The 115,343-nt window shown below is 67.4% G+C and carries 87 protein-coding genes and 3 pseudogenes (2 of these 90 running past the window's edge); 41 read left to right on the forward strand and 49 right to left on the reverse strand.

Annotation, left to right across the window (positions count from 1 at the left end):
- The 3 genes in view from ENSA7_RS40540 to ENSA7_RS40550 are tightly spaced (at most 45 nt apart) and all read right to left on the reverse strand, a layout consistent with a single transcriptional unit that may run on beyond the window.
- Nucleotides 1-216: the 5' portion of a hypothetical protein gene (locus tag ENSA7_RS40540; protein ID WP_106094799.1), read on the reverse strand. 189 nt of this gene lie to the left of the window's left edge; only the first 216 of its 405 coding nucleotides appear in the window; it begins with the start codon at nt 214-216; its stop codon lies beyond the left edge, outside the window.
- Nucleotides 217-229: 13 nt separating this feature from the next.
- On the reverse strand, nt 230-2,269 hold the full coding sequence (locus ENSA7_RS40545; protein ID WP_219908149.1) for a YfaP family protein: 2,040 nt from the start codon (nt 2,267-2,269) through the stop codon (nt 230-232).
- A 45-nt stretch (nt 2,270-2,314) separates the two neighbouring features.
- Nucleotides 2,315-4,000: an alkaline phosphatase D family protein gene (locus ENSA7_RS40550; RefSeq protein WP_181234608.1), complete on the reverse strand. Its 1,686-nt coding sequence runs from the start codon at nt 3,998-4,000 to the stop codon at nt 2,315-2,317.
- A 139-nt stretch (nt 4,001-4,139) separates the two neighbouring features.
- On the opposite strand from ENSA7_RS40550, the gene ENSA7_RS40555 reads away from it, so the two are divergent.
- From ENSA7_RS40555 to ENSA7_RS40565, 3 genes are all read left to right on the forward strand, one after another.
- Complete coding sequence (locus ENSA7_RS40555; protein WP_106094802.1) at nt 4,140-6,662, forward strand: neutral/alkaline non-lysosomal ceramidase N-terminal domain-containing protein; 2,523 nt, start codon at nt 4,140-4,142, stop codon at nt 6,660-6,662.
- Between the two features lie 351 nt (nt 6,663-7,013).
- A complete protein-coding gene (locus ENSA7_RS40560) occupies nt 7,014-8,591 on the forward strand; it encodes an RCC1 domain-containing protein (protein ID WP_181234609.1) in 1,578 nt (525 codons plus the stop codon).
- A gap of 395 nt (nt 8,592-8,986) precedes the next feature.
- Nucleotides 8,987-10,627, forward strand: coding sequence for a DUF4215 domain-containing protein (locus ENSA7_RS40565; RefSeq protein WP_181234610.1), 1,641 nt, complete (start codon nt 8,987-8,989; stop codon nt 10,625-10,627).
- Between the two features lie 80 nt (nt 10,628-10,707).
- Here the strand turns inward: ENSA7_RS40565 and ENSA7_RS40570 are convergent, their stop codons facing one another.
- Both ENSA7_RS40570 and ENSA7_RS40575 read right to left on the reverse strand, forming a co-directional pair.
- Nucleotides 10,708-11,097, reverse strand: coding sequence for a hypothetical protein (locus ENSA7_RS40570; RefSeq protein WP_106094805.1), 390 nt, complete (start codon nt 11,095-11,097; stop codon nt 10,708-10,710).
- Nucleotides 11,098-11,101: 4 nt separating this feature from the next.
- Nucleotides 11,102-12,049 (reverse strand): hypothetical protein, encoded by a 948-nt coding sequence (locus ENSA7_RS40575; protein ID WP_106094806.1) that lies wholly within the window; start codon nt 12,047-12,049, stop codon nt 11,102-11,104.
- Nucleotides 12,050-12,123: 74 nt separating this feature from the next.
- Between ENSA7_RS40575 and ENSA7_RS40580 the strand changes: the two genes are divergently transcribed.
- Both ENSA7_RS40580 and queC read left to right on the forward strand, forming a co-directional pair.
- A complete protein-coding gene (locus ENSA7_RS40580; RefSeq protein WP_106094807.1) occupies nt 12,124-12,438 on the forward strand; it encodes a hypothetical protein in 315 nt (104 codons plus the stop codon).
- A gap of 3 nt (nt 12,439-12,441) precedes the next feature.
- Nucleotides 12,442-13,164, forward strand: coding sequence for a 7-cyano-7-deazaguanine synthase QueC (queC, locus tag ENSA7_RS40585; protein ID WP_106094808.1), 723 nt, complete (start codon nt 12,442-12,444; stop codon nt 13,162-13,164).
- Here the strand turns inward: queC and orn are convergent.
- The 5 genes from orn to ENSA7_RS40620 all read right to left on the reverse strand — a co-directional run bounded on the left by orn (nt 13,161) and on the right by ENSA7_RS40620 (nt 18,282).
- The gene (gene orn / locus ENSA7_RS40590) at nt 13,161-13,712 is read right to left on the reverse strand and encodes an oligoribonuclease (RefSeq protein ID WP_106094809.1); all 552 of its coding nucleotides are present in this window, start codon (nt 13,710-13,712) and stop codon (nt 13,161-13,163) included. The two genes, queC and orn, sit on opposite strands and share 4 nt — an antisense overlap.
- Nucleotides 13,713-13,805: 93 nt before the next feature.
- A complete protein-coding gene (locus tag ENSA7_RS44810; protein ID WP_181234611.1) occupies nt 13,806-14,474 on the reverse strand; it encodes a hypothetical protein in 669 nt (222 codons plus the stop codon).
- A 215-nt stretch (nt 14,475-14,689) separates the two neighbouring features.
- The gene (locus ENSA7_RS40605) at nt 14,690-15,895 is read right to left on the reverse strand and encodes a Kelch repeat-containing protein (protein ID WP_181234612.1); all 1,206 of its coding nucleotides are present in this window, start codon (nt 15,893-15,895) and stop codon (nt 14,690-14,692) included.
- 170 nt (nt 15,896-16,065) lie between these two features.
- Nucleotides 16,066-17,100, reverse strand: coding sequence for a vWA domain-containing protein (locus ENSA7_RS44815; RefSeq protein ID WP_181234613.1), 1,035 nt, complete (start codon nt 17,098-17,100; stop codon nt 16,066-16,068).
- A gap of 378 nt (nt 17,101-17,478) precedes the next feature.
- Nucleotides 17,479-18,282 carry a crotonase/enoyl-CoA hydratase family protein gene (locus ENSA7_RS40620; protein ID WP_106094814.1) on the reverse strand — a complete coding sequence of 268 codons (804 nt, stop codon included), beginning with the start codon at nt 18,280-18,282 and terminating at the stop codon, nt 17,479-17,481.
- A gap of 293 nt (nt 18,283-18,575) precedes the next feature.
- Here ENSA7_RS40620 and ENSA7_RS40625 point away from each other — a divergent pair, with 293 nt between their 5' ends.
- From ENSA7_RS40625 to ENSA7_RS45205, 3 genes are all read left to right on the forward strand, one after another.
- Nucleotides 18,576-19,916, forward strand: a complete 1,341-nt coding sequence (locus tag ENSA7_RS40625) for an NHL repeat-containing protein (RefSeq protein WP_146158715.1) — start codon at nt 18,576-18,578, stop codon at nt 19,914-19,916.
- Nucleotides 19,917-20,042: 126 nt separating this feature from the next.
- Complete coding sequence (locus ENSA7_RS40630; protein WP_146158716.1) at nt 20,043-22,241, forward strand: DUF3604 domain-containing protein; 2,199 nt, start codon at nt 20,043-20,045, stop codon at nt 22,239-22,241.
- 225 nt (nt 22,242-22,466) lie between these two features.
- The gene (locus ENSA7_RS45205) at nt 22,467-24,914 is read left to right on the forward strand and encodes an amidohydrolase family protein (RefSeq protein ID WP_146158717.1); all 2,448 of its coding nucleotides are present in this window, start codon (nt 22,467-22,469) and stop codon (nt 24,912-24,914) included.
- A 22-nt stretch (nt 24,915-24,936) separates the two neighbouring features.
- Here ENSA7_RS45205 and ENSA7_RS40640 read toward each other — a convergent pair whose 3' ends face one another.
- The 4 genes from ENSA7_RS40640 to ENSA7_RS40655 form a co-directional block, all read right to left on the reverse strand.
- Nucleotides 24,937-29,043: a DNA topoisomerase 3 gene (locus ENSA7_RS40640; protein WP_106094818.1), complete on the reverse strand. Its 4,107-nt coding sequence runs from the start codon at nt 29,041-29,043 to the stop codon at nt 24,937-24,939.
- A gap of 89 nt (nt 29,044-29,132) precedes the next feature.
- Nucleotides 29,133-30,329 (reverse strand): ferritin-like domain-containing protein, encoded by a 1,197-nt coding sequence (locus tag ENSA7_RS40645; protein ID WP_244924074.1) that lies wholly within the window; start codon nt 30,327-30,329, stop codon nt 29,133-29,135.
- 64 nt (nt 30,330-30,393) lie between these two features.
- Nucleotides 30,394-31,140 carry a MerR family transcriptional regulator gene (locus tag ENSA7_RS40650; protein ID WP_106094819.1) on the reverse strand — a complete coding sequence of 249 codons (747 nt, stop codon included), beginning with the start codon at nt 31,138-31,140 and terminating at the stop codon, nt 30,394-30,396.
- Nucleotides 31,141-31,142: 2 nt separating this feature from the next.
- Complete coding sequence (locus tag ENSA7_RS40655; RefSeq protein ID WP_106094820.1) at nt 31,143-32,363, reverse strand: ferredoxin--NADP reductase; 1,221 nt, start codon at nt 32,361-32,363, stop codon at nt 31,143-31,145.
- Between the two features lie 217 nt (nt 32,364-32,580).
- On the opposite strand from ENSA7_RS40655, the gene ENSA7_RS40660 reads away from it, so the two are divergent.
- From ENSA7_RS40660 to ENSA7_RS44825, 3 genes are all read left to right on the forward strand, one after another.
- Entirely contained in the window at nt 32,581-33,501 is a 921-nt protein-coding gene (locus ENSA7_RS40660; RefSeq protein WP_244924075.1) for an ABC transporter ATP-binding protein, read from the forward strand.
- Nucleotides 33,498-37,109, forward strand: a complete 3,612-nt coding sequence (locus ENSA7_RS40665; RefSeq protein ID WP_106094821.1) for an ABC transporter permease/M1 family aminopeptidase — start codon at nt 33,498-33,500, stop codon at nt 37,107-37,109. The genes ENSA7_RS40660 and ENSA7_RS40665 overlap by 4 nt, the downstream gene beginning before the upstream one ends.
- An 83-nt stretch (nt 37,110-37,192) precedes the next feature.
- Complete coding sequence (locus tag ENSA7_RS44825; RefSeq protein WP_181234614.1) at nt 37,193-38,032, forward strand: TlpA family protein disulfide reductase; 840 nt, start codon at nt 37,193-37,195, stop codon at nt 38,030-38,032.
- Nucleotides 38,033-38,059: 27 nt separating this feature from the next.
- Here ENSA7_RS44825 and ENSA7_RS40680 read toward each other — a convergent pair whose 3' ends face one another.
- Both ENSA7_RS40680 and ENSA7_RS40685 read right to left on the reverse strand, forming a co-directional pair.
- Complete coding sequence (locus ENSA7_RS40680; protein ID WP_106094823.1) at nt 38,060-38,686, reverse strand: macro domain-containing protein; 627 nt, start codon at nt 38,684-38,686, stop codon at nt 38,060-38,062.
- A gap of 123 nt (nt 38,687-38,809) precedes the next feature.
- Nucleotides 38,810-39,094, reverse strand: coding sequence for a hypothetical protein (locus ENSA7_RS40685; RefSeq protein ID WP_106094824.1), 285 nt, complete (start codon nt 39,092-39,094; stop codon nt 38,810-38,812).
- 200 nt (nt 39,095-39,294) lie between these two features.
- Between ENSA7_RS40685 and ENSA7_RS40690 the strand changes: the two genes are divergently transcribed.
- Together ENSA7_RS40690 and ENSA7_RS40700 are read left to right on the forward strand one after the other, a co-directional pair.
- Nucleotides 39,295-40,806 (forward strand): formylglycine-generating enzyme family protein, encoded by a 1,512-nt coding sequence (locus tag ENSA7_RS40690; RefSeq protein WP_181234615.1) that lies wholly within the window; start codon nt 39,295-39,297, stop codon nt 40,804-40,806.
- A 235-nt stretch (nt 40,807-41,041) separates the two neighbouring features.
- The gene (locus ENSA7_RS40700; protein WP_106094827.1) at nt 41,042-41,623 is read left to right on the forward strand and encodes a type IV toxin-antitoxin system AbiEi family antitoxin domain-containing protein; all 582 of its coding nucleotides are present in this window, start codon (nt 41,042-41,044) and stop codon (nt 41,621-41,623) included.
- A 56-nt stretch (nt 41,624-41,679) separates the two neighbouring features.
- Here the strand turns inward: ENSA7_RS40700 and ENSA7_RS40705 are convergent, their stop codons facing one another.
- From ENSA7_RS40705 to mraY, 5 genes are read right to left on the reverse strand one after another with little or no spacing between them, the layout of a single operon-like run.
- On the reverse strand, nt 41,680-44,019 hold the full coding sequence (locus tag ENSA7_RS40705) for a TPR end-of-group domain-containing protein (RefSeq protein WP_106094828.1): 2,340 nt from the start codon (nt 44,017-44,019) through the stop codon (nt 41,680-41,682).
- A gap of 2 nt (nt 44,020-44,021) precedes the next feature.
- On the reverse strand, nt 44,022-45,488 hold the full coding sequence (locus ENSA7_RS40710) for a multicopper oxidase family protein (RefSeq protein WP_106094829.1): 1,467 nt from the start codon (nt 45,486-45,488) through the stop codon (nt 44,022-44,024).
- A complete protein-coding gene (locus tag ENSA7_RS40715) occupies nt 45,485-47,653 on the reverse strand; it encodes a hypothetical protein (protein WP_146158718.1) in 2,169 nt (722 codons plus the stop codon). The genes ENSA7_RS40710 and ENSA7_RS40715 overlap by 4 nt, the downstream gene beginning before the upstream one ends.
- A 23-nt stretch (nt 47,654-47,676) precedes the next feature.
- A complete protein-coding gene (gene murD, locus ENSA7_RS40720; protein WP_181234616.1) occupies nt 47,677-49,059 on the reverse strand; it encodes a UDP-N-acetylmuramoyl-L-alanine--D-glutamate ligase in 1,383 nt (460 codons plus the stop codon).
- Between the two features lie 52 nt (nt 49,060-49,111).
- Entirely contained in the window at nt 49,112-50,230 is a 1,119-nt protein-coding gene (gene mraY, locus ENSA7_RS40725) for a phospho-N-acetylmuramoyl-pentapeptide-transferase (protein WP_106094832.1), read from the reverse strand.
- 302 nt (nt 50,231-50,532) lie between these two features.
- On the opposite strand from mraY, the gene ENSA7_RS40730 reads away from it, so the two are divergent.
- Complete coding sequence (locus ENSA7_RS40730; protein WP_106094833.1) at nt 50,533-51,501, forward strand: NAD-dependent epimerase/dehydratase family protein; 969 nt, start codon at nt 50,533-50,535, stop codon at nt 51,499-51,501.
- A 22-nt stretch (nt 51,502-51,523) separates the two neighbouring features.
- Nucleotides 51,524-52,450 carry a phosphatase PAP2 family protein gene (locus ENSA7_RS40735; protein WP_106094834.1) on the forward strand — a complete coding sequence of 309 codons (927 nt, stop codon included), beginning with the start codon at nt 51,524-51,526 and terminating at the stop codon, nt 52,448-52,450.
- Between the two features lie 3 nt (nt 52,451-52,453).
- Here the strand turns inward: ENSA7_RS40735 and ENSA7_RS40740 are convergent, their stop codons facing one another.
- The 3 genes from ENSA7_RS40740 to ENSA7_RS40750 all read right to left on the reverse strand — a co-directional run bounded on the left by ENSA7_RS40740 (nt 52,454) and on the right by ENSA7_RS40750 (nt 55,300).
- Nucleotides 52,454-53,812, reverse strand: coding sequence for an outer membrane protein assembly factor BamB family protein (locus ENSA7_RS40740; protein ID WP_106094835.1), 1,359 nt, complete (start codon nt 53,810-53,812; stop codon nt 52,454-52,456).
- Between the two features lie 130 nt (nt 53,813-53,942).
- On the reverse strand, nt 53,943-54,272 hold the full coding sequence (locus tag ENSA7_RS40745) for a hypothetical protein (protein ID WP_146158719.1): 330 nt from the start codon (nt 54,270-54,272) through the stop codon (nt 53,943-53,945).
- Nucleotides 54,269-55,300: an NAD(P)-dependent alcohol dehydrogenase gene (locus tag ENSA7_RS40750; RefSeq protein ID WP_106094837.1), complete on the reverse strand. Its 1,032-nt coding sequence runs from the start codon at nt 55,298-55,300 to the stop codon at nt 54,269-54,271. The genes ENSA7_RS40745 and ENSA7_RS40750 overlap by 4 nt, the downstream gene beginning before the upstream one ends.
- 119 nt (nt 55,301-55,419) lie before the next feature.
- Between ENSA7_RS40750 and ENSA7_RS40755 the strand changes: the two genes are divergently transcribed.
- On the forward strand, nt 55,420-56,307 hold the full coding sequence (locus tag ENSA7_RS40755) for a LysR family transcriptional regulator (protein ID WP_106094838.1): 888 nt from the start codon (nt 55,420-55,422) through the stop codon (nt 56,305-56,307).
- Between the two features lie 23 nt (nt 56,308-56,330).
- On the opposite strand, the gene ENSA7_RS40760 is transcribed toward ENSA7_RS40755, so the two are convergent.
- From ENSA7_RS40760 to ENSA7_RS40770, 3 genes are all read right to left on the reverse strand, one after another.
- On the reverse strand, nt 56,331-57,398 hold the full coding sequence (locus tag ENSA7_RS40760; protein WP_106094839.1) for a pyridoxal phosphate-dependent aminotransferase: 1,068 nt from the start codon (nt 57,396-57,398) through the stop codon (nt 56,331-56,333).
- Nucleotides 57,395-58,708, reverse strand: coding sequence for a histidinol dehydrogenase (hisD, locus tag ENSA7_RS40765; protein ID WP_106094840.1), 1,314 nt, complete (start codon nt 58,706-58,708; stop codon nt 57,395-57,397). Before hisD ends, ENSA7_RS40760 begins: the two co-directional genes overlap by 4 nt.
- A gap of 168 nt (nt 58,709-58,876) precedes the next feature.
- Nucleotides 58,877-61,225 (reverse strand): 3-keto-alpha-glucoside-1,2-lyase-like domain-containing protein, encoded by a 2,349-nt coding sequence (locus ENSA7_RS40770; RefSeq protein ID WP_146158720.1) that lies wholly within the window; start codon nt 61,223-61,225, stop codon nt 58,877-58,879.
- A gap of 540 nt (nt 61,226-61,765) precedes the next feature.
- Here ENSA7_RS40770 and ENSA7_RS40775 point away from each other — a divergent pair.
- Nucleotides 61,766-62,383: an RNA polymerase sigma factor gene (locus tag ENSA7_RS40775; RefSeq protein ID WP_106094842.1), complete on the forward strand. Its 618-nt coding sequence runs from the start codon at nt 61,766-61,768 to the stop codon at nt 62,381-62,383.
- Here the strand turns inward: ENSA7_RS40775 and ENSA7_RS40780 are convergent.
- The gene (locus ENSA7_RS40780; protein WP_106094843.1) at nt 62,370-65,351 is read right to left on the reverse strand and encodes a serine/threonine-protein kinase; all 2,982 of its coding nucleotides are present in this window, start codon (nt 65,349-65,351) and stop codon (nt 62,370-62,372) included. The genes ENSA7_RS40775 and ENSA7_RS40780 overlap by 14 nt on opposite strands.
- 178 nt (nt 65,352-65,529) lie before the next feature.
- On the opposite strand from ENSA7_RS40780, the pseudogene ENSA7_RS46260 reads away from it, so the two are divergent.
- A pseudogene (locus tag ENSA7_RS46260) lies at nt 65,530-65,709 on the forward strand (2OG-Fe(II) oxygenase); the annotation flags it as partial.
- Nucleotides 65,710-65,728: 19 nt separating this feature from the next.
- Here the strand turns inward: ENSA7_RS46260 and ENSA7_RS40790 are convergent.
- From ENSA7_RS40790 to ENSA7_RS40805, 4 genes are all read right to left on the reverse strand, one after another.
- Nucleotides 65,729-67,033 (reverse strand): DUF2403 domain-containing lipoprotein, encoded by a 1,305-nt coding sequence (locus ENSA7_RS40790; protein WP_106094844.1) that lies wholly within the window; start codon nt 67,031-67,033, stop codon nt 65,729-65,731.
- Between the two features lie 5 nt (nt 67,034-67,038).
- The gene (locus ENSA7_RS40795; protein WP_181234617.1) at nt 67,039-68,055 is read right to left on the reverse strand and encodes a glycoside hydrolase family protein; all 1,017 of its coding nucleotides are present in this window, start codon (nt 68,053-68,055) and stop codon (nt 67,039-67,041) included.
- Nucleotides 68,052-68,804, reverse strand: coding sequence for a thaumatin family protein (locus ENSA7_RS40800; protein WP_106094846.1), 753 nt, complete (start codon nt 68,802-68,804; stop codon nt 68,052-68,054). The genes ENSA7_RS40795 and ENSA7_RS40800 overlap by 4 nt, the downstream gene beginning before the upstream one ends.
- 392 nt (nt 68,805-69,196) lie before the next feature.
- On the reverse strand, nt 69,197-70,291 hold the full coding sequence (locus tag ENSA7_RS40805) for a hypothetical protein (protein WP_146158722.1): 1,095 nt from the start codon (nt 70,289-70,291) through the stop codon (nt 69,197-69,199).
- 553 nt (nt 70,292-70,844) lie between these two features.
- Between ENSA7_RS40805 and ENSA7_RS40810 the strand changes: the two genes are divergently transcribed.
- Nucleotides 70,845-71,111 carry a hypothetical protein gene (locus ENSA7_RS40810; RefSeq protein ID WP_146158723.1) on the forward strand — a complete coding sequence of 89 codons (267 nt, stop codon included), beginning with the start codon at nt 70,845-70,847 and terminating at the stop codon, nt 71,109-71,111.
- Nucleotides 71,112-71,127: 16 nt separating this feature from the next.
- On the opposite strand, the gene ENSA7_RS40815 is transcribed toward ENSA7_RS40810, so the two are convergent.
- From ENSA7_RS40815 to ENSA7_RS40845, 7 genes are all read right to left on the reverse strand, one after another.
- Nucleotides 71,128-71,784: a hypothetical protein gene (locus tag ENSA7_RS40815; protein WP_106094849.1), complete on the reverse strand. Its 657-nt coding sequence runs from the start codon at nt 71,782-71,784 to the stop codon at nt 71,128-71,130.
- A gap of 379 nt (nt 71,785-72,163) precedes the next feature.
- Nucleotides 72,164-74,629, reverse strand: a complete 2,466-nt coding sequence (locus ENSA7_RS40820) for a galactose-binding domain-containing protein (protein WP_106094850.1) — start codon at nt 74,627-74,629, stop codon at nt 72,164-72,166.
- A 248-nt stretch (nt 74,630-74,877) separates the two neighbouring features.
- Nucleotides 74,878-75,159 (reverse strand): hypothetical protein, encoded by a 282-nt coding sequence (locus tag ENSA7_RS40825; protein ID WP_146158724.1) that lies wholly within the window; start codon nt 75,157-75,159, stop codon nt 74,878-74,880.
- A 220-nt stretch (nt 75,160-75,379) separates the two neighbouring features.
- Nucleotides 75,380-76,243, reverse strand: coding sequence for a hypothetical protein (locus ENSA7_RS40830; protein WP_146158725.1), 864 nt, complete (start codon nt 76,241-76,243; stop codon nt 75,380-75,382).
- Nucleotides 76,244-76,294: 51 nt separating this feature from the next.
- Nucleotides 76,295-77,539: an O-antigen ligase family protein gene (locus ENSA7_RS40835; RefSeq protein ID WP_181234618.1), complete on the reverse strand. Its 1,245-nt coding sequence runs from the start codon at nt 77,537-77,539 to the stop codon at nt 76,295-76,297.
- Nucleotides 77,520-78,374: an XrtA system polysaccharide deacetylase gene (locus ENSA7_RS40840; RefSeq protein WP_106094854.1), complete on the reverse strand. Its 855-nt coding sequence runs from the start codon at nt 78,372-78,374 to the stop codon at nt 77,520-77,522. Before ENSA7_RS40840 ends, ENSA7_RS40835 begins: the two co-directional genes overlap by 20 nt.
- A 3-nt stretch (nt 78,375-78,377) precedes the next feature.
- The gene (locus tag ENSA7_RS40845) at nt 78,378-80,588 is read right to left on the reverse strand and encodes an RCC1 domain-containing protein (RefSeq protein ID WP_106094855.1); all 2,211 of its coding nucleotides are present in this window, start codon (nt 80,586-80,588) and stop codon (nt 78,378-78,380) included.
- A 221-nt stretch (nt 80,589-80,809) separates the two neighbouring features.
- On the opposite strand from ENSA7_RS40845, the gene ENSA7_RS40850 reads away from it, so the two are divergent.
- Nucleotides 80,810-81,355: a DUF2231 domain-containing protein gene (locus ENSA7_RS40850; protein ID WP_106094856.1), complete on the forward strand. Its 546-nt coding sequence runs from the start codon at nt 80,810-80,812 to the stop codon at nt 81,353-81,355.
- On the opposite strand, the gene ENSA7_RS40855 is transcribed toward ENSA7_RS40850, so the two are convergent.
- The 3 genes from ENSA7_RS40855 to trhA are packed head-to-tail and all read right to left on the reverse strand — an operon-like array spanning nt 81,333 to nt 83,369.
- Nucleotides 81,333-82,181, reverse strand: a complete 849-nt coding sequence (locus ENSA7_RS40855; RefSeq protein WP_106094857.1) for a class I SAM-dependent methyltransferase — start codon at nt 82,179-82,181, stop codon at nt 81,333-81,335. The genes ENSA7_RS40850 and ENSA7_RS40855 overlap by 23 nt on opposite strands.
- A 13-nt stretch (nt 82,182-82,194) precedes the next feature.
- Complete coding sequence (locus tag ENSA7_RS40860) at nt 82,195-82,689, reverse strand: FKBP-type peptidyl-prolyl cis-trans isomerase (RefSeq protein WP_181234619.1); 495 nt, start codon at nt 82,687-82,689, stop codon at nt 82,195-82,197.
- Between the two features lie 5 nt (nt 82,690-82,694).
- Nucleotides 82,695-83,369, reverse strand: a complete 675-nt coding sequence (gene trhA, locus ENSA7_RS40865; RefSeq protein ID WP_106094858.1) for a PAQR family membrane homeostasis protein TrhA — start codon at nt 83,367-83,369, stop codon at nt 82,695-82,697.
- Nucleotides 83,370-83,490: 121 nt separating this feature from the next.
- On the opposite strand from trhA, the gene ENSA7_RS40870 reads away from it, so the two are divergent.
- Both ENSA7_RS40870 and ENSA7_RS45660 read left to right on the forward strand, forming a co-directional pair.
- Complete coding sequence (locus ENSA7_RS40870) at nt 83,491-83,862, forward strand: Spx/MgsR family RNA polymerase-binding regulatory protein (RefSeq protein WP_106094859.1); 372 nt, start codon at nt 83,491-83,493, stop codon at nt 83,860-83,862.
- A 21-nt stretch (nt 83,863-83,883) separates the two neighbouring features.
- On the forward strand, nt 83,884-84,765 hold the full coding sequence (locus ENSA7_RS45660; protein WP_106094860.1) for a hypothetical protein: 882 nt from the start codon (nt 83,884-83,886) through the stop codon (nt 84,763-84,765).
- Nucleotides 84,766-84,942: 177 nt separating this feature from the next.
- Here ENSA7_RS45660 and ENSA7_RS46265 read toward each other — a convergent pair.
- Nucleotides 84,943-85,083, reverse strand: a pseudogene (locus ENSA7_RS46265) (MafI family immunity protein); the annotation flags it as partial.
- Nucleotides 85,084-85,565: 482 nt separating this feature from the next.
- On the opposite strand from ENSA7_RS46265, the gene ENSA7_RS40880 reads away from it, so the two are divergent.
- From ENSA7_RS40880 to ENSA7_RS40890, 3 genes are all read left to right on the forward strand, one after another.
- Nucleotides 85,566-86,174 carry a hypothetical protein gene (locus tag ENSA7_RS40880; protein WP_106094861.1) on the forward strand — a complete coding sequence of 203 codons (609 nt, stop codon included), beginning with the start codon at nt 85,566-85,568 and terminating at the stop codon, nt 86,172-86,174.
- A gap of 310 nt (nt 86,175-86,484) precedes the next feature.
- Complete coding sequence (locus ENSA7_RS44830) at nt 86,485-86,661, forward strand: hypothetical protein (RefSeq protein WP_181234620.1); 177 nt, start codon at nt 86,485-86,487, stop codon at nt 86,659-86,661.
- Nucleotides 86,662-87,262: 601 nt separating this feature from the next.
- The gene (locus ENSA7_RS40890) at nt 87,263-87,763 is read left to right on the forward strand and encodes a peptidase inhibitor family I36 protein (RefSeq protein WP_106094863.1); all 501 of its coding nucleotides are present in this window, start codon (nt 87,263-87,265) and stop codon (nt 87,761-87,763) included.
- Nucleotides 87,764-87,886: 123 nt separating this feature from the next.
- On the opposite strand, the gene ENSA7_RS40895 is transcribed toward ENSA7_RS40890, so the two are convergent.
- Nucleotides 87,887-88,144 (reverse strand): hypothetical protein, encoded by a 258-nt coding sequence (locus ENSA7_RS40895; protein WP_181234621.1) that lies wholly within the window; start codon nt 88,142-88,144, stop codon nt 87,887-87,889.
- Between the two features lie 216 nt (nt 88,145-88,360).
- On the opposite strand from ENSA7_RS40895, the gene ENSA7_RS40900 reads away from it, so the two are divergent.
- The 5 genes and pseudogenes from ENSA7_RS40900 (at nt 88,361) to ENSA7_RS40920 (ending at nt 93,331) form a co-directional block, all read left to right on the forward strand.
- Nucleotides 88,361-89,323, forward strand: coding sequence for a hypothetical protein (locus tag ENSA7_RS40900; protein ID WP_146158727.1), 963 nt, complete (start codon nt 88,361-88,363; stop codon nt 89,321-89,323).
- A 434-nt stretch (nt 89,324-89,757) separates the two neighbouring features.
- Nucleotides 89,758-89,955, forward strand: a pseudogene (locus tag ENSA7_RS45665) (DUF4215 domain-containing protein); the annotation flags it as partial.
- A gap of 39 nt (nt 89,956-89,994) precedes the next feature.
- Nucleotides 89,995-91,089 (forward strand): hypothetical protein, encoded by a 1,095-nt coding sequence (locus ENSA7_RS40910; protein WP_244924079.1) that lies wholly within the window; start codon nt 89,995-89,997, stop codon nt 91,087-91,089.
- Between the two features lie 324 nt (nt 91,090-91,413).
- Entirely contained in the window at nt 91,414-93,072 is a 1,659-nt protein-coding gene (locus ENSA7_RS45670) for a matrixin family metalloprotease (RefSeq protein ID WP_244924076.1), read from the forward strand.
- A gap of 52 nt (nt 93,073-93,124) precedes the next feature.
- Nucleotides 93,125-93,331 (forward strand): hypothetical protein, encoded by a 207-nt coding sequence (locus ENSA7_RS40920; RefSeq protein WP_106094868.1) that lies wholly within the window; start codon nt 93,125-93,127, stop codon nt 93,329-93,331.
- A 32-nt stretch (nt 93,332-93,363) separates the two neighbouring features.
- Here the strand turns inward: ENSA7_RS40920 and ENSA7_RS40925 are convergent, their stop codons facing one another.
- Nucleotides 93,364-95,286, reverse strand: a complete 1,923-nt coding sequence (locus ENSA7_RS40925) for a carboxypeptidase regulatory-like domain-containing protein (RefSeq protein WP_181234622.1) — start codon at nt 95,284-95,286, stop codon at nt 93,364-93,366.
- Nucleotides 95,287-95,371: 85 nt separating this feature from the next.
- Here ENSA7_RS40925 and ENSA7_RS40930 point away from each other — a divergent pair, with 85 nt between their 5' ends.
- Together ENSA7_RS40930 and ENSA7_RS40935 are read left to right on the forward strand one after the other, a co-directional pair.
- The gene (locus ENSA7_RS40930; RefSeq protein ID WP_181234623.1) at nt 95,372-97,477 is read left to right on the forward strand and encodes a RecQ family ATP-dependent DNA helicase; all 2,106 of its coding nucleotides are present in this window, start codon (nt 95,372-95,374) and stop codon (nt 97,475-97,477) included.
- Nucleotides 97,478-97,541: 64 nt separating this feature from the next.
- On the forward strand, nt 97,542-98,039 hold the full coding sequence (locus tag ENSA7_RS40935; RefSeq protein ID WP_106094870.1) for a glutathione peroxidase: 498 nt from the start codon (nt 97,542-97,544) through the stop codon (nt 98,037-98,039).
- A gap of 2 nt (nt 98,040-98,041) precedes the next feature.
- Here the strand turns inward: ENSA7_RS40935 and ENSA7_RS40940 are convergent, their stop codons facing one another.
- Nucleotides 98,042-99,715, reverse strand: a complete 1,674-nt coding sequence (locus tag ENSA7_RS40940) for a thiamine pyrophosphate-dependent enzyme (RefSeq protein ID WP_106094871.1) — start codon at nt 99,713-99,715, stop codon at nt 98,042-98,044.
- Between the two features lie 52 nt (nt 99,716-99,767).
- On the opposite strand from ENSA7_RS40940, the gene ENSA7_RS40945 reads away from it, so the two are divergent.
- Complete coding sequence (locus tag ENSA7_RS40945; RefSeq protein ID WP_106094872.1) at nt 99,768-100,370, forward strand: MlaC/ttg2D family ABC transporter substrate-binding protein; 603 nt, start codon at nt 99,768-99,770, stop codon at nt 100,368-100,370.
- Nucleotides 100,371-100,652: 282 nt separating this feature from the next.
- Here the strand turns inward: ENSA7_RS40945 and ENSA7_RS40950 are convergent, their stop codons facing one another.
- The 3 genes from ENSA7_RS40950 to ENSA7_RS40960 all read right to left on the reverse strand — a co-directional run bounded on the left by ENSA7_RS40950 (nt 100,653) and on the right by ENSA7_RS40960 (nt 105,167).
- Nucleotides 100,653-100,829, reverse strand: coding sequence for a DUF1328 family protein (locus ENSA7_RS40950; RefSeq protein ID WP_106094873.1), 177 nt, complete (start codon nt 100,827-100,829; stop codon nt 100,653-100,655).
- A 369-nt stretch (nt 100,830-101,198) separates the two neighbouring features.
- A complete protein-coding gene (locus ENSA7_RS40955; RefSeq protein ID WP_181234624.1) occupies nt 101,199-104,180 on the reverse strand; it encodes a serine/threonine-protein kinase in 2,982 nt (993 codons plus the stop codon).
- 51 nt (nt 104,181-104,231) lie between these two features.
- The gene (locus tag ENSA7_RS40960) at nt 104,232-105,167 is read right to left on the reverse strand and encodes a tRNA threonylcarbamoyladenosine dehydratase (RefSeq protein WP_106094875.1); all 936 of its coding nucleotides are present in this window, start codon (nt 105,165-105,167) and stop codon (nt 104,232-104,234) included.
- 121 nt (nt 105,168-105,288) lie between these two features.
- Between ENSA7_RS40960 and ENSA7_RS40965 the strand changes: the two genes are divergently transcribed.
- The 8 genes from ENSA7_RS40965 to ENSA7_RS40995 all read left to right on the forward strand — a co-directional run.
- Nucleotides 105,289-109,605 carry a VIT domain-containing protein gene (locus ENSA7_RS40965; RefSeq protein ID WP_106094876.1) on the forward strand — a complete coding sequence of 1,439 codons (4,317 nt, stop codon included), beginning with the start codon at nt 105,289-105,291 and terminating at the stop codon, nt 109,603-109,605.
- Nucleotides 109,606-109,785: 180 nt separating this feature from the next.
- The gene (locus tag ENSA7_RS40970) at nt 109,786-110,415 is read left to right on the forward strand and encodes a hypothetical protein (protein ID WP_106094877.1); all 630 of its coding nucleotides are present in this window, start codon (nt 109,786-109,788) and stop codon (nt 110,413-110,415) included.
- 63 nt (nt 110,416-110,478) lie between these two features.
- Nucleotides 110,479-111,645: a nucleoside 2-deoxyribosyltransferase domain-containing protein gene (locus tag ENSA7_RS40975; protein WP_106094878.1), complete on the forward strand. Its 1,167-nt coding sequence runs from the start codon at nt 110,479-110,481 to the stop codon at nt 111,643-111,645.
- 213 nt (nt 111,646-111,858) lie between these two features.
- Nucleotides 111,859-112,872 carry a DUF2169 family type VI secretion system accessory protein gene (locus tag ENSA7_RS40980; RefSeq protein ID WP_106094879.1) on the forward strand — a complete coding sequence of 338 codons (1,014 nt, stop codon included), beginning with the start codon at nt 111,859-111,861 and terminating at the stop codon, nt 112,870-112,872.
- On the forward strand, nt 112,869-113,942 hold the full coding sequence (locus ENSA7_RS40985) for a hypothetical protein (protein ID WP_106094880.1): 1,074 nt from the start codon (nt 112,869-112,871) through the stop codon (nt 113,940-113,942). The genes ENSA7_RS40980 and ENSA7_RS40985 overlap by 4 nt, the downstream gene beginning before the upstream one ends.
- A 107-nt stretch (nt 113,943-114,049) precedes the next feature.
- Nucleotides 114,050-114,253, forward strand: coding sequence for a DUF4150 domain-containing protein (locus ENSA7_RS45675; protein ID WP_244924077.1), 204 nt, complete (start codon nt 114,050-114,052; stop codon nt 114,251-114,253).
- The gene (locus tag ENSA7_RS40990; RefSeq protein WP_244924078.1) at nt 114,250-115,116 is read left to right on the forward strand and encodes a hypothetical protein; all 867 of its coding nucleotides are present in this window, start codon (nt 114,250-114,252) and stop codon (nt 115,114-115,116) included. The genes ENSA7_RS45675 and ENSA7_RS40990 overlap by 4 nt, the downstream gene beginning before the upstream one ends.
- Nucleotides 115,098-115,343: the beginning of an SMI1/KNR4 family protein gene (locus ENSA7_RS40995; RefSeq protein WP_106094881.1), read on the forward strand. The gene runs 519 nt beyond the window's last position; only the first 246 of its 765 coding nucleotides appear in the window; it begins with the start codon at nt 115,098-115,100; its stop codon lies off the right edge, out of view. Before ENSA7_RS40990 ends, ENSA7_RS40995 begins: the two co-directional genes overlap by 19 nt.

A 115,343-nucleotide genomic window follows, 5' to 3' on the forward strand; every position in this document is an offset into this window, starting at 1 on the left:
CCGCTCTTCGGGCTCACTGGCCGGTTTCACGAAGGAGACCTCGCCGGCCGCCTGGATCTCCCGGTGCAGGCCGCGAGCGATCTCGTCCAGGTTGACCTTGCTCTTGCCGCCCTCGCTGGTCAGCGGCAGGACCCACAGGTCCTCCATGGTCAGGAGGCCCTTCGAGGACTCGAAGCGGATCCGGAGGCGGGAGGCTCGTTCGAAGATGTTGGACATGACGTTTTCTCTTTCAAAAGACGATCTTGATCGTCCGGGTGAAGCTGCCCTTGACCCGGCAGACGAGGGTATTCTTCTGGGTCGAAGAGAAGCCGATGCCGCTGAGCTGGTTGTCGGCGTCCGGCACCTTCATCTTCGACCCGACGACCTCGAACACCTTGCGATGCGGGTCGAGCTCGGACTTCAGGAACTCGTTGAAGAAGCCTCGCGCGCTGCCGTCGTTCTTGCAGCCGTCGAGCATGAAGAAGAAGTGCCGATTGCCGACGCCCTGGCCGTCCCAGTGGTTGGGCGACATCATGACCGTCGTGACCCGGTGGAAGCTCTTGGAGGGCAGGCCCCATAGATCGCGCGAGCCGGACGAGCGGGGCAGCGACTCGGTCAGCTCGAGGCCAGCACTGTGGCTGTAGTCGAGCTTGGCCACGTTCACCGTCTCGCCCTGTCGCATGGGCTTGGCGTAGGCGAAGCGATGCAGCGTGCCGAGGTAGTCGATCTCGACCTCGAAGCCGATGTCGGTGCTCTCGCGCCTGGTGTACTGGTGGACCGAGAGGGTGTAGACGCCCTCGCGCATCTTGCCGCGATCGCCATAGAAGATGTTCTCGACCGGCTCGCGGGTCTGGCCGCTCCCGGCGTTCATGTCCACGTCGAGGCGCCCGCCGGTGGCGTCGGAGCGCTTGTGGCCGAAGTAGATGTGAGCGCCGCCCGGCTCGTGCATGTGGAGGTCGAGGTCGTCGAAATTCGACCAGGACAGCCGGCAGCACAGGTCGCCCGTGACGTTGCCGCCGGCCTTCTTCACGCGCTCGCGGATCGAGTCGGCGAGCTCGCCGATGTAGGACCAGCTGAAGTTGTTGTTCCACTTGAACAGGCCGCCGGCCGTGGGGTCCACGGGCGCGATCAAGCTGACGAGCTTGGACGCGTGCCGGTTCTCCAGCAGCAGCTCGAGGCTCTGGGCCCGCGGCAGGATCTCGGCGAGGAAGCGCTCGATGGGGACCTCCTGGATCTTGTCGAGGTCCTTCGGCGTGGAGGCCGTGGCGGCCGTCAACTCATCGAAGACGTCGCCGTTGATGACCTCGCGAGCCGCCCGATCGGCAAACAAGATGTTGTTGATCGTGATGTCTTCGAGGGTAGCGTGGCGCCGCTCGAGGGATGAGCTCAGGCCCATTTCGACGAGCTTGGCCTTCGCCTGCTCGATCATCCCCTTGCTGATCAGCGCCGAGGGGCGCTTGTAATTGGCCGGCGCGACCAGGGCCTCGAAGCGGCCGACGGCGCTGTTGAGATCCCGACCTTCCGAGAGGTCGACCAGCAGTGTGCCGATCGAGGTGTTGCGGATCTTCGCGACCGAGGCAGGCGTTTCGGTCGTCCAGCCGAACAGCTTCTGTTGATCAGCCGGTAGTCCCTCGAACTGGGCCTTCAGCCGCTTGAAAGCCGTGACGGCGAACTTGTGCTCCTCGCCGCGGTAGAGCGAATTTTGCGAGATGAGGTCGAGGACCGTGTCGATGGCGTCCACGGAGATCTCGCCCAACCCACGTATCAAGACATTACGAAGGTCGCGGGGCTCGGCCAGGGCGGTCGGGATCTGCGAGCGGGGTTTGACGTGCTTCTCGAGGATGTTGACGAAGAAGTGGTGCCAGGTGTGGACCCGCTCGCTCATCTCCTCGAAGGTCTTGTCTGCGCCGGCCGTACGCTCGTAGTGCAGGAAGATGTTCTCGACCGGCGCGTCGCGGACGAGGGCGGCCAGGGCGTCGGTGGTGGGCTGGAAGCCGGAGATGCGGACGTCCCAGATCGTCTCGAGCTTGCCGTCGATGATCGCTACGACGTCGCCGACCGCGCGAATGAACTGACGGCAGCTGCTGCAGTCGTACCTCCTACGCTCGCGGAAGAGCTCGTTGGTGCCGGGCGGGAAGGAGTCGAGGTAGGTGGCCCAGAGCGCGTCCTTGTCGACGGTGGCGCGCAGCAGCGTGTGCCGTTGCATGCGCTCGAACTGCTTCGCCACGGCGGTCTTGAATGCCTGAAAATCCATGATCGTTCTTGTCGTACGCGAGCGCCTTACGCGCAAGCGGCGGGGCCGGAGTCGGGTCGGGGCTGGGGATCATACGCTGAGCTAGGGGGCGAGCGGCGGCGGGTCTTGCTTGCCCGTGGCGGCCTCGCTGGCTTCGACCAACACCGGGTCGCCGTCGAACACCTGCCACGAACCACCGTAGGCGCTGCCCGTAAAGTTCGGGTTGGACACCTGCGCGCCACCGAACAGCCACCAGTCGCTCTGGACCCGATCGGGTTGAACATCGAGGGTCAGGTAGCCCTTGAGCAGCACTTCAGTCCAGCGCCAGTGCGGGTTGATCATCTGCAAGGTCGCGAGGGTGCCGCTGTCGTAGCTGAGCCCGGGTGAGGTCACGCCGGGCGTCACGAACTCGACGGCGACCGAGCCCTCGCCAGTGGCGGGGTCGTAGCCCTCGAGCGGGTTCTCGGTCAGCTCGACCGCGAACGAGGAGTGCACGTCGCCCGTGAGCACGACCAGGTTGCCGATCGCGTTGTCGCGCAGGTGGCCGTAGAGCCGCCGACGCGCGCCGTCGTAGCCGTCCCAGGGATCGGTGAACAGCGGGCGGTTGGGCTCGCCGTCCTGGCCGGCCTGCACGATCGTCTGGCCAAGCATGACCTGCTGCGCGAGCAGCTTCCACTTCGCGGTGCTCGAGCTGAGCAGGTCGAACAACCAGGCTTCTTGCTCGGCGCCCAGGAGCTGCCGCTCGGGATCGGTGATCGCCGCGAGCGGCTCGGGGTCGCTGAACAGCTTGACCTGCTGCTCCCGCCCTTCAAACCGCGTGTCCAGCACGATCACGTGGGCGAGGTCGCCATACGGCAGCTCCCGATAGACGCGCCCAGGAACGCCCTCGCGCAGCGGCAACCACTCGAAGTAGGCCCGGGTCGCGGCGATCTTGCGATCGGCCCACGGCCCCTCCTCGGCAAAGTCGTGGTTGGCGGCGCCGTCTTTCCACCCGTCGTTGGCGATCTCGTGATCGTCCCAGGTCAAGATGAAGGGGTGCTGGCGGTGCGCGTGCTGCAGACCCGTGCTGGTCCGGTACATCCGGTACCTGCGGCGATAGTCGTCGAGGGTCACGCACTCGTGACTGGGATCGTAGCCGCGAATATCGCCGTAGGTGCCGTCGCCGAACTCGTAGATGTAGTCGCCCAGCTGCAGCACCGCGTCGAGATCAGCGCGGCCGCCGATCTCGTCGTAGACGTGAAAATAACCGTGGGCCCAGCTCGAGCACGAGCACACCGCGAAGCGCAGGTGATCGACGGCGCCGCTGGGTGCGGTCCGGGTCCGTCCGATCGGCGAGACCCGGCCCTGCGCATAGAACCGGTAGTAATAGGTCGAGCCGGGCGCGAGCGAGTCGACGTCGATCTTGCTGGTGTAGTCGCGCTCGGCGTCGGTCGCCGCGATCCAATCGGCCGCCACCCGCATCTCGAACCCGGGATCCACCGCCATCTCGAAGAACAGCTCGACGGGCGCCTCGACGGCGGGCGAGACCCTTGTCCAAAGGATCACCGAGTCGCTGAGCGGATCGCCGCTCGCGACCCCGTGAGTAAAGATCGTCTCGGGCCCGAGCTCGCCCTCCCACTCGTACCTTGGCAGGCCGTCGTCGCCGCCCGTCTCCCCCGTCCCACCCGTCTCGCCGGTCTCACCCGCCTCGAGGCCAGGCGCTGTGGTGCAGGCGCTGAAGCTGGGGATCAGGGAGGTCGCGCCAAGCATGCCAGCGCGGCGAAGGAGCTCTCGGCGGGTGATCGTCATGTCGAATCCAGGACAACCAGGGTCGCCCGAGTCGCACGTCGATGTCGAGCAAATGTCCCATGCAGACCGAGAAAACGCAGTCTGCGCGGAACCGACGGTGCGCGGTTCATGCGAGCCCGGTCTCGGCGTAGTGTTAGCCATGCGCCGCAGCTGGTTTGTTCGTACGTCGTTAGTCCACGCATCCGTCACCGCCCTCGCACTGTCCACGCTCGCGCTCGCAGCGTGCGGTGATGATGCGGTCAGCGGCGGCGAAGAGAGCACCACCAGCGAGACCGGCGACGGCGACGGTGATCCGGGCGACGGTGATGGTGACCCGGGCGACGGCGACGGCGACGGTGACGGTGACGGTGATCCGGGCGACGGTGACGGCGACCCCGGCGATGGCGACGGTGATCAGCCGACGACCCCGCTGCAAGCCGGCGTGGCCATGCGCTACCTCGAGCACCCGATTGGGATCTCGCTCGCTGGCTACGGCGGCCGCCTGGGCGGCACCAACACCCCGTGGAGCGACCAATTCTATGGCACCCGCGGCTTCTACAACTACCCCACGATCAAGGCGATCGTCATGCAGAGCGAGGCCGGCGAGCAGGTCGTGCTGATGAAGACCCCGATGATGAGCGCCGAGTCTGGGGTCACCGACGCGACCGCGGCCAAGTACCAGGAGCTCTACGGCGACGATCTGCGCGGCCGCATCATCTGGGGGGCGACCCACTCCCACCACGCGCACGGTCGCTACTGGCGGCTTCCAGACATCTTTGGCGCGGTCGGGACCGACACCTCCGACGAAGAGGTCATCGATCTGCTCGCCACCGAGTTCGCCAAGACCATCAAGGACGCGATGGACGACCTCGGCGACGCGCAGTGGGGCTACACCGCGATCGAAGACTGGGATCCCAGCGACAAGGTCTACGGTGACCGCCGCGGCGCCAACAACCCGACCTACGGCAAGGATCCAACGCTGACCGTGTTCGCGCTGCGTCGGCCCAACGGCACGCCCATGGCCGCGATGTTCAACTTTGGCATCCACGGGATCAGCGTCGCCTACGAGAACGAGTTGCTGACCGAAGACGCGCCTGGGGCCGTGGAGCTCGAGTTCGAGCAGTACTTCTTCGAGCAGACCGGGCAGCCGATCTACGGCATGATCGCCCAGGCAGGCGGCGGCGACTCGTCCCCGCGCGGCGGGTTTTTGGGTCATGACGCGGCCACCCAGCGGACTGAGCTGATCGGCACCGTCGCGGCGCCGGTGATCTTCGACGCCTACCAGAACCTCGCGTGGGACGACGACCCCGAGATCGTCGTGCAGTCGCGGCGCGTGGATCTGACCTACGAAAAATTTGGCTACGACCGCAGCGGCGAGTTCTCGGGTGAGCTCTTCAACGTCGTCCCGGTCGACTACGTGTGGGGCGGCTGGCAGTGCACGGGCGTCTCCGAGGACGACGACCCCAACACGTCGATGGAGGGCAAGAACAAGCAGTGCATCCCGATCGAGACCCTGCTGTTCGGCGACGTGCCCCACGGCGAGATCCACCAGACCTACCTGAGCGTGGCAAAGATCGGCCCGCTGTTCATGATGACGATGCCCGGCGAGCCGGCCTACTCGATCATCAAGTACGCGCGCGACCAATTCGCGCTGCTGGACTCCCCCGAGCCGATCGACCTGATGGTGTGGGGCTACTCGCAGGACCACCTGCTGTACTTCACCGCGCCCGACGACTGGTTCCAGGGCGGCTACGAGTCCGAGATGAGCTTGTGGGGGCCCCAAGGTGGCGCGTTCATGGTCGACACCGACATGGAGATGATCGCGGACATCCTGGCCGGCGACATCGGGCCCGCGCTGGTCGAAGAGTCGCCCACGCTCACTGATCCAGGCAGCTTCACGCCGCGCGGGCTCGAGCTGAGCCAAAACCACGGCGCGGTGATCACCAACATAGAAGTGTTGCAGCGGCGCCTGGATCTGGTCCGGTTCCGGTTTGGCGGCGGCGACCCGAGCGTGGGCGCGCCGAACGTGCGGCTGCAGGTCGACGATGGCCAAGGTGGGTTCGCCGACGTTCCGCACCCCGCCGGTTGGCCCGGGCGCGCCTACGACAACAGCCGCAACGAGATGATCACCCACTACGATCCCAACCCGGCGCCCAACGGCAACGTCGCGGCGTCGCGCGCCCACGTGTGGTACGTCGACTGGGAGATCCCCGCGGACTGGCCGGCCGGCGAGTACCGCATGGTCGCGACGGGGCCGTACTGGGACGGCGCCAACGTCCAGCAGTACGAGGCCGCGAGCCTGCCGTTCGCGGTCGAGCAGTCCAACGACGCCAACCTGGCCGCGAACCTGACCGACCCCGACACGCTGTATCTGAGCCTGGTGTTGCCGAGCGTGCCGGAGGTCATGGACGGGACCTGGCCGGTCCGCGGCTGGCGTCTGCACGACGCCTGGCACACGCCCGAGGACGGGATCCACGTGCGCGCGCCGTTGAGCTTGGCGTTCATCGTCGACGGCATGCCGACCGGGGAGGTCTGGCAGGCCAGCTATGATCCGGTCGAGGACGCCTACGTGTTCGATTTTGGGCAGACGGGGATCGACGCGAGCGCGAACCTCGAGGTCGACGCGTGGCTGAGCGCGGACCTCGAGCCGAGCCCGGTCACGGCGACGATCACCGGGCCCTGAGCGGGTCGCTGCGCGGCGTGTCGGCTGGGTGACGAAAATTTCGTCAGTGGAATCGGCGCCTGGCGACGGCCTGGCGCCGCTTTTAGGTGGCGTTTCATGGGACTGACGAAATTCTCGTCGGTCGGCGACGATAATTTCGTCGATCGTCGACGAGATTGTCGTCAACGACGGTTGAAGACCCTCGAATCGGGCTGAATTCGGGTGGCACACCGCGTGCACATGGCCCCCCCGAGCACGGCGAGCATCGATCCCCGATCTGCCGCCAGTGCCCTCGGAGACGCCATGAAACTCAATTCCGCAATTTCCCTCAGCCCCCTTCTCGTCCTCTTGCTCGGCGCATGCACCGAGACCGTGGACCTCACCGCCGACGACGGCACCGGAGATACAGATGGCACTGAAACCGGCGAGCAGGACACCTCGGACCCCGCTCCCGACGACACGGACATGGCCACGGGCGGCCCGGTGTGCGGTGACGGTCTCGTCGAGGGTGATGAAGCCTGCGAGCCGGGCTCCGAGGGCGACGAGGACGGCCTGTGCACGCCCGAGTGTCAGCTCAACGCCTGCGGTGATGGCTACACCTTCCCCGACGACTTCGAGGCCTGCGACGACGGCAACGCGCTCGACGATGACGAGTGCACCAACGCGTGCGAGTTCAACGTGTGTGGCGACGGCATCATTTTTTACGGAGTCGAGGGCTGCGACGACGGCAACGACGTCGTCGGGGACGGCTGCTCGAGCAGCTGCGAGCCGGAGCAGGTGACGCAGATCGTCGCTGGAGCCGCTCATACCTGTGCCCTTCTCCATACCGGCGCCGTACGCTGCTGGGGGTACAACGGCGCGGGCGCGCTGGGCTACGGGCACACCGAGACGATCGGCGACGATGATCAACCGGCCGCCGCGGGCGACATCGATTTAGGTGGGATCGCTGTCCAGCTCAGCGCGGGCATGTTTCACACTTGCGCGCTGCTCGACACCGGCGCCGTGCGGTGCTGGGGGACGAACTATGCCGGGCAACTCGGGATCCCGGGCTCCGAGAACATCGGTGATGATGAAGTCCCTGCGGCGGGCGGCGATGTCGTTCTTGGTGGCTCAGCCGTCCAGATTACGTCGGGGGACAGTCACACCTGCGCCCTGCTCGACACCGGGAAGGTGCGGTGCTGGGGCTATAACGATCGCGGTCAGCTCGGCTATGGGCATACCGAGACCATTGGCGACGATGAAAACCCGTCGCTCGCGGGCGACGTGACCCTGGGCTTCCACAGCGCCGTCCAACTCTCCGCTGGTGCCCGGCAAACGTGCGCGGTGCTCGAGGATGGCGCGCTTCGATGCTGGGGCAGCGCTGACACAGGGGCCCTGGGCTACGGCAACCTCGATGACATCGGCGACAATGAGACCCCGTGGTCGGCCGGCAATGTGCAGTTGGGGGCCAAGGCAGTCCAAGTCACGACTCATCTGCGGCACACCTGCGCGCGACTCGAGACTGGAGAGGTGCGGTGCTGGGGGGGACCTGCGATCGGCGTTCCGCATCTAAAAAACTTCATTGGGGACGACGAATTTCCAACCGCCGTGGGACCGGTCGACGTTGGCGGCGCGGTCCTCGATATCAGCACCGGCGAGGATCACACCTGCGCGGTCCTCGAAGGCGGCGACGTGCGCTGCTGGGGGGACTCTTCGAATGGGCAGCTGGGGTACGGCAACACCGACAACGTTGGCTATTCCCAACATCCCTCGGCCGTGCCCACCGTCGATCTCGGGGGTGCCGCGATCACCTCGGTCGTGACGGGTTATGCTCACACTTGCGCGTTGGTGGTGGACGGCAGCGTGCGGTGCTGGGGAGACAACTCGCAAGGGCAGCTCGGGCTTGGCAACACCGAGAACGTTGGTGACGACGAGCTACCCGTCGACGTGGATCTTGTGCGGGTGTTCTGAGGAACGGGCGTCCTCGACTGCTTCACATGTTTGGACCGCCGGGGAGACCCGGCGGTCCTTTCTGCGTTTTGGCGTTGTTTGGCGTGCCCCGTGAGATGAGGTTGGCCTCGCTATCACGGGGCCTGGCCGACCGCTGCGCGCTCTGTCGGCTGGGTGACGAAAATTTCGTCAGGTGGATCGGGGGTTGGCGCGGCTTCAGGCCACGTTTCATGCAACTGACGAAATTCTCGTCAGTCGGCGACGAGATTCTCGCCAGTCGGCGACGAGATTCTCGTCAACGACGGATGAGGACCCTCGAATCTGGCTGAATTCGAGTGGCACACCGCGTGCACATGGCCCCCCCGAGCACGGCGAGCATCGATCCCCGATCTGCCGCCAGTGCCCTCGGAGACGCCATGAAACTCAATTCCGCAATTTCCCTCAGCCCCATTCTCGTCCTCTTGCTCGGCGCGTGCGCTGACGACGCAGACTTCACCGCCGACGACGGCACCGGCGACACGGACGGCACCGAGACCGGTGAGCCGGACACCTCGGAGGCCGCTCCCGACGACACCGATGCGGGCGGGCCCGTGTGTGGTGATGGGCTCGTCGAGAGCGATGAAGCCTGCGAGCCGGGCTCCTCGGGCGACGAAGACGGCCTGTGCACGCCCGATTGTCAGCTCAATGTCTGCGGCGATGGCTACACCTTTGCTGACGACTTCGAGGCCTGCGACGATGGCAACGAACTCGACGACGACGAATGCACGACCGCGTGCGAGCTCAATGTGTGTGGCGATGGCATCATCTTCTACGGTGTCGAGGGGTGCGATGATGGCAACGACGTCGAGGGCGACGGCTGCTCGAACAGCTGCGAGCCGGAGCAGGTGACGCAGATCGTCGCCGGGGCCACGCACGCCTGTGCCCTCCTCCACACCGGCGCCGTGCGTTGTTGGGGTGAGAACACGTATGGGGAGCTGGGATACGGGCACACCGAGACGATCGGCGACGATGAGCACCCGGCCGCCGCGGGCGACGTCGAGATCGGCGGGATCGCTGTCCAGATCAGCGCGGGCTATTTTCATACTTGCGCGTTGCTCGACACCGGCGCCGTGCGTTGCTGGGGGAACAATATCGCCGGGCAACTTGGAACTCCGGGCTCGCAGGACATCGGTGATGACGAGGTCCCCGCGACGGCCGGCGACATCGTGCTCGGTGGCTCGGCTGTCCAAATTACATCGGGCGACGCTCACACTTGCGCCCTGCTCGACACCGGAGCGGTGCGCTGCTGGGGCCTCAACAGTCACGGTCAGCTCGGTTATGGGCATATGGAGAGCATTGGCGACAATGAGAACCCATCGCTGGCGGGCGACGTGACCCTGGGCTTCCACAAGGCCGTCCAGATCTCCGCCGGGTCGTTTCAAACCTGCGCGGTGCTCGCGAATGGGGCGGTTCGATGCTGGGGTAGCTCTTTTGGCGGGGTCCTGGGCTACGGCAACCTCAACCAGATCGGCGACGATGAGACCCCCGCGTCGGCCGGCGATGTGCAGTTGGACGCCAAGGCGGTCCAGGTCTCGACCCACCTCGCACACAGCTGCGCGCGACTCGAGACTGGAGACGTTCAGTGTTGGGGTGGAGTTGCGCTGGGCTATCCGAGTGTGGAAGACGCGGTTGGGGACGATGAATTTCCAACCGCCGTGGGAACGGTCGACGTGGGTGGCGCGGTCCTCGATGTCAGCACTGGGCAGTACCACACCTGCGCGGTGCTCGAAGGTGGGGCCGTGCGCTGCTGGGGAGCCTCTCCGGTTGGGCAGCTCGGGTATGGCAATACCGGCCAGGTTGGTTATGTCCAACATCCGTCGGCTGTGGATTCCGTCGATCTCGGGGGGGCTGCGATCACCTCGATCGTGACGGGTGACGTGTTCACTTGCGCGTTGGGGGTGAATGGCAGCGTGCGGTGCTGGGGAGGCAACGAATTTGGCCAACTCGGTCTTGGCAACACCGAGAACGTCGGTGACGACGAGCTGCCGATCGACGTGGACCCTGTGCGGGTGTTCTGAGAAACGGGGCGCCTTCGACTGCTTCGCATGTACGGACCGCCGGGGAGACCTGGCGGTCCGTTTCTACATTTGCGGCCGGTTCAAAACACCCGAACCGAGACTTCGCCAGCTTTCTTGGGGATCGTCAGGACCCCGCGCGCGATCACCCGCTCACCATCGCGGACCTCGAGGTCGTGCTTGCCGGGCTTGATCGGCACATACAGCGCGGGAACGGGGGCGATCCACACGCCGTCGACGAACACGCTGCCGCGCCCGTTGGCGACTTGCACGGTCAGCTGAACGTCCTTGTTCTTGCGGTTGCGCTTGGCCTCGCGCGCGCGCGCAGAGTCGTCTAGTTGCTCGCCGGATGCCCAGCCGGCCCCGGAGACACATGCATCGGGGCCGCACTCTTCAGCGGCGTGGGCGGGAGTGGGCGCGAGGGCGCAGGCCAGGCTGAGGAGGGCGAGCCGTGAGAGTTGGCGCGGCGTCATGGACTCAGAACCTTCCTTGGACGCTCAGGCCGGCGCCCGTGCAGTCGAGGCCGAGCAACCCGGCGCACATCAACGTGGGCGTGACCTGGGCCGATGCCTCGGTGGGGGATCGCTTGCGCTGCTTGTTTCCGAGCGCGATCAAGGCCGCGCCGACGCTGATCCCGACGACCGCCACGCCGATGCCGACGCCCGCGAGCAGGTTGGCCGTGCGACCGCGGGCTTCGGCGGCGCTGTGTTCTGGCTCGTAGACGGTGGGATCTTCGACGTCGGCCTGGGCCTGACCGCCGAGGACCAAGCCAGCGACGCCAAGCCCCGCGCCGCCGAGACCGAGCACGATCGCCGCGCTGCCACCGGCGATCAGTCCGGTGCCGGGCTTGGCCGGCTTGCGCTGGCGCTCGGTCTGTTCGGGGGCGTTGGCGGCTTGGGCGGCCGCGGCTTGCTCGGCTTCGATCTCGGCGATCAGCGCCTCCGCGTCGGTGACGACTGCCCGGGCGCGATCGATCACGACGCCCAGGTACTCGGGCGCGACCGGCTGCCAGCTCGCCGAGCTCGCGCTGTCACGCAGGAAGTACAGCATGTCCAGGGCCAGCTGGACCCGATCGATCGCGGTCTGTGCCGCGACGATCGAGCGCTGGGTCGCGGCCTGCTCGCGCCACGCCTCGGCGGCGTCGACGATCAACACGGGATCCGCCAGCTCGATCCCCTTGGACCAGTACAGCTCGGCGGCCTGCTCGTGGGCGCCAGCTTGAATCAGCTGCTGGCCCTGCTGCTCGATGCCAAACCGCGCGCTGTTGGCCGAGTCGGGGGTGATGTCGCCGTCGCGCGGGCCGAGCGTGAAGGCGGTGGCCGCGTCCGCCCAGGTGGTGGGCCCGCTCGCGAGCGCGGGGCTCGAGATCAGCAGGGCCGAGCTCAGCCCCACGCAGATGAGCCTCGCTGGTAGGTTGACCAGCATCCCCGAGCTTTACCACCCCGGCGGGCTGTTTGTCATGGCGAGCGCGCGCCCAGGTTTGTAATCTCTGGCCTCGCATGCGCTCGCACACCGCACTGCTGGCCGTCCTCCTGGCGAGCGTGGGCTGCTACCGCGGCTTCGATGTCGAGGACAAACAGCCGCCGCCGGGCTACCCGGGGGGCTCGTGCCTGGTCGGGAGCGGCTGCAACCAAGGTGCGCAGTGCCTGGCCGAGGCGCAGGTGTGCATCGACCCGCTCGATCCGTGCAAGGGCATCTACTGCGGCGGCAACGGGAGCTGCAGCTTCGACCTCGACACCAACGCGCCGTTTTGTGCGTGCGACCCGGGCTTCACCAATGAATCGTTCGCGTTCTTCTGCACGCCAGGTCGGTGACTGATGCCGCAGCGTGAACCAACCCCGGGGGCAGCGGCGATCGTGCTGCTCAGCGGCGGCCTCGACTCGAGCACGGTGCTGGCGATCGCGGCCCGCGAGGCCAAGCAGCGGATCCACGCGCTGAGCTTTTCTTACGGGCAACGCCACGGCCACGAGCTGAGCTGTGCCGCGACCCAGGCGGCCAGCTTTGGGGCGGTCGCGCACCAGGTCTTGGACCTTGGCCAGCTCGGCCAGCTGGTCGCGCCCGCGACATCGCTGGTCGCGGGCAGCGAGCTCGCGGTCCCCAGCGCGGCCTCGCGCGAGGGCCACGACGACATCCCAAGCACGTATGTGCCCGCGCGCAACACCGTGTTCTTGAGCTACGCGCTGGCGTGGGCCGAGGTCGTCGGCGCCCACGACATCTGGCTGGGCGTCAACGCGGTCGACTACTCGGGCTACCCCGACTGCCGGCCGGAGTTCATCGAGTCGTTCGAGCGCACGGCCAACCTCGCTACCAAGTTTGGCGCGGGCCCGGACCGCTTGCGCATTCATGCGCCGCTGATCGAGCTGCACAAGCACGAGATCATCCAGCGCGGCGTGTCGCTCGGGGTCGACTACGCCCAGACAACCAGCTGCTACGACCCGGCCCACGGACTGGCGTGCGGCCAGTGTGAGAGCTGCGCGCTGCGGCGGGCGGGCTTCGAGCAGGCCGGGGTCGCCGACCCGACGCGGTATCGCCAAAGCTAGAGCGGCGGCTTCACGAACACGTGCTCGCGGTAGTAGCGGAGCTCGGCGATCGACTCGCGGATGTCGTCGAGCGCCCGGTGGGACTCGGTCTTGGCGATCCCCGGGAGCTCAGGGTACCAGCGCTGGCACAGCTCTTTGAGGGTGGTGACGTCGACGCTGCGGTAATGCAAGAACCGGTCGATCGCTGGCATGTGGCGGACCAAGAAGCGGCGGTCCTGGCCGATCGTGTTGCCGCACAGGGGCGACTGCCCCGGATGGCAGTGGGTCTGGATGAAGGCCAGGGTCTGGCGCTCGGCTTCATGCACGTCGATCGTCGAGCGGCGTGATTGGTCGGTCAGGCCGCTGGCGCCGTGGTGCTCTCGGCACCACTCGCCCATCGCGTCGAGCACCTCGTCCGGCTGGTGGATCACCAGCTCGGGCCCCTCGGCGATGACCTCGAGATCGCCGTTGGTGATCAGCGTGGCGATCTCGAGCACCTTCTCGATGTCCGGGTCGAGGCCGGTCATCTCCATGTCGATCCAGATCAACGGGGGGTGTGGGTCGGCCATCGGCCGGCGATGGTACTACCGCGACGCGAATCGCCAAATGGGCTCAGAGCTCGGCGATCTGCTGCGACCGGGCCGCGCGGTCGCAGCGCGGCACTAGCAAGCGCCCATGACCGCGAGGTTCATGACGCTGAAGTCGAGCGTCGGCGGATCGCCGGCCACGTCGAACTGCACGTCGACGTTGATCGTGCACGGGAAGATGTCGAATTGATCGAAGTCCAGAAACTCGATGACGCCGGTCCCACTCTCGATCTGCTCGTCGAAGTCGAGGACGGAGCAGTCCGCCGGTTGGTTGTTGGTGACGCTCTCGATCGACCAGTTGTCCGGCAGCTGAACGTTGAAGGTCTGGATGAGCGCCGGCGAGACCAGGACCACGCGGGTGCACGTGTCGGTGTCTTCGTCGTGGCGCTCGATGAACACCCGGTCGAGCCCGCCAGGCTGCGCGACGGCGGTGTACGTGACGTTGCCGGGATCGCCGTCGCCGTCTCCGGTGTCGCCGTCGCCGTCCCCGTCCCCGGTGTCGCCGTCGCCATCCCCGGTGTCGCCGTCGCCATCTCCCGGATCGCCGTCGCCGTCGCCCGGATCGCCGTCGCCGTCGCCGTCATCGCCGTCGCCGTCTCCCGGATCGCCATCGCCCGGATCGCCGTCGCCGTCACCCGAGCTGGTCTCGGTGCCATCGCCTGCGGGGGTGCCATCATCCCCGCAGCCAGCCCACAGCAGAAGAGAACAAGCACACAGCCAGGAACGCGACGTCGAGTAGAACATGGCCAACTCTACCGCCGCTCGAGCCCATCGGGTGCCAGCGTCATGACGTGTTCTAGCGCACGAGCTATCTCGGCCGCGCGAAAACTTTCCGCCGACCTGTCGCTCTACTCCAGGGTCGCCAGCCAGCGTGGCGTTTGGCTTGATCACACCGCCCCCTCAATCGCCGGAGCGCGCACGCACGGGACATGACGCAACATGTCCCGTGCTCGTCGACCTCAGATCTTGGGCCAGGACAGCTTCCAGAGATCGTCAAAGAACTCGCTGGGGCCGCCGTCCGACGACGATCCACCCTGCAGGTAGAGCTCGTAGGTGGTCGGCGTCTCCTGAACGAAGAACACGCCGCCGACCCGCATGGCCGGGACTGCAGCGCTCGGGTCGAGGGGGATCTGCGTCCACTCGTTGTCGTCGACCGAGTAGAACCACAGCTCGTCAGACAAGCCCGCGAAGGTCTGGCCACCATACACGACCAAGCCACCGTGGGCGGCGTCGAAGAACGCGACGGCGTTGTCGCGCGGCGACGGGACCGGACCGACCGGCTCGAGCTGCGTCCACGCGGACGTGGCGAGATCGAACGACCACAGATCGTTCTCGTAGTTCGTCGCCCCAAACAGCTCCCAGGGCGGCGTCTCCGGGCCCTGGTCGGCGCCGAGCCGATACCCGCCAAACACCAGCAAGGACTCGCTGTCCGGATCGTAGCCGCCCGACGCCCAGGCCCGCGGCGCAGGTGCCTCGCCGACGGTCGGGATCACGCTCCAGCCCGAGTCATAGTCGTAGACGGCGACGTCGTTGCGCAGCCCGGTCGGCGTCCTGGCAAACCCCGACAAGGTGTTGCCGACCCCGCCAAACGCGTAGAGCGTCTTCTTCTTGTTGGGGTGATCGGGATCCGCAACCGCGACGACCACCGCCGAGGACCGGCGCACGGCGAGCGGGTCCCCGAGCTGCTCGCCCGCGGCCTGCTCCCACGACTGACTCTTGGTGTGGTAGGTCCACATCTCCGGGAACATCAGATCATCGCCCGTCCGGAACCGCCCGCGCCCGCCGACGACGCTCACACAGTTGCCGCAGGGACCGGGGATCATCACCGTCTCGGCGCGCGGCGTCGGTGGCTGGGTGAAGGCCAGGTTGGTCCACGTGCCCGTGTCCAGATCGAGCGCGTAGAAGTCGTTGAGCGTGGGGTCGTCGGGGAAGCTCCCGGTCTGTCCGCCAAACCGGTAGATGACATTGGCGTCCTTGCCGCGCGCGAACGAGGCGCTGGCCTCCCAGATCCCGGGCGGGACATCTCCGTGCTGCGCGACAGCCTGCCATGCTGGCTGCACCGAGATCGGTGACGCCCGCAATTGTGGGTCCTGGTCGAGATCGCCGGGCTGTTCGCACGCGGTGATTGCGAGGATCGCCGCGAGCCCGAGACCAGCGCGAGACACGGCAACATGAGTTCGTTCGAAGGAGTTGACTGGATGCAGATTGAGCACGCGGCAGAGTGTCACGAGTTGCCCGCGCGCCCAGATCAATTTTGGCGCTCGATGTCGTTTCTTTGCGCCTATTATCGCGCGATCGTGTGACAGCCATGACCCGCGATCGGCATTGAACCCGCTCACCCGATAGGCACGAAATTCTCGCACGCTGTGGAGATCACGCCCACCGCCTCCGCGAAGAAGCCTGCATAGGAGGGCGCGCAGATCTGACCCACGAAGCCGTTGGTGAACATGGTCGTGAACGCCACAATCCGCTCGGCGATCTCGGCCCCGTCGGACCCGCCAACGCACTTGTCGAGCATCGGGCAGACCTCGGGATCGGGCCCGGTCGGGCCGATGAGCGAGAGCACGACGATGTTCTCCTCGACCCCGTCCTTGGCCGCGATCACGTCCTCGTACCAATCTGCGGGGTCTCCACTCGAGCCGGGGTGCGCCTTTTGTGTGCAGCCGTCGAGCTCGTGGTCGTCCTCTTCGTCGGAGATGATCACGATCACCAGCAGCGCGTCGTCGCGCAAGAAGCCCTCGTTGCAGCCGCCTGGCTCGACCATGTCCTTGGACAGCGCGGCCTGCATGGTCTGCATCGGGCGCTCGTCGCCGTCGCCGTCGGTGCCGACCTTGGCGGCGCACGAGAACGCGACGTCGAGGTCGTCGTTCTCGGTCATGTAGGTGTGGCCGTCGGCGTAGGGGCCACACACCGCGTGGCTCGAGTCGGCGCCCCCGGTCGCGATCACCATCGCGCCCTCGTCCTGGCAGCCGTCGTTATACTCGTACTCGTCGGTCGTGATCACACCGACGTGGTAGCTGTCGGCGTCGGCGAGCTGGGTCTGGATCTCGGTGATGAAGCCCGGGAAGCTGCCGACGAGGTTGACCTGCTCGTCGTTCATGCTGCCGGAGTTGTCGATCACGAACAATAGATCGACGAGCTCGCAGCCGAGCTCGGGGCCCGCGTCGCCCGCGTCCGACATGCCGGGATCGCCAGACGCAGCGTCGAGCTTGGCCGGGCCGCCCGAGTCCATTGCGCCGGCACCTCCATCGCCTCCATCGTCTTCGTCGGCGGTACCTTCGAACTCAATACCGGTGTCGATGTCTCCACTGGCGTTCTCAGCTGATGTTCCTTCGCCGCATCCCAGCAGCGAGAGCGCAGATAGGAGCATGAGCGGGAACAGCGGTGTTGTCGTGTGCATTAGTGACCCTTTCGTGACTAGGCACTATAACCATAACGATCTTTTGCGATGATTGAAGCAATAATTTCAAAGTGGCACGAATCGATCTTTTGGGCGCCGAGCGACCCCCGGTGCCGTTATTGCCATAATCCCACTTTTTGCCGGGCAACGAGCCTCTATCGCAATTAGTGATATCCGCGCCTGCTAAATGTAGACTGGGTGCCAGGGCTGGTCTGGGATCGCGTGATTAGCGTGTGCGCGGGTCAACGCGTAAATGCGGTCTGGCCCTCGATGCATTGGCACTCGAGCGCGCGAATGGTCGCGCGATAGCCGGAGCCTCGCCGCTGGTCGGTGCGCTCGTGCGAGCGACTACGCCGGGTCGACGAACTTGGGCTCGCGCTTCATGAACCGGGCCTGCACGGCCTCGAGTTGGTTGCGACTGCCGAGCAAGGGCAGCTGAAGCTGGGTCTCGAGTCGCAGCGCGGCCTCGTCCTCGAGCGCGGGGGCGCGGTCCCACAGCTGCTTGGCGGCGCGGACGGCTTCCGGTGAGCGCGTGGCGATCTGGGCAGCGATCTCTCGCGCGGTCGCGAGGGGATCTTGGCTGAGGCGCGTGGCGATCCCGAGCTGCGCGGCTTCCTGACCGCTGAAGTCGCGACCGGTGAAGGTGAGCTCCTTGGCGACGTCGAGCCGGACCAGGCGCGAGAGCGTCTTGCTGATGCTCATGTCGGGGATCATGCCGTACTCGATCTCGCGGACGGCGAGCTTGGAGTCCGGATGGATGACGCGCAGATCGGCAGCCAGGGCGAGCTGGAGGCCACCGCCCACACAGGTCCCGTGCACCGCCGCGATCACGGGCACGGGGACGGTCGTCCACACCCACGCGAGGCGCTGCGCCAGGTTGCCGATCTGGCCGTCCTTCCAGGCCAGCAGCTGCTCACGCACGGCCTCGCCGCCAGAGATGAACGCCTTGAAGTCGAGCCCCGCGCAGAACGACGGCCCGTCGCCGCAGAGGATCACCACGCGGACCGAGTGATCCCCACGCAGCGTCTCACCAGCAGCGACGATCGCCTCGAACATCGCGGGGTCGAGACCGTTGTGCTTGTCGCCGCGGTTGAGGCGAACTTCGGCGACCCCGGCTTCGATCGTGCAGACGACTCGGTCAGATGTAGGCATCGGTAGACCCTACTCAATTCCCGCCCCAAAATGACCCACCGCACCCAATCGAGGATCTGCCGCGCTCGGCGATGGAGGCGCATCGACGGAGCGATCGAGCGTCGCGCGGACCGTCCGACCGCGAGGACCCGACGCGCGATCCTACCTCTACTAACCTGCGCAGCTCGCCGAGCGCACGGGTGACGTTCTTCGCTGAAGCGAGTGACGATTCTCGGCTCGCAATCGCATGCTGCGAGCGGTTGGCGACGAACTCGCGCGTGGAATTTGCCTGCGCCTTCGCTACCATGACCAGCATGAAACGCTGTGGTCGGATCACCTGGGTGGCCCTCGGTCTCCTGTGCCTGATGCCGACCGCGTGCGTCTACGAAGACGATCCCGAGCTCCCCAATGGCGGCGGGTCGCAAGGCGGCGGCTTCACGACCTCCGGGAGCAGCGGCAGCGGCGGGACCACCAACGACGGCACGGGCGACGATGATAGCGGTGACGGCGATGGCGACGGCGACTCGGGCCCGTGTTCGCAGGGCGACCTGCAGGTCGACTTCAGCTATCTGTGGGTCGCCAACACGGCGCAGGGCAGCGTCTCCAAGGTCAACACGCAATCGCTGAAGGAGCAGGCCCGCTATCGCACGGGTCCCGCCAACCTCGAGCACAGCCCCTCGCGCACGACCGTGAGCCTCGACGGTCGGTTCGCGCTGGTCGGCAACCGCATGTCGGGCAGCGTGGTGCTGATCGCGGCGCATCCGGGCGACTGCGTCGACCAAAACGGCGACCAGGAGATCACGACCTCGCAAGCTGGCGACGATCTACTCGACTGGGGCCACGACGAGTGTGTGCTGTGGTCGACCGCGCTGCCCGATGTCGGCCCGGGCATCGAGTCGGGGCCGCGCGGGATGACCTTCGATCCCGGCGTGCTCGACCTCGAGACCTGCGCCTACGTCGGTCCCAAGATCTGGGTTGGCTGGCACGGGACCTCCCCCAACGAGGTCCACGTCGCCCGGATCGCGCCGTCCAACGGCGCCGTGGAAGAGGTCGTCGACATCAGCGACTGGAACGTGGGTTGGTCGGACTATCCGCCCTACGGCGCCGCCCACGACGGTCGCGGTGGGGTGTGGTTCACCGCCCTGCGCGGCGACGTGTTTCGGCTCGACACCAACGATCTGAGCGTCGATCGCTGGGTAGCGCCGACAACCACGCAGGCCTACGGGATGACCGTCGATCCAGAGGGCAACGTGTGGCTCGCCGGCTGCGCCGGACCGGTGACCGTGTTCGATCCCGACAAGAACAAGTTCACCGCGATCGCCGGAACGAGCGGGTGTCATCGCGGCGTGGCCACGGATCGGCTCGGCAACGCCTGGATCGCCATGAACGCGCCGTGTGGGCTGGCCCAGATCGACCGCCACACCAAGAAGCTGATCAAGATCCACACCCCGGCCGACTTTGATGATCAGTGCTCGACGCCGGTCGGCGTGAGCATCGACGCCGAGGGTTTCGTGTGGATGGTCGACCAAGATGGGTGGGCGTGGAAGATCGATCCCGAGAGCTACGACAAGGAGATCCTCACGATCCCGGGCGAGCACTACACCTACTCGGACATGACCGGCGGTGGCCTCAACGCCGTCGTGTTTCCCCAGTAGGCGTGGGTGGCGACGGCGCTGCGTGGTGCCGTTTGGCATGCGGTCCCGACAACGCGTGCCCGACCGGCACCTGATGACCACGTCGGTTCGTGCGCCCGGACGCGCCACCGCGGAGATCCGACGATCTTGACCAAGTCAGCGCCGCCGTCGACGATTGTGGCCGTGACGGATCTGGTGACTCAACGACTTGGCCACGTCTGCCTGACCCCCGAGGGCCCTGTCGTGGCCGGGAGCATGAACGAGTGGACGCTGGTCTACACGGTCGGCAGCTACGGGATCGACGAAGGCGGGACCCTCAAGCTCGCGCGGCGGTTTGCGTCGGACTGGGCGCACCCGCAGTTCGACGAGCCGACGGCGCCGAACTACACGACCGTCACGACGACCGGCGAAGCCAAGCTGCGGCCCCGCTACGACCCCAAGGCGCACGTGCGCCCGTGGATGAAGTGCCTGGTGATCGACGTCTACGACGGCTGCCTGGCGCCCGGGGACACAGTCACGATCACGCTGGGAGATCGCAGCCAGGGCTCGCCGGGGATCCGCGCGCAGTCGTTCATCGAGTCGGCCCACGAGCTGCGGTTTTTGGTCGATCCGACCAACGCGTGCCTGGTCGAGCGGCTGCCGAGCTCACCGGTGCTCGAGGTGATCTCGGGCGAGCCGCTCAGCCTCGTGGTGATCGTGCCGACCCAGGCGATCGTCGGGGAGTCCGCCGAGATCTTCGTCAAGGGCGAAGACCGCTGGGGCAACCCGACGCCGGCCCCGGCGCAGATTCAGCTGAGCTGGGACGGCGACGGCGGCGCCCAGACCAACTGCACGATCGAGGGACGCGAGCTCCGGTTCAGCTCGGCCTGCAGCGGCCGGGTCGTCGCGCGCTGGAATGATCAGACCTTCGTCAGCAACCCGATCACCGCTCGCGCCGAGGCCCCGCGGCTCCGCAAGTACTGGGGCGATCTGCACGCGCAGTCGGACGCCACCGTCGGCACGGGCACCGAGATCGAGTACTTCGAGTTTGGCCGCGACTGGGCCCACCTCGACGTGATGTCGCATCAGGGCAACGACTTTCAGATGAGCGACGAGGACTGGCGCCGGCTCAACGAGGTCGTGCGACGGTTCCACCAGGACGGCCGGTTTGTGGTGTTCCCGGGCTACGAGTGGTCGGCCAACACCGCGGCGGGTGGCGATCGCAACGTCATGTACCTCGAGGAGGGCATGCCGATCATGCGCTCGAGCCACTGGCAGGTTCGTGGCACCCCCGAAGATCAGCACACGCCCGCGCACCCGGCCAACGTGCTGTTCAGCAAGCTGCGCGAGCACGTGGACCCCAACAAGGTCGTGCTCGCCGCTCACTGCGGCGGCCGCTACGCCGACATCCGCACCTACTTTGACGAGGAGCTCGGCCCGCTGATCGAGGTCATGTCGTGCTGGGGCGTGTTCGAGTGGCTGCTGTGGGACGCGTTCGACAAGGGCTACGAGGTCGGGGTCATCGCCAACAGCGACGGTCACAAGGGCCGGCCCGGCGCGGAGGGACCGGGGGCCGGGCAGTTTGGGATTTTCGGTGGCCTGACCTGCATGCTGGCAGAGTCACTGACCCGCGCGGCGGTGTTCGACGCGCTCAGGCAGCGGCGCTGCTACGGCACCACTGGGCCGCGCATGGATCTCGACTTCGAGGTCGACGGCCAGGTCATGGGCTCGAGCTTCACGGCCAAGCGCGACCGTGTGCAGGTCACCGCGTCGGTCCGCGGCGTCGGTCCGATCGAGTCACTCCAGCTGTTTCGCGGGCGCGAGCTGATCCACGAGGTCCGGCCGGAGGCGTTCACGAGCTGCGCTGGCTCGCGGCGGATCCGACTGGTCTGGGGTGGCGCGCGGATCCGTGGCCGCGGTCGGCGGGCCACCTGGGACGGCGTGGTCGAGCTCGAGGGCGCGAGCATCGAGCGGGCCCAGGTGTTCGCGTTCGACTCGCCGATGGACGGGATCCAGGCCCAGACCAAGACCAAGATCGAGCTGCGCTCACGCACGACCGGGGATCTCGACGGGCTCGATATCTGGCTCGACCAGGCCCAGCGCGGTCGCGTGGTGTTTCGCTCCGAGGTTGGCGAGCTCGTCGCCGAGCTCGGCACGCTCGACGCGGCGGGCGAGCACGCCTCGTTTGGTGGGTTGGATCTGCGCGCGAGCGTGAGTCGCTACCCGGAGTCGCCGAGCGATCGCGTGATCGAGCTCGCCCACGAGGTGGAGCTCACCGCCGGCCAGACCACGCCGCTGTTCGTCAAGGCCAACCAGGTCGACGGGCACATCGCGTGGTCCAGTCCAATTTACCCATGTCGCCCATGATGACGATCTCGGCGCGCGAGGTGGCGGCGACGGCGACGATCCGATGACCACGCCCAATACCCGGCAAGGTCACGGCATGGTCACGATCAGCCCCGCGCCCTGAGCCGGCGCGCCGACCGACCAAACCTTCGCGGCCGCTCGTGTCCATGGACACGGGCGGCTGCTCGCGTGGCGCTGCCGCGCGTCGACTCGTCGCTAAACCCGTGCAAATATTGCCGCGAGCCCATGTCGACTCGCTATCTCGCTTCCATTTTCTCGCTGCTGGTGGCTTTGACGGCCGCCTGCGCGAAGTCTGACGACACCGCCGAGACCGATGAGACCGGCGGCGAGACCAGCGGAGACACCGACGGCGAAGCGGAGATCGTCGAGTGCGGCGAGCTCGAGCTTCCGGTCCAGGGCAGCTGTACCGCCGAGGGTCAAGCCGGCGGCTCGCTGTTGATACGCGGCGACGTGCTCGCGCCCGACGTCGTGTATCGCGGCGGCTCGGTCCTGATCGAGGGCGGCTCGATCACCTGCGTGGGCTGCAACTGCGACCCAGGCGACGCGACCTTGACCTGCGCGGACTCGGTCATCTCGCCCGGGCTGATCAACCCCCACGACCACATCACCTTCGCCAACAACTGGCCGATCGGGGACGGTGTGGATCGCTATGATCACCGCCACGACTGGCGCAAGGGTCTCAACGGTCACGCGTCGCTCCCAACCAACGGCGGGGCTTCGGACGAGAGCATCTTGGCCGCCGAGCTGCGCTTTGTCATGGGCGGGGCGACCTCGGCCGCGAGCGCGGGCGGCAAGCCGGGGCTGCTGCGCAACGTCGATGGCGGCGGGCTCGAGGGCCTCGACATCCCGCAGGCCGACAGCGACACGTTCCCGCTCGACGACAACGACGGCACCCAGCACGCGAGCGGCTGCAGCTACGGCAGCGGCCCGACCATGACCGGCGACATCACGGGCAGCGCCTACTTGCCGCACATCGCCGAGGGCATCAACGAGTACGCCAGCAACGAGCTGGTCTGCACCACCGCGGGCGCGACCGACGTCGTGAAGTCGAACACCGCGATCGTCCACGCGGTCGGGGTCTCGCTCCCGCTGGCCCAGCAGATCGTCAGCGCCAACGCCAAGGTGATCTGGTCGCCGCGCTCCAACGTGGTGCTGTACGGGGCCACGGCGCCGGTCACCATGTTCGACGCGCTCGGGATCCCGCTCTCGCTCGGCACCGACTGGGTGGCCTCGGGCTCGATGAACATGCTGCGCGAGCTGGCCTGCGCCGCGTACCTCGACGACACCCACTACGGCGACTACTTCTCCGATCGAGATCTGTGGGCGATGGCGACCAGCGGCGGCGCGCAGGCGGTCGGTGGCGAGCTGGCGATCGGCGAGCTCACGGTCGGCTGGGTCGCCGACATCGCGGTGTTCGCCAAGCAGGGCGAGCTCGACCACGGCGCGGTCGTGCGTGGTCACGAGTCGAAGGTCGCGCTGGTCCTGCGCGGCGGCGTGCCGCTCTACGGCGACGCCGAGCTCCTGGCTTCGGGCGCGCTGGGGAGCGACGCCTGCGAGACCCTGGATGTGTGCGGCGTGGCCAAGCGCGCGTGCGTGGCCCAGGACACCTCGAGCAGCCTGAGCGCGGTCCAGGCCGGCGCCGGCTACCCGCTGTTCTTCTGCGGTGTGCCCGACGACGAGCCCAGCTGCGTGCCCTCGCGCGACGAGTACCCCAACGGCCCGACCGCCGACGACCAGGACGGCGACGGCATCCCCAACGACGTGGACAACTGCCCGTCGGTGTTCAACCCGGTGTTCAACGTGCCGTTTCCGCTGTGGGAGGATCAGCCCGACTTCGACCTCGACGGGCTCGGCGACGTCTGCGATCCGTGCCCGGCCAACGAAGGCGACGTGTGCGAGGGCCCGGATCCCGACGACAGCGACGGCGACGGCGTGCCCAACGACACCGACAACTGCCCGCAGGATCCCAACGTCGATCAGGCCGACGCCGACGACGACGGCAAGGGCGACGCGTGTGACGACTGCGCCACCGCCAACCCCGGCAACCAGGCCTGCCCAGCGACCGTCGAGCAGATCCAGGATCCCAGCGATCCGGGCCACGTCCCGCCCGGCTCGGTGGTGCTGGTCGAAGGCCTGACCGTCACCGCGATCCGCCCCGACAACAACGCGTTCACGGCCGAGACCGGCACCGGTCAGCCGTACACGGGCATCTTCGTGTTCACCAACGGCAACCCGGGCGGGCTGGCGGTCGGGGATCTCGTCGACGTGCAAGGCACGATCGAGGAGTACTTCGACCTCACCGAGCTCGTCGACGCCACGGTCACGGTCGTCACGCCCGGCGGCGGCGCCACGGTCACGCCCAAGCTGTTCGACCCGGCGCAGATCAGCACCGGTGGCGCCGAGGCCGAGGCTCACGAGTCGATGCTGGTCCAGGTCGCGGACGTGGTGATCACCGCCGTCAACCCCGACGGGGCCGACGACTACGACGAGTTCGAGGTCAGCGGCCTGCGCGTCGACGACCTGTTCTTCATGGCGCTCGACAACATGTGCCCGCTCGACTCGAGCTTCGTCAGCGTGACCGGCGTGTTGATCGAGTCGTTCTCGAACTTCAAGGTGACCCCGCGCGGCGCCGAGGACTTCGAGCTCGGCGTGCCGATGTGTCAGCCGTACTGATCGGCGCGCGGTCGGACCACGCTCAGCCGCGGCCGCGGAGCACTCGGACGAGCGCCGAGCCGTAGCGCTCGATCGTCTTCGCGCCGATCCCCGGCACCTCGCGCAGCGACTCGAGATCGTGGACCTCGCCGGCCGCGAGCGCGAGCAGCTGCTTGTTGCTGAGGATCCGAAACGCCGGAACGCCCTTGGCCCTGGCCTGGTTGAGCCGCCAGGTCTGGAGGGCCTCGAGCCGCGGACTGCCGGCTCCTCGCGACCCGCGTGGTTTACGGGTGCTGGGCTTGGCCGCGCGGGTCTTCGTGCCCGACTTGGTGCCCGACTTGCGCCCGCCGGGCTTGCGTTTGCGCTTGCGCTCGCCGGCCCGGGTCTCGCTCGACCCGCCGCTCAGATCCACGCTGATCATCACCTTCGACAGCGCCGCGTCGAGCTCGGCCTCGCGGCGCGGAGGCGCCTGCGCGAGAACCACCCGGCGAAACGCGATCTCCTGGGTCCCCCCCGAGGGCGTGAAGCGATCCTCGTTCACCTCCAGGTACCCAGCCCGCTCGAGCGCCTGCAGCACCCGCTCGAAGCTGCTGCGCGGCAGCTGGCCCTCGGCGACCTCGCTGAACAGCCGACCGGCGGCGACGCCTCGCGGATCATCGGCGAGGGTCCGCAAGATCCCGCGCATGCAGGCCCGCTGCGCGTCGCTGGGTGACTGCTCGCGGGCCACCAGGGCGGTCTGCGGCGCACACACGTCGCAGCGCCCACAGGTCGAGCCGCTGTCTTCGCGGTCGCCAAAGTGCTCGACGAGCTCCAGCATGCGGCAGCGGCCCGCGCTCAAAAACATCGTCACGCGGTCGAGCTGGGCCTGGCGATGCTCACGCTGAGCGACATAGGGCGTGCGCCAGTCCTCGGGGCCCCGCCGCACGTTCTCCTCGGGATCGATCAGCGCCCCGCCGTGCAGCCACAGCTTCTCGAGGATCTTGTCCATGTCGTCGGTCTTGATCCGGGCCCGCCGCTGCAACGTGGCCCGCGGGACGGCCTGGGTCCCCAGCAAGCGCGCGACGGCGGCGAGCTGGTCCGGCTCGGGGTAGTCGCGCTCGAGAAAAAATTCGTGGGTCCGCCGATCCGCGTAGGTATGCAGCAGGATCGTTCGGCTCGGCAGCCCGTCGCGCCCGGCCCGACCGATCTCCTGGTAATAGCCCTCGAGGCTGCCAGGCGAGGCGACATGCACGACCGTGCGAACGTCGGCCTTGTCGATGCCCATGCCGAACGCCACCGTGGCCACGATCACCGAGCTGTCTCCGCGCAAGAATTGATCCTGCGCCCGCGCCCGCGCCTGTGGGTTCATGCCCGCGTGGTAGGCCGCGACCGGGTACGCACCCTTGCCCCGACCCGAGAGCGCCGCGGCGAGCTGCTCGCAGACCTTGCGGGTGGGGGCGTAGATGATCGCGGGCCGGCGCTCAGGATCGGCGAGCAGCTGCTTGCAGATCCCCGCCCGCTCGCTGCTCGCCACCTCGACCAGCTCGATCGCGAGGTTGGTCCGACGAAACCCCTTGATGAACGCCGCCGCGTCGGTCAGCCCGAGCTGCTGAAGAATGTCGCGTTGGACCAGCGGGGTCGCCGTCGCCGTCAGCGCGATGATCGGAACCCCTGCCCCGCCCGAGCTCGGGTGGGTGAGCGGCCGTAGGCGGGCCTCGAGCATCCGGTAGTCCGGGCGAAAGTCGTGGCCCCAGTGCGAGATGCAGTGGGCCTCGTCGACCGCGATCAGCGAGGGCCAGCGCTTGGCGAGCATCTGCGGGAACCCAGGCACGGCCAGCCGCTCGGGCGCCATGAAGAAGAACTCGAGTTCGCCGTCGAGGTAGCGGCGGCACACCTGACGCGACGCCACCCGCCCCAGGCCAGAGTGGATCCGCTCGGCCGCGAACCCGAGCGCGCGCAGCTTCTCGACCTGGTCTTCGATCAGGGCGATCAGCGGGCTGATCACCAGGGTCGTGCCGCCGCGGGCGATGCCCGGGAGCTGGTAGCACAGCGACTTCCCGGCGCCGGTCGGCATCACCACCAGCGCGCTGCTGCCCGCGGTCACGGCCGCGCAGATCTCTTGTTGGTGGGCTCGAAACTCGCGGAACCCAAACCGGGCCTCGAGCAGCGCGGGCAGCTCGGCGACTGGAACGGGCTCGGGGTTGTGGACGGCTCGAAGCGGCGCGGCTCGAGTCTCCCCGGCGGGTGCACGCGCGGATGGTCCCGCAGACGAACTCGCGCTGGCGGGCGCGTCCGCCGACTGCGTGACGGTACCGACGACCTCCGCCACGTACGCCTCGATCCTGGCCATGAACGAGGCGAGCTCACCCGGACCGCCGCCCATTTGATGCAGCGCGAGCTCCCACTCACCGGTCATCGCGGGGCTCTTGACCTGCTCGTGCACGGCGTCGATCAGGCGCTCGCCCTTCTCGCTCGCGCGCAGCGTCTTGTTGCCCTCGCGGACCGCATAGTCGCGCTGCAACAAGGTCTCGATCGTGGCGGCCCGGGTCGCGGGCGTGCCCAGCCCGCAGCCGCGCATGGCCTCGCTCAGCTGCTTCTCCGACACGGTCCGGCCCGCCGTCTCCATCGCGGTCAGCAGCGAAGCCTCGGTGTGGGGCCGGGGCGGCTCAGTCTGCTTGTCGACGGCCTCGACCGACACGACCTCCGCGGCCTGCCCCGGCTCGAGCCCGCCCGGCAAGCTCGGGGCGCCACGCTTGCCCTTGCCGCCGCGCCGCTTGATGTCGAGCAGCTTCCAGCCCTCTTGCTCGACCGACGTCCCGCGGCTGACATAGCGATCCACGATCTGCTCGGGCGCCGAGCCACTGACGATCTGGGACTCGACCGTGGTGATCGCCTCGATGTAATTCGGGTGGTACGCAGCCAGCAGCCGCCGACACACGAGGTCGTAGATCTTGAACAGCTCGGAGCCCGCCCGCAGGTTCGGCCGCTCGGCGGTCGGCAGGATGGCGTGGTGATCGCTGACCTTCGCGTCGTCGACATAGCGGCCGCCAAGCGATCGCTCCCCGCTGGCCTCCGCGACCATCCCCGGATAGCCAGGCGCGATCGCGTCGATGATCCCCGGCAGCGTGGACGCGGTCTCCCGGTCGAGGTGGCGGCTGTCGGTCCGCGGGTACGAGATCGCCTTGTGACGCTCGTAGAGCTCTTGCGCGACGTCGAGCGTGCGCTTCGCCGACATCCCGTACAGCCGGTTCGCGTGGCGCTGCAGCTCGGTGAGGTCGTAGAGAAACGGAGGCGCGATGCTCTGCTTGGTGCGCAGGACGTGGGCCAGCGCCGCGGCGCCAGTCTTGGCCCGGGCGATCACGGCGGCCGCCTCATCGCCCTTGGCAGGCAGCCGGGCCAGCGCCGACTTGGGCGGCTTCCAGCGGGTGGTCGGCCCGGTCCCCGAGCGGGACGAGTCGGGCTCGGGATCCGCTCGGTGGTAGGTGCCCTCGAACTCCCCCGGCGCCGCCGCGAAGCGAGCGACCACCTCGCGATAATGAACGGGCACGAACTCCCGGATCTCGCGCTCGCGGGTGACCAGCATCGCCAGGGTCGGCGTCTGCACCCGCCCCACGCTGAGCTGGTCGTCGTAGAGCAGGCTGTAGGCGCGCGACAGGTTCATGCCCACCAGCCAGTCCGCGCGGCTGCGGGCCCGCGCGGCGTTGGCCAGGGCGTCGAACTCCGCGCCGCCGCGCAGCCGCCGAAACCCGCCACGGATAGCATCTTGGGTGAGCGCCGAGATCCACAGCCGCCGCCACGGTCGTGTGCAGCCGGTCTTCTCGTAGATGTAGCGGAAGATCAGCTCGCCCTCGCGGCCCGCGTCGGTCGCCGCGACGATCTCGCTCACGTCGGACGCGTTCATCAGGCGGGCGACCACCTCGAACTGATCCGCCGCGTGGTCGAGCACCCGCAGCGGCCACTCGCGCGGCAGCATCGGCAGCAGATCCAGCCGCCAGCGCTTCCACGCTGGCTCGATCTCCGACGGCTCGGCCAGACCGACCAGGTGCCCCACCGCCCACGTCACCCGGTAGCCGCCGCCCTCGAGGAAGCCGCGGCGACGTTGGGTGGCCCCGAGCGTCGCCGCGATGTCACGCGCGACGGAGGGCTTCTCCGCGAGGACGAGGGTCGGCACGAGCTGGGCGCATGGTAGCGGAGCGGCTCGGCGTCGTCATGGCGCCCACGCTGATCCCGGCGTGCCTCACGCAGAGCCTACGCGCAGGCTCAGAACGCGACAGCCCCGTCAAGCTCGCGCAGCATCTGGTCGGACGTCAGATTGTCCGCCGCGACGCCATCAAAATATTGCATCAATCCGACCTTCTCGTAATAGGGCATGATCCGCTCGCTCAGCAGCCCAATTGCCCGCAGGTTCGGGACCAAGCGCGAGAACATGACCTGTCGAAACATCTTCATGCCCGGCGCATTGGTGATGAACCGCCGCCAGTGCTCGCGGCTCATCAACCCTTCGAACCATTCTTCATACACCTCGTAGACCATGAAGCGATTGCGCATCAGGATCGCCACCTCGAACGCCCAGTCCTCTCGCTCTTGCCGCTCGCGCTCGGTCAGCTGGGTCGTGATGTGCTCGCGCAGGGCCAGCACGCCGTAGTGCACGTGGCGGGCCTCGTCCTGGATCACCCGCTCGAGGATCGCCCGCAGCAGCGGCTCGCGCGTGACCTTGTAGATCACCCCAAACGCCCCCAGCGCCAGCCCTTCGACCATGATCTGCATGCCGAGGAATTTCATGTCCCAGCGCGAGTCGGTCATCAGCGAGTCGATGATCACGAACAGGTTGTCGTTGATCCGATACAGCCGGCCGAGCTTCTGATCCAGGTAGCGGTTGAAGACCTCCACGTGGCGACCCTCGTCCATGACCTGGGTGGCGCCGTACATCTTGCCGTCGAAAAATTGCACGGCCTCGGTGACCTGGCAGGCGGCGAACAGCGCGCCCTGCTCACCATGCAAGAACTGGCTGAGCAGCCAGCACACAACCGAGAAGCGCAGCTCGGCCAGCTCTTTGTTGGTGAACTTGGTGCCGAGCTCGTCGGCCAGGCTCTGCGGATCCAAGAAGTTGTCGGGCAGCAGCGGCACTTCGTAGTTGAACGGGTCGACGTCGGTGTGCCACGGCATCTCGTCGGAGTCCCACTGGCCCTGCTTGGCGCGGCGGTACAGCTCGGCCATGGCTGGCTGATCGGCTGGGTAGTTCCAGTCGAAGTGGGCCATGTAGTTGCACGGGATCTTGGTTGGCTCGTTCTGCCGACCGCGGTGCAGCAACATGCCGCGGATGCCAGACGGGCCGAGCGAGCGCAGCACCCTGGGATCGCGGATCTGAGTAAACACCGACAGCGCCTCGAAGTAGCTGTCGACCTGGCTGCGCATCTTGGTCGGCAACAGGTGGGTCAGGCGTGCGCTGTCTAGCATCGCCATCAATCCTGACACGGGTCATTCAGAGTGTCTAGTTCAACTAGACACATGAGCTGGGCCCCTAAAATTGAGCGAAGAAGTTCCGGGCCTTGGCCTGGTGGTAGCGAGCCAGGAAGCTGTTCACCAGCGGCAGCCCGCGGCGAAACAGCTCGGCGACCTGGTCGGCGGGCAGCCTGGCCAGGCGCGGGGTCAGGTCCCGAACCTCGCGCTCGAACAGCGCGTCGATCGCCGCGACATAGCTGCCGAGATCTTTCACGCCAAAACCGAGCTCGGTCCTGAACCCGGCCTCGCGCAGGCTGGCCCACAGCTCGATCACCCACACGTCGTCCTCGGGGATGTGCTGGGCGCCCCGGATCTTGACCGTCCCGATCAGGCCAAGCTGCTCGAGCTCGCGCAGCTCATCGCGGGTGACGCCGTGCTTGCGCAGCAGCGGCGCGATCGCAACCGTACTGCCAGATCCACGGCTCGCCGCCAGCACGTCGGCGACGCGCTCTTTGACCTGAACCAGCAGCGCGCGCTGCTCGGGGCTGAACTCGTGATCCTCACCATCGAGCACCGCGCGGATCGTGTCGAGCGGCAAGAACCGCTCATTCTTGAGCTCGAGCACCAACCGCAGGCGCTCGAGGTGCTCCTCGCCGTAGTAGGCCATGTTGGCCTTGGTCTTGTGACCCTCGGGGACCAGCCCCTTCGCAATATAGAAGTGCACGGTCTGGCGGTCGAGCCCAGTGTGCTCGCACAGATCTTTCATGCGGTAGGGCCAGCGCTGGCGGTCGAGCGTGGCGGCGGCGCGTGAGCTGGTGCGCGACATGTTCAGCCCTGCCCCTGGTTCCGTGCCCCTGGCAACCGCACGCGACACGCGGTGACAGGGTTGGCGACACACGCGAGCACGTAGCCGCGCTCGCGCTCGGCCGGGTCCAGGCAATTCGGCTCACGCTGGATGACCTCGCCGTCCACGAGCTCCACCTTGCACGCGGCGCAGCCACCCATGGCGCACGAGTAGGGCATGTCGACACCAGCCGCGAGCCCGGCCTCGAGCAGCGTCTGGCCGGGCTGGGCGGTGATCGCCAGCTCGCGCTGCGGTGTCACGAGCATGACCGACTGGGCCGCGCCGAGCTGGGCTGTCGCGCGCGCGTGCAGCTGCGGGGCCACGAACTGCTCGCTGCGAACACGCGAGGCCGGGACCTCGCGCGAGCGCAGCAGCTCGCGAGCGCCGGCCATCATGGGCGTCGGGCCGCACAGCAAGAACTCCGCGGCGGGGTCACCCGCGAGCGGGATCGCGTCGAGCACCCGGGCGAGCGTGGCCGCGTCACCGCGACCGAGCCACTGCCCGCGGTCTTGCGCTGGCCACTCGCCCGGCGCTTGCTCGAGCACCGAGTGCACCGTCAGCCGCGGCCCGAACTGCGCTTGAAGCTGGGCGATCGCGCTGGCAAAGATCACGTCCTTGGCGGTGCGGTTGGCGTAGATCAACGCGATCTCGCAGCTGGGCTCGACCGGCAGCAGTGTGCGCAGCAGCGCCATCATCGGCGTGATCCCGCTGCCGCCCGCGATCAACACCAGCTTGCGGGCCGACACCCGGTCGCGCTCGGGCACGCAGCCGAACTCACCCGAGGGACCCAGCACCCGCAGCCGCATGCCCGATTCGACGTGGTCGTTGAGGTGGGTCGACACCCGGCCCGCGGCGACGCGCTTGATCGTCACGCTGAACTGCTCGCGGATCGAACAGTCCGAGCTGACCGAGTAGGCCCGCCGCAGGGTCTCGCCGTCGAGCTCGACGAGCAGCGTGAAGAACTGACCCGGCCGAAGCTGAGGCAGCGTGGCGCCGCTGGGATCACGCAACACCAAGCTCACCGCCGCGTCGGTCTCACGGATGACCTGGGCGACCTCGAGCACCCGGGTTGCGAGGCCGACCGGCTTGGTGGCCGCGTAGCGCGAGCCGTCGCGGGCCGACCAGGCTGGCGATCGCTCACCGCGAAGGTCGGCCAGCAGCGCCCGCAGATCACTGCGAAGCTGGACCACCCGCGGCTGAAACATGCGCGGGACCAGCCTGAAACGGCGGTTTCCCTCGCTCGACTTGGCAGACACGACCACCTGCTCAGTGTGCAGGCTCGGGGGCCAACTGTAAAGTCATACATTACACCTGGACCCGTGCGCCCCGGCCGTGCGGCCCCGCACCTGGGGAAGCCGACGAAACCCCCACACCTCCAGCCGAGTCTCAGGCCGGAGTCGCTACAGTGCGGCCCGAGGTCACGTGAGCAATTCGCTAGTCATCGACAACCTATCGAAGACCTACGGCAACGGCGTCAGGGCCCTGCGTGGGGTCAACCTGACGATCCCGACCGGCATGTTCGGCCTGCTCGGTCCCAACGGGGCCGGCAAGTCCACGCTCATGCGCACCATCTCGACGCTGCAAGACCCCGACACGGGCGCGATCCGCCTGGGTGACATCGACGTGCTGCGTGACAAAGACGCGGTCCGGCGGGTGCTCGGGTATCTGCCCCAGGACTTCGGCGTGTACCCCAACGTCGACGCGCTCACGATGCTCAGCCACTTTGCGACCCTCAAGGGCATCGGCAACGCCAAGCAGCGCAAGCAGGTGGTCGAGGCGCTGCTGCAGCGCGTGAACCTGTGGGACGCCCGCAAGAACAAGCTGGGCGGCTACTCCGGCGGCATGCGTCAGCGGTTTGGCATCGCCCAGGCCCTGCTCGGCAACCCGCGCTTGATCATCGTCGACGAGCCGACCGCGGGCCTGGACCCGGAAGAGCGCAATCGGTTCTTGAACCTGCTCTCGGAGATCGGCGAGCACGTGGTCATCATCTTGTCCACGCACATCGTCGAGGACGTCGCGCAGCTGTGCACCAACATGGCGATCATCGCCAAGGGCGAGGTCCTGCACCAAGGCAAGCCGCTCGCCACGATCGACGAGATCCGCGACAAGACCTGGAAGAAGATCATCGCGCGCGACCAGCTCGAGGCCCACGAGCGCGACCACGACGTGATCTCGACCCGCCTGTTCAGCGGACGCACGCTGATCCACGTGGTCGCCGACGCAGCTCCCGGTGACGGCTTCGAGCCGGTCGAGCCGGGCCTGGAAGACGTGTACTTCACCACGCTCTCGCGCTCGCGCGCAGGCGACAAAGCCGACCCCGCTCACCCCACGAGGGTCGCATGAGCCAGCTACTGGACGTCCTTCGGTTCGAGCTCGCGTTTCGGCGCCGCCACCCGCCGCTGTGGATCTTCACCGGGCTCTGCTTCGTGTTCGGCTTCCTGAGCGTGGGCATCAAGGGTGGCATGTCGCTGTTTGGCGGCGAGGGCACCATTGCGATCAACTCACCGGTCGCGCTGCAGCGCATGATGCTGGTGTTCTGCCTGCTGCTGGGCCTGGTGATCACCACCGCGTTCGTGGCTGCGGCCGTCAACCGCGATCACGAGCACGGCATTCAGGGCCTGTTCTTCGCCACGCCGCTGCGCAAGCTGCCCTACCTGCTCGGCCGGTTTGGGGGCTCGCTGCTCGCGGCGTGGTTCATGATCTCCGGGCTCGCGCTGGGGGCGATGCTGGCCAGCGTGATGCCGTGGCACGACCCCGAGCGGGTCGTGGCGCTCAGCCTCACGCCCTACGTGTATTCGCTGGGCGTGTTCTTGTTTCCCAACTTGTTGCTGATCGGCGCGATCTCGTTCTCGGTCGCCACGCTCACGCGCCGGGCCATGTTCAGCTACGTCGCGCTGCTGGGCTTGCTGGTCGTCTACATTGTCTCGGGCAACTACATCTCGGATCTCGACAACGACTTCATCGCCGCAGTCAGCGATCCGTTCGGGCTGCGAACCTATGGCTACGCGGTTCGCTACTGGACGCCGGCTGAGCAGAACACCCTGGGCGCCCCGTTCACGCCCGAGATCCTGATCAACCGCGCGATCTGGGTGGGTGTCGCGTTCGCGGTCCTGGCGGGAACGCTGCTTCGCTACCGAATGACGCTGCCCGCTGGCGGCGGCAAACCAGCCAAGCCCGACGCGGCCGAGCCCAGCGCCGAGCTGGCCAAGCTCCCGGTGGTCCAGCCCAGCTACGATCTGCGCAGCAAGCTCGCCGCGCTGCGGTTCCAGACCCGAGTCGAGGTCCGGGCCCTGGTCCGCAGCGCGCCGTTTTTGGTGATCGCGCTGTTCGGCATCGGCAACATCGTCGGCGGCGCGTTTGGCATGATCGAGCGCGGCGGCACCACCACGCTGCCAGTCACCCACGTGATGCTCGAGGTCATCGAGGGCGGCATGTCGCTGTTCATGCTGATCGTGCTGGTGTTCTACGCGGGCGAGCTCATCCACCGTGAGCGCAAGTACAAGGTCAACGAGCTCTACGACGCGCTGCCGATCCCCAACTGGGTCCCCTTGGTCGCCAAGCTGGCCGCCATGCTGGCTGGCATGCTGGTCCTGCTCGCGGTCGCGGCCGCGACCACGGTGAGCTTTCAGCTGGGCAAGGGCTACACCAACCTCGAGCTCGGGCTCTACGTCCGCGACATCCTGCTCGTGCAGCTGCAGGTCTGGGTGGTGCTCAGCGTGGCCGCCGTGGTCGCGCAGGTCATCGTCAACCACAAGTTCCTTGGCTACACGGCGATGGTCCTGATCTTCGTGTTGCAGGCCGCGCTGCCGGCCATGGACTTCGAGCACAACCTGTACAACTTTGCCGCGTTTCCGCGGGTCACCTACTCGGACATGAACGGCTACGGTCACTTCGTGGCCGGGCAGGTCGCGTTCACGATCTACTGGGGCGCCGCGGCGGTGTTGCTCATGCTGATCGCCGAGCTCGCGTGGGCGCGCGGGACCGACAACCCGCTGCGCTCGCGGATCCTCGCGGCGCGGGCCCGGCTCACGCGTGGGCGGGTGGCTGCGATCACCGCGACAGCCCTGGTCTGGCTCGGGGCCGGCGGCTTCATCTTCTACAACACGACCGTGCTCAACGAGTACCTGCCCAGCGACGAGGTCGAGGAGCTGCAGGTCCGCTATGAGCAAGAGTTCAAGCAGTACGAGTCGCTCCCGCACCCGCGGATCACGGCGGTCTCGATTGCGGCAGATCTGTACCCGAAAGAGCGCCGGGTCGAGGTCCGCGGCACGCTGCACCTGGTCAACAAGACTGAGGTCCCGATCGATCAGCTGCACGTGCTCAGCGTCGACAGCCAGATCGAGGTCGCCGCGCTCGAGATCCCCGGCGCGACCCTACACAGCCATGACGAAGCGCTTGGCTACCGGATCTACACCCTCGCCAAGCCCATGCAGCCGGGCGAGGAATTCGACGTCACCTACGATTTTCGCAAGCACCTGCGCGGGTTCGGCAACCAGAGCAACGACAGCTCGATCGTCGCCAACGGCAGCTTCTTCAACAGCACGTCCTACATGCCGCACTTTGGGTACAGCGATCAATTCGAGATCGCCGACCCCAACACCCGCCGCGATCACGATCTGCCCGAGCGCCTGCGGATGCCCAAGATCGACGACGCGCAGGCGCGCAAGAACACCTATATCTCGTCGGACTCGGACTGGGTCACGTTCGCGGCCACGGTCTCGACCGATCCCGACCAGATCGCCGTCGCGCCTGGCTACCTGCAAAAGGAGTGGACCGAGGGCGGCCGACGCTACTTCCGCTACGAGATGGACGCGCCGATCCTCAACTTCTGGTCGGTGCTCTCGGCCGAGTACACCGTCAAGCGAGATGAGTGGCGGCCCAGCGGTGGCGGCGACCCGGTGGCGATCGAGATCTTCTATCACGAGGCCCACGCCTACAACGTCGACAAGATGATCGAGTCGATCGAGGATTCGCTCGACTACTTCACGACAGCGTTCTCGCCGTATCAACATCGGCAAGTGCGGATCTTGGAGTTCCCGCAGTACGCCAACTTCGCTCAGTCATTCCCCAACACGATCCCGTACTCGGAGAGCCTCGGGTTCATCGCCGACGGCAGCGACCCCGAGGCGATCGACTACGTGTATTACGTGACCAGCCACGAGGTCGCGCACCAGTGGTGGGCCCATCAGGTGATCGGCGCGAACGTGCAGGGCGCCACCTTGATGTCCGAGTCGCTGGCGCAGTACAGCGCGCTCGCGGTCATGCAGCAGCGCTACGGACCCGACAAGATGCCCAAGTTCTTGAAGTACGAGCTCAACCGCTATCTGCGCTCACGCAGCAGCGAGACCATCGAGGAGCTCCCGCTGCTGCTCGTCGAGAACCAACAGTACATTCACTACAACAAGGCCAGCTTGGTGTTCTACGCGCTCGCCGAGTACATTGGTGAGCAGGCGCTCAACCAGGCGCTGAGCGATTACATCGCGGAGGTCGGGTTTCAGGCGCCGCCCTACACGATTAGCTACGATCTCTACGAGCACCTGAAGCGGGCCACGCCGGATCGCTTTCGCTACCTGCTCGAGGACATGTTCGAGCGCATCACCCTGTACGACAACCGAGCGCTGGCCGCCACGCTGGTCGAGCGCGAAGATGGCAAGTTCGACGTGCAGCTCGAGCTGCAGGTGAGCAAGCTCTACGCCGACAGCAAGGGCGTCGAGACACCGGCCGAGACCCTCGACGACTGGATCGAGGTCGGCGTCTACGTCGAGCGCGAGCGCGACGGCGAGACGATCGACGAGCCGCTGTACCTCGAGCTGCACCGCTTCGACCAGCGCGAGAACCAGCTGACGATCACCGTCGACGAGCGACCGACCAAGGCCGGCGTCGATCCACGCAACCTGCTGATCGATCGGGCCCCGCGAGACAACACTCGCTCGGTCGCGAAGGCGCCCTGAGCCCGCTGCTGGCGCGACGATATCATAGTTCGGTTTAAGTGGTTCCATCGAGTTACGATGTTTGGTAGGAACGCGGCAACCTCATGACGACTCGATTGGCACCCCACACACTCGTCGCGTTCACCTGCGTGGGCGCGCTCGTCTCTCTGACCGCGTGCGTGCAAGAGGGCGACGACGCGAACACCTTGCTCGACGGTGGGCTGACCTACTACGGCGACGGCGATGGTGATGCTGACGAGACCGACGGCGACGGCGACGGCGATCCGGCGGGTGACGGTGACGGCGATCCCGACCCAACCGGTGACGGCGACCCCGACCCGACCGGCGACGGTGATCCCGACCCGACCGGCGACGGCGACGGCGACCCAACCGGTGACGGCGACGGCGACACCAGCCCGTGCGCAGTTCCTGATCCCGGCTGGGGTGGGTCGGCGCAGGTCGGCGGCCCCGCGCCGCACTTCAGCGGGTTCAACCAGCTCGGCGAGGAGGTCAGCATCTGCGAGTATGAGGGGCTGCCGATTGCGATCGACACCTCGGCCGTGTGGTGCGGGCCCTGCCAGTTGATGTCGCAGTGCCTCGGCGGCAACGACAACGCGTGCTTGCAGGTCTTCGGCGGTAATCAGCAGGCGGTCGATGTGTTGATTCACCCGATGGTCGCCGAGATCAACGCGAACACTTTCGCGTGGGTGACCGTGTTGACCGAGAACGTCAACAATGGGCCGCCCGCGATGTCCGACGCGATCGCCTGGGATCAGAACTATCCGGTCGACAATGTGTGGGTGATCCCCGACGTGCAGCAGAAGTACTACGGGCACCTGCCGATCGAGTCGTTTCCGAGCATCTGGCTGATCAACCCAGAGATGAACTGGCAGGACCTCAATCAGATGACCGTGTTCAACACGATCATTAATTTGTACCTGTAGGGTGTTCGAGCCGGCGGGTCAGCCACGTCACGCGCGGACGACCTTCGCGTCGCCGTCGTAGCAGATCCGGCGCTCGCGCGCGACGATGCTGTCCCACGTGGGCCGGCCCGACGGACGCAAGTAGTGGCGATAGGCCACGGCCATCTGCCGCGCGGCCTCGTCGAACGAGACCTGGCCGAACCCAGTCCCCATGGCGGGGAACACCACCGTACTGAGCTCATCGTCGTGGCAGACGTTGTAGCGATGGACGGCCGTCAACGCTGCGAACGTCGCCGTGTAGATGTTGCTGGTCCCGGTGATCGCTCCAGGCGTGCGCATGGTTGGCGCGTGGCACAGCTGCGGGCGCGCTGGATCGTTCGTGGGGACCACGAACGCGGTGCCGACCGGCTGCTCCCCCAGGTAGTGCTCCATGATGTGCTCTTGGACCTCGCGCATGAGCCCTTCGCCAAAGCGATCGATGATCGCGGCGTCGATCCCTGCCGTCATCACACCGTACGCGTTGCCTGCCGTCACGAAGCAGTCGTGAGGGGGCAACTGCTCGTAGCGCTGCTGAATCACGCGGATGTCGGGCAGCCCTGCGAAGCGTCGCTCGAACGCCTCGCAGGCCTCGGGCTTGGGGTGGATCAACCAGACTGAGAACCAGGGATGGGGCATGGACCTGGTGGTGTAGATACCACACTTTGATGACCCGGGGGCGAGAAATTTGTTCGGCCGCAGCGCTGGGGGCCACGACGGCGTGCTGGGCTGGCTCTTCCAGCGCGGCCGACGGATTGCTGGCTACCCTTGATCTGTTCGGCGAGATAGCGGTGTTACGAGCATGCCCGCAGCCTGGTGCATCATGTCTCGGATAAACGTCCTTCGCACTTCGACCAACCGCGGCGGGTCATGGTAGTGCCAGCGCCGGGCCGAGTAACCCTCCGGATGCAGCACGATGTATTGGTCGAGATCCTCGGGCTGAAGATGGTAGATCACGATCGCGGACGGGTCGGTCGTGCTCGCCTCCTCGGTTGGGGGCGCGAGCAAGACGGCGATGATCCAACAGGCAGTCACAGGCATGGCCACGCCTGCAACGAAGCCTGGGCGCGGTCGTTCTGTCGCGCTCACGTGTCCGATGGCGATCTTGGCCAGCGGACCAATCCTGGCCGCCCATGGATGTTCAGAGGCCACTCCGCGGCGGTCACCGGGCCCGCCCTGCACATCGGCACAGCGACTCCGCAACCCTGACGCCGCGAGCCCAGCGTTACATGTTAGCGTTGCCGTCGATGCCGCGCAGACTCCTCGAGTTGCTCCCCCCGGCGCCTCCAGTGATCGCCACGTGCCTGGTCGCCGCCGTCGCTCTGACCAGCGGATGCTCTGGCCGCGCGTCGCGGACGGGTGGTATGCGGCCCAACGCCGAGAACCACTACCAGCGTTGCGCCACGACGCCCGACAACGACGACCCGCTGTTGGTCGAGTGGCCATCGACGCAACGCAGCGCGCTCGAGGCCGAGCTGTCGCGCAGCGAGTCACTCATTGTCGTTCGCTACACCGGCTGCGAGATGGAGGTCTTGCGCGGCTGCGAGGTCGGCGGCAGCTACAGGTGGACCGAGGTCTCGGCCAAGCATGACGAGCTCGAGATCCGCAGCGCGCGAGAGGTGTGGGCCAAGATCCCGTTGGCGGCGGCGAAGTTGGTCGCGGCCGTCGAGCAGTACGGCGCCCTGCATCTCGACATGCAGCTGATCGGTCAGTACACCGGAGCCTCGGTCGCGCCAACGCGAGATCTCCTGCAAGGTCGCCGCTGCGAAGAGGCGACGCACGTGGTCGGGAGTCTGATGGTCGGCGCCTTTGAGCTCACGTCGAGTACGGGTGCCTCGTTCGAGGCTGGCGCCGAGGTTCAGGGCGCGGGCGCGGGGGTCGGAGCGAGCCGCCACGACGGCTACTACAGCAGCGACGGGAACCCAGAGTCGTGCCGCTCGGGCCGGTCCTATAGCAGCTATGCACCATCTGAGGACTGTCAGTCGCTGCTGCAGATTGAGCTGCTCGAGATCCCCGCGAGCGAACCTGAAGCGCAGGGTACCTGTCCGGACGACATGGCGCTCATCGAAGTGGCAGGTGCTCAGGCGTTCTGCCTCGACCGATACGAGGTCACCGTCCGTGATTATGCCGATTGCGCCGCGACCCACACTTGCTCCGAAGCACCGGCCACGGTCGACTGGCCGGGTATCGACGACGAGGATCACGAGCGCTTTGACGAGCTGTGTAATCAGGACCGCAGCAGCCGGCGACATCACCCCGTCAATTGCCTGACCTGGGATCAAGCCGCGAGCTACTGCCGCGCTCAAGACAAGCGCTTGCCGACCAGCGCCGAGTGGCGTTTGGCTGCCAGGGGTGGCGAACAAAATCGTACGTTTCCGTGGGGCGAAGACTCACCGAGTCCCAAGCACGTCAACGCCTGCGGGAAAGAGTGCAGGAAAGCGTTTGATCAGCTCGGTTCGCTGTTCGAGCGAAATGATGGGTTCGTCGGCACCGCTCCGGTCGGCAGCTATGCGGATGGCATTGGCCGATGGGGGCTGGCAGACATGGGCGGTAATGTGTGGGAGTGGAGCGCCGACGAAGGGTATGATCGTGAGATCCTGATCTTCGGGGGCTCGGCGTTGACGGAGAGCCGTGAAGAGCTGGAGAGCGAGCGGGCGTCGCAGGTCAACGCGGCGACGCGGCGCTTTGATCTCGGGATGCGCTGCGCGTCGGACTCCACGCCGCTCGAGAGCTCGCGCAAGCGCGGCCGAGACCGGTGAGTTGCTCGAGAGCGACGGCAGCCTCGACCTGCGCGCAGAGCGCATCTGGCGGACTGGGAGACGAGGTGAGCAGGTGCCCAGGCGACTCGGGCGCGTCGGGCACCGGGCCGCGAACGCCGTTCTCGGGGTAGGGCGACTGATCTCGCGCACGCGTTTCACCCTCAACGTTGTGAAAGATATTTTTACTTCATTTCGACTTTTGAAGATAAAGTAAAACTGTGTTTTACTTCTGTGCATGGCGGTGAAGCCGCGATCCACTACCCAGGACGGTGTTGGCCTGTACGAGCTTGCCGCCGCGCAAGAAGGCTACTTCTCAGCATCCCAGGCCCAGGATGCTGGCTACTCGCGTCAGCTGCTCCGCTACTACAACAACACGGGCAAGGTCGAGCGCGTGCGTCGGGGGATCTATCGGCTGGTCGAATTCCCGCCTGGTGACCGCGAAGACCTGGCGGTCCATTGGCTGTGGTCCGAGCAGCTTGGCGTGTTCTCCCACGCAACCGCCCTGTCGTTGCACGAACTCTCCGACCTCATGCCCGAGCGCGTACACCTGACGCTCCCTGAGTCAGAACAGAGTCGACGACGAGCCCTCCCGCCCGGCCTGGTCCTGCATCATGCAGAGATCCCCGAGCAGGATCGGACATGGTACGGTAGCGTCCCAGTGACCTCGCCACGCCGTACGCTTCTCGACTGCCTTGCAGACTCGCTGAGCCCCGAGCTGCTCACGCAAGCGCTCGACCAAGCTGTGGAGCGAGGCCTGCTCGACGTCGATAGCATCACCAAGATTGCCCGTGGTCTCGCGGCGCTCAAAGGGCGCTAGCATGTCAGTCAAGGCCGCTATAGCCGACCGATCGCGTTGCTGACCACCCCAGCACCTCAGCTCGAGGGCAGAGGCAACCCGAGCAGCGGCGCGAAGCTGGGATGGTCGAGAACCCCCGCAAACGCCGAGTCCCCGCGCGCGTCCTGGGCCTGCTTGGGATCCAACCCGATCGCACGACTCAGCGTCTGCGCCGCCCCCTCCACATCGCCCAGGGCCAGCAGCGCGCATGACTCGTTGTACAGAAAGTCAGGATGCTGCTGATGGGCAAAGCCCACCCGCGCCACCTGGATCGCAGCGCTGGGGTCACCACCATTCTCCAACATCGCCCCGAGCCCAAGGATCAAGTTGACGAACCGAGAGCCGGTTCCGCGCTTTGCAATGTGACGCTCGAGCGCGCGGGGAACCGTCGCGCCATGCCCGGCCTCCGCGAGCCACAGCGCATGATCACGGCAGCGATCCGCATCCTGGTTCCAGTGCAGCACCAGCGCCTGGGCGAGCATCTCGGGATCACGTCGGGCGTCGCCATGCAGCCACAGCGCCGCCCGGCCCCAGCCCAGCGCGAGCTCGCCAGCCCGATCGAAACAGCCGCGGGAAAACTCCTCGAGCGCGCTCGCGTCGTCACCCCGACCCGCGGCTCGCCAGCTCGTGGCGAGCTTGGCGACGACCGCATCAACTGGGTTGCCTCCATCGCCCTGCGAGACGCCCAGGGCAACGGCGCCCGCCTCATCACCATCGCGGGCGAGCCCAACTAGCTGCGCGTCGACGCAGGTGACGAGCGCTTGGGCATGGTCGAGGGATTCCACGCGCTCGAGCGCGGCGGCGATCATGGCGAGGTGGTCGCGGGCGGCCTCGACTTCCCGGCCGCTGAGCATGTTGGCGCGGTCGATCGCCCAGGTGCGCAGACCATGGTTGTCATGGGCAAGAAAGCCGACGCACGCCTCAGTCAGCTCAGGGAAATCTGCTCGCTGTTGAAACAGCCGCCAAAAGAACCCGCCCGCGAGTATCGTCGCGGGGACATCGGGGATCAGCGCACGGACGCGCACGCGCAGCTGCTCAGGCAGCTCGGGGTAGACAGCGAGGCACAGCGGGACGTGCTCGGGAACCGGCTCATGCTGTTCGTGGGCCACGAATATGTCGATCGCCGCTTTGTGCAGCGGCAGCGAGCTGGACGTGAACACGCGGTCCAGCGTGCGGCGAACAGCAGCGCGGACGTCGGCACTGGAATGAGCGAGCATGGCGGCCAACAAGCCGGCGAGATCGGGCGCGGCTTCTGTCCGCTTCCACCTGCGCAAGATCGCAACCTCGAGCCAGGCCGCGGCGGCGAGCATGGCTGGCGGGTCCTCGCGCAACAGCTCGAGGCGCGTGGCCACGATCTCGAACAGCGCCGCGTCGAGGACCTTGGGCGCGAGCTCGACGGCCAGCGCATGGCGCAGAACGACCGCGTCGTCGGATCGCAGGCACGCCATCACGAGTGGCAGCAACGTGGCTTTGATCGGCGCCTTCGCTCGCTTGTACGTCTTCGCCAGCATCGCGGCCGCGGCCTGCCGCCGCGCGACGTGGGCCGAGTCGAGCTCGCGCGCGAGCAGCTCGACGCCCGCGAGCGTGCACGCGTGAGCCGGCCCCTTGGACTCTAACCATGTCCGGGCGTCGCTCGATCCGGTGCTGGTGATCAACTCGAACACGGCCCCGAGCAGCTCCACGCCGTCGGCGTGGGCTTCGAGGAGCTCGTCCAACCCAGACTTGTCGACAACCGCGGGAGCCGGCGCAGCTCGCTTGGGCTTGGGCGGCGGCACCAGCAGCTCGGGTCGAGTCTGCGCTACGCCGAGATCCGTGGCCTCCCAGTACGCCAAGCCGTGGCGCCGGGCGGCCCACAAGACCCGCTCGAGCCCCACGAAGCGCCGACGCTCATGACCATCGATGTCCCGCATGTGGCCCAATACGGCCTGCAGCGCCGTCGCGATGTGCTCGGGGCGGATGAACACGCCCGTGTCGCAATTGGTCTCGAAGCACGTGCGAAACTTGCCATCAAGCTCGGGGCGCTTGCCGAGCAGCGCGGCGAACATCGACTGCGGCGAGCTCATACACGAGTCCGGGATCCAACAGCCCGACCGGCGGGGTGGACTGGGGTCGAAGCCAAACGACAGCGCGACGCCGCGCTCGCTGTGGTGCGGAAGCGACGACGATGCCACATAAATCGCAATCTGGCAGGCGATCTGACAGGCCTGCTCGGGCGGCTCGTCGAGCACCCGCCGCGCGGCCTCTCGCCACAGCGCGGCGCCCTGCTCTGGATACGCGCTGAGCAAGGCCGGCGGGGGATCGCCTGCGATCACGAGCGCCTCGATCGCCTGCTCGATGGCGTCGGTGTCGACCAAGTGAAAGGTGCAGTCCCAGCCCATGCCTACTCGACCCGCAGCACCGTCATCATACCACCGTCGACGTGCGGCAAGATATGGCAGTGCGCCATCCAGTCGCCCGGGTTGTCGGCCAGCACCCCGATCCGCACGATCGAGTACGGCGCGACATCGAAGGTGTCCTCGAGTCGCCGAAATTCGGGTGCGACGCCATCGACCGACAGGATCTCGAAGCCGTGCCCATGCAGGTGAAACGGGTGGGCCGACTGTGAGACATTACGCAATTCGACAATCGCCCACTCGCCCAGCGGCAGTGACTCGATCGTGATGTCGGGAAACAGCTCGCCATTGATCGTCCAATACCCCGTATGCGGATCGCCATGAAAGACATACAGAACATCCGTCCACCCCGGATCGGGCGTGGGCTCGGCCCCGTCAAACGGGAGCTCGAGCCCCACAGGCGCGGCCCCGGGCGCGTCGACCTGAACCTCGAACAGGCGCCGCTCGTCGGCCACCGCGGGCGCGCCCAGCAACGAGTAGGGCAGCCCGATGACGTCAAACCCGGCGCCGATCAGCCACTCCCCGTCCATCCGGTCACTCGGCGCGAGCACCACGGACTCGGGCTCACTCAGCTCCGCCAGCAGTCCCTGATCACCGCCAATGTGGCGCAGCAGCGGCCAGCTCAGCGCCATGTACCCCGCGTTTGCGACGTTGACGGCGCGCACCCGAATCCGCTCGCCAGCGGCGGCCGGAAACACGGGGTCGATCAAGCCATTGGCGGTCCACTCGATCACGGTGCCGTCGAGCCCGTGGTGGTCGCTCTCGTCGTCGCTGTCAAAGCTGAACTCGTCCCACGAGTCGAACACGACGACGAGCTCGCGGTCGGGGACTGGATCGGCCGGATCCTCGGCGACGATCACCCCGTACAGACCAAGGTCGACCTGGCGATCCGTGTCGACGTGCGGGTGGTACCAATAGGTGCCGGCCTGATCGATCTCGAAGGAGTACTCGAAGTCCTCGCCGGGCCCGACCGCCTGCCCCTGCCAGGTCACGCCGTCCATCGCAAACGGCACGTGCAAGCCATGCCAGTGAATGGTCGTGGCGCTGTCGAGGCCGTTGTGAAACTCGACGGTCAGCGTGTCGCCACGCTCGACGCGGATCGTCGGGCCCGGGATCTGCCCGTTGTACGCCCAGCCCTCCACGAGCTCGCCGCCAATTTCGTAGGCCAGCGGCGCAGCCGTGAGCGCCACACGCACGACGTCGGGATCGGGATCGAGGTCCTCGGCCTCGGCGGGTGAGCGCAGCTCGGGGCGCGGCTCTTCGGTCGGGAGATCGCTCGAAGGATCGCTCGGAAGGTCGCCAGGAAGGTCCTCGCGCGCGCCGCTCTCGCTGTCCGACTCGCTCTCGCCCGACGCGACGGTCTCGCCGCTCTCCGCCGCCGTCTCCGAGCCGCCACCCGAGTCCGAGCACCCAGCCGCGCCGAGCAGCACGAATACCCAGCACCAACGCCTCACTTGCTCACCTCCACCATGATCTGCTGAGCGTCGTCCCAGCCCCGCTCCCGCGCGAGGGCGACCGGATAGGGCCGATGCAACAACACCGCGTCAACCACCGGGTCGACGCAGCTCGCCGCAAACACGTGGGTCGAGGTCCACTCTTGCTGAGGCAAGATCCGATTGTCCGAGACCACGTCGACGGCCCGGTGATGCGGGACCATCGTCATCCCGTTCTCGTCGGCGAGCACCCTCGCAAACCCAAACCCCGGCGCCCCAGCGACGGCGGCCGCGGCCAGCGGCTCGCCAGCCTCGAAGTACCCGTCGCGCCCGCGGTAGGCCACGTCCCCAACCGGCAGCGGCACGTCGAAGCTGACCTGATCCCCGTTGACGCTGATCACCCGCGACTGCCCGACCACCCGCAGCCGCGGCAGGCCCTTTTGGGTCACGTCGAAGCTGCCGTCGCCAAACGGACCAAAGCCTTCGTAGTCGACCCAACCGTCCTCCGTCACCACGCGCACGACGTCGCCGATCGCCGCGCCCGGCCACACCGACCAGTCTTCGGGGCCCGGCTTGCGATCCAGCCACCCACCGAACTCCGGGATCACGTCACCGTCGATCGCCGTCAGCACCTCGCCGTCGCAGCGGGCCTGCACGAACAACACGAGCGAGCGCAGCGGCTCACCGGTCGGGATCGCGTGGCCAGCCCCGGCGTTGCGCACGGTGATCTGTGTGGTCAGGGTGCCGTCGGCGACCGCCTTATCAATGAAGATCGCAGCGGCCAATTGCAGCATCCCCGAAGCGGGCGTCCGCGGCCCGACCCAGGTGTGCTCGCGCGTGGCCCCCGGCGGCCGCAACCACCCCAGCGCCACGCCCTGCATCGGCAGCTTGTCGGCGGTCAGATCAGCGCCGTTGCCCAGCGTGGGATCGGCCGGCATGTGGCAGCTCGAGCACGGCGCGATCTCGAAGAACGGACCCGCGCGCCACTCTTCGTAGGTGCTGTGGGCCGGAAACACCCCGTCGGGCCAGCGCGCCAGATCCAGGCTGGCGCCGGGCACCAACGCCGCTTGATCATGCTGATGGCACCCCGAGCAGAATTCGGCGGTCAAGAAGTGCTGGCGTGGCGAGGCGCCCATCCGCGGGTTGGGAACGTCGGCGTAGGGCCCAAACGCGAGGGGCTTCCAGGGGCCCACGCTCGGGCTCGGCGACGGCTCGACCGGACGATGCAGGCGCAGCCGACCCGCGACCCCAGCGGGGCCATCGAGGTCGATCGACTCGACCTTGTGGCACAGGTCGCAGTGAACCCCACCCTCGAAGCTGGCCCCGATCGCGTCGTGCAGATCCCGACCACCGACCACCCCGTCGATCGCGGGAGCGTGACAGTCCGCGCACGCGCCAAAGCTGGTTGCGACGCCATCGCACGCGGCAAGATCACCGCACGCCTCGTTGAGATCCGGCAGCGCCCCGGTCCCGATGTAGCAGCGCGGCGCGAGCTGGTCCGAGCCCGGGACCACGCCAACCCACCACTGCCCGCCGGCCGCCTCGCACGTGGCCTGGTCGGCCAGCGCGGTCGCAACCCCGGCGTAGATGTCCTGCACGACCGGGTTGCTGGCGCTGCGCCGATGTGGGGATCCAAACCACTGGTCCTTGAAGGCCTGGTGACAGTGCCCGCACTCCGCGGTGGTGCCCGGGTTCTCGGGCACGCCCGCCGGGTTGAACTCGTACGCTTCGTTGTCGCCGGGCTCGATGCTCTCGAGCTCGAACACGATCTCGCTGGCGTCGTTGACGAGGATCTCGCTGGCCTTGGTGCGCGCGCGCTCGTCGGAGGCCATCAGCACCAGCGCGCCCTGGATCGTGGTGTCGATCAACGCGAGCGCGCGGCCGTCGGCGTCGGTGTGCACGACGACCCCGGTGCCACCTTGGATCACGATCGCGCCCTGGAGCGGGACCCCGTCGAGCAAAACCAGCACCGATCGCTCGATCTGCTCGGGGATCGGCTCGGCCTCGTCGGTGCCGCTGTCGCTCTCACTCTCGCTGGTCGAGGTGGCCGTGGCGAAGGTCTCGGATCCAGCGCTCTCGCTGCCGCTGTCCGTGCTGGTGCTGGTCTGCGCGACCGGCCCGTCGTCGGCGCACGCGAGCCCGAGCAACCCAAGCGCCGTCGCTGCCGAGCGTGGAGACCAACCCATGGCCCTGAGTCTACACGCTGCGTTCAGCCCAGCGCGGCCACGGCCTGAGCGAACACCTCACCGCGGTGCACGAAGCTCAAGAACATGTCCCAGCTCGCGCACGCGGGCGACAGCAACACCGCGTCGCCGCGCCTGGCCATGTCGCTGGCGAGTCGCACGGCCTCATGCATGTCTCGCGCGTGCGCGGTGGGGACCACACCTTCGGCCATGGTCAAGAACGACTCGGCGCTCTCGCCGATCGCCACCACGCCGGCGCCCTGCCGCGCCACGATCTCGCGCAGCGCGGTGATGTCGTCGCCCTGCTTGGCCCGACCGCCGCAGATCAACACGAAGCGCCGCTCGAACCCGTCGAGCCCCGCGAGCACCGAAGCCACGTTGGTCGCCTTGGAGTCGTCGATGTAGGTCACCCCGCCGTGCTCGGCGATCGGGTTCATGCGATGCGGCAGGGCCCGGAACTCGGCCAGCGCCTGCTCGCAGGCCTCGCGGGTGATCCCCAGGTGCCGGGCAGCGGCCAGCGCGAACAGAGCGTTGACGGCGTTGTGCCGACCGGCCAGGGGCACCAGCTCGCGCCGGTAGAACTCGCCAACCCGCAGCTCGAGCGCGCCGTCGTGCTCGGCCAGGCGCGGGGGCTCGGGCCCGTCGACGATGCGACACTCGACGATCGCCGGGACCCGCTCGCGCATCGCGGGCGTGAACGGATCTTTGGCCGAGAGCAGCGCCAGCGAGTGCGGGCCCAGGCCGTCGAAGATCCGGGCCTTGGTGTGGGCGTAGTCGTCGATCGAGGCGTAGCGATCGAGGTGATCGGCGCTGACGTTGAGGACCATGGCGACCGCGGTCGCGGGCGCCTCGGGTGACACACGCACGGTCTCGAGCTGGTAGCTCGAGCACTCCAGCACCAGCGCGCCGGGCCGCGTCCGCCGACCCTCGGCGACCGCCAACAGCAGCTCACACAGGGGGATCCCGAGGTTGCCGCCCACGAAGGGATCGAGCCCGCCAGCGGCGAGCATCGCCCCGGTCAGCGCGGTCACGGTGCTCTTGCCGTTGGTCCCGGTGATCAGCAGCGTGGGTAGCTCGCCGCCGCCCTCCCACTCGCTGGCGATCAACTTCAGCGCCAGGCTCAGCTCACCGTGGACCTCGGCCTCGGGCACCAACTTGAGGTGGCGCTCGCGCCACGGCCCCGGCGGAACCCCCGGCGACAGCACCAGCAGATCGAGGCCGTCGAACGCCTCGTCGGGCGCCAGCTCGCGGCCGAGGTAGCGGGTGCAGTCAGCCAAGCGAGCGGGCAAGCCCTCGAGCGACGTCCGCCGATCGAACAGCCGAACCTCGCAGCCGCGGGCATGCAGCAGCTCGGCAGCCGCCACACCACTTTGCCCGCACCCAATGACCAGCGCGCAACGAAATTTCACAGCCTGCTCCACGGCGATCGCGGCGGAGTCATATCAGGTTTCCGCGGCGCGTTCACCGGAGCTTCAAGGTCGCCAGCGCGACCAGGGCCAGGGCGAAGCTGATGATCCAGAACCGGACGATCACCTTGGGCTCGGCCCAGCCCTTGAGCTCGAAGTGGTGGTGGATCGGCGCCATCTTGAACACCCGCTTGCCGGTCAGCTTGAAGCTCGCGACCTGCACGATCACCGAGACGGTCTCGAGCACGAAGATCCCGCCGACGATCAGCAGGGTGAACTCGTTCTTCGAGGCCACCGCCAGGAACCCGAGCCCGGCGCCGAGCGGCAGCGAGCCGACGTCGCCCATGAACACGCTGGCCGGGTAGGTGTTGTACCAGAGGAACCCGACCCCGGCTCCGCACATGGCCCCGCAGTAGATCGACAGCTCGCCTACCCCAGGGATGTGCGGGATGTTGAGGTAGCGGGCGATGTCGAAGCCCGCGAGCAGGGTCCCGGCCGCGTAGGTCAGCGCGAGGAAGGTCCCCGCCGAGATGATCGTGGGTCCGATCGCCAGACCATCGAGGCCGTCGGTCAGGTTGACCGCGTTGCTGGCCCCGACGATCACGATCACCGAGAACACCCAGTACAGCCACGGTGGCAGCGAGATCTGGGCCGAGTAGAAGTCGCTCAGCGGCAGCGCGAGCCGATAGCGGATCGCGTCGGGCATGATGTCGCCGCCGTACAGATACGCGACGACCCCCGTCGCGACCACGAACTGGCCGAGGAATTTCCAGCGACTCCCGAGCCCGCCCGAGTTCTTCTTGCGGATCTTCAAGAAGTCATCGAGGAAGCCGATCACGCCGAACCCGGCCGTGACCAGGGTCGCCAGCAGCACGAAGGGGTTGCCGAGGTCCGACCAGGCCACCGTCGGCAGGATCACCGCGAAGATGATCAGCGAGCCGCCCATGGTCGGGGTCCCGCGCTTGGCGAGGTGCGACTCGGGCCCGTCGTCGCGGACCACCTGCCCGAGCTGGATCCGCTGCAGCGTGCGGATGAACCACGGGTACAGCAGCAGCGTCAGCAGCAGACCGGTCAAGGTCGCGAGCAGGATCCTCGTCGAGGTGTAACGCAGGACGTTCAGGCCGGAGAGCCACCCGGCCTGGTCGTGCAATCCGTATAGGAGGTGGTAGAGCACGGTTCTTCGCTACGCTTGGCACAGCTTCGTGGCCGGGCGCAAGAATCTGGCGCTGTGCGCGGGTTGATGTGGGGTCACGTCGCAGGTGCGCCCGACACTGGCTGGGCAGGGACGCGCGGGTCGATCTTGCCATTCCGCGCGCTTCGCCGGGAACCGCGAGCGCCGCGAAATGCCGAATTTCGTCGTTGGCGCTGTCCCCGGTCGGCGAGATCTCCACAACCTGATGATCATCACCCGAACCACAGGCGTTTGGGCGCTCACGTGCTTGCAGCTCAGGAAGTGGATCGGAGAGACTCCCGCCGGTGCGAACCCTCGTCACTGGCGCAGGAGGTCAGGTTGGACTCGACTTGATCCGAGCTCTCTTGCAGCAAGGCGACAAGGTCCACGCGACCGATGTTGGCCCGCGCCCGGAGGCGGCCGCAGATCTTCCGGCGGACCTGCCGTGGCACCAGCTCGACGTGACCGACCCGGAGCAGCTCTACACCTGCTTCGACCGGCTGCAGCCCGAGCGGGTGTTCCACCTCGCGGCGATCCTGTCGGCCCGCGGTGAGGTCGACCCAGGGCTGACCTACCGCGTCAACCAGACGGGCACCTACAACGTGCTCGAGGCCTGCCGGCTGACCGACGTGCGCCAGCTGATGTTCACCAGCACGATCGCCGTGTTTGGTCCGGGCTTGCCCGAGACCGTGGGCGACGACGAGGCCCTCCACCCCACGACCATGTACGGGGTCACCAAGGCCGCGAGCGAGCTGCTCGGCGAGTACTACAACGCCCGGTTTGATCTCGACGTGCGCGGGGTTCGGTTCCCCGGGTTGATCTCGGCCTCGATCCCCGGCGGCGGCAGCAGCGACTACGTGGTGTTCATGTACATCGACGGGGTCCGCAAGGGTGCGTACGAGGCGTTTTGTCGGCCTGACACCCGGATCCCGCTGATGTACATGCCCGATGGCGTGCGCGCGCTGCTCGAGCTGTCGGCGGCCCCGCGAGACCAGCTCTCGCGCTGCATCTACAACATCGCCGCGTTCTCGCCGACCGCTCAGGAGATCGCGACCGAGGTCGCGGGCGCGCTGCCGAAGGGCGCGGATTTTTCGTTCGTGTCCGATCCGGCGCGGCAGAAGATCCTGGATTCGTGGCCGTCGGTGCTCGACGATCGCAACGCTCGCGCCGACTGGGGGTGGGCGCCCCGCTACGACTTGCCGGCGATGACCCAGCAGCTGTTGCCGGAGATCCGTTCGTTGCTCGAGACGCGCGCGGACGCCCTGGATCACTGAGCCCACTGGTGAATTTGGGCTCATGCGTGTGTTGCTGACGCTCGGCTTGCTCGGCTCGCCCGCGCAGTCGATCGAGCAGGTCCCGACCCCGCAGGCCCAGGTCGAAGGCCCGCAGGCCCAGGGCGAAGTCCCTCGCGTCCAGGGCGAGCCGGTCCCGATGGTCGTGCCGCCGCCGACCTCCAGCCTGCCCGACATTCGGTTTCGCCTCGATGCGGACCTGCCCGTGCTGGTCGGCTTCACCGCGCTGTTTGGGGTCACGGAGGCCATGAAGCCCGTGATCGCACCGAAGGCATGCGACTGGTGTGCGCCGGGCCCGGTCGCGCGCAGCGTTCGAGCCGGGCTGCGCTGGCAGGACCCCAAGCCGGCCGCGCTGACCTCGGACATCGTGGCCTACGGCGTGATCCCAGCGTTCGCGCTGACCGTGACGATGGTCGGCGTCGGGACCGAGGGCGAGTGGCGCAAGCTCCACGAGGACCTGATCGTCGCGCTCGAGGCCGTCGCCGTGTCCGCGGCGCTGACCAACATCGTCAAGTACTCGACCGGGCGCCAGCGCCCCTACTCGCTGTTCGCCGACGAGCCGATCGGGTTCGCCGATGACCCCGACCAGCACTTGAGCTTTCCGTCTGGTCACACCGCGCTGGCGTTCAGCATTGCGACGAGCTTTGCGACGGTGGCGACGCTGCGTCGGCGCAAGCTCGCGCCCGTGCTGTGGGGCGTCGGCCTGCCGATGGCGGCGTTCGTCGGCTACCTGCGCATGGCCGGCGACCGCCACTGGTTTGGCGACGTGCTCGCGGGCGCGGGGCTCGGGACCGTGGTCGGTGTCGGGCTGCCGTGGTTGCTGCATCACCCGCGCACGGGCGTGATGCCGCGGCTCGAGGCCAAGCGCGGGCGGGCCTCGCTGACGATCCTGCCAACTGGCACCGGGCTGAGCATCGCGGGCCGGATCTGATCGCTACCAGCCGCCCAGCTTGGCCAGCTCCTCGCCGGTCTCGAGCGACAGCGCGCGCATGCTCTGCCCGTAGGTCACGATCACGAGCGTGTCACCCACGACCATCCCCTCGACGTTCTCGTGGGCGTCGCCGCCCAGCCTGGTCTCCCACTTGGTCGAGCCGTCGGCCAGCGAGATCCGGCGGATCCTCGCCTCGCTGTCGCTCGAGGGCACGAAGCTGACGATCGCGTCGTCACCGATGATCTCGACCCGCGGCTGCGCAAACCCGCTCTCGACAGTCTCGAGGCTGCCCGGCTTGGTCAGCTGCACGCGCCACAGCTCGGCCTTGGTGTCGCGCGCGTAGCCCAGAAAGTAGGGGATCTGGGTGCCCTTGTCGCGAGTCACGAACGCGATCCCGTGCGGGTTGGCGCAGCGCTTGGCGTCGTCGTCGTGGCGACGGCCGCGGGCGATCGGCAGATCTTGCTCGGGGCAGAACGCCTGCTGGACCCGCAGATCCTGGAACTGGTTGTGTTTGAGATCCAGCTGGCGCAGCTCGGGGATCAGATCGTAGCCCGCGTCGTCGCGCAGGACCTTCGCGGTTGCGGGGGGCTCGGGCTGACCGGGGCTGAGCTTGCCCTCGGCGAGCGTGACCTGTGAGGCCGCGTCGTCGATCGTCGCGACCCACAGGTGGTCGCCGTCGACCGCAATCGCCTCGAGCTTGTCGGGCATGCTGGCCAGCCAGCGATCGGTCCCGGTCGCGGCGTCGTAGGCGTGGAGCGTGGCGCCCAGCCCAAACAGCACGAGCTTGCTGCCGGGCTCGAAGTACAGCGTGGGGCTGGGCAGCTCGGACATGCGGCCGAGATCGACCTCCCACAGGGTCTTCCAGTCGCTGCCCGACATCGCGGTCAACACCAGCTGCTGCGACCCGGACTCGCTGATCGTGCCGATCAGGTCGTCGACCCCGTCGCCGTTGACGTCCGCGACGAACGGGCGCCCGTTCTTCCACATGTACTTGCGCGCGTTGGCACTCGCGGTGGCGTTGCCGATCCCGACCTTGACCTGGTCGATCACCGCGCTGGCGCTCTGAAACACCGTGTAGGCCACGATGGCACCGATCACCAAGGGCACGAAGGTGACCAGCAACACGATGATCAGCACGGCCTTGCCCCCCCCACTGCTGCCGGTGTTGACCGTGTTGACCTGGATCGGCGGCGGCGAGTAGTGCATCTGCGGCTGCGGCCGCGGTGGCGGTGCCGGCTGTTGGTGGACCGTCTGCTTGATCTGGTTGGTGGTCCCGCAGTAGCCACACGCGATCATGCGCACGTCGTCGGTCGCGTCGAGGTTGGCACCGCAGCCTTGGCAGACGAGTTTGACGATCGCCATAGGGCCGCGAGTATAGCGCGTGGTCTCGGGTTCCCGATACACACGCCCCACGATGGGCTGTGCGCCGAAACAGCGCGAGGCCGGGGGGCAAGCTGCCCCCCGGCCTCGCGGCGAAGTCCTGAAGAAACGGTCACAGCCGCTTGCTGGCTTCGACCTGCGCGCGGCGGGTCGGGATCTTCAGCAGGCGCGTGGGGTTGTCGCTCTCCTCGGTCATCCGGCGGATCTCGGCGGCAGCCGGAAGCACGGCGACACAGATGCAGATGACGACAGCGGCGATGGTGATGAACATGATGTTAGTGGCTTTCTCGCGGACAGCGGGGCCCGCGTGGGTGCGACGCTCGAGGTCGCTGTGCGCCGAATCTTCGGCATAAATCCGCTCGCGCAAGTGGTCGCGTTTGTGAGGCGAGCGGGATGGCAACTGTTGTCGGCCCGGCGTCTGGCCAGCGCCGAACGAGCTCACGCCGTCCGCCGCATTCGCACCACGGCCCGCTCGTCGTGCGACGCGCTGGCCCTGACGGCGTCGGTGATCGCCACCACCACGGTCCCAGCCGGCTTGTCGGTCTCGAGCGCTCGGTGGGCGTCGACGATCCGCGCGAACGGATAGGCTGGCGTGACCACTGGCCAGATCACCCCGGCCGCGAGCAGCTCCGCCACATCGTGCGTCAACTCCTGAGTGCCGATCGCGACGGACGACGAGACCTTGCGCCCGCCCAGCACCGCGGTCGCCAGCATCTGAAACATGACCAACAAGTTCAGATAGACCGTGACGTAGCGGCCATTCGGGGTCAGCGAGCGCCGCGAAGCACGGAAGCGATCGCCCGCGTTCGTGTCGAAGATGACATCGTAGGTCTGTCCGTTTTGTAGGTAGTCCGAGGCTGCATGGTCGATGACCTCGTGGGCACCGAGCTCGGTGACCATGGCCACGTTGCGACCGCTGCACACACCCGTGACGTGCGCGCCGAGGTGTCGGGCGATCTGCACGGCGAACCGACCGACCCCGCCAGAGGCACCGATGATCAGGACCCGCTCGCCGGGCTGCACGCGGGCCACGTCGCGCAGGAACATGAGGGCCGTCACCGCGCCGTAGGGGACCGCGGCCGCCTCGGCGTACTCGACCCCTGCCGGGATCTTGGCGACCGGCCCTTGCTCCGCCACCGCGAGGTACTCGGCCTGGGCGCTGTGGTCACAGCCGCCGAACACATCGTCGCCGACCGCGAACCGAGTCACGCCCTCGCCCACCGCCACGACCCGGCCTGCGAAATTGGTCCCGGGGATCGGGTACTTGGGCCGGCGCAGGCCGAACATCAGCCGGCCGACTACCTTCGTGAGTCCCGGGAAGTCCGCCGCGCGCAGTCGGCGATCTCCCTGGGTCACGGGGCTCGCGTGGACCTGGACGAGGATCTGGCCAGGCCCGGCGACGGGCTGCGCGACTTGCTCGATCCGAAGGACGTGGGGGGCGCCAAACTGGGTGTGGACTGCGGCTTTCATGCGATTCTCCTGCTTCCTTGGGGTTTGGGAGGCCACCTCGACCGCCCTCGCCGATATGTATATCCATGCGTCTGCGTCTGGAAAACCGCCAAAATCGCAGGTGTGGTATGCATTTGCGTATGGACTGGCGCTCTGTCAGCTTTGATTGGAACCGCGCCCGCGCGTTTCTCGTGACCGCCGAAGAAGGCTCGTTCTCCGCGGCCGGCCGCGCGCTGAACATGTCGCAGCCGACGATCGGCCGGCAGGTCAGCGCGCTCGAGCAGGAGCTCGACGTGATCTTGTTTGAGCGTGTGGGGAACGCCCTCGCGCTGACACCAACCGGGATCGATCTCGTCGAGCACGTGCGGGCGATGGGTGAAGCGGCGACGCGGGTGTCGCTGACCGCCGCCGGGCAGTCGCTCTCGCTCGACGGCACCGTGTGTATATCGGCCAGCCAGATCACCGCGACCCACACCTTGCCGCCGATCATCGCGGGGCTTCGCGCCAAGCACCCCGGGATCGAGGTCGAGATCGTGGCGACCAACGATCCGAGTGATCTGAGCCGCCGCGAGGCCGACATCGCGATCCGCAGCTTCCGCCCGACCCAGCCGGACCTGGTCGCGCGCAAGGTCAAAGACGGGTTCGCGCGGCTGTATGGCTCGCCGGCTTACCTCGAGAAGATCGGCAATCCCACGACCGCCGAGGCGCTGTCACAGGCGCAGTTTCTCGGGTTCGATCGCACGGACGCGCTCATGAACGGGCTCAACGCGCTCGGCCTGTCGCTGACCCCGAGCAGCTTCGCCGTGATCACCGACAACCAGCTCGTGCAGTGGGAGCTCACCAAGCAGGGGGTCGGGATCTCGATCATGATGGAAGAGGTCGGCGACGCCGAGCCGTGCGTGCGGCGGGCCCTGCCGGATTTTCCGCCGATCACAGTGCCGACGTGGCTCACGACCCACCGCGAGCTCAGCACCAGCCGGCGCTTGCGGGTGGTGTTCGATCTGCTGCTCGAGGGGCTCGGGGGCTGAGCGGCGTCGGTTGGCGGAGTCGGCTACCGAAGGCCCAGCGCGTGGGCGAGCCGGTCGTGGTCTTCGACGGTGCCCACGCTCACGCGCACGCACCCCGACAGCCCAGGCACGCGGCTCACATCCTTCACGCGCACGCCGGCCTCCTCGAGCTGCGTCACCAACCCGTGGGCCCGCGCGTCGGAGGGCAGCCGCAACAACACCAGGTTGCCGTGGGCCGGAAACAGCTCCGCGTCGGGCACCCGCCGCAGCAGCTCGACCAACCGCCCACGGTTGGCGATCGTCGTGGCGAGCAGGCTGGCCTGGACGTCGGCAAACCGAGTCAGCGCAGCCTCGGCCACCGCGATGCTCGTCTGCGAGACATTGTACGGATGCCGAACCTTGTTGAGCGCCAGCGCCAACTCCGGCGCGGCGATGCAGTAGCCCACGCGCAGCGCGGCCAGCCCGATCTTCGAGAGCGTCCCCATGTGGACCTGGTTGCTGGGCCCGGTCGGATCCCACAGCGAACAACCGGGCTCGTACGCGGCGTAGGCCTCGTCGATCACGAACACGGTCTCGGGAAATTCGCGGACCAACCCGTGGATCAGCTCGGCGTCCCACAGGCTCGAGGTCGGGTTGTTCGGCCGCGCCAGGAAGCACACCGCCGCGCCCGGCAGCGCCGCCCGCATGCCCGCCGCGTCGAGCTGCAGCGCGTCGTTCAGCGGCACCTCGCGCACGTCCACGCCAAACACCTGCGCCGAGTGGGCGTACATCACGAAGGTCGGTGTGGGGATCACCAGGTACCCGGCCCCAGGTGCGCCGGACAGCGCGGTCATCAAGCCCGAGATGATCTCGTCGCTGCCGTTGCCGAGCACGATCCGCTCGGGATCGCAGTCGTGCCGGGCTGCGAGCGCGCGTCGCAGGCTGCGGCCCGAGGTGTCCGGGTAGCGGTTGAGCTCGAGCTCGCGGACGATCTCGGCGAACGCCTCGCGGACCTCGAGCGGCCACGGCTCAGGGCACTCGTTGGCGTGCATGCGGCTCGGGGCGCTGGACGGCGGGACGTCGTAGACCTCGAGCGGGGCCAGGGTCGGTCGGAGGTGTCGCTGCCAGCTCATGTGTTGGTCTCCAGCCGTTGTTCGACGGCGCGGGCGTGGCCCTCGAGGCCCTCGGCGCGCGCCAGCACGGTGATCGCCTGGGCCTGCGCGCGCAGCTGATCAGCGGAGAGCTCGAGCACGCTGGTGTAGCGCACGAAGTCCCAGCAACCCAGCGGCGAAGAAAAGCGGGCCCCGCCGGCCGTCGGCAGCACGTGGCTGGGGCCGGCCGTGTAGTCGCCAGCGGCCTCGGGCGTCCACGCGCCCACGAAGATCGCTCCCGCGCGGCGGATCTTCGCGGCCATGTCCGCCGGAGCTTCGACGAGCAGCTCGAGGTGCTCGGGCGCGTAGGCGTCGGCCTGCGAGATCAGCTCTTCGCGCGTGGTCACGAGCACCGCCGCGCCTTGATCGCGCAGCGCCGCGCAGGCGATCTCGCGGCGCGGAAGCTGGCCGAGCTGTCGCTGTAGCGCCGCGTTCACGGCTTCGATCAGGGCCGGGTCGGTGGTCAGCAACACTGGCGAGGCCAGCACATCGTGCTCGGCCTGGCTGATCAGATCTGCGGCGACGAGCTCTGGGTTGGCGGTGTGATCCGCGACGACCAGGATCTCCGAGGGCCCGGCGATCGAGTCGATGTCGACGCGGCCAAACACCAGGCGCTTGGCCGCGGTCACGTAGGCGTTGCCGGGGCCGACGATCTTGTCCACGCGCGGGACCGTGGCGGTGCCAAACGCGACAGCGGCGATCGCCTGCGCGCCGCCGATCTGGAACACCCGATCGACCCCAGCCAACGCCGCCGCCGCGAGCACGACCTCGCTCGGGCGCGGGGTCAGCAGCACGACCTCGTCGACGCCCACGACCTTGGCCGGGATCGCGGCGTGCAACACCGAAGACGGATAGGCCGCCGTCCCGCCCGGTGCGTACACGGCCACCCGCGCGAGCGGGCCCACCCGACTGCGCAGGGTCTCGCCGGGCGTCTCGGTTCCGGTGCTGACCAGGGCTTGGTTTTGCAGCTCGTGGAACCGGCGAACTCGGGTTGCGGCCTGCTCGAGCGCGGCCCGGAGCGGGGGCTCGAGCGTGGTGAGTGCCTGCTCGCAGCGGGACCTGGGCAGCTCGAATTGGTTGGCTGACAGGGTGCGCTGCTCGAACCGGTGGGTGAGCTCGATGATCGCCGCGTCGCCGTGGACGCGGACCTGCTCGACGATCGCCCGCGCGGCCTGATCAGCCTCGCCGTCGAGCCCGAACGAGCGGGCGCACAGCTCACGCCAGCGGTCGCTCGCGCTTGGGGTTTTGGCGCGTAGATCGAGGACCGGCAGGCCCGTGAACGGCTCCGACATGCGGCCGGACCTTAGCACTCATCGGCGGTTGTGCGTGGCGCACGGGTGTGACCGTTGGCGAGCACTGGCGCGAGCGCGCTAGGCCGCTGCGCGCGCAGGCGAGCCCCATCGAGCCCGGGCTCGATGGGGCAGGCCCCAGATTTGTTGGTCGGTCAGCCTCTCCGCGCGTCAGCCCGGTCCGAACACCTCGACCTCGCTGAGCATCAGGCTGCCGGTGCCGAACAGCTGGATACGGACGAAGCGCCCTTCGACCCCGGCCATGGGGTAGGACTCGCCATCGGTGGCTGCGCCGTGCTCCGCCACGGACTTGACCATCTGGGAATCCTCGTCGAGCACGTCGATGTGGAAGGCGCCCCCGTAGGTGCCCCAGAGCTTCACCTCATTGATCACGCGCTGCGACTCGAGATCAACGAACCAATATGGAGCCGACGCGTGGGTCGATAGACTCGGCGTGTCGGTGTCCGTCGCGCCGTCCACAGCCCTCTCCGCTAAAAACAGTGGATGCGACTGGTGAGTGGGGCGCCCAAACGCCAAGTTGCGATCTGGCTCGCTTGTCCGGCGTACGGCGACAGCGCCAAAGTAAACCTTCGACATGCCCCAGGTATAGAGCGCGATCGCTCCGGTGCCGAATGGCGAGTCGTCGTCGTTGACGGATGTCACCTGGACGCCATTGAGGTACAGGCGGTGCATGTCGTGGTCTCGCGTGACCCGCAGTTGATGCCATTCGCCGAGGGCGAACGCCGGGGCAGCGACACGCGTGAGTTCGCTGGTGACCCCGTCCACGACCTTGACGATCCGCGCGTAGTTGCGTTCTTTGTCGAACTCCGCCCGGTAGTAGTTTTCGTCATCTTGCATCGAGTACATGACGCCCCACGTGTCATCGTCCGCCGGCCATACGGAGACCTCGACCGAGCCCTCGTGGATGTAGGTGTTGTGCGCCTCGATATACGCGCCGCGATGTGTCCCGTCGGGACTGAAGCCGTACGAGTTTCCTGTTTGTCGGACCTCGTTGTACGGTGTGACGTGCCATAGCGACGTGCCCGAGTTTTCCTGAGGCACCTTTCGCGTCCATTGATCGGGGTCGAGGTTGTCCACGTTGGGATCGTCGGGCCAGCCACCGCCTTCCCATCGCTCGTCGTAGGCCAGCGTCCCGTCTCGCGGTGGGTTGACGCGGCCAAAGTCCACTTGCACCTGCAACGAACGGACATGGGTCTTCACCTTCGTCTCGGGCTCCCAATATGAATCGAATGGCCCGTTGTCTTTTTCGCTTGTCCAGGTGTTGCGCAGCGTCTGCGCGTACTGGAATTGGGTCGGAATGATCCCTTGGAACGCCGCGTCGACCCAGTACATGGTCTCGAACCCGGGAACGAAAGTCGACGTCGCCAGGGCAGGGAGCGCGTGGATTGCGTCCTCATCGGAGCCGACGAGGTCTTGCCACTCGTTGTAGGGACCCCCGCTGGAGGCCGTCATGTAGAATGACCATTGGGAAGAGCGGTCGCTCGTATCATCCCTGATCGAGAAGTCCTTCAGCTGCAGCGTCGTCGACGTTGTCTGGGATGTGTTATAGGAGAGCGACGGTGGATTGGTCAAATTGACGATGAAGTCCTTGTTGATGGAGGTGGTGTACGAGGAGGCCTGGTTGTCGGTGAGGGGGGCGTGCGCATCTGCATGGAGGGCTCCATGCAGCGGTCGCACCAATACGTCGACCTTATCCTGGAAATAGCCGCGGTCGGTCGCGTTGTTCCACTTCAGCTGGCCGGGGTGCACACCCGAGCCGGTTGGCCGTACGCGCAGGTATTTCTTGTTGGCGGTCGTGTACAGATCCACCGAGAAATTGACGTCCATCGTCGCGGTCTGGCCGTCGTACGGGCTCCAGTTGCTCTCGGGATCCACGACGTCGTAGTGGGCGTGGCTGCCAGCCGGCAAGTCCGACGCTTGCTCGAGCTGCTGCGGTGTCTGCTCGGTGGTGAGGTCGAGCTGGTCGAGCTGGTCGAGGATCAGCTCGCTGACCTGCTCGGGCGAAGCGATGGTGTGTGCGGCTGCGAGCGGAGCGTGGGAACCGAGCCGTTCGGATCGCTCGCTGGGCTCGCTGTCCGTGCGCTCCGCGTCACCGACTCCCTCGATGAGTTCGCCACGCAGACCATACGCCGTCAGCCGATATCCGGGGGTCGGCGCCAGACTCTCGGCCACGACTGTTTCCGCGTCGATCCCAAACCCGATCGCGCGGGCCATGGCACCGGCGTCGTGCGCACGATCGAACACGATAGGCACCCGGGCCGCATGGGCGGCCGCGAACACGGGCTCCCACGCGTCGAGCTGCTCGAGCGTGGCGTGGCCCAGATCCACCGTCACCGCGCGGCTGCTCGCCACGGCCCGCGCCAGTCGCTGGGGATCGATGCTCCGGCCGTCCACGGCCTGCACCGTGCGGGCGAGCGCGCTCAGGATCGGCGCCTCGGCGTCAGCTGCATTGAGCGCGAGCAAAAAATCGCCGTCGGGCGTGAATTCGGCCGGGCGCACGGGATCGGCGAGCAGCAGCGAGGCGTCGGGATCGCCATCGTCGCCGAGCGCGGCGGCGTCGATCGGCTCGATCGGCTCGTCGTCGTCACAGGCGCTCAGCGCCGACAGGGTGAGGGGCAGCGCCAAGGCGAGGCGCAGGCGTGAGGGCACGCGAACGAGGACAGTGTGGTTGGTGGGCTTCATGATGATGCTTGCAATCCCATTGGTTGTAGGTGCGGCGCGACCGACCCGACGACGTGGGGGCCAGCGCGTCCGCTTGCGAGCGTTGTCGTGGCGGTCGCCCGGCGGATAACAATTTTCAAAAAAACCTTCGTGCGCTCGCTCAGCTGTGCGCGACCGCCACGACTGAACCAATCCGCTCGAGCGGCGTCGCTCGTCTTGGTGTCGCGTCGAGCGAGCGGTGGGCCTGCGCTCGGTCGAGGACGCGCAGCTCGGCGCTCGACTGTTGCACGGGCGCCCTCGTAGTCGCAGACGACGAGGGCGCTCCCCGCCGATGGTACGGTAGTCAGCCTTCACGCAGCGGGATACTCTGCCTCGACGATGACCGCGGACTCGGAGCTACTCACGGCTTGGCGCGCGGGCGATCAAACCGCGGGGATCGAGCTGTTCGATCGCTATTACCCGAACGTCTCACGCTTCTTTCGCAGCAAGACCCGCGATGGCTGGGCGGATCTCGTGCAGTCGACCTTCCTGGCCTGCGCGGCCGGCAAGGACCGGTTCCGCGGCGAGACTGGATTTCGTCAGTACCTGTTCTCGATCGCGTACAAACAGTTGATCTCGCACTATCGTCGGCGCTCGCGGGACCACGCGAAGATCGATTTCTCCGAGTTCAGCGCCGTTGACCTCGACCCGTCGCCGAGCGCGGTGACGGCCGAGCGCCAGGAGTTGCAGCTGATGCTCCGGGCGCTGCGGCACATCCCGCTCGACGCCCAGATCATCTTGGAGCTGCACTACTGGGAGCACATGTCGACCCACGAGTGCGCGCTCACCCTCGAGCTCCCGCACAGCACCGCCAAGTGGCGACTGCGACGGGCGCGTGAGCTGGTCAAACAAAAAATGCAGACGCTCGCGGAGTCGCCAGAGTTGGCCACGAGCACGATCGACGGGTTCGATCGCTGGGCTGCAGCGCTGCGTGATGAGATCCTCACGGAGCCATGAGATGGGACGGGTCGGGGTGTGCGGACAGCCAAGCTTCGACCTGGGTTTGGGCAAGCCCGAACCCGGGCCCAAGCTCGCGGTAGTCCGCGCCCGCGCGCTCGGCCAGCGCCCGCGCTCGCGGCTTTTCGCCGCTGTGCCATAGCGCCTGGGCGAGACCGAAGCGCGTCACGGCCAGCTCGTCGGGCAGCGCGTCGGCGGCTTCGCGCCACGCGAGCGATCGCTCGAGACGCTCCCGCGCCGACGCCCAACGCTGGTCACCGAGATCGACGAGGCCGAGGCCGGTCTCGGCGTACACGACGACGGGACCATCGGGGTCGACGGCGCGCCAGACCGCGGCGGCGGCCTCGTACTCGGCTCGCGCGGCCGCGGTGTCACCGAGGTGGAGCAGCGCGTCGGCCAGGCTCAGTCGAATCATCGCAACCTCGATGTCGGGGCTGCCCGCTCGCGTGGCAGCTTCGACGAGCGGCCCGAGCTGGTCTCGTGCCTCGGCGTGCCGGCCCAGACGATCGAGCAAGACGGCCGCGCTGTTTGCGACGCTGACGCCAACTTGCTGCTGGTCTTCCGGCAGCAGCGCGACCAGCTCGGCGACGTCGCGCAGGGCTGCGAGCGCCCCCTCGAGGTCACCCGCAGACTCCATCGCCAAGGCCCGACTCTGGAGGATCCAGACCCGTTCGGGGCGCACGTCGCCATACAGCGCACGGACCAGCGCCTCTGCGCGATCGAGGGTGACGAGCGCGGCCTGGGGGTCGTCGGTGCTCTGCAGGTGGCCGAGCATCGAGAGGATGCCGGTCTGGGACGGGTGCATCGGTCCGAGGTGCCGATCCTGGATGGCGAGGAGCTCACGCATGGCGGCCGCCTGCTCGTCGCGTCGGCCCAGGAGCGCAGCCACGCCAGCGAGTTCCATGTACAGGGAGAGGCGCGCCGACCAGTCGAGCTCGTCGAGCCCCTGCGCGCGCTCGGACGCTCGCTGCAGTGTCGCCCAGGCGTCCGCTGGCGCCCCTTCGCGCTGTTGCTTGTCTGCGAGGGCGACCGCGACCGCGACCTCGACCGCGAGTTGCTCGTCGCTGCGCGCGGCGAGTGACTGCGCGAGCTGGGCGTGGAACTCGAACAGCGGAGCCCCAGCCGGGGTTTGGGCGCCGTCTTTGGCGATCTGCACGGCCAACCACATCGCGTGGGTGTCCTCGCCAGCCGAGATCGCGGCGCCCAGTGCCCGTCGGTAGTGCCCGATAGCGAGGTCCCAGTCGCCGTCGGCCGCCGCGAGGTGACCTCGCAGGTGAGAGAACGAGCGCAGGACCGGCGCCGCGCCGCTCGCCTCCACCGCCGGCTCGAGCGCGTCGAGCTGCTCGCGGACGTGGGCGTAGCGCCCGGCCTCGAACTCGACATGGAGGCTGACCAGGGCCAGGCGCAGGCGCTCGACCTCGACCGCGAGCGCGGGGTCGTCTGGCGCGCGGTAGGTCGAACCGAGCACCTCGAGCTCGGTGCAGCGCGAGACTGGCGGGAGCGCGTCGACCAGCGTCACCGCGTGTGTCAGGGCCTCGGGCTCGCCCGTTGCCAGGACCGTGACCGCGGCTTCGAGCGCGGTGCGGGACTCGGTCAGGCACCGCATCGCCTGGTCATGCAGGGTGTCGGACTGCTCGTGGCGAGCGTGGGCCTGGCAAGTGTCGCGGTAGGTGCTGACCCACGCGCTCGCGTAAGCATCTAGTGAGGGCCCCACGCGCGGCCAAACGTCTGCGGCGAACGACAGCTCCGAGCTGGTCAAATTTCGTTCGAGCCCGACCCGACGGGCGTCGTCCCAGACCCCTGCGAGGCGCTGCTCGGCTGCGGCGCAGGGGTCCTCGGGGGCGTGCTCGGGTGGGACCGATCGCGCCGCGGCGACGAGATATCCCGCAGCACCGACCGCGGCGAGGGCCAGCACCCCGGCGAGGAACCGTCGACGCCGACGCTGGGGATCGCGGGACAGGCGATCGATGATCGCCGCCATCGAGGGCCAGCGCTGATCCGCAGCGGTCGCCAATCCACGCGTGAGCACCTCGTCGACCCAACGCGGGACCTTGCGCCTGAGCGACGGCGACACGAGCGTGCCCGCCTCGAAGGCCTGCTCGAGCGCGGCGATCGTGTCGCCTGGGTACGGACGCGCGCCGTAGAGGGCCTCCCACAACGCGACGCAGAACGAGAACTGATCGCTGCGAGCGTCGACGAGCGCGCCGTTAAATTGCTCGGGGGACATGTAGGCCGGGGTCCCGATCCGCTGGCCAGTCTGCGTGTGCACCTCGACGGGGAGCTGGTGGGCGCGGGCGCTCACCGGCGGGCGGGGCTCGACCACGTCGTTGCGCGCGAGCCCAAAGTCGGCGACCCGGACCCGCCCGTCATCGCCAACCAACACGTTCGACGGCTTGAAGTCACGATGGATGATCCCAGCCGCGTGGGCGGCGATCAGGCCCCGGCCGGCCTGAATGAACAGCTCGAGCAGCGCGCGCCAGTCTGGCGACTCGTCGATCAACCAGCGCGCCAGCGTGCGCCCTTCGACGTACTCCATGGCGACGAAGAAGTGGCCTTCGTGCTCTCCGAACTCGTGGACCCCGACCACGTTCGGGTGATTGAGCTGGGCCATGATCTTCGCTTCGCGGTGAAGGCGGGCGCGAATCCGTGGATCGTTTGAGCTGCCCGCGACCAGCAGCTTGACGGCGACCTGGCGGTCGAGCGTCTCGTCATGAGCGAGGTAGACGATCCCCATGCCCCCGGCCCCGAGCATGCGCACGATCACGAACCGACCAATTCGCGGAGGGAGGGCTGCGTCGGGGAACAACGCCGCCCGAATCATCGCGCGCACGCCGGGCTCCTCGGTCGTCTGCGCGCCGGGCATCGACGCCATCAAGCGAGAGACTTCACGGCCCCCCTCGCGGTCGGTGTTCGGAGCAGCGCCGTGCTTCGGCGAGGTGCTCTCGCGGATCGAGCTGTCCTGGGTCATGCTGTCACGTCGGAGCGCGTCCGTGGAGCGCCGCGAACGGGCGCGTCATGGGTTCATGGTAGCAGCTCGCGGGTGCCGCACGAGCAGTCAACCGAGGCAGCCTTGCCACCGTGATCGACAGATGCTGCAGCGCGGCGTGTGGACTACTCGGCCGGCGGGGGCTCGCTTTGCAGAACTCATGCGTGAGCCAGCGAGACGGTATGAGGGCGACGACGCCCGATACGTTCAACACCTCGACGCGCTGGCGGGAGACCGTCGCCGACGGGCGACGGCGATCGTGTACCTCAACCCCGATTGGGTCCCCGCGGTTGGTGGGTGCCTGCGGATCCACCCGCGCTCGGGCTGCCAAGATGTGGAGCCGCGGCCAAGGAGCCCGGTCACTCGGGAAGCCGCAGGTCGAGCAGCGCGTCGATCGTGGCCTGCGAGACGCTGCCCGGTAAATTGGGCAGCAGCGCATCGATCCCGCTGGGGATCGACTCCGGGTGCACGAGCACGAGCTGCACCGTACGTGTCGCAACGTCGAGGTGAATCAGGAAATAGCGATAGCCCGCGCTCGGGCGAATGAACGCGGCACCCGGCCCGCCGTCGGGGTTGGCGAGCGCGCCCGCGGCTGCCTCTGCGAGTGTGTCCTTGTCGATCAGGTCGACGTCGGCCGCGAGTGTAGAAATATCGCAGATTGATCCACACGGACCCTCGCCGACGTAGCCGGCGTAGCCAAAGAAATTTGTGCTGAAAATGTCGAGGTTGCGATATTCGTTGTTGTCGTTGACGACCTCGAATACGTTGAACTGCCCGCAGCCGTCGCCAAGCCACCACTCGTCCGGGTTCTTGGAATAACAATGACAACCGGAAAACGCGCCCGCGCGGACCAGCTCGCCAAGGCTGAGACCCAACCACGGCGCGTCGTACCAATTGCCGTCGGTGCCGTCGGAGCACGGCGTGCCGACGGCGCCATCACTGGTGTGGGGCATCGTTGCGAGCAGCACAATCAGCTTCGACCCCGACCAGCCATCGTAGCGCGGATCGGGCGACTCGGGACAAAATGGGCTGCTTCCCTCGCCGCACGCAAACACACGATCCGTCGAGACGTCGACCAGACACTCGGTCCCGACCGCGCCGTCAAACCCGGCGGACTCGGTGTTGTTGCCACGAAACGCGATGCCCTGTGGGCTCGAGGGGGTCCGTGAATCCCAGGCCGAGACCAGGTCCCACGTATTGTCATCACCGCCACCGGCCGGCTGATAGACCGCGAGCTGCTTGGCGAGCAATGGACCGCGCAGCGTCAAGATCAGGTCTTCCGACCATGGCGTGAGCGCGTCGGCGGCCACGTCGTGGTGAGCGAGACAGCACCCGTCGGCCTCGAACGCGTCGCAGGGGCCAAGCGCGGGATCGCGGCGGCTCGGATACCAGCCCGCCGCGCCAATGCTCTCGAACGTGATGGTGCCACCGTGCGACGGCGGATCGAGCTCGCCGTCGTCGAACGGCGCGGGGCCGAGTCCGCCCTCGACCGGGGGCAGCGGGTCGGGCTGCGAGGTCTCGCCGCTGTCACCATCGCCGTCGCCATCGCCGTCGTCGTCAGTCGTGCCCCCACTACCGGTGCCCTGTGCCGAGTCCGGGCCACCGCACCCCGACGCCAAGGGGAGCAAACACATCAACATGAACATCACGGGTCGAACAGACATGGCAATCACTCCGAACAGTCGGGGTCGACCGGCGCGTTCACGTAGGCGTGGCCGAGCGCGGTGAGCTCACCGTCGGCCCCGAGCAGATCGATATATGGGATCCCCGCGAAGCGACCCGAGAACCAGGCGTAGCGCTCGATCCGGGGGTCATTCTCGAGGTAGTTGACGGCGTCCTCGAGGAACGCGACCTGCTCGTCGACGTTCGCCGCGTCCGTGCACGCAAACTCCGTGAGCCACAGCGGTTGCGCGTAGCGGGCCTTGTACATCTCGACGTGATCGATCAGCCACTGCGCCTTGTTGTCGCCATCTGGATGGCAGCCGACGTAGACGTGGAACGCCACTTTGTCCACGCGACACCCGGCGCAGGCGGCAAAAAAATCGTCGAGGTAATCGAACGGGCTGGTGTCCTGACAATCCCCGCCGCAATAGTTGACCGCGGGCGAGACCAGCGTGAGCGCGCGTGCGTCCGCGACCTGCTCGACCTCCGGCCAGAGCGCCGCCGCGTCGGCTGCGGAGAGGTTCGACTGCTCACCGAAGTTTGGCTGGTTGAACCCGAGCAGGCTCGTCGCGCCCGCGGGGATCCCAGCCGTGATCGCGTCGACGTCGAACGTGCCGCCCCAGATCATCGGGGTGTACTCGACCCCCAGCGACTCGTAGGTCCCAGCGTTGAGCTCTGTGTCGGGCTCGTAGGCCCAGTTGTACCACCACGCGACCGCGGGCTGGAGCGCCGTGAGGTCGGCGTCGGTGTGGTGGCCGTACGCAATCCCGCGCTTGCACGACGACGGCTCGCCTGTGCTGGTGTCGCCCGTCGTGCTGGTGTCGCCCGTCGTGCTGGTGTCGCCCGCCGTGCTGGTGTCGCCCGCCGTGCTGGTGTCGCCCGCCGTGCTGGTGTCGCCCGCCGTGCTGGTGTCGCCCGCCGCGGCGGACTCAGCCGCGGTGGAGTCCGAGCACGCAGCGATCCAACACAATGAGCAACAAAGATAAGTGAGATGTTCGAGCTTCATGGTGGTGTGCACCTTCATGGACAGAACACGATCGCCCAATCCTCCCCCGCGCAGGCGCGCACGGGGCTCGGATCATCGCCGTGTTGATCGTCCCCCGACCACGCGTAGGCGTCGTCGCAAGACTCGAAGTAGAGCGCGACCGGGCTCATGCCGTTGTCCCGGTCCGGGCTCACACACGAGACCAGCGCGCCCTGCTCATCGGTGAATCGACCCACCTCTGGACAATCGGAGAGCAACGCCGGGTCGGCGCAGGTCAGCGTCGCGCAGTCTGGCCGATCCATCGGGACGATCTGCATCGTGAGGTTGTGGGCGTCGACGTGGCTGATATTGTACCAGTCGAAGTCGTTGAAATCGGTGTTGAACGTGAACTCGGCCAGGGTGTGGTGCTCGCCGCCCGGATCGTCGCCGATGAACCCCCAATAGCGCTTCGACGAGAGCGGCTCCACGGCGGTCCCGAGATCCCGACAGACAAACGCGCCGGCCGCCACCGTCGCGGCTTCGATGTCGCTCCCGCGCACTTCCACGGGCGACGTGCAGCGATTGATGAACACGGCCGTGGTTGTGCCGTCTGCCTCCGCCCGGCAGGGGTAGTCGCCGTCGACGGGCGCCGTCGAGGTGCCGCCGCTGCCATCCCCGTCGCCGCTGCCATCCCCGTCGCCGCTGTCGCTGCCAGTGCCGCCGCTCGATTCCTGCGCCGCGTCACCTGTGGCGCAACCAGCCACGAGCGAGAACAACACGACAGACACGATCTTTAGTTCAATTTGCATCGGACCGCCCCCAGCGTCGGTTCAGCATAACGGAACTACACGAGCAGAGGAACCCGGATTGTGCCAATTGTGTTGCCTCTGGCACATCGTGCCACATCATCTGGGGGTCGGAAGACAATCATCGAGAGCAGTTTGACGGTGTCCTCGAGATCATGTCGAACCACGACCACGTCGACCTCACGGACCCACGCGGCGACCTGGCCGCTTCGAAGCGGCTGTTCAACAGCTTGCCCGCGGCATCAACGCTCATCGTGTCCGCTTCGACACTGTGTGGTCCGGCGGGGCGGCGTTGCTGCGAAGACGCCCCACCGGTAGCTCTTCTGTATCTCGGGCTGGCTCGCTCGAGCCAGCCCGATTGATTCACACGCGAGTCACCACGTTCCGACCCAAGCTCAGACGCACTCCTGCAGACCAAAGTGGCAGCCGTTGATGCAGTCCGCGTTGAGCGAGCAGGGCGAGCCCGCCTCACCAGTCTGACACTTGTCGTTGAGATCCGAGCAGTACGGAGCAGCCTCCGAGCAGTCCGTGTCATAGTCACACGGGTCTCCAAGCTGCCCCGCCGAGCACTTGGCTAGCGAGCACAGCGGCGCGCTCATGGAGCAGTCCGTATCCCACGCGCACGCGTCACCGGCCTCACCGAGTGAGCACGCACCCAACGAGCAAAGCGGCGCGCTCCCGCAATCGCCGTCATAGCCACACGCGTCCCCGACGTCGCCGGGCGAGCAGACGTCCCCGATCACGCACAACGACGCCGCTGGCGAGCAGTCCCCCCACCCCTCGCAGGCGTCCCCCTCGGCACCGGCCGAGCACTCCCCGAGCGCGCAGTAGGCTGCCGCCGGTGAGCAATCGCTGTTGTAGAGGCACGCGTCTCCGACATCACCCGCCGAACACAGGCCGCCCGAGCAGTAGGGTGAAGACTCGCCACAGTGGCTGTCAGAACTGCAAGCATCCCCAACCCCGCCGGCCGAGCACTCGTCGGCGAAGCAGACCGGCGCGGCCATCGAGCAGTCACTGTTGTAGACACAGCCGTCCCCGGCCTCGCCGGCCGAGCACGCACCGTCCGAGCAAAAGGGCGCCGAGACGTTACAATGCGAATCGTAGGTGCAGGGGTCACCCACACCCCCATCCCAACAGGTGCCCGCGAAGCAGCGGTTGCCAGAGTACGCGCAGTCCGAGTTGTAGTCGCAGGGATCGCCGTCGCTGCCGTCCCAGCACTGGCTCTCGACGCACGCAGGCGCGTCGACCGGGCAGTGCGCGTCGTAGGTGCAGCTCTCACCTTCGTGATTCTCGGGGAGCGGCGCCTCGGGCTGCTGGATCTCGTCGATCTCCTCGTACTCTTCGAGCAGCGGCTCGGACGTCATCGGGTCGGTGTCGTCGACCATGCAACTGGTCCCGAGGGCGACCATGAGACCAACCATGAGATGCGTCGCGGAGAATGGGCGGGTCAATGCCCCAATCCTGATGTTGCCGTACGGTGCGATTTTCATGCGGCCACTCTAGGCAAGTGCCCACTAAAAGACAACAGTTAACTTTGCGTACATTTTTCTACATCGCAATGAGCGGAGCCCCGTGCAGTCAAGGTGACGGCGCTTGTCGCAAGCGTGCCCCCCAGGGGCCACTCATCGCACTTTCGTGAGCCCGCAGCCTATCGCACCTGGCATTCCGTGCCACCTGGGCGCGAATATGACCACTGGCAACAGCATTCATGCCAGACACCACTGGTTCCGTTGTCAATGAGGGATTATCCCTACATCTTCATGTCTGTTGTTGTGGCAAACGTCGAGATCGCCAACGAGCGGGAGGCGGTCGGCCGAGTCTGGCCACCGTTGGGCTCGGGTCGAGGCCACCACCGCGATCCAGGCCGCCGCTCCCCGGCCAGCTCGAGCTGAAGTTCACAGCCTGGGCGCACGGCCCAACCAGGTCGCGTTGGGTTCGCCGTGTCTCGAAGCGTGAGCTCGACTAGCTGAGGTGATCGCGAACGGGTCAGGTCTCGTACCGAGCCCGTTCGGCGCGATGTCGCCCCCGAAGGTGGGCGACCCCGTGAGCGCGAGGCACGGCTTGACCATCACGGCCCGAGCAAGTCGGGTCGATCACGGCGAAGTCGAGTTCGAGCTGGCGCTGGGCGTGATCTTGTTGTTCATCGCTGTGGACCTACGCGAGGCCAAGGGGACGGCGGCTTGCTTTGCGACCCTGACCCTCGGGGTGCTGGTGGCCCTGGGGGTCATGGGGTTGTGGCCATTGAAGATGAACTTCTTCAACCTGGTGGTGATGCCGGCGGTCGTGGGATTGGGGTTGGACGCGAGCTAGCGGCGGGCGGTGGGACTCACAGCGGAGGGACGCAGTCTAGCTTCACGCGCGCTTGACTGGCGCTGTCGACCACGACGTCGAGCACCAGGCACTCGAGATCGTAGCTGAAGCTCGTTTCACCCTCGTTCGGCGGGTTCGAGAACGAGATGCTGACGTAGCCGATCTGGTTGAGGGGCAGCTGTGCCTCGCACTGTTGCGCGATCGTGGGCGCCGGGCAGTCGCCATCGCAGTTGGTGCGGTGCACGTACATGGCCGCGTAGTACCAGAGCTCGAACTGACAGTCGGCGTCGCCCGACTCCCAGTTTCGCACACCCACGTGGTAGCCGAGCGGTGCCCAGCCAGTGCGACGGTCGAGCACGCGGCCGAAGTCGTCGCCGTCCTCGAACTGAACCGCGGCGCGCTGCAACACCGTATCGTTGCCGCAGCCAGCGTCGACCGGATCGCACAGATCGTACTCGTTCCAGTCGAAGGTTAGCGGCGCGAGCCAGCTCTCAGGGGTTTCGCCGTGCGAACTCAGGGTTGACGCGCCGGGGATCGGATGCCCGAAGGTCGCAACGACGAGCTCGCCCGTGGCCATGTCGCGCATCACGCCGTAGTCTTTCGGGCATGGCGAGTCTTCGCAGATGAAATCGTGGCCGAAGATGCGCACGTGGTCACCGAGCGCGAGGCCCACGTCGCCGCCAGCTTGGATCGCCGGTGATAGCGACTTCTTCGTCAGGAAGGAAATAGTCTAGCGAATCGTGTGCCCATACTCGGACGCTAGCCTCGCGACTCGCGGCGCGCAAATGAGGTGATTCCCTCAATCCGCTTGGGGTCGCTAGCGGATAGGACATCCGATGCGGGGTCGCGGGATGCGTCAACATCTCGCCACCCCGCGCTCGGCGTGCTTGTCGGCCGGCGAGGTGATCGCGGACGGGTCAGGTCTCGTTCGGCGCGATGTCGCCCCCGAAGGTGCGCGACCCCGTGAGCCCGAGGCACGGCTTGACCATCACGGCCCGAGCAAGCCGGGTCGGTCACGCGGCGAAGTCGAGTTTGAGCTGGCCAATCCTCGGTCAGATCTTGTCGGGTCCCCAGACCTCGACTTCGGCCAGCGACAAGTAGTTCGTGCCGTTGAGCTTCACGCGGAGGTAGCGACCGACCGCGCCGCCCATGTCGAAGTCGGCTGTCGTTGGCGAGACCCCGGCGTGAGTCCGAGTCTCAACGACGGCCAGGTTCTCGTCGAGCAGCTCGACATCGTAGTCGGCGAGGCGCCATGTGCAGCAGGGATCCGTTCGGCTCCAAACCGACACATCGTTCACGGTCCGCATCGAGCCAAGGTCGACGCGCCACCATGCCTGGTTCGTGTATTCGGTGTGAGTGACCGACCCATTGGACCAGACGCCGTTGGTCCCGCCATCCACGGCGAGACTCGCCGATGAACCATTTTTTGTGGACGATTCGGTCGCCGGCTGCCCGTACGCGAGGTTGCGGTCGCCCTCGAACGGGCGCGAGATCTTCACCGCGCTGAATTTGACCCCGGTCATATAGGCCGAGTAGAGCGCGACGGAGCCCGTGCCATGGGTGGTGTCATACGCCGAGACCAGCTTGACACCCTCGAGGTAGAAGTGGTGTGCGGTGCCCGATCGGACCAGTTTCAGCGTGTTCCACGTGTTCAAAGTTGGCTGACACGGAACTGTGGCGAGCACCGTCCCCACGCCGTCCACGAACTTCTCGATCTGAGCGAAGTTCCATTGTTTGTTGATCGACGCCCGATAGTAGTTCCCGGAGTCTTGAATCCCGTACATGAGCCCCCAGCTGTCGTCGTCCGTGGGCAACACCTTCGTAGACAGAGTTCCGTCTTTCATGTGTGTATCGAAGGCTTCGACATAGGTTCCACGCAAGAGTCCGTCCGGCCCAAAGCTCCCGGCGTTGCCCTCCTGGTAGATCCAGTTGTTTGTCTCGGTCGTCCAATCCGCCGAGTGCTCGAACCCCTCGACCACTGGCAGCCAGCGCGAGGGGACCGCGTCCGCGGTCCAGTTCTCGAGGAACCGCAGGGTCCCGGCTTGCGGCAGGTTGATCATGCTAAAATCGACCGCCACCTCGCGGCGGTGACCATAGATGTATTCATAGAACACCTTCATGTACGGGGAATACACAGGATGCCCAGTCCACCGCACGTGGAGGTAGGTCACATCATAGTCAAAAATGGTCTTCGCCACCCCGTCGAAGGCCTGACCCACCCAATAGAGCGCCTCGAAGCTCGGCGTCAATGTGGCCGTCGCCAGGACCGGCACGTGTGCGATCTTGGGTTCGTCGTCGGCCATGAGCAGCATGTCTGACCACGATGCGTACTCACCGGCCGAGGTCTCGTTCATCCTAAAGCGCCAGCTCGCACGATTGAGTGCGCTCTCATCGACCACCGTGAAGCCATCCAGGGTCACGGGTTGCGAGGTCCCGTTCTCGATCGAGAAGTTGAGCGTGGGCACACCATTGGACACGGCGACGTCCGTCGAGGTATTCGCCGAGGTGTCGAACGTGTGGCTTCCGCCGACGCCCACTGGCGCGTGCTTGGCGGCCATGACGGCGGCGTGCAGCGGAAAGATCTCGACCTCGACCTGTTCTTGAAAAACCGCAAAATCGGTGTCCGTGTCCTTGTGCGGCGTCCCCGCGTTGACCCCCGACCCCTCCCCGCTCACCAACATATATTTGCGATTCTCATCGGCGTCCGCGAACAGCTCCACGCGAAATCCAATGTTGCGTGTCACAGCCTGCTGGTCGTAACCAAACCAGTTGGTGTGACCGCTGGGTGCGAGCACAAACAAAGCGTAGCTGCCTGCGGGGTAGCCACCGGTAGCGGCCACGGGGGGCAAGTCGGCCAGCGCGTCGATCTGCTCCACGATCTGGGCGGTCCCGACCGACGGGCCAGCGTCGACCTGCAGCTCACCGTCGGCGTCCACGTCATCGTGCGGGTCACCCAGCGAGTGCAGCCGGAAGCCCACGACCGGGGCCAGGCTCTCGGCCACGACGACTTCACCTTCGACGCCGAAGCCGATCGCCTTCGCCATCGTGCTCGCCTCGTTCACGTTGGTGAACACAATCGGCACCCGCAGGCGCCACGCGGCGTTCAACAGTGGCTTCCAGGTCTCGATGTCTGCGGCCGTCGAACTCGAAAGGTCGACGGCGAGGGCGTGGCTCTCGGCCAGAACCGACTCGGACGTCGACACATCGAGATCATCCGCCAAGACAAGGTCGAGCTCGCTGGCGAGGCCGTCGATCTGCGCCGAGCCGGCCCCGAGCACCAACACGGGCTGGTCCCGAACCCGCGGCGCGACCTCCGAGTCGACGGGCGCGGTCGGGAGCTCGTCGATTTCATCTTCGAATGTGCTGAACTGGTCGCCCGTGATATCGGCGTCATCCACGTCACAGGCGCCGAGGGCGAGCAACGCCAGCGTCAACAGCGCGGCGCTGCTGGTTCGCCAGCCGCCGTGGAACGTGCGAACAAGCCCGTGGGTATGAGCGTGATTATTCTGAGTATGCATGGTGCGTCTCGTTCCTCGAACCCCGAGAATATGGCAGCCGGGGCGTCGCCACGCTTTCGAAGAAACTGGAGTCGCGTGTCGAAGAAAGTGGATTTGCGTGTCGAAATTGTTCGAACCGACAAGCGCCTGGGTCTTCGCGGGTCGTGGTCTCGTCAGGCGGCGACGAAGAAGACGACGCCGAGGCTGCCCGGCGTCGCTACGAGTTTGGCCTGCTGCTCAACCGCATGAAGCAGTGAGGGCCTCCGAGGTCAGCCGCAGCTGACGTCGCAGATCGATGTGACCTCATACGCGCAGAGGCTATCCCAGGCCCCGTCCGGATCGCAGCAATAGGGGTCGACCGCGCAGACCTCGGCAGCGCACGGATCGTCGCAGCTCGATTCCAACGACTCGCCGAGATTACAGACATCATGGGCGCAGGCGGTGGTCGACGCCGCCGTGATCGCTACGGTGCCGCGCCAGTCGTCCCGCAGACCAACCGGGGCATACCAGCCGGTGTCCGGGTTGACGCGCCACAGCGTCCCGTTCTGCACGATGTACAACCAGCCTCGCCGTCCTCGTCAAAGCTGTCGAGCGCGATCGACTGGCTGCGCGCGCCGTCGAGCGCGATCGAGATTCGACTTTCACTGTAGCTCCAGCCGGCTTCGTCTTCACAGATCTTCTGGAGCGTCTGGATGATCGTCTCGAGCATCCGCCCAGAGTCGGCGACTCTTCGGCGCGGATCAAGCTGCAACGACGCCCGCCCGACCACGCTCACTGCTGGACGCAGTAGACCGGCAGCTCGGCCGAGCAGTGCTGGGCACACAGCGCCCCCGTCGACCACGCGACCTGGCTCTTGGCATCTCCGACCACGCCGTCCTTGGACTGCTGCGAGGCGTCGATGTCCCAGTCACCGCAGTTGGGCTCGGTGTACTCCCCCTCGTTGGTCGTACCGGTCCAGACCGCGTACTGCAGCTGACAGCCCGGAGCGGGGCTCGGCTGGATCGGCGCGCCAGACTCGTCGCGGTCGATCGGCGCGTCGATGGTTCCGTCGGTCAGGTCCTCCCAGCTCGAGGCGACGATGACCCGGTCGGTGCGCACGTAGGGCCCGATCTGGCTGTACGTCTTGGCGGGGAATTCGTCGGCGGTGCTGAGCCACGGGGCATAGTCGCCGGGGAGATTGGCGTTCCCCGCCAGCTCGCCGCACAACTGCGCGGCGCCCTCGAGCCCGCCCCACTGGCCGTTGCCGGGCACCGAGGTCACGAACACGTACTTGACCGGGACACAGTCGGAGGCCAGGCAAACTTCGTGGTCGCCGCAGGCCTTGCCACACATCCCACAGTTGGAGTTGTCGGACGTGAGGTCGATGCACTGGCCGTCGCAGTCGGTGAGCGCTGGCGGACAAGCATCGCCCGTGTCGGTGCTCTCGTCGCCCGTGTCGGTGGTGCCGGGCCCGGTCGTGGTGTCGCCGTCGCCGTCGCCCGTGCCCGGATCGTCATCGCCCGTGCTCGGATCCCCGTCGCCCTGATCCCCGTCGCCCGTGTCACCGTCGCCCGCCCCACGATCATTGAAGGCCGGGTTCGGCAGCGTGCACCCACACAGGAGCGCGACGGCGACGGCACTGCGAAGCTGCGTCATTCGTTGGATCATACGTGATGCCGCAGGCTCCCGCCCTCGGCGGGCGAGTGCCTACGCGCGCCCGCTATCGCGCACCGACGGCGTCCACGCGAGCGCCGCCAGCACCCACAAGTGCCGCCAGTGGACGGAGTCGATCACGAGCGACTCCACGCACACCGCCGCGAGCGAAGCCGCGACCACGGCCATCGCAACCTGCAGCCGAGGCTCACGCGACCCCAGCGCCGTCCAGATCGCCATGAACAGCGACGAGAACATCAGCCCAGCCAGCGCGAGCCCGCCGAGGTAGCCGTTCTCGACCAACCCGCGCACATAGGTGTTGTGGGCGGCGCGGGTGAAGGCCTGCTCGGACTGCCCGGGTCCGATCCCAAACGGACGGGCGACCGCGACCTCGAGCGCCTCGCGCTGGGTCGCAAATCGATCCACGTCGTACTCCTGCGGACCGAGCCGCTGCTCGAGCATGTCCTGGACCACGTTGACGTCGACCAGGCGATCCAGCGCGACCGCCAACAACACCACGGCGACCGGCACCGCGAGCAGGGTCATCGTCCGCGAGCGGCGCGAGCCCACCCCGACCAGGCGCAGCGAGAAGAACGTGAACATCGCGACCGCGACGCTGATCCACGCGCCGCGCGAGTAGGTCAGCAAGATCCCCACGCCGCACACGACCAGCGCCAGCGCCCACGGCAGCCGATTCCCACGCTCGAGCAACACCAGCCGCGAGGCCGACCACACCGCGGGCGCGACCAGGTAGGCGCCGAGAACGTTGGCGTCCTTGAAGAACGCGTGCAGGCGGCCCTGCGGGGCCAGCTGCTCGGCGAAGGGCAGCACGCCAAAGTAGGCCGCGATCGCGATGGTCGTGGTCACCACCGCGCCCCAGGTCCACCCCCACATCACCAGCTGCACGCCGCGCTCGCCCTGCTTGCCCACGAACCCGGCGATGAACACCCAGGCGATCGCCAGGTAGGCCGTGATCGCGCCGAACCGCAGCGCGACCCCGAGATCGCGAGCGGGCACCAGCGAGATCGCGTTGGCGAGCAAGAACAGCGCGAGCGCGGCCAGGGCGACGCTGCCGCGCTTGGGGATCGACAACCGCCGCATCACCAGCGCGATCGGCAGCAGCAAGATGATCAGCAGATCGAAGGGCGCGGGCTCGATGTAGACCAACGAGCCGAGCGCCATCAGCACGACCACGACCACGTCCAGGCCCGTGATCCGGCGACGGCGGGACTTCCCTACCCGGCCCGCGCCCCGGGTTGCGCCCCGGACTGAGCGCGCCTCAGGCTGCTTGCTCTGCACGCGAGCGTGCCTCGATCACGTCGGTTGCCCATGGACCCATCGGGCCCCACTCGAACTCGACGAGCAGTCGCTCGAGCCGGCCCAGGGTCTTGCCCAGGTTGTTGTAGTGACGAAACCGCTTGATCGCAGGCAACGGCATGCGCGGCTGCTCGGGATCGAACTCCCACGGGTGGGCGTAGAAGATCGCCGGGCGGCCGGCCCGGTGGCAGCGGCGGATCAGCGCGGCGCTGAGCTCGTAGGGATACAGGCGAAAGTAGCCGCCGCCCGTGCAGGGCACCCGCCGACCGCCGAGCTCGACGACCGACATCGGCAGCTCGAGCAGGTGATCACCGATCCGGTAGGGATCGAGCGGCGCGTCGGCGATGCCGTACTCGGGGTGCCCGCCAAACGGAAACACCGACGAGTCCCAGCGCAGCCCGTGGCGCTCGAGCACGGGCACCGCCCACATGGTCTGCCTGGTCAGCGAGAACGACGGCGCCCGGTAGCCGTGGATCGGCGCGCCCGCCAGCTCGCGCAGCAGCGGCATGGCCTTGCCCAGATCCGCGTCGAGCCGGGCGGGATCCAGGTACCCGAGCCGGTGGTGGTGGTAGCCGTGACACGCGATCTCGTGACCCGCGGTCGCGACCTCGCGGATCAGCTCCGGCGCTCGCTCGGCGATCCAGCCGAGCACGAAGAAGGTCGCCTTGACCCCGCGCCGATCAAACAGCTCGAGCAGCCGCCTGGTGCTGTCGACGACCCGCAGCTCGCACGCGTCCCAGACCTCGCGGCCGAGCATGTCGTCGAAATTCGACACGCAAAACCAGTCCTCGAGATCGATGCTCAGCAGGTTGCGCATGAGTTAGAGGATTGGCACCGGGCCGGCCGCGGCGGGGAATTCATCGTCACCCACGAAGTCCTCGTTGCCGTAGCCGAGCCGGCCCTGGCCGCCGTCGCCCCAGCACAGGATCTTGCCGTCGTTTCGGGTGGCGCAGGTGGTATAGCCGTCGGCCACGAGGTCGATCGCGAGCCCGCCGATCTCGACGGGGCCCCCGGCGCTGGCGGCCTCGTTGTCGCCGATGTTCGTGACGTTGCCGTAGCCGAGCTGGCCGCGGGCGCCCCAGCCCCAGCAGCGGATCGTGCCGTCGTCGAGCAGCGCGCAGGTGTGCGCGGTGCCGGCCTCGAGCTTGACCGGCGTGCCGCCGACGTCGACGAAGCCGACCGCGCTGGGGACGTTGCTGAGCCCGACCCAGGCCACGTTGCCGTAGCCGAGCCGCCCCTCGTTGCCCTTGCCCCAGCACTTGACCTGGTTGGTCTCCAGGATGGCGCAGGTGTGATACCAGCCGCCCGCGAGCTGGGTGACCAGGCCGCCGACTGGGACCGGGCCCGCCGAGGCAGGGGTCTCGTCGTCGCCGATGTCGTTGGCGTTGCCGTAGCCGAGCTGCCCGTTGTTGGACTCGCCCCAGCAGCGCACGGTGCCGTCGTCGAGCAGCGCGCAGGTGTGCGCGAAGCCCAGCACCAGCTGCGTGACGGTGCCGCCGACCATGACCGGCCCGAACATCTCGACGTGCTGGGCGGGGGTCTCGTCGTCGCCGACGTCCTCGTTCATGCCGCCGAGCGCGTAGCCGAGCCGGCCTTCGCTCTCGCGGCCCCAGCAGACCACGCTGCCGTTGTTGAGCACCGCGCAGGTGTGGAACGAGCCGCCCTCGGTTGCGAGGATCGTCGCGGGCGCGCCGAGGTCGACGAAGCCGACGCTCGACGGGAGCTCGTCGTCGCCGATGATGTTGACGTTGCCGTAGCCGAGCTGCCCGTCGCCGGCCCGCCCAAAGCAGCGCACCTGGCCCCCGGCATAGCCGACGCAGCTGTGGGAGATGCCCGCGACGACCGAGGTGATCGGCCCGGCCAGGCTCACGAAGCCCGAGGTCCCGGCCAGCTCGTCGTCACCGAGGTTGTCCTCGTTGCCGTAGCCCGTGCGCCCGTCGTCGCCGTTGCCCCAGCACATCAGCTTGCCGTGATCGAACAGCCCGCAGGTGTGGTTGCCGCCCGGCGCGACCTGGGTGACCTCCGTGCGCGAGCAGTCGTTGTGGCACGCGTCGTCGTCGTTTTGATTCTGGTCGTCGCAGTCCTCGTTGCCGGCCCACACGAAGCCGTCGCCGCACACGGCCAGCTCGCAGGTGATCGGGCAGTCGTCGGTGTTGTCGGCGTTGCCGTCGTCACACTGCTCGCCCGGGCCCTGATCGCCGTCGCCGCAGCCGTTGAGCACGCAGCCGTTGAGGCAGCTCATGCCGGGCCCGATGTTGTCGGCCCCGGGATCGCACTCTTCGTTGACGGCGTGCTGGAAGCCGTCGCCGCACTGGTTGGCCAGACACTGCGGCGTGCAGTCGGCCTCCGGGGCATTGAACGCGCCGTCGTCACAGTCCTCGACGCCCTCGCGCACGAACCCGTCGCTGCACTCGGCCCACACGCAGGTGTTCAGGCAGTCGTCGGTGTTGCTGGCGTTGCCGTCTTCACAGTCCTCGCCGGGGTCGACGATCCCGTTGCCGCACTGGCCGGTGGTGCAGTCGCTGTTGCAGCCGTCACCGTCGAACGGGTTGCCGTCGTCGCACTGCTCACCGGGTCCCCAGAACCCGTCGCCGCACACGTTGACCTGACACCCGGGCACGCAGGCCTGGCTGGGGCCGATGTTGGGCTCGCCGGGATCACACTCCTCGATGCCCTCGAACAGGAACCCATCACCGCAAAAATTGAGCTCGCAGGCGTTGGTGCACGCGTCGTTGTTGCTGGCGTTGCCGTCGTCGCACAGCTCGTCGAGGTCGACCACGCCGTCGCCACACTCCCCACCGACCGTGTCCGTGTCGGTGTCGGTTGGATCGGTGTCGGTCGTGTCCGTGCTCGGATCTTCTGTGTCCTCGAACGAGTAGCTCGTGCCCTCGTAGTCGGTGTCGACGTACAAGACGGTGTCGGAGCGACCACAGCCAGCGAGCGCCAGCGCGAGTCCACAGAGCCCGGTGACACCGCGAGCGCGGCCCGAGCGGGCGGTTAGGGCGCCACTCCGGCGCGCAGCAATCGTCATGGGTCGAATGTACACCGACCGCGCGAACTTGTCCGCGATCGCGCGCAGCGGGCCGCTCGAAGGTCGAGTGAGGGCTCGGCCGAAGGGCGCCTGGGTTCTGCGTGAAGGATCGCCGAGCCGGTGACATGCAGCCACCCCGCAGTGTTCGCGTCCGTGCAGTTTGCCGGCGATCTGGTCGGCTTGGGGGGCTGGGCGGAACGCGGGTTGCACGTTCGCCACGCATGGAAACCCAGGCCGCCCCCGTCCACCCCGCCGCCACCCGTACCGAGCTCGACGAGCCCAGCAGGTCCCAGCACGGGCCGGCGCCGAGCAAGGCCGCCATCGCCGGCCACCCGATCCACCCGATGCTGATCCCGTTTCCGGTCGCGTTACTGTCGATCGTGCTGGTCACCGACATCGTGTTCGCCGTGACCGAGTCGACGTTTTGGTCGTCGGTCTCGTACTACGCGCTGTGGGCCGGGATCGTCAGCGCCGCGCTGGCCGGCGTGTTCGGGCTCATCGACTTCGTCGGGGTCCCGCGGGCCCGCAGCGTTCGCGCAGGCTGGGCGCACCTCTTGCTCAACATCGCGATCGTGGCGCTCGCCACGGTCAACCTGATCCTGCGCGGCGGTGACACGATCGTGCACATCTTGCCCGTGGGACTGACCCTGTCGATCGTCTCGACGGGGCTGTTGCTCGTGAGCGGCTGGTACGGCGGAGAGCTCGCCTATCGGCACAAGATCGGCGTGATCGGGCACGACCCGACTACTCGCGACGCCGCGCGGTGACGAGCACGCGGTTCTCCCAGCCGGTCGCGCGCCCGAGCAACCCAAACCCGACGATGCCCGCGCGCAGGATCGGGTCCGACTTGTTCTTGGCCAGCAGCTCGCGCATCGGGGTCGAGCGCGGCTCGATGTCCAGCACGTCGAAGCCCCGATCACCCAGGACGACCCCCCACGCCCGCCGACCAAACTTGAAGATGTGCGTGCCCGGGTGGATCCCGACCTCGAACGCGCCCTGCGGCTGCACGCGCCCGCGCAAGAACAACACGTGGTGGTACACGCTCTCTTGCGCGGGGGTCTCCGCGATCAACACCCCACCGGGCCGCAGCGCCCGCATGACCTGAGCCAAGAACGCGTCGGGCCGATCCATGTGCTCGATCACGTTGAACGCCGCGACCACGTCGAGCGAGTTGGCCTCGTAGCTGTCGTCCAGCGTGGCGAGCCGGACCGCGCCCGGCATCCGCCGGTTGGCCTCGGTCACCGCGGTGGCCGAGAGGTCCGCCCCGCCCGCGTCGTAACCAGCCCCGCGCGCCTGGTAGATGAAGTCACCGTGCATGCAGCCGACCTCGAGCAAGCGCGGGTGACTGGACGGCGGCGCGACGCGGATCAGCTGCTGGAGTCGCGCCGCGTTCTCTGTGTGGATCGTGGCCTCGACCTCGAGGTACGCGGCCTCGTTGTCGGGGTTGAAGTCCTCGTCGAACCGAGTTGGGTCGCACCACAGCACCATGCAGTGCGGGCAGCGACGGATCTCGAAGCGCGGGCGCTGCATGTGCACCGGGGCCTCGCGGTAGCCACAGAACACGCAGTTGGGCTGAGCGTGGGCTTGGACCACGCCGAAGCTTACTTCATGGGCTCGCGCGCTGGCCAACCAACTCGACCAAGAACGTGAGGTTCGCGTCAGGTGGCACGCCAGGCATCTTGCGCCCGCGGTAGCCGAGCCGGGGCGGAACGACGAAGCGCCGCCGCTCGCCCAGGCGCATGCCCTCGAGGCCGAGGTGCATGCCGTCGATCACGTCGCCGCTCTGGTTGAGCTGGACCGACAGCGGCTTGCCGCGATCGTGCGAGCTGTCGAGCACGGTGCCGTCTGGGAGCAGCACGATGTAGTGGACCTTCAGCCACTCACCGTCGGCCACGAGAGGGCCTTCGCCCTCGGCGAACACGTCAATCTGGACGCACGGGAGGCCGCGCGCATCTTCGAGCTGCTCGGGGTCGCAGTCGGGGTTGATCGCCGCGCGCAGCGGCGTGCCCTCGTAGGCCTCGCGGGGGGCGGGCTGCTTGGCGCAGGCGAGCAGCAGCGCGAGCGGGGCGAGCAGGATCAACGGCGAGCGGCGACTACCCACGACGCTCACAGTGGCACGATCGTGAGCACGTAGCGCTGAATTGCGATGACGTGGCAAGCGCTGCCGCCGATCACGAACAGGTGCCAGATCAAGTGGTGATAGCGCAACTTGGTCATGCGAAAGAAGAACACCCCGCCCGAGTAGAACGCCCCGCCAACCAAGATCCAGATCAGGCCAGCGGTCGGAATTGCCGCGATGATCTGCGCAGGCGCGACCAGGACCATCCAGCCCATCGCCAGGTACGAGATGACCCCAACCTTGTCGAGCTTGGCCTCGTACTCGTTGGGCTTGATCAGCGTGCGCACGGTCCCGATCAGGGCCAAGATCCAGATCGCGCAGAACATCAGGTTGCCCGTGCGGTTGTGCAGGGCGACGAGGGTGAAGGGCGTGTAGGTCCCGGCGATCAGCAGGTAGATCGCGGCCAGATCGACGTTGTGAAAGAAGTGCTTCGCGCGACCGGCCACCAGCGCGTGGTTGAGCGCGGACGCCAGGTACAGCGCGACCAACGAGCCCCCGAACACGGCCGCGCTCGCGACATACACCGCGCCCTTGCCAGACGCTGACACGACCATGACGACCAGCGCGACGATCGACAAGACCATGCCCACGCTCGCCGAGATCGCGTTGGCGAGCTCCTCGGGCGGACTGAACTTCTCGGCGGGCTCGCTGGCAGCGTTCAACGTGATGTGGACCTACCGGGTGGCACCGCGACGACAGTACCCGGAACGCCGCGGCGCGTACCTCGCGTGGCCCCGGCACGCGAGTTGACGGGTGCGACAGCAACGGAGAGAACCCACGCCCATGAGCGCCGCCAAGCCGATCGAGATCTACCAGTACCCAAACTGCTCGACCTGCCGCAAGGCGCTGAAGTGGCTCGACGCTCAGGGCGTCGCCTACCGCAGCGTCGACATCGTCGCGCGGCCGCCCAGCAAGGCCACGCTCGCCAAGGTCATGAAGCTCGCGGGCGTCGAGCTGCGCAAGCTGTTCAACACCTCGGGCCAGAGCTATCGGCAGGGAGACTGGAAGCAGAAGCTCACCGAGATCTCCACCGCCGACGCGCTCGCGGCCCTCGCCGCCGATGGCAAGCTGATCAAGCGCCCGCTGGTCGTGGGCGAAGACTTCGCGCTGATCGGCTTTCGCCCCGACGACTGGGCCGAGACCCTGGCGTCCTGAGCTGTTGTAGACTCCCCGCCGATGCCTGGGCCCGCGTCCGACAGCGACCCGCTCGCGCCCGAGCAAGAGGACCACGACGGCGCGTGGGTGCTCAATCAGATCGCCGACGAGCTCGAGGCCGAGGGTCTCGAGGTCGAGCAGCTGCGGGACCTGACCGAAGAGCTGGCGATCATCGAGCGCCCGCCCGGGCTGTTTCGCCGGGTCACCAAGCGCGCGCGCGCCCTCGCGGTCGAGCAGTGGTCGCACTTCGTCGGCGAGCTACGCGAGAGCCGCGAGGCCATGGCGTTGGTTCGTGCGCGCGGCGAGCGGGAGCTCAGCGAAGAGGAGCGGGCCATGGTCCGCGAGCAGATGCTGGATCTCGTGCGGCTGTTTCCAGCCGGGTTGATCGCCGCGGTCAACACCGCGCTGCCCGTGCCGGGGACCAGCGTGTTCACGCCGTGGTTGCTGGTCAAGCTGGGGCTCATGCCCTCGCGCTGGCGAGAGTCGCACCTGCTCGATCAGCTGCGTAAACAGCAGCTGATGCTGGCGCGGACCGGCCACGCGTCGCAGGCCGAGCGGATCGGCGAGGTGCTGCTGCAGCTCGAGACCGAGGCCGAGCAGCGCGAGCTGATCCAGCGCGAGACTCGGCTGCTGACTCACTGGGACGAGAACGGCAATGGTGTGTGGGATGAGGCCGAGCTCGAGGCTTATGGGCGGGAGGTCGATAAGATCCGGGGGTTCGTCGTGCAGCATGCTGCGCGCAAGCGGTGGTTCTTTGAGCATGAGGGGGAGGTGTATGGGGCGGCGCGGTTGTCCGAGCTCGATGATCTCGAGCAGGCGGCGGGTAGCTTGTTGGTGTGCTTTGACGGGCGAACGGGGTGGGTGGCTCTCGAGCATGTGCTCGAGGGGGACGTTGGGGAGTAGAGCGCTGCCGAACACACGCCGGACCTCGACCAGCAACGCGAGCGTGTCGACCTTGGCGCTCGGTCGCGTCGCGCCAGGCGACGTTCCTGCGGAGCCTCCCGGTCCGGTGTTCTGATACTCCGCACACACCTGTTTCCGCAAGAACTGAAAGCGCGTGTTCGGCAGTCCCATGCTCGCCGCGATGCGGTCGAACTCCTCGCACTCGGCGGCACTGAGCCCAACGCCTTCGTCGCAGAGCTTCTCAGCAAGCACCTCCAGCGCCAGCCCCCACTCATTGTTGTCGAGGTACTCGAGCGCGTCAGCTAGAGCGCCGATCAGTTTGGAGTCGCGTCGTCAGGTGCGTCTGGGGCCGTTCCTGCCCAGGAGCGAGGCCGAAGCTGTATCCGGCATACTGCGAGCGCCGAGTCGACAACGGCAGGAGCGGCCCCAGATGTGCCTGGCGTCGTGACTCCAAACTGGTCGGTGCTCTAGGATTGCGGCGTCGAGGCGCCCCTCGAGACGGGCTCCCAGCTTTCGGATGTTGATAGCGATGTCCATCGCCCCTTTGTATTTCATTGAACAGAGCTTCGATCTAGATTCAGACCCCAGAGATCACCCGGCGCTGCACGATCACCGACTCCGGCCTCGCGCCAGCGTCGCCCTTCCGCCGAAGCTCGATCACCACCTTCGTCCCAGCCTGCCCCCGGATATTCTGCATCGGCGGAAGCAGACGCGAACGGCACGGTCGACAGCTGCTCGAAGACGGATGACCAGGCGGCGCGTTGGCCGTCGGCCAGTGCGGCCACGTGTAGTCCTCGCGCGTGGGCATCGAGCTCGAGTTCCGGTTTGGCTTGGTGCGTCGCCCGGACCAGTGTAGACACATCGAGAGAGCTTGCTACCGCCAGACTCTCCTCTGGGCCGAGCCCAAGATCGAAATGCACACCGGCATGCAGCGTCCATCGACACCTCCCGCCGCGGCTACGAGCGAGCACCAAGTGCGGCTGGATGTGAAGCTTCGCGGCGCCGTCGGAACGGCGATCGTCGCAGGCTTTGGGGTGGCCTTGCTGGCGCTGGCTGCAACTGGCGAGATCCTCTGGTGGGCGGCACTTCCGGGAGCACTCATGATCGGCCTCGTCCCTCTCGGTGCAAGGCAACTCGCGCGCACGTGGAGGCTGCGCGTGATACTGGACGATGACGGTATCTCCTGGGCCCCGGCAGGCGTGTCGCTCCCTTGGTCGCAAGTTCGACGGGTGAACTACGTGGTTGGCCCCACCATGTCGGGTCCGCGCACATCGGCCATCGAGATTGTGTCGCGCACAGACATGGTCTTCCGTCTGGGGCCGAACCTCACAGACTGGTCCGCCCTCGAGGCGAGGGTACGCGCTCGGTTCGCGAAGAGCTCCGCCTCGGGGAACACGAGGCGCAGCTGACCCGGTGGAGCACCACGCGACAAACGTATGGCTGCGTCCGCCAAACGACGTGCATGGAGCACCAACACCGGGCACATGATCGCGGGAGTCACGCCGGCGTCGCGTGCATCGCTCACCAGGACTTCGGCCACGCGCGCACCAGCTGGAGCGAAGAGTTGGTGGGCAGTCGCGCGTCGAGCGAAGCGGGCGCCGTGGGGCCATACGCGGCGACGACGCCCTCGCAGAGCCAGCGCAGGAGCACGCGCCGTGCGTGAGACAGCGGTAGTGACCGAGCCCGGTCAACCGCGCGCGACACCGTGTCGACCCACGTGTGTACTCGTGGCCTGCGCTCAAGCAGCGCCTTGACGAGCTGTGGCGGCGCGACGGGCTCCGTCGAGTGCACGCCCAGGAGCTCGAGCAGGCTCTCCCAAGCGGCTGCGTCATCGCCGGCAAGCGCGTCGATGACAGCGACGTCCCCAGCCAGCGCGCGCTTCGCGAGCTCGAGTGAGACGACTGTCGCAGCGTACCCACGCTGATGACGCGGGCCCAGTGCGAAATGGAGATCGGCGAGTGCCAAAAGGGCAAGAAGCTCGTGGCGGAGTGGTACATGCGTGAGTCCGCGTATACCCCCGAGTTCGCCGAGCGGGCGGCCGAGAGCATCGCCTCCATGCGCTGCCATGGGCCGAGGACACGCAGCTCAGCGGCGGCAGGCGCTGTTTCACACCCGCGCGATGTGCTTTACCCGGGCGGAGGATTGCAAATCGGCGTATGTGTATTATCGCCGGCTGTTCCCGCGCGAGGCGCTGGATGCGATGCAGGACGCGAAGCTACGCGAGAGCGTGGTGCGTGAGTCGTTTGATTCTAGTATCGTGCTTTGTAGCCCCTGACACGGCAGGACCCCGCACCCGGTTCCTGCCTTCTGGTGTTGGGGTGCTCGACAACTGGATGAGTGACCACACTCCTGATACACGGAGCGGCTATGCAAAGAAACGACACTGGCGACAGAACGGATACTGCAATTCGTTCGGCCGCCAATCACAGGCGCACCTGTCATAATAGTATTATTGCTGGGACGGTGCAGGAGCGCCATTTCTGCAGGAAAGCCGGCCATGAACACCCAACAGACAAACACCCTCATCCGCGCCAGCGTCACCGCTATCTTGCTGGGAATTATCCCCGCATGTGACTATGATGACACCGAATCAATCGAGGATCGGGACATGGCCGTGGCCGTCGAAGACCGGTCCCTCGACGAGATCAACATCGAGAATCATCTGAACATCGACGCGGTCGACAACATCGACGATCAAGCCGTGCTCGATGCCCAGAGCCCCAACGCGAATCTCGCGGCCCTGGGCACCTGCGCCACGATGTATCTACATATCCACTTCGGCGGTGACCGCCGGGAGATCGACGCTGGCGCATTTGTCGCGTGGATTGGAGATCTCTGGAACGACGAGGTGTCCTCTATCATGGTGCGTTCTGGCTGCGTGCTCAATGTATGGGAACACAGCAACTTCGGCGGCGCTCATGCGGCTTTTCAAGGCAGTGTCCCATGGATCGGTAACTGGTGGAACGATCGAATCTCGTCGTATACGTGTAGTTGCTAGATTTTGCTGCGCGTCGCACCTCCAGTGTGCGCTTGGACTCGCTGCTCTCGTCCTACTTGTTGCGGCCGCTTGATCGACGGCACGCGCCGGCTACTGCGGCTGAACCTGAACGCTCGTGAGCGTTCAGCGACACGTCGTCCGGTGGCGCGTGCCGGCGTCGGTGCGCTCGGTCGTGTACTCGTACCCACCCGTATGGGAGATGCGCGTAGAAGTCGTCGCGTGGTCGGTGTCGTTTGGGTAGCTGATCCACAGTGCGGGGCGCGGCAGCTCGGGCTCGAGGTCCTTCGAGGCTTCGGCTTCGGTCTTCGGCTCGCTCGGTTCGACCTTGCAAGCGGTCATCGCGAGCGTCGCTGCCAGCACCAGTTTCAGTCGCCGTGACATGCTCGATGATAGCGAATGGATTGGCCGGCCCGCGTTGGAGGAAGCAGTCCGTGTCGATGCGCCGTTCTGGCGGGGATGAGACGCGCTCTCTCGAAGCCCTCTATCCGCATGGTCGCCAAGGGGTCGAGGGCCATGGCCTCCCCTGGCGAGTGGGCGGCGGCGAGCTCGGTACGGACTCCATTGGAACTTCGAGCGCCGGGCAGCCACTCTGGTGACGTGCGCGGACGGCCAGTGATCATCGGAGTCGTGCTGATCGGCCTGTTGGGCGCGCGCTCCGACCGCGAGACCTCGAAGCGCCGACGCGAGCCCGCGAGCGACTACCTCCTGCGCCCCGACGAGGCCCCCAACCCGGTCCCGCCCGGGGTCGAGATGTGGGTCTACGAACAAGGCATGGACTTCGAGGTCGATGGTGAACGCCAACGCGTGCTCGACTTTTGCCCGGGGTGCCTGAGCACGCAGCTGCGCGGGGTCGAGACCGTCCACGACCTGACCTTCGCCGAGAAGAACAAGCAGCGCAGCGACGACCCCGTGCTCATCGTCCACGTCGACCCCGAGACGCCTGCTGTCTACCTGGAGCACGCCCTGGCTCACGCCAGCCGCTGGAATCGCCTCGCGTTCGTGGTCGAGACCGAGGCCGGCCCGCGCGTCGTGCATGCGCGTCACAGCAACGACCTCGTGAGCGGCTTGGGCCTGTTCTCGATGCTCCGCGTCGAGGTCGGAGCGCGCGGAACCACGGCCCAGTGGCACGCGCCCCAAACCGGAAACGCGCGGGCGTGGGAGATCAACGCGACGATCGGTGGCGAGGTATGTGCCGAGCAGCCAAGCGAGGCCGCCGTCCGGGCCCAGCTCGCCGACCTCATCGCCGAGGGCTGCGTCGGCGCCGAGCTCAGCCCGTTCGTGCATTTCGATCGCGGCGTCATGATCAACCACTCGCTGCCCAGCGGCATCGTGATCCAGACCCTCGCCGCCCTCGCCCCGCACTGCGGCGCGGACACGGCCCCGTGGCTGCTGGTCCTGTCCTACGACGCCTTCGCCGACGCCTGCGACCCCAAGTGGAGCGGCGAACTCGACGACTACGCCTCGTTCCGCGACGAGGCCCTCAACCGCGCCCAACTCGACTTCGAGCGGGTCGCGGCCCATGCTCAGTGCTTCTATGTGAGGAGCTGCTTTGGGGGCTGAGGGCGCGGCCGCGCGTGCCCAGACCCGCGACACCCGACGGTCCATGCAGGCCCTGGCCAGCGCCGCCCAGGCGATGATCGAGGTCACCGCCCAGGGACCCGCAAGTATCGTCGACACACTCGAGGTCGCCCCGGCACTTTTGGCCGTTACACCCGCAGTTGAGCTCGCCCAGGGTGCAGGCCGGATCGCCGTCGCCGTCGCCGTCGCCGTCGCCCGAGTTGTCTATCGGATGTCCTTTCCGCATCACACGCGACGTCATTCGTACGCCTGCGGTATGCCTGCGCGGGCGCGCACATGGCAGATGAGCGCTCGCGCCACGTAAGGAGGAGACCGTCTGCGCCCCACCTCAGCGCGAAACGCGCAGTGCGCGTAGACCTCAAAAAGTCTTGACCGCGCGCAGATCGCTCGTGTATCGTTGGCAATCGTTGAGGTTCATGGACACACAATCACCAACGCGCCCAAGACCCCGCCACCTACCGAGCCATATCTCGGCCGCCATCGTGCTTGTCGCTGCGGCGTGCGGGCCTTCCGGTCCGGCCGCTGACGGCGGCTCATCCCCCCTATGCGGCGATAGTGTCATCGATCATGGCGAGCTCTGCGATGACGGAAATCTCATTGCGGGCGACGGATGTAGCCCCGAGTGCCTCCCGTCGGGCATTCCGTTCGACTGTGTGGATCTGCTCGTAAGCGACAGTCCAGACGAGAGAAATCGCGTCTCCGACCTCCTCCCGCTCGCCGACGGTACCTTCATAGCTGCGGGAACACTCGATTTATCACCCACGAATCGCGGTTGGCTCGCGCGCTACAAGCCAACCGGCGAGCAGATGTGGTTCGTTGACACAGCAGCGATCGACCCGGAGTTCTCCGCGGTTGGCGACCTCGTCGACGATGGCCAATCCGGATTTTGGGCGCTGGGATTTGCGGGTTGGACCGACAACCGGTTGATTCACCTCGATCGAGATGGAAACGTTACCAGCACGACTCCCGTGGTTTCCGAGAACGGCGCAAGTGTCGCCGTGGCGACCATCGAATTTGCGACGACGAGCGTCTGGCTCGTGGGGCAACTCGAAGGCGACGCATGGTTGGGACTCTACGATCCGACGGCCAATACGGTAACCGATTTGTTGATCGAGGATCACCTCGGCTTCCAAGATTACATCTATGCGATCGGACGAGGAAAAGATGAGATCGCGGTCGCTGCAACTGTGAGCACGAGTCCGAACTTCGACGGGGACATCCCGCTCATCGCATCGACGGACGTGTTGGTCATCCACTACAATTTCCAGGGGATTGAGCTTCAGCGCTCGCTGCTCGGCCCGAATACGGACCCTGACTTCGTGCGAGTCGCCAGCCGCATTGTGTCGGATGCATCAGGCCGTTGGTTCGTAGGCGGCCCCTACATTCCTCGAGACACGACCGCACTTTACCAGACCTGGCTCGCTCCTCTACAGGCCGAGACACATTGGACCTGGACAAATGACGTCAGTCTAGGTGATGTCGCGGGTGCCGAAAACGGCGTCATCGTCGCCACGAATCGGCTCGATACCGATGCCTCAAATGTGCCAATCACTGAAGGTTGGCTGGTCAATCTCGGGTGGGACGGAGCGAAACTCTGGGACTTCGGGGCGGTCGACGATGACGTCGCAAGCTACACTCACTACGTACATCAGGCGTTGGCAGGCGTTGCTGATGGCCGCTTCCGCACCGCTGGCGTAACGACCTCCGGAGAGATTCCGACAGTGCGTTCGTGCCTGATATCGCAGTAGAACCAAGCCACAACAGAGGTCGCAAGAATGCATCACAAGTGGACAATCCCAGGAACAGTTGCACTCGTCTCCTTGGTCGGAACCCCACAACGGGCAGACGCATACTGTGTCACCAACCAGCCGCTCATCACATTCTGGTCATCGAAGTTTCCAGACCTTCGCATTCCGGTTTGGATTAGTCTCTCACCAGACCACACGGTCGCCCACACGGGACAGACACCCGACGATGTAGCGAGACTAGCGCTCGAGGTCATCGCGCGACACAATGAATCCGCCCTCGGGCCGAAACTCCACTTTGCCGGATTCACAAACAAAGGGTACAATTTGAACATTCCCTTCAACAACCCCATGCTGACTGCGGCGGTTGAACTTCCGGTGGGAATCACCCTAATGAGCATGGACTGTACCGACAATAAGGAAATATGTGGCGACAATGCGACCGGCTGTGCAAGCTTCGCCACCCGCAACGACCCTAGCAACCCGCTAACTCAATCGGATCCGTTAGGCTGGGTGTTCTTTGTTCCGCCGGGCTGTGAAGACAGTGCAGGCTACTCGATGAATGCCTACGGCGACATGGCTCAGGTCATGCTGCACGAACTCGGACACTCCTTGGGGCTCCAGCACTCCAATCGCGACAAAGCAGTCTGCGAAGCCAACGGAAAAAACGTGCACGGAGGTTCCGTCACGGGCACAAGCGGGGTAATGTATTCAACCGTACCAGCTAATTTTGCTGCCAGCCGGTCATGGCGACGCGACGACCTCCAGGGTTTGGAGTATCTCTACGGTGCAGCAGCCAGTGACCTCGAATTAGCATGGTGGAACGACACGAGCTACCCAGACTACCCAGACTATCCCACCGCGACATCGCTCGTCGACATTCAGGTTTCGCGCGCCGCGGTCGTTGCAAATCGCACGCCCGCAGGCGTCCAGGGTCTCGTAACCACCGCGCCCGACGGCCGAGTCAAACATATTCTCATGAGTGAAGCCGGAGACGTGACTCCCGCTCTCGGTGACCTCGTAGTCGACCCGGGTCCAAGCGGCGTGACGTGGTCACTTCCTGCCATCGCCATGAGTGACGAAGGAGTGAATGAGCGGCTGTTCGTCGCGTGGATGGCGAACGAGGCTCTAGACAGCAACTTACTCACTCTACGTACAGCTGTACGACCGACGGACACTTTGGCGTGGCAATACGCCGATCATCCGGACGAGTTTCGGGTCAATCGGCTCGCAGCCGGGTATGATCCCGGATCCGAGGTCTTCATGGTGACCACGCTGACGCCCTCCACGACCGAGGTGCGAGTCGTGCTATTCGACATCGATGGCGTTTCGCTTGGACCGGCGATTGATCTCGAAGGACTGTACGCCTTCGGAGTGGGGCCCCCTCTTTGTGACGATTCACGATGTTTGATCCCATTCTCAGAGTCGGAATTTGGTGGTCCGGATTTCGGCATCGCAGAGGTGATGGTCGATCCTCGAACGCCGACCGTAACGCTACTATCAACGGAAGTTCTGAGTCAGGTCAACACGTACGGCAGTCTCGCCCTGGTGAGTGATGACCAGGGACTCATGGCCGGCATGGGCGAGCGGCGATTCCTTCTAGGTGACTACCCCGGATTGAGTCCGGACGGCGTCGAGTCGAAGGTCAATCCGAACACCGATTGGGCATTGGGCATTGGACATTGGGCCAATCAGAACTCCAGCGTGTCGCGCCTGTTCCAACCTCGTGCGATAGAGTGCGGCAACGGCATCGTGCAAGCGGCCGAGGAGTGCGACGACGCGAATACCACGCCCGGCGATGGCTGTAGCGCGTGCGTCCTCGACCTGGGGGCGGGCACCGGTTCAGGCACGGGCGACACAGGGGGCTCCGGGCTCGACGGCGAGAATGGTTGCGAATGTCGAGCCAGCTCGGGAGATCCGGGGTTCGGGTTCCTCTCGATGTTCGGATTCCTCGCACTCGGTCTGCGGGTGCGTCGCGTCGACTAGCCCACGCCGAACATCCCGGCGACTCGCGTCGGACCACCCGACCCGCGAGGCCGTGGCCAAACCCGACCTGAAGTTTCGCACGCTCACGACCGAGCACTTCTTGGTCCACTACCACGTCGGCGAAGAAGAGGTCGCCGATCACGTGGCGATGCTGGCTGAGCGCGCCTACTACGCGGACCTCGATGGCGCCCAGATCACCATCGACCGAGACACCGAGACCTCCGCGATGGAACCACCTACGAGGTCCGTCACTCGCTGACAAAGCTCTGACCGCCAAACCAACTGACGACATCAGACCCCAGAGATCACCCGGCGCTGCACGATCACCGACTCCGGGCTCGCGCCAGCGTCCCCCTTCCGCCGAAGCTCGATCACCACCTTCGTCCCAGCCTGCCCCCGGATATTCTGCATCGATCCTTCGAACCCCAGCTCGACGACCGACACCCCATCCACGCCAATGATCGAGTCACCCGCGACGATCCCCGCCTCCTCGGCGCCGCCGCCTTCGACGACGTCCCGGATGTAGATCGCGTCGCGGGTGGGCGCGATCGCAACCCCGATCCCGGCAAGCTCGACCTTGGGTTGCTCGCCCTCGGCGACCGGCGCGAGCGCGATCTCGACGGGTCCGTGGCGCTCGCCCGCGGTGATCTGGATGCCGGAGAGAATCTTGCTGTCATGGTCGAACGCGGCCACGTCGACGGAGATGCGGCCGGCCTCGATGCCCGTGAGCTCGAAGGCCCCCTCGGTGTCGGTGACCGTGGAGCTCAGCGAGGGCATGACGGAGTCGCCGCTGGCCAGGCCGTTGACCGAGACGTGCGCGAGCGCGAGCGGCTCGCCCGTGCTGGCGTCGACGACCCGCCCATAGAACGACCCGCCCGTGCCAAGCACGATCTTCACGGGGCCGCCGGACCGAGGCAGCTTGACCTTGACCGGCTTCGAGCGCGCGCGACCCTGGGCGATCGCCTCGAGCTCGTAGTGACCGGGGCCGAGCCCGCCAAACGAGAACGCACCACCGGGATCGAAGACCGAGAGATTGGCGACCCGCGAGCGGCGAAGCGGACCGTAGACGCGCAGCAGCGAGACGCTGCCGGCCACGACCGGGTCGCCGTGTTGGTCGACCAGCCGGCCCGCGATCTCGAGCCCGTCTTCGAGCCGCAGCTCGACCTCGTCGCCGGGCTTGACCGCGCCGCTCTGAACCCACGGGCGCGCGCTGAGCTGGGCGCCGACAACGTAGGTGAGATCGTCGAGGGGCGCGAGCACGAACCGACCCTCGGCGTCGCTGACGGCCGTGGGCGCGCGGGCGAGGCTGGGGTCGCGGCCGCCGATCCGAGTGGGCATCGTGCGGACTTCGACGCCCGCGAGCGGCTGTCCGGCGCCGTCGATGATGCGCCCGGTGATCGCGGCCTGGCTGGGATTGGGGACCCCGCCCATGGTGATCGTGAGGGTGTGGCTGAGCTGCGCGGGGGCGTCGACGCGGGCGCGACCGGTGGGGTGATCTGGGTGCCGGGCCTCGAGCAGGGCGAAGTCGGGGGCATGAAACACGAACCGGCCGTCGGCGTCGCTGTGGAAGCTGGACTCGATCCCGACCAGGGCCAGCTCGCCGCTGTCGGCCCCGAACAATTCAATGTCGGCGTCGGCGACGGGCCGGCCTTCGGTGTCGACCACGGTCCCGGCGTAGTCGACCCGCGGGAACAAGAACAGATCGGCGCGCTCGAGCTTTTGATAGGGGCTGGACACCCAGACCACGCCGCCGCGCCCGAGCTCGGGTGCGTAGGGCAGGTAGCCCTCGGCCGTGACGATCGCCAGCGCCCACGCGCCCTCGCTGGGCGCCTCGAACCGATAGCTCCCGTCGGCGCCCGTGACGGCGCTGTGGGTGACGCCGCGGCTGATGAATTCGAGCTCGGCCCCGGCCACGCCCACGCGGGTGCCCCAGTCGACGATCCTGCCCTCGAGCGCGCCGAACGGGCTGGTGTCGGTCGAGAGCTGGGCGGGCAGCGCGAGGTGGGCCGTGTTGGCGCTGTTCGAGTGCGTGGCGTTGGCGGCGTCGGTGTGGCGACTGTTGGGCGCGGTCGAGCGGGCGCCCTCGTCCCGCGATGACGCGCGCGCGTCGAGGTCTGCGGACGCGGCGTCGGAGTTGCCCGAGCTGTCGCCTGCGAACCACACCAGCGTGGCGACCACCAGCGCCAGCCCGGCGATCGCCAGGGCGATGATCATGCCGGCCCCTTGGCGGCTCTGTGACGTCGGTGGCAGGGGGCCAGGATACATCGAACGCCGGGCCCGCGCATGGTACCACTCGCCCGTGTCCGACCTTGCATCGCTCGACCAGGTCCTGCTCGAGCGCTTCGGCTTCTCGAGCTTTCGCCCCGGCCAGCGCGAGGCGCTCGAGGCCCTGCTGGAGCGCCGCCGGTTGCTGTGCATTCAGCCGACGGGCCACGGCAAGTCGCTGCTCTATCAGCTCCCGGCGACGATGTTCGAAGGCATGACCGTGGTCGTGTCGCCGCTGTTGGCGTTGATGCGCGACCAGATCACGCAGCTGGTCGAGCGGTTTGGGATCGCGGCGGCGTCGATCAACTCGGACCAGCTCGAAGAGGAGAACGCGGCGGCGGTCCGGGCCGCGCGGGCGGGCGAGCTGCGGATCTTGTTCGTGGCCCCCGAGCGGCTCGACAACCTGGCCGACTTCAATTTTCTGCTTGGGCTCGACGTCTCGCTGCTGGTCGTCGACGAGGCCCACTGTATCTCGACGTGGGGTCACGACTTTCGGCCCTCGTATCGTCGCATCGTCGACGCGGTCAATGCGTTTGCGCAGCGGCGTCCCGATCTGCGCGTGCTCGCGTTGACGGCGACCGCGAACCACCGGACCGAGGCCGACATCGTCGAGCTGCTGGGCGCCGACGCGGGGCTCGCGGTGCACCGCCAGGGCATGGATCGGCCCAACATCTCGCTGTCGTCGATCAGCGTGAGCGGGCTGCCGAACAAGCTCGCGCGGCTCACGGTCGTGGTCGCCCGCGAGCTCGAGCGGCTGGCCGAGTCGGGCGGCTCGGGGATCTTGTATTGCGCGACTCGGGATCAGACCGACATCGTCGCGGGGTTCTTGCAGGCCAACGGGCTCGATGTCGTCGCCTACCACGCGGGCCTGGATCCCGACCGCAAGCGCGAGCTTCAACATGCGTTCACGCGCAGCGAGGTTCCGGTGATCGCGGCGACCAATGCTCTGGGTATGGGCATCGACAAGTCCGACATTCGCTTTATCGTGCATGTCGACATACCCGGATCGATCACGGCCTATTACCAAGAGGTGGGCCGGGCCGGGCGCGACGGCGCGCCAGCCCGCGGGTACCTGCTGTTCGACGAGGAAGACCGCAAGGTTCAGGACTACTTCATCCGCTCGGCCCAGCCGACGGTCGACGACTTCGAGGTTGTTCAGCGGGTGATCGCGCAGGCCCAAGAGGCCGACGATCCAATCAAGTTGGGCGGGATCAAGGCCCGCTCGGGGTTGCACCCGACCCGGGTCACGGTGGTGCTGGCCGAGCTGATCGAGCAGGGCTTCGTCGCCAAGCAGCTGGTCGGGCGCGCGCAGGTCTACGTGGGTGGCGAGCAGTCGGGCGCGCCGAGCCTGGAGCGCTACCGGCGTCAGCTGGAAGTCCGCACCCAGGAGCTCGACGCGATCTTTCGGTTTGCCCGGCGCGAGCCCGCGTGCTTGATGCAGGCCCTGCGTGCGGCGCTCGGTGACGACGACGCGCCAGCGTGCGGGCGCTGTGATCGCTGCGTGGCGAGTGAGGTGCCGGCCGTGGATCCCGTGGATCCCCAGCTCGAAGCCCGGGCCAGCGCGTGGCTCGAGACCCGCCCGCTGCCGCTGCCCGCGAGCCGCTACCCCCAGCTCAGCGAGGGCCTGGCGCTGCTCGACGGTCCCCTGCGTGGGCCGACCTATGCGGCGTTCATGCGCGGGCGGGCCAACGCGCCGGCGCTGCCGCCCCGCCTGCTCGAGCTGCTCGAGCTTGGGGTCGATCGGCTGCGCAACGACTACGCGTTCGGCAGCGTGGCGATGCTCCCGTCGCGCAGCTGGGCCCAGCGCGAGCTCCTGGGTCAGTGGCTGGCCGACCACCTCGAGGTCCCGCTGCTCGAGCTCGTGACCTACCGCAGCGACGACGAGCCAGCCGCGCGCCAGGGCAGCCTGGCCAACAATGATCAGCGGCGCGAGAACGTCAAAGGCTGCTTTGGCCTGGGCAGCGACGCGCGCCACGTGCCGCCGGGGGCGGTGCTGTTGGTCGACGACTACGTCGGCTCACGGGCGACCCTGCGCGAGGTCGGCCAGCTCCTGCGCAAGACCGGCAAGCTGAAGCAGGAGATCGTGCCACTGATGATCGCCCGCGTGCGCTGGAAGCTGGGCCAGCCAGGGATGATCTGAGCTGCTCCGAGCTGCTCTGGGCGCGCCCTTGTGCCGGGCCCGCGCTTCGTCTGTAATCACCGAAGTGACGAACATCTACGATTTCGAGGTCGAGACCATCACCGGCGAGCGTGTGTCCATGGACACGTATCGCGGCCAGGTGTTGCTCATCGTCAATACCGCGAGCAAGTGAGGCTTCACGCCGCAGCTAGGTGAGCTGCAAGCGCTGCATGAGCAGTATGAAGCCAAGGGTTTGCGCGTGTTGGCGTTCCCCTGTAACCAGTTTGGCAACCAAGAGCCCGGCACCAACGCCGAAGTGCTCGAGTTTGCCCAGCGCAACTATGGCGTGACGTTTCCGATGCACGCCAAGATCGAGGTCAACGGCAAGGGCGCTCACCCGCTCTACAGGTACCTCAAGCACGAGGCCAAGGGCATCCTCGGCACCGCCGCGATCAAGTGGAACTTCACGAAGTTCATCGTCGACCGCGACGGGAACGTGGTCGAGCGCGAGGCGCCCAAGACCACGCCAAGTAGCTTGGTAGCCAGGCTCGAGGGGCTCTTGGGTCGGGCGGCGAGCGGCTGAGGTCAGCGCAGATCGAGCCAGACCAGTCGCACCCCGGGTGCGGCGGCGGCCTCGGCGAGCACGCCGGACCACGGGTCGTCCGGACTCGTGGTCGCGCGGGCTGACCAGCACTGGACCCCGAGCGCCGCGAAGCTGGCGAGCGCGCGCTCGGGGGACACGCGAGGGGTGACGATCCGCTGGGTCATCTCGCTGCTGCCGTTGTCGGCGATCACGATCAGTAGATCGTCGCCGTGGTCGATCGCGTCGATGATAGCGAGCCACTCGGAGTGCGGCAGGTTGGTGTCGCCGACCACGGCGATCGCGAGGCCGTCACGGCCGCCGCGCGACCAACCGGCCGCGATCGGTACGGCGCCGCCCATGTGCATCTTGACGTCGCTGCGCTGGCCGGCGAGCGCGAGCAAGCCGGTGACGCCGGGGTCCGTCGCAATGAAGCGACCGAGCTCGCGGAGGCGGTCGAACAGCGGGCCGCGGGGATCGCCAGCCGGGAACCCCGGGAGCGGATGCGCCTGCTCGAACGCCTGCTCGCGCGCGAGCAACTCGGCAGGGAGCTCGGCGAGCAGCTCGACCAGCGCGGGTTTGCTCGCGGGGGCGCGCTCGATCATGGGCGAGGCCTCGGGCGTGCAGCGAGCGACGGCGGCGTCGAGCACGGCGGCCAGTGACTCACCCGACAGCCGCCCGATCGGCCGCGCGTCGCCGAGCTGAGCTCGACCGAGCACGGCGGTCGTGACCCCGTGAGCATGCAGTCGCGCGCGCACGCTGGTCTCGAGCGTGGCCGTGCACTCCTCGAGCACCACCAGCTCGCGCACCTGCGAGGCGAGCTCGACCAGCGCCGCTTCTGGCAGCGGGTGCTCGAGTCGCAGTCGCATGCCCGCGAGCCCGCGCGCGCGTGCAGCCTCGGCCACCTCGACGCCCAGGTGCGCGGCGACGATCACCGCGAGCTGCCGGGGCTCGCCCCACAGCCGCACTTGCGACTCGATCCACGGTCGCAGGCGATCGAACACACCCGCGCGGGTGTCGAGGTGTTCGGCGTAGGTCCGCGCCGAGGTTGCCAGCGCTCGACCACGCTCGGGCCAGGGCGCGAACGCCTGGGCCAGCTCGGGCACCTCCGGTGCCGCGAACTCCCCAGCGCCCGCAAAACAGCGATGATCCCCGCGCATGACGACCAACATCCCAGTCGCCCGACTGATCGCGCACGCGTCGGCGACCAGCTCGATGATCTCGGCCGGACTCGTGGGCGAGACCACCAGCAAGTTGGGGCTGCCCGCGTACAGCGGCCGATTGTCCTGGGCGCTCTGGCTCGACCCGGGCTTGGCGTCGGCCCCCTCGAACAGCAGCAGCGGCGCGGCCAGGCCATGAACGACGCCCATCACGTTGAGCGCGTCGGAGGCCACGTTGATCCCGACGTGCTTCATGATCGCCGCGGCCCCACGCCCAGCCATGGCGGCGCCGAAGGCCTGACTCAGCGCCGCGTTCTCGTTGACCGCCCAACGAAACTCGATGCCCGCCGCCTCGCCTTCACGCTCGAGCACCAGCGCCAGCGCCGTCGTCGGGGAACCAGGGAACGCGGTGACGAAGCTGACACCGCCAGCGCGCAGGGCAGCGAGGAACGCCTGGGGAGCCTGGCTCATCGCGTGGATCATGCCGCCACCCACGGCCCGGGGATAGGGCTGAGCCATCCCGCGCAACGGGTTGTGAATCGGGCATCTCTGCGGTCGTCGGAGGGCCTCGATGCGCACGCTCCTGGCCGCTCTGTCGCTCACCTGTCTGTCGCTGTTGCCCGTCCCCGCGATGGGCTCTGAGGATGGCGCGCTCGAGGTCGTCGAGCGCTCGCAGAACGAGCTGCTCGAGCTGCTCGGGCGCGATGGCAAGCCCAGCGAGATTCAGCGCCAGGTCGATGCCCTGCTCGACTACGAGTGGATCGCCCAGTCGGCGCTGGGGGGGCCCAGCCACTACGCCGAGCGCTGCGGTGAGCGCTGCCCCGAGTTTCAGGCGCTGCTCACCGAGCTGATCCGCACCAACTACCTTCAGCGCCTTGGCCAGCGCGATCGCGTGAGCGTCGTGTATGTCGCCGAGCACGTGCGCGAGGCCGCGACCAAGGTCGACACCCGGGTGAGCTTCGCGGACGGCTCGGGCAAGACCAAGGTGATCGACGTCGACTATGTGATGCACCGCAGCGGCGGCCAATGGCACGTTCGCGACATCATCACCGAGGGCGTGAGCCTGGCCAAGACCTACAAATATGACATCAACAAGCTCTACAAAGATGGTGGGATCGACAAGGTCATTGTCACATTGCAAGCCAAGCTCGACGACTTGAACCGGCTACATTAGCCCCTCGAGCATCGAAGAGGCTGCCATGTAGCTCGAGCACCTTCGTGCTGCCGGCCGCTCACTGTTCCCACACCCCACCCTTGCCCCGGTAGGTGGGCACGCTGCTCTCGGCTGACATTCCGGCTCCGGTGAAGAACACGATGTTGCGAAAGTCGGCGAGGCGCGGCGTTGCCATCGCGGCCACGATACCGCAAACGCGGGGCGGGTGGGAGCCGACCTCACGTAGACGCGAGGAGCAGCGCTGTCACGACGCTGCCCCTCGGGTGTCGAGTGTGAGGGCGGTTAGACAGCGTCCTTGTCCCTCCTGACCATGTGCATGACCGTGGTGGCGACGGCGCTCACCAGGAACACCCAGAACAGAATCTGGGCGATCGAGGCGGCTCCCGTTGTGATCCCACCGAAGCCAAAGATGGCGGCGATGATCGCGATGATGAAGAAGATGAGCGCGTAGTACAGCATGGCTGGTTCTCCTGTTCGAGCGCCTCGGCGCCGGGTGTTGGAATGTAGATAGTGTTCGTCGCGCGGCCGCCCGCACCAACTCCACGCCCGTGGCGCCACGCGCTGGCTCCGGGTGCGGTCGCTTCGCTCGGGTCGCTCGATCTAGAGTGGACGCGGCCGACGAGCGCGGATCCAATCAGTCAGGCGGTCGGTGGAACACGGTCTGCTGTTCTGGTGTGCTGGCCACAGGCCGACGCGGCACGAAGGTGCTCGCTGCGTCAACCATGATTATGCGATCTCTCCCGCAGCCCGCGCCACGGTGATCACATTTACGTGCGCGCAATTGTGGCGTGCAAGACCCAGCGTGGGCGCGCAACGATTGAATATTTATCAGTGCTCGCGCAGCCAAGCGGCGACTTCATCTGCGCACGGGCTCTCGGCCGTCCGGCACAGTTGCTCGGCGATCTCCCCATGCTCGCGCGCCAGCTCCCGGTCGCCCAGCGCCCACCGAGTCTTCGCCAGCTCATAGCGGATCTCGGCGATCGCCACTGGCGCGATCTTCTCCCGCTCGCGGATCGCCAGCGCCCGCTCGAGCACCGGGAGCGCCTGCGCGGCGTGTCCTTGCTTGGTGAGCGTGGTGCCAACGCCCTGCAGCGAGTACGCGGTCTCGAGCCCCTCGGCACCAAACGCTTGCTCCCGGATCACCAGCGCGCGCCGATGCAGCGCGAGCGCCTCGTCGTGCTCGCCCTTGGCGTCGAGCACGACCGCGACATTGTTGAGCTTCTCCGCCACCCCGGGGCTGTCGGGCCCAGACGCGGCCTCCGACACCGCCAGCGCCCGCCGCTGCAGCGCGAGGGCCTCGTCGAGCTCGCCCTTCATCATGAGCACATTGCCCGTGTTGGTCAGCGCCATCGCGACCGTGCTGTGCTCGGGCCCGAGCGCGGCCTCCCAGACCTGGTGGGCCCGACGGTAGTGATCGAGGGCCTGATCCAGCTCGCCGCGACTGAAGTGGACATTGCCGATGTTGTTGAGCGCGTAGCCGATCTTCTGGTTGTTCTCACCGAATACGGCAAGCCAGATCTCGTGGGCCCGCTGGCCGTGGGCGAGCGCCTGATCGAGGTCGCCGACCTCCCAGTAGATATTTCCGAGGTTGGCGAGGGTGTCCCCACACGCCGGGTGCGCGGGCCCAAGCGTCGCTTCGCGCAGCGCCAGCGCCCGGGTCTGCGTTGCGAGGGCGTCCTCGAGCTTGCCCTGGCGACGCTGGACGACCCCGATGTTGTTGAGCACGGTGGCGATCTGCGGGTGCTCCGAGCCAAACGCCGCCAGCCACAGCTGATGCGCGCGCTCGTACTCGACCTGGGCCTCGACGTAGCTGCCGCGATTCTCGAGCACGTTGCCGATGTTGTTGGCGAGCACGGCGGCTTCGAGGCTCCTGGTGAGATTGAGCCGAGCGAGCAGCATGGCGGCGACACGTGCCCAGCGCAGGCCCTCTTCGTGGCGCTCGAGCTCGTCGCCGACGATGTCGACCAAGCTGATCGCGGCGCGCAGCGCCAGGAGATCATGGCCGGCCTCGCCCGCCGTGAAGAACGCCCGCTCGAGCTCGGGCTCGGCGGCCGCAAATTCGCCGAGCTTGGTCGCAACAATCGCAATTGCGTAGCGGGCCTCGGCGTCGATCGGCGGCCATGCGATCGCTTCGGCCTGGGCCAGCGCAGCTTGGGCGGCGAGCTTGGCCTGGTCATAGCGGGCGGTGGTCAGCAGCACCTCGACGCCCTCGAGCTGCGAGCGCGAGGCGGCGATCTGCTCGCGCGTCTGCGGATCTTCGGGCAGCTCGATGCGGTGGGCCAGCCACGCGTCGTCGCTGCACTGACTCGTCAGCGGGAGCTCGGCGCTGGCCTGGACTGCGCGCTGAACCAGCTTGGCGTCGGCGGTCTCGAGCAACCCGAGCAGCGACGTGAACGCAGCCTGGCGCTCGTCCAGGCACGCGTCGACGCGATCGGCCGCAGCCGGCTCGCGGGTGTGCTCGACGGTCGCCGCGCGGCAGCTGGCCAGACGCAGCGCGGACCACTCGCTGGCGTAGTCGCTCAGCCGCAGCTGCGTACGGGACCAGGCGTCGCCGGCCAGCTCGAGCTTGGTCGCCGCGAACGCGGCCTCGATCTGGGCGCGGGTGTCGTCGTTCCAGACCTCGATGAGCGCCTCGCTGTCTCGCTGACAGGCGGCGACACGCTCGGCCACCGCGGCTTGCTCGTGTCGCTGCCAGCCAACACCCACGGCCAGCGCCAACAGCAGCGGCGCGCCGACGGCCAGCGCGACAGCCCGCCGCCGCTCACGGTTGACCGACAGCGCGGCCAGCAGCGCGGCCATCGACGGCCAGCGGTTGTCGGGATCGGTGGCGAGCGCGCGAACCAGAATCTTGCGCAAGTACGCCGGCAGATCAGCGCCGCGAGGGGGCTCGCGCAGCTGCCCGCTGATCACCGCTGTGCACAGCTCGGTCACGCTGTGGCCTGCGAACGGCCGCTCGCCACACAGCGCCTCCCACAGCGAGACGGCGTAGCTGAACTGATCCGTGCGCCCGTCGGTGACCCCGCCCGCGAATTGCTCGGGCGCCATGTAGGCCGGCGTGCCCATCATCGCCCCGGTCGCCGTCAGGTCGCTCGACAGCACGCTCGATCGCAGCGAGCGCTCGATCGCGTCGGCCTCGATCTGTGACGAGCTCATGACGTCGCGCCGGATCTCGGCTGCTCGCGCTTCATCGAGCGGCTCGGCGCCGTCGCCCGTGACCGCCACGGAGCCAGCCTCGTGGACCAGGCCAAAGTCCATGACCACGACCCGCCCGTCGCCGGCGATCATCACGTTGTCGGGCTTGAAGTCGCGGTGGACCAGGTCCTTGTGATGGGCGGCCGCGAGCCCACGGCCGGCCTGCACGAACACCTGAATGATCTCCCGGCGTGAGCGGCTGCGCTGCGCCAGCCAGGCGCCGAGCGTGACGCCGTCGACGAACTCCATGGCGATGAAGGCCGCGCCCTCGTGCTCGCCGATCTCGTAGACCTGAACCACGTTGGTGTGAGACAGCCGCGCGAGGCCCTGTGCCTCTCGCAGAAGTCGCTGGCGTCGGGCCGGAGATTGCCCGCGCTCGTGCAGCAGCTTGATCGCAACCTTGCGGTCGAGCTCCTCGTCGTAGCCGGCGTAGACGACCCCCATCCCGCCCGCGCCGAGCTTGCGCAGGATCGAGAAGCGCCCGATGCTCGGCGCGAGCGCGGGCATCGGCCGTTGGGCACGCACCGACGCGGCGAGCTCCGCGTCGGCGGCCATCGTGTCGTCAGTGGAGAGCTCGCGGTCGGGGGCCGCGAGCGTCCGATCGTCGAGCTCGGACACGCTCCCCATCTTGGCACATCGAGCCCCGGGTCGAGCGCAAGCTGATGACTGTCAGACCAGCGCCTTCACGGCCACGCTCGCGCAGGCCAGCCCAAAGCTCCCGGTCACGAACCCCGCTGTCCCGTAGATCAAGTTGCGCTGATCACAGGTGTGCTTGCCGTTCTCACCTTGGGGACAGACGCAGCGGAACCCCTCGCCGTTGTCGTAGCCGAGCTCGATCGGCGCCATCGGGGACTCGAGCGAGTGGACCGTGGGGATCCCCCAGCCGTGCCCGCTCGGCAGCGCGTGCTTCTGACGCAGGATCTTGCGCAGCGAGGCCAAGAAGGGGTCACCCGCGACTTCACTGAGATCCGCGACCCGGATCTGGGTTGGGTCCATGCGCCCGGACGCCCCGCCCGACACGACGAGCGGCACCCCCTGCGCGCGGCAGCTGGCGATCAGGTGGGCCTTCGCGGTGAGGTTGTCGATCGCGTCGATGATCAGATCCGCCCCGCGGTTGAGCAGCGCCTCGCTGGTGTCGGCCTCGTAGAAGCTGCGCACCGCCTCGACCTCGCAGCCGGGGTGAATCGCCCGCAGCCGCTCGGCCATGACCTCGACCTTGGGCTTGCCGGTCGTCCCCCGCATCGCGTGGAGCTGGCGGTTGGCGTTGGTCACACACACGAGATCGAAGTCGACCAGGCTCAGGCGCCCGACCCCCGCGCGGGCCAGCGCCTCGGCGGCCCAGCTGCCGACGCCGCCGATCCCGATCACCATCACGTGGCTGCCCAACAGCTTGCGCATGGAGCTGTCGCCGACGAGCCGTCCCATGCGATCGAAGCGACGGTGCAGCCGGTAGGCTCGCTCACCCTCGGACTCGGGCTCGAGCTCGGGCTCGGACGTCGGCTCGGCTTCGCGTCGCAGCGTCAGCAGCCCGGAGCGCGAGGGTGCGGGCGCGCTCGTCCATGGCAGCGACCGCGGGAGGGGCTCGGGCGTGGTGGGATCGCTCATGGGCGCGCGAGTATAGCGACCTCGCCCAAAAACGCGCTCAGCCGGAAAAGGGGGCGCGCTCGGGCCCGTGGCGGCGTAGAATCCGCCAAGTGCGCCGAACCCCGGCCCAACGAGATCGCCCGTGAGTGAGCCCAACCCCGAGTCCCCCGCTGTCCTGATCCCCGCCGACTCCGCCGCGCTCGAGCGTCGACGGCCGGGATGGGCGCGCCGCAAAGCCAGCCTGATCACCCTCGCCAGCGCGCTCGCGCTGGCCACCGCCGTCACCTCTTCGTGCAAGCACGAGGAGATCCCCGAACAGGCGCCAGCGCTCGGCGCCACCCTCGAGCTCGCGTCGGGTCAGGTCACGCTGACCACCAAGGCTGGCGAGACGACCCTGCTGTCGAACACCCCGCTGCCGATCGGCGCCGAGCTCCACACAAGCGCGGGCGCGCGAGCGCTGATCCGGCTGGGCGACGGCACCCGCGTGTTCTTGCGTGACGACACCAAGGTGACCCTCGCGGACGGGCTGCAGCTCGACAGCGGCCAGGCGTGGGTCGAGGCGCCGCCGCTCGAGCAGGGCCAGCGGGCCAGCACGCACACGCTCGGCGCGGTCAATGTCTCGGTCAGCGACGGCGGGGCCAGCCTCACCCGCACCGGTGACGAGGTCGAGATCTACGTGGCCGAGGGCCTCGCCATCGTGACCGCGCCCGGCGGCCGCACGGAGCTCGACCCGGGCGAGCGCGCGACGATCTCGGGCGACGGCGCGCCCGTGGTCGAGCCAGTAAAATTTTGGGACGACTGGACCGGCGGCATGGGGGATCACAGCGCCTCCGCCAGCTCGCCCTGGGTCGGGACCGGCAGCGTCTACGCGATCGATCACATGGCGGGCCCCGGGGCCCAGGCGCTGCCCCTCGCGATCCAGCGTCAGACCGTGGAGGTCGCGATCGACGAGCAGGTCGCCGAGACCGAGGTCGACCAGGTGTTCTTCAACCCCGCGGGCAGCGAGGTCGAGGGCTGGTACTGGTTCACGGTCCCCGAGGACGCGATGATCGTCTCGTTCGCGCTCGAGACCAACGGCGCGCTGATCGAGGCCGAGGTGGTCGAGCGCCGCCAGGCCACGCAGATCTACGAGGCCAATATTCAGCGCCGCGTGGATCCGGCCCTGCTCGAGTGGGTCGACGCCCGGACCGTGCGCGCGCGCATCTACCCGATCCCCGCGGCCGGCACCCGCCGGGTCGTGCTGCGCTACCAACAGCTGCTCAGCGAGAGCGAGGGCAAGCTGCGCTACCGGTACCCAATGGCCGCGCCGGTCGGGCGCGACGCCGCCACGATCGAAGACTTCGCGCTCGCGCTGTCGCTGCGCGGGGACACGGCCAAACACTACGGGCTCGCAACCCGCAACGACGCCCGCGTCGAGGGCCGCGACCGCGACCGCGTGACCATGCGCCGCAGCGGGTTCACGCCGCGCGCCGACTTCGAGCTCGAGCTGACCCGCAGGCGCGGCGCCGAAGCCAGCGAGGACGCACCCGAGCCGCTGCGCGTCAACGTGTTCGAGCCCGGCAACGACCAGGCCGACTACGTGATGCTGCGCTGGACACCCGACGTCGAGTTCGCGGCCACGGCTGCGCCAAACGGCGAAGTGGTCGTGGTCGTGGACACCTCGGCCGGGAGCGATCCGGCCGAGCACCAGGCCAAGATCGCGGTCGCCGAGGCGCTGCTGCGATCGCTCAGCCCCAGCGATCGGTTCGTGCTCGTCGGCGCGGATCTGGGCGCCGAGGTGCTGTACCCCGAAGCCGGCATGGCCGAGGCCACCCCGGAGGCGATCTCGGCCGCGCTCGAGCACCTGACCCAGCGCGGCGCGGGCGGGGCCACCGATCTCGGCGCGATCTTCGAGGAGTCGCTCGAGCGCGTGCATGGGCTCGAGCAGCCGGCGATCGTGTACATCGGAGATGGCGTCGCGACCTCCGGTGAGCTCGACGGTGACGCGCTGGCCGAGCGGCTGCGCCGGACCCTGTCGGGCTCGCGCGCGCGGCTGTTCACCGTCGCCGTCGGCCGCGAGGTCAACGACGCGCTGCTGACCAAGCTCGCCCGCGCGGGCGGGGGCAAGTCGCTGCGCGTGGCCGAGGCTGGCGAGGCAGTGGTCCGCGCGCTCGAGCTCTCGGGCGCGCTCAAGACCCCGACCTTGACCGACGTCAGCGTCGACGCGGGCGAGGGGCTCGACGATCTGTTTGTCAGCTCCGAGGGCAAGCTCTCGCGCGGCGAAGAGCTGACGATCCTGGCCCGCACCCACCACGAGCTGCCCGAGCAGATCACCGTCAGCTACCGGTTCGCGGGTGAGACCTTCACGCGTGAGTACAAGCTCGACCGCGAAGACAGCATGGTGCTCTCGCGGCTGGTCCCGCGGCTGTGGGCGCGCGCGTACATTGATCGGCTGCTGACCGACACCCGCGGGCCCGAGGCCGTGCGCGGCAAGATCCTCACCCTGGGTCTGGAGTACGGGCTGATGACCCCGTTCAGCTCGTTCCTGGCGCTCGAGGACGAGTCTGCCTATCGCCGCGCGGGGATCGAGCGACGCGGTCGCCAGTTCCCGAGCTTGACCGCCGACGCCGAGCTCTCACGGGTCGCGCCCGTCGAACATGAGCCCAGCTCACCGACCGTGCTCACGATGATCGGCGCGGCCGCGTCGGCGCCGTTTGGCTGTGGGGTGGGGCCGGGGCCGGTCAACCAGGACCGAGGCGCCGACGATGATCGCAGCGAGAGCTCGCGTGGCGGCGAGGCGGGCAACATCGGCCGCTCCGCGCAGACTCGCGGACCCGCCCCCTCGGCCGCGCCCATGGCCGACGCGCGGCTCGAGCCTCCGGCCGATGGGATCGACCCGAGCGTGACCGCCGGCGAAGAACTCGAGCGTCAGGACGGCCAGGGTCAGCGGTGGCGCAGCGCAGGTGGGCTGGGCGTGATCGAGCTCGACGCCGAGGCGGTCGAGCTCCCGAGCGGGGCGAAGGATCGCGCGTCTCGGCTCGCGGCCGCTGGGTTCGCCGTGCCTGCGCCACCGGCCTGGGTCGACGAGGTCACCGAGTCCGAGCTCGCCCGCGGGTCCATGAGTGGGCGCGCCCGGGTGACGCCCTCGCCGGTTCCCCACGAGCAGACCCTCACCTGCAGCGACGCATCGACGCGCGGCCTCGTGCACCGCCGGGTGCTGTGGGCCATGCGACTTGGTCGCCAGACATCGATGGCCGGGATGCTCCGCGTGTACGAGGCCTCGCTCTCGGCCTGCGAGCTGCCGCGCTGGCGAGATCAGCACGCGTTCTTGGATCTGCTGCAGGGCCGCGCGCGGACCGAGGCCGAGATTCAGCTGCTGCTCGGACACTTCGCGGCCGACGTCGACGCCAACACCTTCTTGGTCCAGGCGTTGTTGCGGCGGCTGATCGAGCCTGAGCTGATCGCCGCCGTCAACTATGCGGTCTACGGTGGGATCGAGTCGTGGTGGGAGATCGATCGGCGCCTCGACACGACTGATGATCCCGATGAGCGGCTGCGGATCCTCGACGCCGCGCTGGCCTACTCGCCCGGTGATCCCGACGGCGAGCGGCGGATGATCGCCGAGCTCGTCGAGCAAGATCGGGTCGACGCTGCGATCGCCCGCGGCCTGCGACTGCGCGACCAAGGCCAGCTGACGCCGGAGCTCTCGCAGTTGATCGGCGAGCTGCTGGCCCGGCGCGGTCGCGATGAAGCGGCCAAGCGCCTGTTCTCGGAGCTCGTCGAGTTCGCGCCCCACTCGCTGGCCAGCCGCCGACTGCTCGGCGACATCTTCTTGCGCCACGGCTGGTATGCCGACGCCTATCGCCAGTACGAGCTGCTCATGGAGCTGGCCGAGGGGCCCGAGGCGGCGATCCGGCTGGCGCGGGCGGCCGCCGGGACCGGGCGCACGGATGAGGCGCTGCGGCTGCTTGGGCGCGTGCAGTCGGGTGAGGGCCGGCCCGGTGAGGACGACCCGCGTCGCTACGCTCGCTTGCACATCGCGGGTCTGATCGCGGGCTTGCTCGACAGTGATCTGGATCTGCCCAAGGACAAGCTCACCGCCGAGCTCAAGTCGCTGGGCCTGTTCGATGGGCCTGCGACCTGGGAGCTGTTGCTGTGGGAGGACCTCGGCGTCGAGCTGACCCTGGCCGTGGCGCCGAGCGCCGACGGACGCCCGAGTCCCCAGGCCGATGGCGTCGACGCCGGGGGTACCGGGCTGTTCGCGCGGCAGTACAGCGGCGGGGTGCCGGACTTGGAGATCCGCCACCGGGGGTTGGTGCCCGATCGTGACGTCAGCTGGCGGCGGATCACGCTGCGCTGGGATGGGGAGGCGTTTGTGGTGGAGCAGCAGACTGGGACAATCGCGGCCCGGGTGGCCAAGACGAAGGAGGAGATTGTTGCCGAGGATGATGTCGTTCTTGATGAGGAGGCGACTGACTGAGCGGGTTCCGACCGCATGCGGGTCAGGAGTCTGGCCCCGACTTCGTCGGCGAGGTGTTCGTGTGTGTAAACTTCGGCAAATTGCCGTGGTATCGGCCGTTTCCATCGCTCGCCACCGAAATTGGAGTCGGCCGAACCTAGGCCGTGATCGAACGGCTGACTCGTGGCACGGAAGGCAGACATGAACCGAGCAATTGTACTGTCCCTGACCCTCTCGATCTCTGCCTGCGGTACCGGAAGCGTAGACAGCCAAGGCGGTGAGGAGACCACCGGTGAGGAGACCACCGGCGAGGAGACCACCGGCGAGGAGACCACCGGCGAGGAGACCACCGGCGAGGAGACCATCGGCGAGGAGACCACCGGCGAGGAGACCACCGGCGAGGAGACCACCGGCGAGGAGACCACCGGCGACGGCGATTGCTTCGACGTGCAGGACGATACCTTGGGCCCCGAGCCTTACGTGTGCGGTCTCGATACCCCCTGCGACATCGTCGTGCAGGAAGGCTTCGACCCTGTGGCGGCCGAGTGCATGCTCAATGGCATCGCAGCTGGCACGGTCGGCGACTACAGCCTCGTGAGGCCCGCGATGCTGGGCTCGGAGACCTGGCGCGTCCAAGTATTCGGTGATGGCAACGCGCTGGTGACCTTTCGGTCCGAGCATGACGACAGCTTCATGACACACGTCTCGGCCCGGGCGATCCCCCCTCAGGCCTTCTTCGATGCGTGCGACGCAAGCAGTTTCACCGGCATGACTCAGTGCATCGACCTGTTGTTCGAAGAAGCATGCGTGCTCGAACCGACCTGCCCCTAGCAGGCTCCTAGCTACCTAGGCGGAGACTCACCCGCAGAACCATGCGAGCTTTGCCTCGTGCACATGCGTGTCGTCTACGCTCGCCAGCCCTTCCCCGACAGCTTCAGCCGCGCGATTTTCTTGGCCGGCCCGACCCCGCGCGCGTCTGAAGTACCGTCTTGGCGTCCACGCGCGCTCGAGCTGTTGGCTGAGCGCGGCTACGACGGGGTGGTGTTCGTGCCCGAGGACGCCGACGGCTCGCGGCGCTTCGACTACACCGATCAGATCGACTGGGAGACCCAGGGCCTCGAGCTCGCCGACGTGATCGTGTTTTGGATCCCGCGCGAGCTCGACGCGCTGCCCGGCTTCACGACCAACGTCGAGTGGGGCATGTGGCTGGGCTCGGGCAAGTGTGTGCTCGGGGCTCCGGCCGAGGCGCCCAAGCTTCGCTTCTTGCGGCACCACGCCGAGCAGCGCGACGTCCCCCAGGCGCAGACCCTCGAGCACACGCTCGACGCGGCGCTAGCGATGATCAGTGAAGGCGCCCTGCGCCGTGGAGGCGAGCGCGAGGTCCCGCTGTTCGTGTGGCGCCGACCAGGCTTTCAGAGCTGGTACACCGCCCAGCGCGAGGCGGGCCACCGGCTCGACGGCGCGCGCCTCGAGTGGCAGTTTCGCTCCGGTCCGGGGGGCAAGCATCTATTTTGCTGGGCGCTGAAGGTCGATCTGTTCATCCCTGAAGAAGATCGACGAAAGCGCAGCGAGGTCGTCATCTCGCGCTCGGACATCAGCGCTGTGGTCGCCTATCACCGCGGGCCTAGCCTCGCTCAGACCCAGGTCGTGCTCGTGCGAGAATTTCGCTCGAACGCGGCCACGTGCGACGGTTACGTGCACGAGCTGCCCGGCGGGTCTTCATTTGTCGAGGGTGGAGATCCGCGGGTGACCGCGGCCGAGGAACTGCATGAAGAGACTGGCGTGACGATCGCCGCCGAGCGCTTCGTCGCCCACGGCGGGCGCCAGTGCATGGCGACGATGATCTCGCATCGGGCCTTGCTATATTCGGTCGAGCTCGATACCGAGGAGATCGCGGTGTTCGAAGCTCGCGCCGGGCAGCGCTTTGGTGCCAATGACTCGGAGCGCACCTACGTGGAGGTCCGCAGCGTGGCTGAGCTCTCCGCTGCGGGGGACGTCGACTGGACCAATATGGGAATGATCCTGAGCGTGCTGCTGGGCTTGCCGCCCGAAACTAGCTGATTGAGCGATGGATGGAACCGCGATCCTGCGTCTGCTCAGAACAGGCTGCCGCCCCTGAAGATGAAGGACGCGGCGTTGTTCATGATCGGATCATCGGATCATCGGATCATCGGATCATCGGATCATCGGATCATCGGATCATCGGATCGTCCGGCAGGAGCTTGTTGGGCAGGAAGTTGGAGGCCAGCGTCACGCCCATGTTATCGTCCGTCCGTGTGGGCCCTCGCCAACAGAACCCCGTACGCCGCCGAGCGCAACTGGACGCGCGACAAGGACGGCGTGCATTGGTGGCTGGTGGCCGTGCGCGCCACGTTCACGATCGCCATCGACGGCAGGCTGACCCTCGCTGATGAACAGCTGCCACCCGTCCTCGTCCCGGAGCACTACGGCGAGGCTGGCAAGTCCAGCTTGCGCTACGACTCCGACCTCCTGGCACGCAAGCCGCTCACGGACGTCCTCGTGCTCGGCAGCGCCCACGCGCCGGGCGGCCGTCAGGCCCCCACCGTGCCCGCCACGCTGCGGGTCGAGGCGATCGAGAAGACCGTGATCGTCCACGGCGAGCGTGCCTACTATGCCGGGTTGACTGGGCTCACCGCGACCGCGCCGCGGCCGTTCACGAGCATGCCAATCCGCTACGAGCTGGCGTTCGGCGGCAGTGATATGTCCGATCCCGATCCCCGTCGGCATCGCATCGACGAGCGCAACCCGATCGGTCGTGGCTTCGCCAATCGCAGCGCCAGCTTGGAGAACACAGCGGCTCACAACATCGAGTATCCGCGTGGCAATCCGGCCACGACGGGGCCGGCAGGCTTTGGCCCGATCGAGCCCGGGTGGGTCCCGCGGCGGACGCTCGCGGGCACCTACGACGCGGCGTGGGATCGCACCAAGAGACCGCTGCTGCCCAACGACTATGACCCCGCGTTTGCGCTGTGTGCCCCCGCGGACCAGCGCCTCGCCCAGCCGCTGCGTGGGAGCGAGCGCCTGGGTCTGCTCAACCTGAGCCGCGAGGGCACGCTGCAGCTCGAGCTGCCGCGTATCCACCTCGAGCTGACCAGTCGATTTGGTCGCAAGTCCCGAGCGCACGAGCCTCCCATGATCTCCACGGTGCTCGTGGAACCCGACGATCGTCGGCTTTCGCTGGTGTGGCAGAGCGCCCTGCGAGTGGCGGCTCTGGACGCTGACTACCTCGATGAAACCAGCATCGTCGAGAAGCGTGGGGGCGCGTGAGCACCGGCCTCGAAGTGATTGCGGTCGGAGCCCGCACGCCGGTCGGACTCGTGGCCGAGCCAGCGGCGGCGGCGGTGCGGGCCGCGATCTGTCAGATCGCCGAGTATCCGTTCGTCGCCGCCGACGGCGAGCCGATGATGGTCGCTTCGGACGCCAGGCTGTCCACCAGGCTCGAGGGCGTGGAGCGTCTGCTGCCGCTGGCCAACAGCGCGCTCGAAGAGGTTGCCTACAAGCTCGCCGCCGCGCCGCGCCCCTATCGGGGCCACGTCGACCTGTGGCTCTCGCTACCCGACGCACGCCCCGGTCTGTCCGAGTCTGAGGTGATCGGGGCGGCTCAGACCTTGGTCGCTGGCCTGCGCGCCGCCGGTACCCAACAGTTGCGGGCCGAGATCGTTGGACGTGGACACGCAGGGATCGCCTGCGCAATCGAGCGAGCCCTACAGGAGTCCGCTCGTGGTGTGGACGTGCTCACGGTCGTGTTGGGGGTCGACAGCTACCTACACCCCGACACCTTGGTGTGGCTCGAACGCAACCGGTTGTGCGGGCCCGACTCCCGCAGCGGCTTCGCACCCGGCGAGGCTGCCGGCTGCTTGGTGCTCGCCAGCACCGGGCTGCGCAAGACGCTCGGTCTGCCGTGTCTGGCGGTCGTCGGTGGTGTCGCCACGGCGCGTGAGCATCGGCTGCCGGGCAGCGAGACCGGCTCCTTCGGCGAGGGCATGACCCAGGCGGTGCTCGGCGCGCTCGCTGGGCTGCGGCTCCCAGCCGAAGCTGTGGACATGACCTTCAGCGACATCAACGGGGAGCGCTACCGCAGCGAAGAGTGGGGGTTCGTGGCCCTTCGCGCACCCGAGGCCTTTCGCTCGCCCAACTACGTGGCACCAGCCGATTGCTGGGGTGACGTCGGAGCGGCCAGCGGCGCCCTGCTCAGCGTTCTCGCGGTGCGCTCCTGGGCGCGGAACTATGCAGCGGGCCCTCGAGCGTTGGTGATCACCGGCTCGACCGGTGGTCTACGAGGGGCGATCTTGCTACAACAGCCACAAGATAGGCAAGTAGGAGGAGCAATGACATGAGCGTGACGATCAATCCGCCAAAGACCCCCGTGACCAAAGGGAGCAAGGGCGTGGCAGCAGCCACCACCCCTAATGTGTGCAAGATGCCAGGACCCCCTGCTCCCTTTGTGCCGACGCCCCTGCCGAACATTGGCAAGAGCGGTGACTCGCCCAAGGGCTACTCGAAGTCCGTGAAGGTCGAGAAGAAGCAAGTTGCGATCAAGGGCGCAAGCTTCCGCTCGACCGGTGACATGGCGAGCAAGCTTCGGGCGGGGGCCTGGTCTCCGCCAACACCCATGGGCTCACGAAGTTTGTCGGGCCGGGCTCGATGAACGTGAAGATCGAGGGCAAGAACGTCCAGTTCCTGAGCGACCCGATGCTCAACAACTGTGGCCCGAGCGGGAGCCCGCCCAACAGCGCCACGCTCATGGGCGTGATCCAAGACAGCGGGATGGTGACCGCCGTGGAAGCGGGGCAGTGCCCGATCTGCGAGGATGACCATGGTGAGCTGAAGGAGAGCCCGCAGACCAAGACCGACGCCGGGGTGCTTGCGGGTAACTTTCAAGCTCGAGTGCAGGCGGTGAATGACGCGGGGGCGGTGATGCAACCGCCCGTCAAGGTCAGGGTCAACACCATGCTCGGGGTGGTCGAGTGTGCGTGTGGGAAGAAGTACGCGGACCAGTCAGCGGCGACTACGATCGAGCTGTGCAAGGCTGCGAGCGACTCTGGGATGAAGCATCAGTCGGGGGTGACGTTGTCCTACGCGCACGGTCGGGAGGCCCTCAACTGCGCATACCTCGCCAAGCTGGACCAAGTCAAGGCAAAGATTGGCCAGCACCTCGGCAACTCGACCGTGTTCAACGCAGCATGGGACAAGGCTGCTGACCGGGCAGCGTACAGCGACAAGAATCGCTCAACACCGGCTGCGTATCCGCCTGGCACCTGCGCGGCCCAAGGGGCCTTATTGTTACTCATGGACGATGGGGCCATCGGCGCTGCAATGACCGAGCAGTGGTTCGGTCGGGGCAAAACCCAGGCGACAATCGAATATCTTGACGCGCGCGGTGGAAGTCGTGTTGTCAAGGCGGAGAAGTTCAAACCCGGAGAGACAGTACCGCCGTGTCGATCCTGCGAGCTCATCGTACCGCTGCTCATTTGCAACGAAAGTAGGAAGACATGCGACCACAAGACTTAGAACCCGAGCTTGACGAACTGCTATTGCGCATTGTCCCCGACCTAGGTTCGCAGTGGCGAGGGGCGACGGAACACGAGATCGACCAAATTGAGCAGATCGCAGGCCGTCCGCTACCTCGCTTTTACCGGTGGTTTCTCATGCGAATGGGTCACGACATGGGGCCGATCGAATATCGCAGCATGATCTTCTCGGCCCCGACAGTGCTACAATGTTACGCCGAGCGACTG

This window comes from Enhygromyxa salina (assembly GCF_002994635.1).
Lineage (GTDB): Bacteria > Myxococcota_A > Polyangia > Nannocystales > Nannocystaceae > Plesiocystis > Plesiocystis salina_B.

What these genes read in the sequence shown, in the direction of transcription:
- ENSA7_RS40700 (WP_106094827.1), top strand. Translation starts at nt 41,042, where the DNA reads ATGGCGGTGAAGCCGCGATCCACTACCCAGGACGGTGTTGGCCTGTAC.
- ENSA7_RS40795 (WP_181234617.1), bottom strand. Translation starts at nt 68,055, where the DNA reads ATGAAGGTGCACACCACCATGAAGCTCGAACATCTCACTTATCTTTGT.
- ENSA7_RS40655 (WP_106094820.1), bottom strand. Translation starts at nt 32,363, where the DNA reads ATGTTTCAGCCGCGGGTGGTCCAGCTTCGCAGTGATCTGCGGGCGCTG.
- ENSA7_RS40830 (WP_146158725.1), bottom strand. Translation starts at nt 76,243, where the DNA reads ATGACGCAGCTTCGCAGTGCCGTCGCCGTCGCGCTCCTGTGTGGGTGC.
- ENSA7_RS40840 (WP_106094854.1), bottom strand. Translation starts at nt 78,374, where the DNA reads ATGCGCAACCTGCTGAGCATCGATCTCGAGGACTGGTTTTGCGTGTCG.
- ENSA7_RS40690 (WP_181234615.1), top strand. Translation starts at nt 39,295, where the DNA reads ATGCCGCGCAGACTCCTCGAGTTGCTCCCCCCGGCGCCTCCAGTGATC.
- ENSA7_RS40890 (WP_106094863.1), top strand. Translation starts at nt 87,263, where the DNA reads ATGAACACCCAACAGACAAACACCCTCATCCGCGCCAGCGTCACCGCT.
- ENSA7_RS44825 (WP_181234614.1), top strand. Translation starts at nt 37,193, where the DNA reads ATGACGACTCGATTGGCACCCCACACACTCGTCGCGTTCACCTGCGTG.
- ENSA7_RS40895 (WP_181234621.1), bottom strand. Translation starts at nt 88,144, where the DNA reads ATGTCACGGCGACTGAAACTGGTGCTGGCAGCGACGCTCGCGATGACC.
- ENSA7_RS40755 (WP_106094838.1), top strand. Translation starts at nt 55,420, where the DNA reads ATGGACTGGCGCTCTGTCAGCTTTGATTGGAACCGCGCCCGCGCGTTT.
- ENSA7_RS40780 (WP_106094843.1), bottom strand. Translation starts at nt 65,351, where the DNA reads ATGACCCAGGACAGCTCGATCCGCGAGAGCACCTCGCCGAAGCACGGC.
- ENSA7_RS40665 (WP_106094821.1), top strand. Translation starts at nt 33,498, where the DNA reads ATGAGCCAGCTACTGGACGTCCTTCGGTTCGAGCTCGCGTTTCGGCGC.
- orn (WP_106094809.1), bottom strand. Translation starts at nt 13,712, where the DNA reads ATGGCCGACCCACACCCCCCGTTGATCTGGATCGACATGGAGATGACC.
- ENSA7_RS40575 (WP_106094806.1), bottom strand. Translation starts at nt 12,049, where the DNA reads ATGCTGGTCAACCTACCAGCGAGGCTCATCTGCGTGGGGCTGAGCTCG.
- ENSA7_RS40620 (WP_106094814.1), bottom strand. Translation starts at nt 18,282, where the DNA reads ATGCCTACATCTGACCGAGTCGTCTGCACGATCGAAGCCGGGGTCGCC.
- ENSA7_RS40940 (WP_106094871.1), bottom strand. Translation starts at nt 99,715, where the DNA reads ATGGCTCAGCCCTATCCCCGGGCCGTGGGTGGCGGCATGATCCACGCG.
- ENSA7_RS40735 (WP_106094834.1), top strand. Translation starts at nt 51,524, where the DNA reads ATGCGTGTGTTGCTGACGCTCGGCTTGCTCGGCTCGCCCGCGCAGTCG.
- ENSA7_RS40625 (WP_146158715.1), top strand. Translation starts at nt 18,576, where the DNA reads ATGAAACGCTGTGGTCGGATCACCTGGGTGGCCCTCGGTCTCCTGTGC.
- ENSA7_RS40870 (WP_106094859.1), top strand. Translation starts at nt 83,491, where the DNA reads ATGAGCGCCGCCAAGCCGATCGAGATCTACCAGTACCCAAACTGCTCG.
- ENSA7_RS40570 (WP_106094805.1), bottom strand. Translation starts at nt 11,097, where the DNA reads ATGACGCCGCGCCAACTCTCACGGCTCGCCCTCCTCAGCCTGGCCTGC.
- ENSA7_RS40960 (WP_106094875.1), bottom strand. Translation starts at nt 105,167, where the DNA reads ATGAGCGATCCCACCACGCCCGAGCCCCTCCCGCGGTCGCTGCCATGG.
- ENSA7_RS40705 (WP_106094828.1), bottom strand. Translation starts at nt 44,019, where the DNA reads ATGGGCTGGGACTGCACCTTTCACTTGGTCGACACCGACGCCATCGAG.
- ENSA7_RS44810 (WP_181234611.1), bottom strand. Translation starts at nt 14,474, where the DNA reads ATGTTCTACTCGACGTCGCGTTCCTGGCTGTGTGCTTGTTCTCTTCTG.
- hisD (WP_106094840.1), bottom strand. Translation starts at nt 58,708, where the DNA reads ATGTCGGAGCCGTTCACGGGCCTGCCGGTCCTCGATCTACGCGCCAAA.
- ENSA7_RS40650 (WP_106094819.1), bottom strand. Translation starts at nt 31,140, where the DNA reads ATGTCGCGCACCAGCTCACGCGCCGCCGCCACGCTCGACCGCCAGCGC.
- ENSA7_RS40645 (WP_244924074.1), bottom strand. Translation starts at nt 30,329, where the DNA reads ATGCTAGACAGCGCACGCCTGACCCACCTGTTGCCGACCAAGATGCGC.
- ENSA7_RS40740 (WP_106094835.1), bottom strand. Translation starts at nt 53,812, where the DNA reads ATGGCGATCGTCAAACTCGTCTGCCAAGGCTGCGGTGCCAACCTCGAC.
- ENSA7_RS40925 (WP_181234622.1), bottom strand. Translation starts at nt 95,286, where the DNA reads ATGATCATCGCCCTGGCGATCGCCGGGCTGGCGCTGGTGGTCGCCACG.
- ENSA7_RS40800 (WP_106094846.1), bottom strand. Translation starts at nt 68,804, where the DNA reads ATGCAAATTGAACTAAAGATCGTGTCTGTCGTGTTGTTCTCGCTCGTG.
- ENSA7_RS40550 (WP_181234608.1), bottom strand. Translation starts at nt 4,000, where the DNA reads ATGACGATCACCCGCCGAGAGCTCCTTCGCCGCGCTGGCATGCTTGGC.
- ENSA7_RS40845 (WP_106094855.1), bottom strand. Translation starts at nt 80,588, where the DNA reads ATGACGATTGCTGCGCGCCGGAGTGGCGCCCTAACCGCCCGCTCGGGC.
- ENSA7_RS40775 (WP_106094842.1), top strand. Translation starts at nt 61,766, where the DNA reads ATGACCGCGGACTCGGAGCTACTCACGGCTTGGCGCGCGGGCGATCAA.
- ENSA7_RS40820 (WP_106094850.1), bottom strand. Translation starts at nt 74,629, where the DNA reads ATGCATACTCAGAATAATCACGCTCATACCCACGGGCTTGTTCGCACG.
- ENSA7_RS40760 (WP_106094839.1), bottom strand. Translation starts at nt 57,398, where the DNA reads ATGAGCTGGCAGCGACACCTCCGACCGACCCTGGCCCCGCTCGAGGTC.
- ENSA7_RS45660 (WP_106094860.1), top strand. Translation starts at nt 83,884, where the DNA reads ATGCCTGGGCCCGCGTCCGACAGCGACCCGCTCGCGCCCGAGCAAGAG.
- ENSA7_RS40580 (WP_106094807.1), top strand. Translation starts at nt 12,124, where the DNA reads ATGCGCTCGCACACCGCACTGCTGGCCGTCCTCCTGGCGAGCGTGGGC.
- ENSA7_RS40790 (WP_106094844.1), bottom strand. Translation starts at nt 67,033, where the DNA reads ATGTCTGTTCGACCCGTGATGTTCATGTTGATGTGTTTGCTCCCCTTG.
- ENSA7_RS40970 (WP_106094877.1), top strand. Translation starts at nt 109,786, where the DNA reads ATGAACCGAGCAATTGTACTGTCCCTGACCCTCTCGATCTCTGCCTGC.
- ENSA7_RS44815 (WP_181234613.1), bottom strand. Translation starts at nt 17,100, where the DNA reads ATGCTCCTATCTGCGCTCTCGCTGCTGGGATGCGGCGAAGGAACATCA.
- ENSA7_RS40555 (WP_106094802.1), top strand. Translation starts at nt 4,140, where the DNA reads ATGCGCCGCAGCTGGTTTGTTCGTACGTCGTTAGTCCACGCATCCGTC.
- ENSA7_RS40950 (WP_106094873.1), bottom strand. Translation starts at nt 100,829, where the DNA reads ATGCTGTACTACGCGCTCATCTTCTTCATCATCGCGATCATCGCCGCC.
- ENSA7_RS40680 (WP_106094823.1), bottom strand. Translation starts at nt 38,686, where the DNA reads ATGCCCCATCCCTGGTTCTCAGTCTGGTTGATCCACCCCAAGCCCGAG.
- ENSA7_RS40750 (WP_106094837.1), bottom strand. Translation starts at nt 55,300, where the DNA reads ATGAAAGCCGCAGTCCACACCCAGTTTGGCGCCCCCCACGTCCTTCGG.
- ENSA7_RS40805 (WP_146158722.1), bottom strand. Translation starts at nt 70,291, where the DNA reads ATGAAAATCGCACCGTACGGCAACATCAGGATTGGGGCATTGACCCGC.
- ENSA7_RS40850 (WP_106094856.1), top strand. Translation starts at nt 80,810, where the DNA reads ATGGAAACCCAGGCCGCCCCCGTCCACCCCGCCGCCACCCGTACCGAG.
- ENSA7_RS40975 (WP_106094878.1), top strand. Translation starts at nt 110,479, where the DNA reads ATGCGTGTCGTCTACGCTCGCCAGCCCTTCCCCGACAGCTTCAGCCGC.
- ENSA7_RS40565 (WP_181234610.1), top strand. Translation starts at nt 8,987, where the DNA reads ATGAAACTCAATTCCGCAATTTCCCTCAGCCCCATTCTCGTCCTCTTG.
- ENSA7_RS40945 (WP_106094872.1), top strand. Translation starts at nt 99,768, where the DNA reads ATGCGCACGCTCCTGGCCGCTCTGTCGCTCACCTGTCTGTCGCTGTTG.
- ENSA7_RS40715 (WP_146158718.1), bottom strand. Translation starts at nt 47,653, where the DNA reads ATGGGTTGGTCTCCACGCTCGGCAGCGACGGCGCTTGGGTTGCTCGGG.
- ENSA7_RS45205 (WP_146158717.1), top strand. Translation starts at nt 22,467, where the DNA reads ATGTCGACTCGCTATCTCGCTTCCATTTTCTCGCTGCTGGTGGCTTTG.
- queC (WP_106094808.1), top strand. Translation starts at nt 12,442, where the DNA reads ATGCCGCAGCGTGAACCAACCCCGGGGGCAGCGGCGATCGTGCTGCTC.
- ENSA7_RS40990 (WP_244924078.1), top strand. Translation starts at nt 114,250, where the DNA reads ATGAACGTGAAGATCGAGGGCAAGAACGTCCAGTTCCTGAGCGACCCG.